Consider the following 115,343-nt stretch of genomic DNA (forward strand, 5'->3'; position numbering starts at 1 on the left):
CATTGTGAGGACTTTATGCGGGCGGCATAGGCCCAAGGCATTAGAGCGTCGGGCGATTAATGTGCAACGCATCCGGCCTGGCGGAAATAGTTCCAGCACTCTTGCGGTGTGAATAGGTCGCAGACTTTTCCGACGGCTTTCCAGAGATCGTCGTAAGTCCTTGCTTTCATTTTCCGCAAGAGTGCCTTGAGCTTCGAAAAGGCCATTTCAATCGGATTGTTGTCTGGCGAATATCGCGGCAGGAAGAGTATCCATGCCTTCCTTTCGGCGATGGCCGCCGCTGCTCGGGGGCTTTTGTGGACGTTGAGGTTATCCCAGATCACCACGTCGCCTGGTTCAAGCGTCGGTGCGAGTTGAGTTCGCACGTAGGTGTCGAACTTGTCTCCATCCATGGCCCCATCGACGACAAAGGGTGCCGTGATGGCATCGCAGCGCAGACCGGCGATAAAGGTTTGGGTGTGCCATTTGCCGAAAGGCGCATCCGCCTGCAGGCGCTTGCCCTTGATGCTCCGGCCACGCAGTGGTGTCATGTTGGTCTTGACCGAAGTCTCATCTACGAAGACGAGACGTCCGGGGCTCTGCTGCATAGCGGGTTGGCGACGTTTGCGCCACTCATCGCGCTCCCGGCGCACGTCGGCGCGTTCGCGTTCCGATGCCAGCAGTGTTTTTTTTAAAGGTGAAGCCCACCCGGCAAAGAAGCTTTGACAGGTTCGAAGGATCAGCTTTCACACCATGATGCTCTTCCAGCCAAATCGCCAGATCGGGCATGGTTATATCCGGTTGCGCCTCTACCTTGGCGATAATGGCATCCTGGAAAGGGCCCAATTTGCCGCCGCCGCTGGGCCGACCGCGCCGGGACGGCTCGACCGAGCCCGTTCGATCCGCCCGCTGCTTAAGCCGAACAGCCGTGGCGGGCGAGACTTTGAAAGCAGCAGCGGCTCCCCGACGCGTTTCGCCTTGCGTGATCGCATCAACAATCCGCTGGCGAAGGTCCGAAGAATAGGCGCGAGACATGGCAAGTCCTCCTGCCATGTTGAATCATAAAATCGAAGCCAAGGGAATCTGGAGGGTTATTTGAGGTCGCATGGGACAGCGCGGCGGGTTCGGGCGGCCTCATGTAAGCCGGATTGAACTAAGACGCGGGTTGTTGGACGCTGCTATGGGGAATTGAGAAGCGGCCCTATGTCGGCGGAGCCGGAACCATGCCGTCCCGATTGCTCCAAGGGTGTCGCTGATCCTGAGAATGGACATTCGGGAGCGTTTTGCCGGAGACCTTGCAACCTGTGGGCCAAATGTACCGGGATCTGAAGCGGTTCGATCTTGCGGGGGTCGAGCGATATCGATCGCCGGCACAGCGCTGGACGAGTGGGAATATGCTGTGATGGTTGCGGTTGTCTGACATCATGAAGTATCGCACCAGAAGGATGATGGCCGAGGCGGTGGTACAGGGGCAACGGTGACGCCAGTTCGACGCATGGGGCGCTGACAATCGGGGCATTCGAAGGAATGGGCCTGCTGAGATTTTGTCGAATGGGATCGCTCGCCTGTCGGTGATGGTTGGCCGAGGAGGCTTCTGCAGAGAGCGATACGATCGCGCCGATGACAATTGGCGAGGAAGCCAAAGTGGCGCATGCGGTGGAAGCCATCCGGAAGCACATGAAGGAGAAAGCGCCGGATGAACTCGTGGGGATGAAGCCACATAATCTTCTCACGGTCGCGACCGTCTCCACGATAATCCTTCCATCTGAAGGCGACATGGTCGTCATCGACATGGACGATGCGGCTGTTTGCGATGGCAACACGATGGGTGTAGCGGCCAAGATAGGCAAGTACCTGATCTGGACCGCCGAATGGGGGCTTTGAGTAGACCACCCATTCGATGCTGCGAGCGCGGGCAAGATGGCGGGCGAATGTCTTGCTATCGTTGAGATGAGCGAGTTCGTTGAAGAATTGGAGTTCGTTTTTGGCAAAGGCTTCAGCGAGAGCTGTCAGGAAGCGTCGGCGAAACAGACGTGACAGCACGCGCACGGGTAGAAAGAAGCCCGATCGGCAATTGATCCACCTTGTTCTGTCTGGTGAGAGGCCTCCGCCCGGTACGACACAATGGACATGGGGATGGTGGGTCATGGCCTGGCCCCAGGTGTGGAGCACAGCGGTTACACCGATCTCTGCGCCCAGCCACTTGGGGTTAGCTGCGATGGTCTGCAGGGTCTCGGCCGAGATCCGCATCAATAATGCATAGACGACCGCCTTGTTCTGGAAGGCGATCTCAGCGACACCACGTGGCATCGTAAAGACCACATGGAAATAGGGGACCGGCAAGAGATCGGCGATGCGAGCATCGACCCATTCCTTGCGAGCAGCTCCCTGACACTTTGGGCAATGACGATTGCGGCAGGAGTTATAGGAGATGCGGGTTTTGCCGCACTTATCGCAGGCATTGACGTGACCGCCAAGCCTGGGTGTCCGGCAGGCTTCTATCGCTCCCATGACACGTCGTTCGCCGCGGCCAAGATGACCGGCGTTCTCGCGTCTGTAAGGGCCACCATGCCACCGAAAGATGTCGGCGACTTCGAAGGCGGGACGCAACCTGCTACGCTTCCGGCGGGGTCACCTCCAATCGCAAACGGTCAAGGGGACTGGCGGTCGACCTGATGGTGTCGGTGGACACCTGTGCATAATGCGCAGTGCTGGATAGATAGGCATGGCCAAGCAAGACCTGGATGATCCGGATATCGGTGCCATTCTCCAGAAGGTGCGTTGCAAAGGAATGCCGCAACGTATGGACGGTGACCCGCTTTGAAAGGCCAGTAGCGGCAACCGCTGAACGACAGGCGGCGTTCAAAACGGTCGGTTCGATCGGCCTGTCGGCATCGCGCCCTGGAAAAAGGAACCCGGTGGGTCGCGATAGACGCCAATAACTGCGTAAAATGCCCAGCAGCTCGTTTGACAGCATGACGTATCGGGCTTTGGCGCCTTTGCCATGACGAACATGGATCACCATCCGGGAACTGTCGATATCCTCGATCTTCAGACCACAGACCTCGCCGACCCTGAGGCCAGCGGCATAAGCTGTGGTCAGCGCTACACGCGCCTTGAGACTGGAGACGGCCTCAAGAAATTGGGCCACCTCGTCCGCCGACAGAACAACGGGGATCTTGCGGGGTTTGCGCGCGTATGGAATCCGCTCAGGGACATCGTCTTGGGCCAAGGTAATGCCATAGAAAAATCGGAGAGCACACACGATCTGATTTAACGATGCCCACGATATCCCCGTCGAGACAAGGTGAACCTGGAACGTGCGAATGTCGTCGAGATTAAGCCGATCAGGTGATCGGGAGAAATAGCGGCTGAACTTCCGGACTGCACTGATGTAGGATCTTTGGGTCGCCGGGGACAAATTGCGGATCGTCATGTCCTCAATCATCCGGCGGCGAAGAGGGCTTATCTCAGCCATCGGGGCCTCCTGTCTGAAGGGTGGGTTGCAACACAACCATCCTCTCAGTCAGGGCGCTCTCGTCAAAGCCCGCCGCAAATCGCCGCGATCAGCGGCTTAGTTCAATCGTCAGATTCACAGAAACCGCCCGACGCTCTAGGGCATCGATGTCTTTGGCGAGGTGGCCGTTTTTGCGAGGCGGTTGAAGAGGTCGCACAGATAGGCGTAAGGCTCAATTCCATTCATTTTACATGTGCCGATCAAGCTGGCAAACCGGGCCCAATTTCGGCCCCCTTCATCGTGGCCGGCGAAGAGCGCATTGCGGCGGTTCATGGCCGGGCGACGGATCGCGTTTTCCACCAGGTTGGAGTCAATATCGACATGGCCGTCGTCTAAGAACAATCTGAAGCCGTCTTGCCGCGTCAGCATGTATGCCAAGGCTTTTCCAAGATCTGACTTGCGTGAGACACGTGCAGCCTGAGCCGCGATCCATGTGAAGAACTTGTCCACCAGCGGGAGCGACAACTCCTGTCGGACTGCCCGACGATGTTCGGGCTCATTGCCTCGAATACTGTCTTCGATCTTGTAGAGCGCGGCGATGCGAATGAGCGCCTCATCAACGATGGGTGATCCGCTCCTCGGCGTGGCCTTGATCAGCTTTCTGCGCCCGTGTGCCCAACAGAAAGCCAGTTTCAAGGGATCGCCGCCCACACGCTCCGACGTGGCAAGGTGAGAGTAACCACCGTAGGCATCGACCTGGATCGTGCCGTTGAACCCGTCGAGGATTTCAGCGGCATATTCGCCTTTACGCCCAGGCCGATAATGGAACACCACGCCTGATGGCGCAGAGCCATTCCAGCCGCGGTCGTCACGCAGCACGGCCCAGAGATAACCCGTCTTCGTCTTGCCTCGCCCCGGATCAAGAACCGGGGCGGTCGTCTCATCGACATAGAGCCGCGTGCTGTCCCACAGGAGCTGTTTAGCCATATGGTCGACCACCGGCCGGATTTCGCTGCCCGTGCGCCCCATCCAATCGGCCAGGACCGTGCGGTCTATCGGCACCCCGTGTCGTGCCATGACCTCGGCCTGCCGGTTGAGCGGCATATGTTCGGAATGCTTGGAGACGGCAATCTCCGCCAGAAGGGCTTCGGTCGGCCAGCTCCCTTCCAGCAAATGTGCAGGCGCTTTGGCCTGGACAACGCCAGTTCGCCCCTTGGGACATGCGTATTTCGGGCGGATCGTGACGATCACCTCGTAGCGTGCCGGGACCCGGTCGAGCCGTTCCGTCCGATCCTCGCCGATCCGCACCATGTTGCCGCAACCGCAGGGGCAAACAATGCTCTCGGGCTCAATCACGCGCTCGACCCGAGGCAGGTGTTCAGGCAGTGCACGGGCCTTACGCTCCTTGCGAGAAACGGCCTTGTCCGGATCGCCAACCTCTCCAGGATTGATTGCGCTGGCTTCGATCTTCTTCTCGACGGCGGCGATCCGCGCCTGTGTTTCGGCAATCGCCGTTTCAAGGTCTTCCAGTGCCAGTTCCATCTGCCCCGGATCAAGCTTTTCCGATTTCGGCCCGAACTTCGCGCGCCGATATTCATGAACCTGACCCTCGAGTGTCTCGATCAGCTCCTTCAACTCGGCGATGAACACATCCTTTTCGGCCACAACTGCCTGCTCGTGCTGACGTGCTGCACGCTCGACCGACAGCTCGAACTGCATCTCCGCGAAGGCTTTGGCGACCTCTGGTGGAAGGTCCGGATACAAGCTGAGATCAAAGGATTGCGACATGCCGCTTTATAGCAAAATGGCATCAAAAATCCAAATAAAACAATGCGAGAGCCGCCAGAATTTACCCCGCTGCAGACGGCGCACTCACCCGTTGCGCCATCACCCGTCGCCAGTCCAGACCTTCGAACATGGCCTCATACTGACCCCTGGAAAGACGCATCGTTCCATCCTGAACCTTGGGCCAAGCAAAGCTGCCTTGTTCCAGAATTTTATATATTAACACCATTCCGCTGCCATCCCACACCAGGATCTTCAGACGATCTCCGCGCTTCGACCGGAAGATGACCGTAATCCCGGAATGTGGATCGAGCTTCAACTCGGTCTGCACCATCAGAGCCAGCGCCTGATGCCCACAGCGGAAGTCCACCGGACGCGTTGCGATCAGGATCGGCAGTCGTTGGCCCGCGACAATCATGGCGCTCCTCGCACAGCGCGAACCAGAGCGGCGACCCGTTCAACGGGCACATCGTTCGGAACCCGCATCACAACGTCTGAGCCAATCTCCAACGTCAAAACCTGCACCTTCGGCCCGTCGGAGGCCAGCTTCGGCAGCGGCAACCGATTGACAGGCTCAGGCGCATCCGCAGCGATTGCCAGAGGCACGAATGCCGGCTCGATACCATCGTGCTCCGACGGCGTCGTTGCCGCCGCAAACGGCAGCACCAGAATGCCGTCGCGCACCTGACGTCGCCAATCGGAAAGCTGGTTTGCTATAACGCCGTGACGGCGCGCGACATCCACAACGCGAACACCAGGCTCAAAGCTTTCCGCCACGATCCGCGCCTTCACATCATCCGGCCAACGCCGGTTTCCGCGGCGCGGCTCGACAACTTCGTAGCGACCAACAAATCCATCATCTGCCATGAAAATCTCCAGATACAACTGGAAACCTTCTCGCATATGCAGCAAGCCTCAAAATACACCCAATCCAATGGGGCGGAGACGGCGCTTACTTTTTATCCACTCCAATCAAATAAGCCTTCCATCTTAGTCTTATCAATTGATTAATGGCATCTGAACTTACTGTTGGTGTTCTTGGAGCCGGTCACGCCGGAACAGCATTGGCGGCCTGGTTGTCGAGCCGGAAAATTCCGACATTGATGTGGGCACCTGCGAATCATACCGGTTCACTGCCTTCGATCCGCCAGAATGGTGGAATCGTAGCCAGCGGCCTCATCGAAGGAAAGTATGAGGTCACGGTATACGAGGAATTGTCCGACCTGCTTGCTTCAGCGAAATTTCTGATCCTTGCGACCCGTGCTGATGTGCACGAGGGATTCGTTAGGGATCTTGAAAGGTTCGTACTGAAAAAAAGCTTGCTCGTCATCTGCGGGCATGGCTTCACTGTTAACTACGCATCTCGCTTGATGTCCACACGAATTCTGGAAACTGACGACTCTCCCGTAACAGCAAAGCTGACTGGCGGGCAAGGCAACGAAGTTCACATCAAAGCGATCCTGCCTTCGTTTGGTGTCTCCTCTTACCCAGTGAAGTACGATGCAAATGGCAACTTTGCACTTCCAAATTCAACTAGTGCAACTCTACAGAAGTGCTTTGGCACCACGATAACTGCCATTTCGCCGCTTCACTCGCTTTTTTTCTCCAACTATGTCATTCATGCAGTTTCCGCAACGCTCAACATTGGCAGGCTTCGCGATCCAGAAGGCTCTCTTACTCAGCGTGCCGAGAGTTGGCGCATGGAGCTAGAAACTCGTGTGGGCGGGGGTCATCTCTTTTATTTCTACGGCCAAGGCACCAATACGTACGTTTGTAATGTGATAGATGCTGTAGACAAGGAGCGTCTTGAAGTGGCGAAGGCCTTGGGGCTCACACTGGACACTGTTTTAGCAGAGTGCAATACCCAGTCAAATACTGACTATGTCAACATGAGGGAGTTTAGCTTGGCACCATTCCCTTACAACGTCAACTTTGCTTGTCCAGACACCTTGAGGCATCGTTATTTCTCAGAGGAGATTCGCACTATGCAAATGGTTTGCGCAATCGCTAAATCGTGCCGCATAAAAATTCCCGTCACAAACAGCATCATGTCCCTGATAAAAGCGGCAAGGGGAGACGCTCCTGGTACCCTGTCCTCACTAGGAGACCTTCCCTTCGATGTAACAAAACTGTCAATCTTTGGAGCGCGCAGCGACTAGTGGATGGAATCTAACGCTTGGTGCCCGCGTTTAACGGCGGCGATGATTTTGTCGGGATCGGCGGTCCAAGTGAAGGGCTTTGGCTTTTTGTTGTGCTCAACGAGGAAACGGTTGATGGCGGCCTGGAGATCGACGACGGAATGGAAAACGCCGCGTTTCAGACGCCGCTTCGACAGCCTGGCGAAGAAACCCTCCACCGCGTTGAGCCATGAGCTTGAAGTCGGAGTGAAGTGGAAGGTGAAACGCTCGTGACGGTCGAGCCAGGCTCTCACCTTGGGATGCTTGTGGGCAGCATAGTTGTCGAGGATGACGTGGACGGCCTTGTCGTCCGGCACCTGGGCGTTAATGGCGTTGAGGAAGCGGATGAACTCCTGATGACGATGACGCTGCATGTTGCGGCCGATGACGGTGCCGTCGAGCACGTTGAGGGCGGCAAACAGCGTGGTTGTGCCGTGCCGCTTGTAGTCGTGGGTCATGGTGCCGAGCCGACCCTTCTTCATCGGCAGGCCCGGCTGGGTGCGGTCGAGCGCCTGGATTTGGCTTTTCTCATCGACCGACAACACGACGGCGTGGGCTGGCGGATCAACATAGAGGCCGACAACGTCTCGCAGCTTGTCGACGAATTTCGGGTCGTTGGACAATTTGAACTGCCGCCACCGATGAGGTGCGAGGCCATGCGCTTTCCAGATACGCCTGACTGCGCTGGCGCTGATGCCGGCGGCCGTCGCCATCATGTCGGCCGTCCAGTGCGTCGTCTCGCCCGGCGGATCAGCCAGCGTCAGGGCCACCACACGCTCGGCGACATCGGGTCCGAGCCGCACAATACGCGACGGCCGCGTCTTGTCGCGCAGGAGACCCTCGACGCCTTCTGTGGCGAAGCGCTCTTGCCAGCGCCATACGCAGGTCTTCGATTTGCCGGTCTGGCGCATAATCTCGACAGTCCCGACGCCATCGGCACTCAGCAGGATGATCTCGGCCCGCCAGACGTGCTTTTGGGGCGCATTGCGATCCCTGGTCAAGGCCATTAGGCGTTGGTGATCTGTTGGCGAAACGGTGAACGATATTCCTGTGCGCATGCGCCAGACTCGCATGCCAACCCAGCAAATGGAATCCCATACGGGACTCTTATGTCAGGCGGTAACCACTAGTCGCTGACCCTTGGCGCTACTATCAAATAAATTCGATGATATCGGAATAAAACGTCTAAATAATGTGCAAAGCGCTTGTGTAAAGTATCTGCCTCTGTGTGTTTTCTATTTATCTATTTCCTTTTTCGACTTTAATATGTTTAATACAATATTGTTTTTCTATTGCTTGTTCAATTTTTTTATTTTTTTATTCACAACACGTAATCTGTTGATTTGCGTGAATCTTTCGATTTTTCTATGTGGTTTCATTCATAATCAGTATTCTATCAATACTGGTTTCAGGCCAACTTTAATTTGAATCGTAGCGCCACCTATACTCTATATTGCAGCCGCCATCTTTGCTGAGGGAGAGGGAGCGGTCCATGCCATCAAATGGGCCGTCCAGCGGTTCCGCTATATGACGCTGGAAACAATGCCGCACGTACGGATCTGGCCGGGGGGCGATGGGCAACCATCGTCCCTACCGGGACCGATATTCCCTCCGGCCAAGACCGGGATATGCCGTGGATGTAAAAAACTACACTACGCTACGGGACACGATCTTAGCGCTCGGTACGGAGGCTTTGCGGAATATATAAAGAGAAGCGGGCGTCCGCTGGGCCTTGTGACCCAAAATTTTACGCGGGGAGCAATTTCACTCAAAACTCAATTGTATAAAAATCGTGCCACATAAATTCAATTATCCTCTACCGACGCGCTATTTAAATACAAAATATTTTATATATAATAGATGGATATAATCCATTCATCAAAAAGGTTATTGATACATATCATATATTGCTATATATAGCGCTCTTAAGCAATATAGAAGTTTTTCCATCTCAAAAAACAGAATACTGAATTAGGATGTGAAATCCGGATTCATGTAATTTGAGCCATCTCTCCTTACAGGAGCGTCCCGACCGCAATCACCGGATATAAGGTGTAACGTGCATCAGTCCTGTGAAGCCATCCATCCATTGTGCCCTGAGCAAGCATAAATTTGTTGCTAGGAAACAAAGCTACATAATGCGTCCACCCATTGTCGGCGGCAAGGCCAGATGAAACCACCTGTGAGGGACTATAAGAGCAGAACCACCTGGTCACGCCATTTGGAAGAATAATTGTCCTGGCGAGAAGTTCTTCAAGAAGGGATTGACCTCCGTAAACAAAGACGTGCGCGCGAGCTGTGAGTATGAGTTCGGGACCTACACAAGGTTCGGTTCCACGCTCGGCTTTGAACGCATTAGCAGCTGCCTCAAGGTCGTGGTACTGTACGGGAATATTTCGGAAGTCGTGCATTTCGCAGACAGTGCAGTTAGCGCAAATGGTAAACTCCACCGTATCTATAAATAGTACGTTGGCCATTCCGATCGAGGTTATGCTCCACAAAAAATTGTATAAAGTACAGCGGTTCGATTAGTTTGCACCAATTTCGCCCATGTATTTTCTTCACATAGTCTTTTCTCGGTGTCAGCTTGAGACGTTTGACGGGTCTATTTGCTACCTACCTATCACATCATCGCTTTACCACGACTTTAGGCGAGTTTTAAACCCATTCATTACTTCGCCGTTTACTTTGACAGATTCCAACAAATCATGTTTGATCTTCACGTGAAATTATGAATATGTCAAGGATAAATTGCCCCCTCATCTTTACGACTTATTGCCCAGAGGTGCCACTTACGTCGAACCTTAGCTTCAGTAGACACCGCACCGACTTACCTGATCATGCAAAATGCATCTGCAAGCAACGAAAACGGATTATTTCTATAGGTTTCCGTCACCGCCCCGTTCCGTGGTGACGTATTGTAAACGTGCATGGTTTACATCCCAATATATCCTGCCAACGCCGCTGTTACGATATCCCCTTGAACACATGCTAAATGCCGTTGTCTAATCGCCCGGCATTTTTCAAGCTCTTTTTGACATGTTCAACAACAGCCGGCCGAGCATCGTTCGACCGGGACGAGTACCAAACCATGGATTGGCGGACCCGCTGTTTCATTTTGCGTTGTTGATGACGTTTGCCGAGAGCACGGTTGTCTGCGCGGTCGATACTCGATCGCCGCATGATGGGTTTTCGCGGGAAAAATCTTCCAGTGTAATGGACGCAGTGTGTACGTGGTTTACGTTCACCTGCAACGGCATCAGCGGAATGACCCGACCTACGTCCCGGCAGGGACGTTTCAACGCATCCGATAAGGCGGACGCAATTCAGAACGTCTGGCTATCTACTCTAGTCTCCCAACTATGCTCCGGGGGAGCTCAGGCAGTCATGCCGGCGGACCGATCAAAGATTTCGCCAGTTATCAGCATTCTGTGCATTATCACGGATAGCTTGCGCGCCACAGCAACTGCTGCTCGTTTGAAGCCGACCTTCTCTCTGAGCTTCATCCCCCAGGCACGAAGTGAACTGTCGGCATGAGCTCGGGTCAGGATCACCGTGGCGGCCTCATAAAGGAGGCCACGCAGATGACTGTCTCCGCGCCGAGAGATATGGCCGCCGTAGTCAACTTCGCCGGATTGATAGCGCCTTGTCGTTAGTCCCAGCCATGCCCCCACAGATCGGGAGGTTCGAAAGTTTTTCGGATCCTCAATTGTCGCAACAAAGGAGGCGGACGTAACCGTACCAATCCCGGGGATCGACATCAATACCCGACATGCATCGCTTTGCCTGATCGCTGCGATGAGCTGACGATCGAGTTGCGCAGCACGGCTCCGAATATTGTGCCAAGCCTCGAGCAGGGGCAGGATGATCCGTTCCAAGCCAGCATTGCTGCCCAACAGATTGCGTACATTCGTTTCAAATACCAAGCCGCCGCCTTTGGGCACTACCAGTCCAAAGGTCTTCATCAGCCCACGAATTTGATTGGATAGCTCGGTCGCGATCCTGATCAGTCTCGTCCTTGCCGTCACGAGCGTGCGGATCAGCATGCTGTCATAGCCCTTCACCCTCACCTCGCGGTAGAAGCCGACCTCGGCCAGATGTGCCAGGCCGTCGGCGTCGTTGGCGTCCGTCTTGTTCGGGGCCATGTCGAGCGCGGCCTTGGCATGGCGGGCGTCGATACAGATTGCCGGAAGCCCTTCAGAACTCAGACCATGATAGAACCACACCGATAACGGCCCCGTCTCAAATACGACGCGCCTGGCGTTCGGGGCGTGCTCGCGGATCACCTCAGCGAGGAGCTTCGGATCGGATGGGCATTTGCCGCGCCAAATCCTCTTGCCATCACGCCGAACAGAAATCGCTGTCTCTTTCATTGATACGTCGAGGCCTATATATTCGTTCATGGTTGTTCTCCAATTGATGTTTTTGGCCCGGCGTCCAGTCGCGAGCCCGTATTGCCATCTTATCGGGGAACAACCACCTTGCTATTCAATACCCGTTACCAATCTGGTCTTGGGGTGACGGGCTCCCGCGATTACCCCATGTAATGGGCCGGCACTTCCGAGATTGTAGCCAGATTGGTGGCTGTCCCTCAGAATGACGATGTTGAACGTGGTCCGAACGGGTCGGCCCAAACATCAAGCGAGGAACAGCCATGGATTACTATGCCGGAATTGATGTTTCTTTGGAAGCAAGCAGTGTGTGTTTGGTGGATTCTGCAGGCAAGATCATCCGCGAGACGAAGGTGGCGGGCGATCCGGATGTGCTCATCGAATACTTTGTTTCGCTGGGGCTTGAGTTGAAGCGGATCGGCCTGGAAGCAGGCCCATTGTCTCAATGGCTGTATGAAGGCCTGACGAAGGCTGGCTTTGGTGTTGTTCTACTGGAGACCCGTCACGTGAAGGCCGCCCTGTCGGCGATGATCATTAAGACGGACCGGAAGGATGCACAAAGATGCACGTGGCATCGCACAATTATTGCGCATGGGCTGGTATCGTGCGGTTCATTCAAAGTCTCCCGGCTGCCAAGATGTCCGAGCGCTTTTGACCGGTCGCAAACTGCTGCAAGCCAAATTGCGTGATGTGGAACTGAGCGTTGGGGGCATTTCTGCGGGGCTATGGTTTAAAGGTTGGCGAGGTAAGCCTCGGCCGATTTGAAGCACGAATATTGGAGCTGGTCGAGGGACATCCGGTATTGAAGACCGTGATAGGTACTATGTTGCAGGCCCGTCATGCGCTTTGGACCGAGTTTACCAAAATGCATTGCGAGATGCTGAAGATCGTTCGCCAGGATCGGGTCTGCCAAAGACTGATGACCATGCCGGGCGTTGGTGCGCTCGTTGCGATTACCTATCGCTCCGCTGTCGATGACCCTGGTCGGTTTGCAAAATCCCAAACTGTTGGCGCGTACTTCGGATTGACGCCGAAGAAATACCAATCCGGCGAAACGGACCTGGACGGTGGCATCAGCCGGGTCGGTGACACTATGGTGCGCACTGCCCTTTACGAGGCGGCCCACATCATGCTGACCCGCGCCACCAGGTTCTCGGCGCTGAAGCGGTGGGCAGTCGACGTGGCAAAGCGGCGTGGCATGAAACGGGCAAAAGTTGCGCTGGCCCGCAAGCTTGCGACGATCCTTCATCGCATGTGGATGGACGAAAGCGAATTCCGTTGGGGCAAGGAAACCTCTGCGGCATAGATAGCGGCGTCGAGACGAAGCCATTGTAAGGTTTCGTCTCCATCAAGGTCCCGTCACCGGGACGAGAGCCTGGCAAGGTCGTAAGTAGTGCTGTGATGTTTTGGCAATCACGCCGCCTAGATTGACCTGCCGGTTCTGATCTTATGGCATGGTGTGGCGACCTTCGTGTTGACCACGGACAGAAGCATGATCCTGGTGACGAGATTTTGGTACTGAGGGACTTGACGAACAAAGGCCCATTACAGAAGCATTACAGTTGCGTTTGATGGCGTGTTTTGTAATGTGATGTCATTGCGGAAGCCTGATGGGTTAGTCGCCATAGTGACCATGCAAGGATGTGGCGAACTCTGATGGGCGGCGGCAGCAGTAGTCGCGTAATCAGATAGCGGATTTCTGCGACGGTCGGCAGTAGCGCGAGTGTCCGGGTCAGGCGGCGATTGGAGGATTTGGACTCCTTTCGTTCGGTTTGCCAGTAGCCGCGCGGCGTAGATCAGCGCCGAGCTTGGCGAGGAAAGCTGCGGCAGCCATGACAAGTGTCATGTGTCGGTTCCAGCCATGCCACGAGCGTGCTTCGCAATGATCCAGGCCGAGGTCATCCTTAGCGCGCTGAAAGCACTCCTCCACTGTCCATCGCAGCCCGGCGGCACCCGCCAACTCGCTCAGTTCTGTACCAGCACGCGCAAAGACAAAATAATAGGCGTGTGCGTCGGGTTCGTGCCGGTTGCGACGGATGAGAAGCCAACGTTCCCATTGCCCATCAGGACGAGAGCTCAAAGGAATACGTGCCCAATCGTAGAGCCGAAGGCCCTTGGCACCTTCTCCGGCCGCATGACTGGACCAGGCTCCCGCGTCTAGTTCCGCAGCCATTGTTTCCGAATCAGTTTGCTCGAAGTGTTGCTCACGGACAAAGCGCAGGCGATGATTGGAACGAACTGCCAGACAATACGGCTGGCCGCGGCCTTCCAGCATACGGCGTAACTTGGAATCCGATCCATAGAGTGCATCAGCCAACACCCATGCGCAAGGCACGCCAGCATCGAGCGCATCGGCAATGAGCTTGGCTGCAATGGTCGGCTTGGTCGCGAAGGCTTGCTGCTGTGGGATATGAGCCGCAGCACGACGCGCTTCGCTTTCGCTCCAGTCTTTGGGCAAATAAAGCTGCCGATCAATCAGGGTTTGACCAAAACGGCTTGCATAGGCAAGAAAGACGCCGACCTGGCAGTTCTCAATACGTCCAGCCGTGCCCGAATATTGTCGTGCGACGCCGACCGAGTGTGTGCCTTTTTTCAGGAATCCTGTTTCATCGACCACAAGGACGCCGTCCTCATCGCCAAGTGCCTCTGTTGCATACGTGCGAACGACGTCGCGCAACTTGTCGGCATCCCATTGGCTGCGCCCCAACAGCGATTGCATTCGATACGGGCTCTCCAGACCTGCCTGTTCAGCCATCAACCAGCCGGTCTTGCGCTCAACTCCGGACAACAAACCGTCCAGGAAAGCACTGGCCGATGCCCGAAGTTCACGTCGACCAAAGACCGGGCCTAGCCGCTGCTTCAGTGTATCGAGTTCCTGCTGCCATGCCACCCGGACCAACCCGCGACAGACATCGAAATCCCTCCCATCAAACATCGGAAGTGAATCACAATTTGAATGTAAACGCAACTGTAGCACTAGACGGCTGGAAGGCGGGCCGTGATGAGGCTTTTTCAGCGGCCTTGTCGGCCCATTTTGTCGTAATCCGCCTGGTTCGGCATTCCGGGCGCGATTATGCCGTCGTCAGCAGCTTCGGCAGCCTCAGCAGATTATAAGCCGTCGCTGTCAGGGTGAACATTCAGCCGACGCGATCCTTTCCACGATGGCGGGTCTTGCGCATTCCGCCGCTGGTCTTGGCCCAGCCGAACACTTCTTCGATACGCTTGCGAATGCGCTGACTGACAGCGTAGCCGGAGTGATGTGTGGTCCGACCGTCGATGGCCGAGCGTCGGTTCGTCGTGTTCTGGGCGACGTGTGGCGTCACCTTTGCGTCCCACAAGGCGGCGACGAAGTCGGCCGTATCGTAGGCTTTGTCTGCAGCCAATGTGATGCGATGACGACCATCCATGCGGCCCACCATATCCAGTGCCGCCTCGTGCTCGGCGGTTCCGGTCGCATGGGTCAGCGTGGCGTCGACAACCAGACCATTGCGGTTTTCCATGGTGACGTGGCCCATATGGCAAAGCCTGGCCGCCTGACCACGGGCCTTCTTATAAAGCCTGGCATCCGGGGCGGTGGTCGACGCATGGGTTGCGTTGCTGCGCTTCTCGCCGTGGAAATCAAGCTCAGAGTTGCGGCCTGCGGGCTTTGGCGACTGTTTCCCTTCAGCGCCAGGGCCACTGTCGTCGGTGTCGCCACCATCTGTGTCGTCCTTAGGCTTGAAGCTCTTCATGCTAGCCCAGGCTTCAATCAAGGTGCCGTCTACCGAGAAGTGCTCGTCCGACAGCAGCGCCTTCACCCGCGGCTGGCCCAGCAAGGCGGCCAGAAACTTGGCGGCGATGTCGCCTGCCAAGAGGCGCTCGCGGTTCTTGGTAAACACCGTGACGTTCCAGATCAGCGCGTCCATCGACAGGCCGACGAACCAGCGGAACAGCAGATTGTAATCCATCTGCTCCATGAGCTGACGCTCAGAGCGTATCGTGTAAAAGGCCTGCAACAACAGGGCACGCAGCAGCTTCTCCGGCGGGATCGACGGGCGGCCGATCGCTGAATACATCGCCTCGAAATCTGGCGACAGAACTTCCAGCGCCTCGTCCACAATGGCGCGGATCGCTCGCAGCGGATGGCTTGTCGGAACGCGGGCTTCGCAGCTCACATAAGAAAACAGACCCGCCGTCTGCATATCACTGCCACGCATGTCCTGCTCCTGCCGACCAATCACTCAGGCATGGAATCACGGCAGTCCGTTCACAGTAAGGGCCTTTTTCCGCACGCTGTTAAGCGCAGCGATTTCGGCAGCATTTGCCGCCAACCGCGCCATCAGCACTGCAATGTCAGGATCGCTGGCTTGTACCATCAGATTCTTGAATCTTCTGTGGTTGCCGCCCGTGATGCAAGAAGTCTTTGAACCGAAGGTCATGTGATCGACTGCGGTCTTCTGTGAGGCCTGCAGATACGGCGTTTACAGAAGCCGCTGGCTGGTATGGTGATCTGCAGGTCGGGTCCAAATCTGAATCCCGAGCTCTTCTGCTCATGATTCAAGGCTGGTTTTCCCGATCCAGATCTTTTCGATCATTTGCCCATTCGGGTCGTCGCCTTCTCACACCCCTTTTTCCGACATTAGGTTACCTACAACACCTTCATCATGTTGCTGGCTGTGCCGGCACTCGATAATCCTCATGTTTTTGTCAGCAATGCCCAGACCGTGCGCGCCATCTTGTTGGCCAGTGCGATCGCGACCAACATTCGGGGCTTTTACTGACCGTCGTTGTGGTGACCTCCTCCGGCGGCTTCACCTTGCGACGGGTCTTCTATACCGCACCCTCCACCTATATCGGCCATCGCCTGCGGGTTCGGCTCTATAACGACCGCCTGGAATGCTATCTTGGGGCAAGTCCGGGTATTCACGCTTCCGCGTGGACGACCTTCCTCCCGTGGGAACGGTCAAGGCGGCCACGTCGTCGACTATCGGCACGTCATTCACAGCCTTCGCCGCAAGCCACAGGCGTTCGCCAATCTCGTCTATCGCGACCAGTTGTTCCCTCGATCGGCCTATGCCCAGACTTGGGCAGTCATATCTGAGCCCTCGACCAGCGCGCTGCCTGCAAAATCATGGTCGGTTTGCTCGGGCTTGCCCACTCGAACGCCTGTGAAGCCGAACTCGCATTGGCATTGGAAGACAGCCTCGATGCCAGGCAACTGCCTGATCTGGCAGCTCTGGAAGTGCGCTTCGATGTCGCCGACCAACAGGTTCCGGGCATCGATGCCGTTCTACCCACAGCCGCGGCCTACGACCGGTTGCTGACAGGAGGGACAGTACAATGAACACCGCATCTGTCGACATCGCAAAGCTGCCGCTCATGCTGACGAGCTTGCGGCTTCCCACCTTCGCACGTCTGTGGCCTGAACTCACCCAGCGAGCCGATCGCGAGGGTTCGTGAAGGAGAACGTCGCTGCCTTCGTCAACATGACACCGGAAACCTTCTCGGGCGTTTATGCCAATACTGTCAAGGAAACGCACTGGCTTTCCTATCCGAATTTACGCCGCGCGCGTGTCCCGCCAAAAATTCTCGACAAGCGACATCGACGCGGGAAAGGCCGACGTATTCATCAACATCGACCTCAAGACGTTGGAGACCCATTCGGGTCTTGTGCGACTCATCATCGGCTCGTTTCTGAGTGCGATTTACAATCGCGACGGACAGCTCAATGGGCGCGCGCTGTTTCTCCTCGATGAGGTCGAGCGCCTCGGCTACATGCGGATCATAGAGACCGCGCGCGACGCCGGCCGCAAATACGGGATCACGCTCGCGATGATCTATCAGTCGATCGCCCAGATGCGCGAGACCTATGGCGACCGCGAGGCTTCGAGCAAGTGGTTCGAGAGTGCCAGCTGGATCTCGTTCGCCGCGATCAACGATCCGGAGACCGCCGACTACATATCTAAACGCTGCGGCATGACCACGGTCGAGATCGATCAGGTCAGCCGCAGTTCTTAGGCGAGGGGATCGTCGCGAACACGCTCGAAGCAGCTCGCGGCGCGACCGCTGATCCAGCCGCACGAAGTCCTGCGCATGCGCGCCGACGAACAGATCGTCTTCACCGCCGGCAACGCGCCGCTCAGATCCAGACGCTACCGCTCAGAAAGCTGCAATTCGTCGCCTTTAAATGTAAACATCCTAAGTTTCATCTGTAGCGATTTTGACTGCGCCGATATGTAGAAATTGCTTGATGCCGAGTTATAGTTCTCCCAATGGATAATATCGTAGAAAAGATTTTTCATCTGAGGTCAATGAATTCAATCCTTCGTCAAGAATACTTGAAGGCCGCGCGACACAGCGAGCCCGTGCTTCCGGATTTTGATGATCACCATGCTCCCTCCAACCGGCTTTGAGGTTGCAGCGGATACTTGTTGCGTTTTGAATTAGCACCTACCGAAATGCCCATGCTCGGGTGAATGATCACTCAACGGATTGAAAAGTGAGAAGAGTAGGAGTGGTAAGCATGCCAGTCGATGACATTATAATGTCCGATCCCGGAATGGCTGCTGTTGACACGTCTGTGCCCGCGCGATCGCAGGCGGAACTCCGCCAGTCCAGTAACCCACTGGACCGGAGCAATATTGCGGAATGGGTCGTAAACCACGCCACCAACCGCACTGCGGTCTTCGGACAAGACCAGCTCAAGATTTCAACGACCCGGGCGCTCACGCGCTTCAAGCGACCGGCACAAGAAATCGACCGGCTTTTTCAGCAGGTCATCGCAAGCGACATGCTTACCCAGCTCGAATCGCCCGATGGCCAACCTCTCTATACCTCTACCGAGCTCAGAAATGCGGAAGAGAATATTATACGGCATGTCAGCAACCTGTCCGCGGAACAAAGCTTCGGCGTTCCAGGGACCATTGTTGATATGGTCGCCGACAGAGGCATTTTCACACCGGAACTCAGAGGAGCGCTGCATTACCTGTCCAGGTCTAATCGCGCTGCCACCATGGTGGGCGTGGCGGGTTCCGCCAAAACAAGTGTACTTGGAGCCCTGAACGAAGCGGTGGACCGGTTCAACGAAGATAGGCCCGGCCGAGCAAATAAAGTTGGTTGCCTTCGTACCCACCAACCGTGCCGCTCAGGAGCTTCGTAAAAAAGGGCTTCGCGACGTCGCCACGACGTTTAAGGCCAAAGATCGGACCGTCGGAAAAAATACCATTGTCGTCATCGACGAAATGTCAATGGTCAAGACGCAGGAGATTGCGCAGCTAATCGACAAGATCGCAAGTGCAGATTCCTACCAACCAACCGAAAGGCCGAAACTCATCTGCGTGGGGGATGATCGTCAGCTGCCTCCGGTTGGACCCGGTGACCTGCTGCCGATCATTATGCAGCAAGCCGGTTGCTATGACCTAGTCCAGCCGCTTCGACAACTCGATGCTGGGTCGCGATTAGAAACTGAAAAGCTCGGACGTGACATACGAAACGATGCCCAGAGCGCTGTCGGGAACTATCTGACAGCGCTCCAACAAACGGGCCATGTCCGTTTCGTATCTGCTGGCCCTCGCGGCGCAAACGTAAGGGCATCAGACCAAATCATCGACCGTATGCTCGGGGAGATGAATAGAGTTTGCGATCAATACCCGGTGGATGATCGTCTTGTCATGGCACATTCCAGCAGGAGTGTTAACCGCGCCAATATCGCTCTCCATCAGAGTTTCGTCGATAAATCGGGATTGCAAGACCAGCAAATGAGCGTGTGGTCAAGCCTGATAGATGGGGGAGATTCTGAATTTCAAATAGATGATGGGTCGTCGAGGCGGGTCCAGCAAAAAATCAATCTCGCCTTAGGAGACAGAATCTTATTCAGTGAGAGCCGTCTGCAGGCTGATATTCGGAATGGTACTTTTGCAACTGTAGTCGGACTGCGTAGCGCAGAACCTTCCGGACGTGATATTGGCACAAATGCGACGGTCCGTATCAGTGCACGGCTTGACGGATCTTCGCGCACTGTCACTTGGACCGATAATGAGTTTGCAGGATTTACCTATGGCTACGCTGCTACAATTCACAAGAGCCAAGGGGCCACAGTTGATCACGCCATCCTCCTCTGTGACGGTGCTCTTTCAGATAAGCTGACCTATGTCGGCTTGACGAGGCATCGCAGTCGTCTCGACGTCATTGCGTCTCCTCTCGTGGCAAACAACGTTCAAGTTCTCAGTGCAAAGCTCACTCAGCAAATCGTACCTAATAACTCCATTCAATTCCCAGTGTCCGAACATATAGCCCTAGAGGAGCGCTCGTCGATTTCGAACGAGCAGTTGCTGAGGCCGGCCGACAGGATGGAAATCTTTCCAACGACGCCTCGTTCATCCCTGGCCACGCAAGAGAGCTCCGTTGGAGAGAACCAGTTTCACGGGCCATCCACAACGGACGTGGATATGCCGGAAAGCGCACCCCTTTACCAAAGCGCCATTGATTTAGAGGCATCCCAGGCGTCCGTCATCACGACTGAAGAGCGGATGCAGCCGGAATTCTATGGGCCAGGATTGCCGGCTAACACCTCAGCCCGCCGAGGACATCGGCCCTGGATCACAGCGGATACAAAACCGGAGACTGCGGTCGAGAAAAGGAAGCGCGTCGCGACGAAGGAAGAAATTGAACCTCACAAAAAAATGGCGCGGCGCTCAATCAGTTCTGCCGAGGCTGTCGAAGATATCACCTCCCTAGTCGAATGATTGAACTTGGGAGGATCCCTCGCGAACGGAATTCAACCGACCTATGCGGGGCTCGATCCCGACACCAGTACTGCCGGTTCCCGAGTTGGTTCCATAGCCCACCAGCAAGATGTTCAGGAACCAAATTGGGAATCGTCATCAACGGACGCCCTCTCAAACTTTTCAGAAAACCGATCGACCGAAGACTCAGGAGAAAAAACTATGCCTTCGAATGACCAGGAAGTGCAAGACGCCGCCTCTGCAGGCAACGGGCGTCATTTTTCACAAACATCCGTTGTAGAGGCCCTGCAGGGTGGTGATCACAAGAAGCTCGTGGAAACATTGGTCGCAACCGGCTCCCTTGTCGAGAACGCGGATGCAGGGTCGGCCCTGAAAGCGATGGCGGATGCTTACGAAAGAGACATCAAGGCCGATCCCGAGAAGGTCCGCATGCTCTATGCTAACCGGCGCGTTGATGTGGATGCACTGACCAAGGAGATCGAAAAGCAGGGCCTTGCATCCGGCCGCCTGAGCGGCGACCCTGTCACCTTCAAGGCGTTCAACAACAAGGATATTCGTTTCAGGATCGGCGACAGGCTCAGCGTCACCAGCAGCTATAGGAATCTCGTTGCAGGCGAAGCCGGCCGGATCGAAAAGGTCGACGGCAAAACCGTTACCTTCAAACCCGATGGCAGCAGTCAGAGCAAGACCTTCGAGGCCAGCACCGGCGAGCCGGGCGATAGGGGCGTTAAGGGCTACAAGATCGAAGGCCCGACGACGGTCATCGGCTCTGCCTATGAACTCACCCGACATGACGATGGCAAACGTGTTGACCAAGTCTATCTCTTGCACAACGCCGCCCATGGCATCAACGCCAACAGCGCCTTGCTGAGCAAGGCCGACGAGCGGACGCAACTCTTCACCGCACGTGCGGATACGGCCGACAGGGATATCTTGGCCAGCCAACTGGGCAAGTCCGGCAGCGAGCTCTACCAGGACAAATTCCCGGCCTTGCCGGATTACACAGCCGCTCTCAACCGGATCGCGAAACGTCAGGAACTTGTGACGGCACGTGGCGAGGAAAGACCCACTATCCAAATAGAGTTGGCGCACCAGACGTCCCCCGAGGCGAGTCATTGGACGCCTGACAGTCAGAAATCTGTCGTCGAAGCCCTGCAGGGTGGTGATCACAAGAAGCTCGTGGAAACATTGGTCGCAACCGGCTCGCTTGTCGAGAACGCAGATGCGGGGTCGGCCCTGAAAGCGATGGCGGATGCTTACGAAAGAGACATCAAGGCCGATCCCGAGAAGGTCCGCATGCTCTATGCTAACCGGCGCGTTGATGTGGATGCACTGACCAAGGAGATCGAAAAGCAGGGCCTTGCATCCGTATACAATACAATGATGCGTAATACTTTTTTTGGAACTTTCTTCTAGCGCGTATGGTGAATCGATCCTCGGACGTGCCACTCGTCAGAAAAGACACGTTGTCATGAGGGGCCTTATCCTTGCATGGAACGACCAACCTTCAATAAAATTTGCCGCGGCTAGAATTCTCGGCCGATAGTGCGGTCGACAGACAGTCTCTCGCCACCACGAACGGCGATGGCCAAGCAGACCATCGTCCAAAGTACGCTATATTCCATTGCTCCCCACCCCCTCGCTGAGGTGACCCAGATCGTCACCGCGAGAAGGCCAGCGCAGATTGCGGCGGCCGGTCGTGTGAGAAAACCGGCGGCGACCAGCAAGCCACCAAAAAACTCAATGACACCGGTAATCATCACAAGCAATTCCGCCGGTTCAAAACCGATGGCACGGAACGCCCCCGCAGCCAGTGTGGGGTTTCCGCCGAGCCATCCAAAGAGCTTTTGAGCGCCGTGTGGAACGAGCAGAAGTCCAGCTGTTATTCGCACGACTGGATAGGCATAAGGTTCAAGCGCATCATAAACCGGCCGCAAGAATGGAAGAAATGGTTTCATGTCGCACCTTTGTCTTGGTTGGATTCTGAAGCGGCAAATGACTGGCGGTCAGGTTCACATCGTCATTTGCCTTGACGCGCTATGTGTTGTCGTAGTGGTTTGACCTATCCAGATACGATCGACTTGCGACGAAAAACGCGTTTCCCCGCATGAACCTTTCAACAACGCTTGATGCCCGCCGGGATCGCGCCGGGAAAACTGCGGGTGTTTTGGTCAGCAAATATCGCCATGGCTGTTACAAGGCCTCATCTCTTCTGCGCGCCATTCCTTTACGAGCTGGCGGCGGTTTCGTGAATATCGCTCGGCCAGGACCTCCGCAGTTTCGATGTCTTCCAATCCGATCACCCGAAACTTTTCGTCCAGTTCACACCAGGCCGCGATAAAGCGTTTTGATTCAATGAACCCCAGCATGATGGGCCAGATGATCTCCTTTCCCAGGTTGACATGTTTCAGAGACAGCGTGATGCGCAGTTTTCGCTGCTCTCGCAGTGACCTGCGGATCTCGCTTAGATCCAGCGGGCCGGCGCCCTTCAGCGGATGGCCTACATAGATCATATCTTCGTTAAGACCGGATCGCATGTCAGGTGGAAGAACAGCATTGATCTTGGCCAGCGCGTTCTTCACGGCGAAGGCCAGCGAGTCGTCCGTTTGGCGACTAACCCACTGGGCGCCGATCACGAGCGCCTGAACTTCCTCGTCCGTAAACGACAACGGTGGGAGAAGGAAGCCGGGCTGCAAGATATAGCCGACACCCGCCTCACCATCGATGTCTGCGCCCATGTCCTGCAGGGTGGCCACGTCTCTGCGTATGGTGCGCAGAGACACGCCAAGTTCGTTAGCAAGTGTATTGCCCGACACCGTCGCGCGATGTCTGCGCAGTACTTGCATCAGGTCGAACAGTCGATGGCTTCTTGCCATTTTTACTCCATTGCCACGACGCCCTTGCCACCGAGTTTGCGACCTCTCTCAAGCTCACCAATGAGTGGGATCGCGCTGTCGAGTGAAACAGTTTTTCCAATCGGTATTTTGAACTTGCCTGCGCTAGCAGCTTCGGCAACCTTTTCCAGGATTTCGGCCCGGGGAGAACCAATGATGGGCTTTAGCCGGCGATCAAAGGCTGCGCGAATGAACTTGCCGAGCCCAGGGTTCAAATCCAGGAATACGCCACCTTTGCTCAGCATACTCATTCCGTCAGAAAGTGTCAGCGTCGCGGCCGTATCGTAGACGACGTCGAAGCGATCAGCAATCTTGGACAGATCGGTGGTACGATAGTCATAGACCGTCTTTACGCCGAGCGATCTGGCACGCTCCATGTCGTGCGCGCTGCAGCTTCCCGAAACGATGGCGCCGAAGATCTGCGCGATCTGCACGGCCGCTTCGCCGACAGCACCGGCGCAACCGTTGATAAACACATGCTGCCCAGGCCGCAGCTTTGCCTTGTCGATAAGTCCGCTCCAAGCCGTGACGCCTGGTGTGCCGAGGCATGCGGCATCCTCGAAAGAAACATTCTCCGGCTTTCGAGCCAGGAACGTATCTTTTGTCACCACGGCTTGCCCGAACGCACCGCTTTGCTTGAATTTGGCAAGACCGAACACAGCGTCGCCAATCTTAAGCCGCGTGACGTCGGAGCCGATCGCAGTGACTATCCCTGAAAAGTCCATTCCCATGGCGCGGGGAAAGGTTCTGCCGGTGACGATCTTCATTTGGCCTGCGCGGAGCTTCCAGTCGATAGGATTGATCGCCGCGAACTTGACCCGCACGGCAACCTCACCTGTTCCGACGACGGGCAACTCGAAATCCTCGACCCGCATCAACTCCGGGCCGCCATATCTGCTATATTGAATTCGTTTCATCAGGGTGCCTCGGGCTTCTGGCGAGCGACTGGATAAGCGTCGATTGGTTTACGTCTGGACATACTTTCAAATCCTTTCTGGCATTGCACGAGAGAGCGTTCGACGCCTCTCCGCAATTGCAAACGTACATAAACCAGCATGGGGACAGTTTCTGTCACCATTCTTTCAGGACGAGCAAACGCATAATCAAGCGGTCACAGCTTCGGCACTTGAAAACGCAAAGGTCCGGAACAGCAAGGTCAGCTGCAAGGAATTACAGATAAGTGCCGAGTTCAGGGCAAGCGTAGGTTGATGCGGCTAGCCCACATGAAATGGCGTTTGGATTTGCCGCAATCCGTTGGCGGTCGTGCTAATCAAGGACGAGGCTTGCCTGACATCAAAGCCAACAGGCTTATTATGTTGCCGCGGGCAATGAGCGCTTTGTCCCCAGCGCTCATGTATCTCCGAGCGGGGAGCTCGGAAATCGTTGCCCCGCTACGCGGTGCACAAGTTCGGCACAGCGACCTTCTGAAAGAGATGAGGGCGAAAGACCGCCGACGCCGGATGCGCCTTCGCCGTCTCCCGAAAATCGGGATGCCTGAAGGCAGCGCGCCATGACGCTGCAGATTCAAAGACCGCATAGTTGAGGTAGGTTGGGCTGTCTCCTAGCGCGCGGTGGAGCTGCGTCGAGATAAAGCCGGGCTGGCTCTTCATGAAGGCGGCATCAGCGGCCCAGGCGACCAGGAACGCTGCTTCGTCTTCGGGCGCCATGGTGCAGAGATTGACCAACACGATGGGGGCCGCGTCGACTTCCATCTGACGGGTTAACGGGAATGACGGGTCGAGTGGCTCGACGCTAGACATGGTTCTAGATCCTTGGAAAATGAGGGTTTTTCGTTGCAACTGTCGTTTTTCCCCTCGTATCGGGCGATCGTGGCCAGTAAGCGGCCAGTAAAACTGAGCCTTCCGGCCCGCAGGTGCAACCATCACGCGGGCCGGAGGTCGGGTCAGCCCACTGTGATAACGAGCTTGCCGGTCACCTTCCCCGCAGCGCTAACCTCCTGCGCCAGGGCGATTTGCTCGATCGGGAAAGTCCGCTCGATGCGTAGATGAAATGCGCCTTCGCCATACAACCGCGCTGCCTCGGCAAAGGCGTCTTCGGGGTGATCGGCCGATCGCCCCGAGAAGGTCGCGCCATGTTGCGACGCCGTGACGTCGGAAATGGAAACGACGCGCGCGGGATCGCCGACAATCTCGACCAGCTCCGGGATGACGCCGGCACCTGCCAGATCGAGCGCTGCGTCCACGCCCTGCGGCGCCAATTCGCGTACCCTTGCGGCCAGCCCAGGTTCGTAGGTCGTCGGTATCGCACCTAGCTCGCGGATGTAATCATGCTTCGGCTCGCTCGCCGTACCGATCACAATGGCGCCACGGTGGCGCGCCAGCTGGATGGCGGCGGTTCCTACCCCGCCAGCGGCACCTGCTATCAACAGCGTCTCACCGGCTTTAAGGTTAACGTGATCGAGGATGCGCGTCGCCGTCTCAACGATGACCGGTAGGCCACCGGCCACCTCGATCGGCATGTTGTCTGGTACGCGCGCCCAGCTTCTCAACACCGCCTGTTCGGCCACCGTATTCTGTCCGTAACCGAAAACGGCATCACCGATGGCGACGCCCGAGACGCCATCACCGACCTCGTCGACGATACCGGCCGCTTCGGAACCAACGCCGGCGGGAAAGGTAAGTGGCATGAAGTCGCGAACATATCCTGCCCGCAGCTTCCAGTCGATCGGATTGACCCCTGCGGCCCGCACCGCGATGCGCACCTGACCGGGGCCCGCGTGCGGCGCCTCGACCTCAACGACCCGCAGGACTTCGGTGCCACCATATTCGTTGAATTTAACGGCTTTCATATATTTTCCTTTTTTGAACTTAAGCAGGCGCTCCGACACCCGTGGTGCTGGGACCTGATCGAGCAACTAACGCGATCTCCTTGCCGCCGCGTGGCCTACCTGCGCGCCAGCATCCTTCGCGTCGAGATCGCGGCAAACCCGGCAAACTTGATGGAGAATCTTGCTCTGGTCGAAAACCACTATGCACATCTACGTGACAGTTTCTGGCACCATACTCTTGCAGACCTTGAGAGGATTGCCGCGAAAATCACGGCAATCCGCAATGCTTTAGGTGCGGCTGTTCATGCGCTCGAACATGGCTTCGCCTAGCTCGCGTGTCTGGGCGGAAACGCCGACCAGCACCTCGTCCTTGTCCGCTTCAAGCTGCGCGAGCGCATGTGTGGCAAACTCTTCCGGGGTCACCATCATTTGATTGGCTGTCCCTCCGCTGCGAGTATTGCCACCGAGCCCGGTATCGACAATCGGTGGGGCGACTTCCACCACCCGGATGCCTTTCGATTTCAACTGTGGCGGAGGCTGAGCGTGAAGGAATGTATCGCGGCCTTTGTCGCGCAGTAGACAGGGACATCTGCCATCGGCGAGAAGGCCAGACCGGAGCTGACGTTGATGATAACCCCCTGCCCCTGCTGTCTCAATGTCGGTAGCAGCTCTGCGATCAGATGGATGGGGGCCGTTAAATTGATCGCAACTTCCTGGTCGAGCGTCGCGATCTCCGGATCGGCGGTGAAGTCACGCCGCGCCTGAATACCTGCATTGTTTATGACCACATTCAGGGTCGGGTATTCGGCTTTCAGCCATTCGACCATCGCGCGGCGGCTATCTGTATCGGCTACGTCGCAAACGCGCGTCACCATCGCAGGCACTTCCGTCTTCGCCTTCTCCAGCGCGGATTGGCTTCTGCCGCAGATAATGACCTGATTGCCGTTCTCGGAAAAGTGCCGCGCGAGCGCGAAGCCGATGCCCGTTGCGCCGCCAGTGATGAGTATTGTGTTTCCTGTAAGTTTCAAAGTCGTACATCCTTCTAACGAATTGAGAAGGTGCGCCCATTATGACTTGGGGTTATCGGCGGACACACCTTTGCAACCGGCAAGCCGGTCCAGGTGTCGCGGATACCCCAAAGGGAAGAGTTGCCGTCCGCTAAGACGGCGACCGGGCTACCATCCGGTCAGCACTCTTTCGACGAGAACTTTTTATCAGACGTTTCAGGAATGTACAATTGGGTCCTGTTTGCCGCCTCCCGGCTGCTTATCCCATTTTGATATGCCGCTTATGCTAACCGTGCCCATGTCGAACGGACCGGGTCGCCGTAGAATACCACGCGCACCAATCCGGGGGTCCCCATCGACGCTCGATGGCGTCATCCATGCCGATCACAATGGGACCATCGGGCACGAGGCTGGCCCGGTGATCCGCGCCCGAACGCCGACAAAGGCAAGCTCCCGCCCGTCAGGCGAGACGCCATGCAGAAAGTGCAAAAGTCCGTCAGGGCCTCCCTTGCCCCAGACCTAGACCGCGACCCCAGCCGCCAGCGGCGCCCGGTATAGCTGCCAGTCGTCGTAGGCCGACAGCAAGATATGCGCGCCGTCCAGCACATGGTCGTTGTTTAGCGGCGGCACACCCTGCAAGTTGATCACCCGCGGGGTCGGTTGGGGAATCGATGTCAACTGAAACGAAACTTCTAGTACAAGCATTGGGATTCTGGCATTACAATCAGTATATTTACATTATTAATGTATATCTTTAATGTTTCTATCCGTATTGCGAACACCAATCTCTGTTGTTAAGGTTGTACCCGGAACAAATACTATCATTATTTCTGGATTCGAGACTTCGAATTCGGACATTTGTTCTTTTTATACTGTGCGCGGCGCATACTTTTCAAACCCGATCAAGCGGCACGGTTATCAGATCGTGCCGCGTCACGCCCGATGGCACCAGTTACCAAAAAAGAGCGAGATGCGAATGCTAATCTATCTTATTTATGGACCCACCTGCAGCGGAAAAACAGACTTGGCAATCCAAATTGCACGAGAGACCGGATGGCCGGTTATCGCGCTGGATCGAGTACAATGCTGCCCTCAAATCGCCACCGGCAGCGGGCGTCCTTTAGAGTCGGAGCTGCAATCCACCCAGCGAATCTACCTAGATTCGCGCCCACTCACCGAAGGCGTGATGGAAGCAGAGGCCGCTCATCTCCAGCTCATATCGGCAATAGAGGATCGCAAATCTTCCCCTGGCCTCATCCTCGAAGGCGGTTCGATTTCCCTTCTGAACTGCATGGCCAAGGACTCCTATTGGAATGCCGGTTTCAGGTGGCACGTAAGGCGCCTGCGTCTTGCGACTCCGGATGTTTTCCTGCCGCGGGCAAGACTTCGAGTTACGGAAATGTTTGCCATCAAGGACGAGCGCCCATCCCTGCTGGAGGAATTGGCGGATCTCTGGAACCAGGAAGTTCTCCGGCCAGTATTGGAGGACATCGACGGATATCGCTGCGCGATACAGTTCGCCAGGGAAAATAACATCGAAATCAGCGAGTTGTTACATCTCGATCCGATGCGGCGGGAGGCGCTGATAGCGGCCATTGCCGAGGAATATCTTGAACACGCGCGGTGGCAAGAGCGCGAGTTCCCTGACTGGCAAGAAGGCGGGAATGTTGGGCTCACTCGTCTCCCGGCTTCACATGATACTGGGAGCCCCCGGGACCTTAGATCGTTGGGCTAGGTCTACTCATGAGATTCAGCAAAAGCTTACTTTCGAGCTACGCGTCAATCTGAAACTTTGCCAACCGTGAGGTAAAATGACTATCTTGCTCATCTCCGGAATGGGGCCGGAATTTCCCGATAACAGGCTGCTGCGTGGTTCATCCTTCGAGCTCCTTATCAATCCTGAAATGGCTGCCGTCGGCTCTGGTAGGGCCAGATTTGATCTCTCGCGCCTTCAGTATAAAGCCGACGATGGGGGGGTCGTGCCGTTGCTTCGTGCACGTCGAGATGGCGGCGGGGCAAGGGCTATGAGCAATAGCTCTGCTGCCAAAGGCGCGTCCCAACCGGCTCGAACGTTCCACCTCACGACCTTCACGCTGCAGTCCATTCTCACTGAGGGGGGAGTTGAGTTCGACGCAATGCCAACTGAAAATATCTGGAAAGGGGTTGGAGGCGAACCCGCTGGTTCTTACGATGTCGTTCTCCTCTCAACCACCTTCATCTGGGACCGGCGCAGCTTGCTTCAGGCGATAAGTTGGATCGAGCTGCGATTCCCCGATGCAATCCTGATCCTTGGTGGTCAATACAGCAATCTCAAGTTCATGCAGATTATGCGAGATCATGGGAGCGTCGATTTTATCATTCGCGGAGATGCCGAATTTGCGTTGCCGGATTTGCTCAGTAAGCTCAAGGGAGGTGATCCCACCAGCGTTCCTAATCTCGTGTTTCGCGATGTAAATGGCCGACCACAGCTTACGCCGATCGCCTATATCGACCTGGACCAATACCCGTCACCCGCGCTAACCGGTCATGCACCGGTTGTACCTTACGAATCGATGCGGGGTTGTCCGTTCAGTTGCAAATTTTGCTCATTCCCGGCTGCATCGCCCCTGTGGAGATATAAGTCCGCAGATAAAATCGCGAGCGATTGGGAGCACTATAAAGTTCAAAACGGCGCAAGCTACGTCAAAGCGTTGGATTCAACGTTTACCGTACCTCCGAAGCGCCTCAGGGAGCTTTTGCCGAAACTAGCTGCCATCGACATTCAATGGGAAGCATACACGCGAGCAAATTCAATCAAAGATGCCGAGCTCGTCCATCAGCTCGAAGACGCCGGCTGCAAATCTCTGTTCATCGGCTTCGAGTCAATGAGCGATGCGAGCCTCAGGAACATGGACAAGAAAGTCACGGCGCGAGCAAATCGTGTAGCTCATGAGCTTCTAGACGGAAGCACGATCAAACATTTCGTGTCGTTTATTGTCGGTTATCCAGGGGAAACTCCCGATATGTTCGAGGAGACGAAGGCGTTCCTTGTCAACGAGTATTCCGGAGAATTCGCTCTTTACGTTTGCATGCTTCAGGACGAGACCATGCCTGTTTGGCAAGATGCAGAACGCTTCAACCTCAAAGTTGATGACCCGAGCGGCGAGGCACGGATCTGGAGCCACATCGGGATGGACTCCGATACAGCGCAGCGATTGCAGCTCGAAACTCTAAGGGAGGTTCGATGGAAAAGCGACACCGCAAACTTCCGATCTTGGCAACACGATTTCGAGGGTCCGCTTATAAGCAATGACTCCGGACGTCGGAACGCCGTAGTAGAAAAATTAGTCGATCGTCTCGGAATGATCAGTGCGGACGTCGAGGACGAAGGGCAAGCGCAGCTTCTTGAAAGTCAACTTCTCGGGCAACTTAATGGATATGGTGTGACGACGGCTTGACCCTGAGTTTAACGACGCCATGCGTTCACTTCCACACGTTGCCATTTCTGAAGAGGCTGATGACCGTCCACCGATCAGGTTGCATGCAGCTTTCCAACCCTGGAGGTGTTTGATGAACACTTCGACGAATGCACTCTCCGAAAAGGTCATTTTGTGCAACGAGCATGGTGAGGCCATCGGCACGGCTCCAAAGTCCGAAATCCATCACGCCCATACACCGTTGCACCTTGCCTTTTCGGTCTACATTTTTGATGACGACAAGAAGCTGCTCGTGACGCGGCGGGCATCGGACAAGATTACATGGCCCGGCGTTCTCACCAATAGTTGCTGTGGGCACCCGCGGCCGGGTGAATCGTTGATTGAAGCAATCGAGCGCCGGGTTCGAAAGGAATTGGGGATAGAGGTAAATGGCATTCGCCTTGTGCTACCCGAGTTTTCCTATCGCGCAGCAATGACGAATGGGATCACCGAACATGAATTGTGCCCCGTGTTCACCGCCCGCTGCCAAACCTTGAGCGTAACACCCGATCTGAATGAGGTGTCTGCGTGGCAATGGGTGGATTGGCAATGGTTTGTCGAAAGCTTACAGGATGGGCGCTTGCTGGTGTCGCCATGGTGTCGCGCGCAAGTCGAACTGCTCGCATCCTTTAATGCGGATCCATCGCAATGGCCCATAGCGGATGAGCTGAGCTTGCCAGAAGCCGCCAGAGCAAAAATATGAGACGCTGGTTACGACGATTTGGCCGCGCTATTCCGTGCCCTGGTCTGGGCGCTCGAAACGGATCTTGGTGGATTGGAATATTCAAAGCCAATCTTGCGTAATGTTCATTTGTCGATGGGAGGAGCGTTTGAGATATTGCGTCTTTTCGGGCTCAAACAACGGCCGGAAACCAGACTATGTGAGCGCAGCAAAGCGCCTCGGCAAAGCTCTCGCGACGTCAGGCATCGGATTGGTGTATGGCGGCGCTTCGATCGGTTTGATGGGGACGATCGCCGATGCAGCCCGAAGCAATGGCGGAGAGGTTATTGGGGTAATCCCGCGTGCACTGGCCGAGAATGAGGTTGCGCACACTGGTCTCGCTGATCTGCGCATTGTCGAGACCATGCACGAGCGCAAAGCGCTGATGGCAGCGCTGTCGGATGGCTTTATCGCCTTGCCAGGGGGATTGGGAACGCTTGAAGAACTGTTCGAAGTATGGACATGGGCGCAGCTTGGCTACCATAGTAAACCCTGTGGGCTGCTCGACACCGCAGGCTTTTATAGGAAGCTCGAATCCTTTCTTGATCACGTTGTTGACGAGGCGTTCGTGACAGCAAGCCATCGCAACATCCTCCTCGTCGAGGAGGACGCTGAGGCGCTCTTGTCTGCGATGGCAAAAGGTAGCGCCACGCTAAAGTCACGTTCAGAGCAGAGCGATTTTTTAGGTGCGCTCCGCCGCTAACTGAGCTCGCTTTGCCAGTTGCTGACGATATCCAGCAGTGACAGTAGTGGCAGGCACAGAGGCAAGTAAGTGATACCAAATTGCATTGAAGATCGTGCCCCTGGACGTGGTGTAGGTCGCGGCTGATTGCCGTGCTTTCCGACTGAGGTCGGAGGGGATATCAGCGAGCCACTGCTGGCAAACTGATTTGGGGATCATCGCTCATTTGGGCCATGGTCTCAAGGGTCATGTACCGGGCGCGCTGCACGGCCCATTCATCGTTCTGTTCGAGCAGCAGCGCCCCGACAAGACGGACGATTGCCTCGTCGTTGGGAAAGATACCGACCACATCAGTGCGGCGCTTGATTTCGCCGTTGAGACGCTCGATCGGATTGGTCGAGTGTAGCTTTGCCCGGTGCTCTCTCGGGAAGGTCATGTAGGCCAGAACATCGTCTTCGGCATCGTCCATGATGGTGGCAAGTTTTGGCACTTTCGGCCTGATCTGGTCGGCGACACTACGCCATTGAGCGCTGGCCGCCTCCGGTGTTTCCTGGGCAAAGGCCGTTGCGATGAAGGCGGAGACGACCCGCCGACCGCTCTTTCCGGCATGCGCCAAGACGTTCCGCATAAAGTGAACCCGGCACCTCTGCCAGGTGGCATTGAGAACCTTGGTCACGGCCGCTTTGAGACCTTCATGGGCATCGGAGATGACAAGCTTGACGCCGCGCAATCCTCGGCGTTTCAACTTGCGCAGAAATTCCGTCCAGATCGGTTCGGCTTCTGACGTGCCAACCTCCATACCCAGGACCTCGCGCCGGCCATCACTGTTGACGCCGACGGCGATGATGACAGCGACAGAGACAACCCGTCCGCCGCGTCGGACTTTGAGGTAGGTCGCATCGACCCATAGATATGGCCAGTCGCCTTCGATCGGTCTGTCGAGGAACGCTTTCACCTTAACGTCGATTTCTTCGCAGAGACGGCTCACCTGGCTTTTGGATATGCCACTCATCCCCATGGCCTTGACCAGGTCGTCAACTGAACGGGTCGAGATGCCCTGGATATAAGCTTCCTGGATGACCGCCGTCAGAGCCTTCTCTGCCATGCGGCGGGGTTCGAGGAAGCTCGGAAAGTAGCTGCCCTTGCGCAGCTTCGGAATGCGAAGCTCCACGGTCCCAGCTCGGGTTTCCCAATCACGGTCACGGTAGCCGTTGCGCTGAGCAAGCCGCAACGGGTTCTTGTCGCCGAAATCGGCACCTGTGGCTGAGCCGACCTCCAGCTCCATGAGCCGCTCGGCGGCAAAACCGATCATCTCACGCAATAAATCTGCATCCGCGCTCTTCTCAACAAGCGAGCGCACGTCCATCATGTCTTTGGTCATCGGTGATCTTTCCGTCAGGTTGGTCTTCAACAACCCGACCCTAACGGAAAACACTGGTGGCCGCCCGCAAAGCCGATCACCCGCTACAGCGCTATGGAAGCGCGCGGGCACTCGCCTTTGCTACCCTCCACAACCTACACCACCCGGCGGGACACGATCGCATTGATCGCATTGAACGGTAGTGAATTGTGAAATGCGGTGTCTCGAAACGAGTTGGTACCACGAGCGCGCAGCTGCCCTAACGTACCTGTGATTCCTCTGTTAATTTTGTAACGAAATCGCTGTGGCAAACCATGGCAGATCTCATATTTCTTATTTCTCGCGGGATGCCGGGCTGAGGTGCGTTCCAAAAAGGATGCGATTGGCCACAGGGCAGGTGAGTTATGAGAAGAACGTCGGAAGAGGCTGCAGCTACCCGGATGCGGATTTTACGCTCTGCCGAAGCTATTTTTATCGAAAAAGGATACGATGACACCTCCTTGCAGGAAATTGCTGCTGAAGCGGCTGTAACAACCGGCGCCGTCCAGTGGCATTTCGGACAAAAAATGCACATTCTGTTGGCATTGCGTGATGAGCTGTGCTGGCATGCAAGAAAACTGGGCAGGCTCCATGACGCGGGGATGGTTGAGAAGCCATTGAAGGCAATCGCTGAGTTTGCCGCATCAGCCATTAACTACTTCGCTGACAATGAAAACTGCAGGCGGATTTTCCAGATCTATGATAAGAAAGTCTCCGATACGGTTGCCTTCTATAATGAAGATCGCAAGTTCCAGCAGGAGGTGCGAGGTACGTTAGGGAGCGTCTTTGGATTCGCCGAGACGAGGAAGGAATTACTAGCTCCTTGGACGTCCGACACTGCGGCATATACCTTTTGGTTTGCAATGCGTGGAACGTTTCAGACCTGGCTGGAGGATGATTCGAAATTCGACTTGAAATCTGATGGCTTGCGTATCGTTCAGACGATGCTTTCCTCGTACAAGGGCGCCGATTTGGTTCGCTTGGCGGTTGACATTTAATCGCCCAACCGTTCTCCTAGCCGTGGTATATTAACAGGTGACGTCGAAGGTTGGCCGCTTGAGACGTCTAGCAGGCTGTTGAAGAAGTCTCTGGTTTGGCCTTCAGCACGGCCTCGTCTCCGTTGTTGTATGCGAAAGTGATCTCGATCGCGCCGTCATCGAGTAGGTCGGCATGACCGTCGCCCGAGACTTCGTCCATTTCGTCGCTTCCGCCCCATCTGAAGAAGACCATGGACGGCCTGTAGCCGAGATCGAGGCTCGCTTGCATCGCGCCGAAGGCGATTTCGCCATAACCGTCGGCCCCGATGATGATTGCCGCAGGCTCAACCAGGTCGAGATAATCCCGATCCCATAGATCGGCCTCGACGATCCGCCAGCGGCCAATCAGGCGGCAGTTTGAAGCCGCGCTCATGACGACACCGCCATCAATTTCGGTAACCGCACCAGATCATAAGCGGCAGCCGCGAAGGTGAAGGCCCATCCGACGCGGTCGCGGCCACGGAACTTCGTCTTGTCCTGCCCCGCGACTGTCTTGATCCAGCCGAACGCCTCCTCGATGCGCTTGCGGATGCGCAAGCTGATCCCATAGCCGGAATGGCGCGTCGTGCGCCCGTCTATGGCCGAGCGGCGACCATTGATGTTCTGCGTCACATGGGGTGTCACCTTCATCGACCGCAAATCTTTGACGAAGTCCCTTGTGTCATAGGCCTTGTCGGCACCCAACGTGATCGCTTGTGGCCGATCGGCGAAGGGTTCAATCATCTGCAGCGCCGCGACCCGTTCGGCATATCCGCTGGCCTCAGTGAGGCAGGCGTCGACCAGCAGGCCATGGCGGTTTCCATCAGCCCATGCCCCATGAAGCACAGCTTGGCCTCCTTGCCTTTGCCCTTCCTATAAAGTCTTGCATGTGTTTAAGCATGGAATGTTGACCCCTCTGGCGGGGTGATACTTATCCAATTTTGACCCCCCTTGGATTTCATCCGACCATCCGGCTTTTGCCAGTGGATGGGGTGGGGAGTTGAAGAGAGTGGATACGATTGCCCGTGTCCGACGAGCCTTCCATGTTCAGGGCTGGTCGGTGAAGAAGATCACCAGAGAGCTGAATGTTTCGCGTAATACGGTTCGCAAAATCCTGCGTTCTGATGCGACTGATTTTGTCTACAAACGAGAACATCAACCGTTGCCCAGGATCGGAGCCTGGAAGGGTGATATTGAACGGTTCCTCATTGCCAACGAAGGCAAGGCATCGCGCGAACGGCTGACGCTGATCCGGATTTACGAGGAGGTCCGAGCACTCGGCTACGACGGCAGTTATGACGCGATCCGGCGATATGCCAAGACCTGGGCGAAGAACCGGGGAGCCGTGACGGCGGAAGCCTATGTGCCCCTCTATTACGCGCCAGGCGAAGCCTACCAGTTCGACTGGAGCCACGAGATCATTCTGGTCAACGGGGTGACTACGACCGTGAAGGTCGCGCATGTCCGGCTCTGCCACAGCCGGATGATGTTCGCCCGAGCCTATATGCGTGAGAGCCAGGAGATGGTGTTCGATGCCCATGACAAGGCCTTCGCCTTCTTCCGTGGCACCTGCACGCGCGGCATCTACGATAACATGAAGACTGCGGTCGAGGCGGTGTTCGTCGGCAAGGAGCGACAATACAATCGCCGCTTCCTGCAGATGTGCAGCCACTATCTGGTCCATCCCGTTGCCTGCACGCCCGCATCCGGATGGGAGAAGGGACAGGTCGAGAACCAGGTCGGACTGGTTCGAGAACGCTTCTTCACACCACGTCTTCGGGTTAAAAGCCTGGATGAGCTGAATGTCTGGTTGCTCGATAAGTGCATCGCTTACGCCAAGGCACACCGTCATCCTGAACAGACCGAGCGAATGATCTGGCAGGTGTTCGAGGAGGAACGCGGCAGCCTCGTGCATTACGTCGGGCCGTTCGATGGTTTCCACAGCGTCCCGGCCTCGGTGTCGAAGACCTGCACGGTCCGTTTCGACAACAACAAATACTCCGTCCTCTCGACTGCGGTCGGCCGCCCTGTTGAGGTTCACGCCTATGCCGAGAAGATCGTCATCAGGCAGGACGGCGTGAACGTCGGTGAGCATCCGCGTTGCTTTGGCCGTGGCGAGACGATCTACGATCCCTGGCATTATGTCCCCGTTCTGGCTCGCAAACCCGGCGCTTTGCGCAACGGCGCACCGTTCAGGGACTGGGTGTTGCCAGCGGCGATGGAGAAGGTCCGCAAGCGCCTGAAGAGCGTCCACGACGGTGATCGGCAAATGGTCACAATCCTTGCATGCGTTCCCACCGATGGTCTGACGGCCGTCGATGCGGCCTGTCATACCAACGAGCGCTGATCATGACCGATGCGCCCACTGACGATGCCCGATGGACATGATTTTCCACGGCTGGTCGACGAGCTTGTTCCAGGCTTGGCAGCAGTGCGCGACGATGTCGTCGTAATCCTTGAAGATGCGGTTCGACAGCCAGTTGTCGCGCATGTACTGCCAGATGTTCTCCACCGGGTTCAATTCGGGCGATCTCGGCGGTAGAAACAACAAGGTGATGTTATCAGGGATCTTTAGCTTCGGCGTCGTATGCCAACCCGCCTGGTCGAGAATCAGAACTGCATGTGCTCCATTATCGACGGCAAGGCTGATTTCGTCGAGATGCTGCTGCATGGCACCAGTGTCGCAATAGGGAAGAACGAGACCTGCCCCCTTGCCTTTCTTGGGGCAGATTGCGCCGAAGATATACGCCCACATGGTGCGCTGATCGTGCGGTGCAGAAGGCCGGGTTCCCCGACGTGCCCAACGGCGCGTGATCTTGTTCTTCTGTCCTATGCGAGCTTCATCGGCCCACCAGATTTCGAGATCCGTGCCGGGCGGGCGTTTGGCCCGGATCTCTGTAAGCGCGGCTGCAAAGTCTTTTTAAAAGCGTCGCCCTCCAGCTCATTCTGCGCATAATGGCGGGGACGCGCAGAGATCTTGGCAAAGCCCAGAGCCTTCAGCTCTCGTCCGATCGTCGTATCGTCCATGGAGACACGGAATTCTTCGAAGATCCACTGCGCCAGATCTCTGCGCCGCCATCGCACGACGCCATCGACGGCCGGAATCGGTCCCCGTTCCACGATCTTTGCTAATGCCTGCCGCTGGGTATCATTCAGTTTCGCCCGCCCCCCTGGAGCCTTGCCGTTGATCAGCCCATCGGGGCCGCGGGCATTGAAACGCACCACCCAGTCGCGCACGATTTGACCCGTCACGCTGCCAAGCCGGGCCGCATCCGCGCGTGAACCGCCATCATAGATCGAGGCCAGCGACAATAGGCGTCGTGCCTGATTGGCATCCTTCGTCTGCCGCGCCAGTAGACGCAGACCCGCACCATCGAAATCCTGCCGCAACGAAAGCGCTGAACCCATTGCAAACCTCCTGTTTGCGCCATCGATTCAGATGGGGTGGTTGCCGCCCTCCCAAAACGGCATCGCAATGTGCCAAGATGTGGTGTTGTGACCACTTAGCGGAAAGGACGGCAACCGTTATGAACGATACGATGATTGGCGTGGATTTGGCAAAGAATGTCTTTCAACTGCACGGTGCTTCGATGAGCGGGCAAGTCAGGTTTCGAAAGAAGCTGTCACGGCAGAACTTTTCCAAGTTCATGGCGGAACACCCACCGGCGTTGGTGGTGATGGAGGCCTGCGGCAGCGCGCATTACTGGGCACGTGAGATGGTTAGGCTTGGCCACGAAGTGAAGCTGATCGCGGCGCAATATGTACGGCCGTTCGTCAAGCGACAGAAAAACGATGCGACGGACGCGGAGGCTATCGTAATTGCGGCCCAGCGACCGGAAATGCGCTTCGTGGAGCCAAAATCCGCGGATCAGCAGAGCCGAGCGATTCTGTTTCGGGCTCGAGAACGCCTCGTCCATCAGCGCACAGAACTGATCAACGCGCTGAGAGCATGCCTTTATGAATATGGCCATGTTGTTCCTCAAGGTCGTAACCACTTCAAGCGTATTGAAGAGATTTTGGACGGGCAAAACAGCGACTTGCCTGTGTTGATGCTTGAAGAATGCCGCGACTTGTTGAAACAGATCGCTGAGAAGACGGCTCGCATCGATGAACGGACCGCAAAGATCAAGGCATTGTCGGCTGAAGCTGACACGGCGCGGCGCTTGCAGACCATTCCTGGCGTTGGCCCTTTGACAGCCCTGGCGATCGAAGCCTTTGCTCCGCAAATGGAGAACTTCCGGCGTGGCCGTGACTTCGCCGCATGGCTCGGCCTTGTGCCACGTCAGTTCTCGTCGGGCGGCAAACAACGACTGGGACGCATTTCCAAGTCAGGGCAGTCTGATATCCGCAGGCTGCTGATTATTGGGGCAATGACACGCCTGAACTGGCTGGGCCGGAAATCCATACCCGAAGGATCGTGGTTGGCGCGCATGCTCGCGCGAAAGCCCCGAATGTTGGTCGCGATCGCACTGGCCAACAAGATGGCGCGCACGGTCTGGGCATTGCTGACAAAACATGAGGATTATCGAGTTCCGGCACAGGCGCCAACAACATGATGAAGGTGTTGTAGGTAGCCTAATGTCGGAAAAAGGGGTGTGAGAAGGCGACGACCCGAATGGGCAAATGATCGAAAAGATCTGGATCGGGAAAACCAGCCTTGAATCATGAGCAGAAGAGCTCGGGATTCAGATTTGGACCCGACCCGCAGATCACCATACCGGCCAGCGGCTTCTGTAAACGCCGTATCTACAGGCCTCACAGAAGACCGCACTCGATCACATGACCTTCGGTTCAAAGACTTCTTGCATCACGGGCGGCAACCACAGAAGATTCGTCGACCTTGGGGAACCCCAACAGAGTCACACATCGCGCTCGTTGGTATCAGGAGGCGCTGGACCAGGGCGTCTGCTCGGCCTCGGTGATCATCAACATTCTGGCTCGTAGTCGTGACCCGGCTCCGGCCGCAACCCTGCAAACCCCGGATGCGCTTCGATTGACCCATGAACCGGTCGCCGACTGCGCACGCTATGACAGCCTCAGGAGGGCAAGCTGATGGAACGCACACAGGTTCTCGAACTGATGAGCACGCTGAAGCTCTATGGAATGCGCAGCGCCTACGACGAGGTCATGGGCAACGGCATCAAACGGCAGCACGAGCCGCCGCGCATTGTCGGTGATCTCTTGCAGTCGGAGATCGCCGAGAAGCAGGCCCGCTCCATTCGCTACCAACTCAGCATCGCCAAGCTGCCCCTCGCTAAGGACATCGACGATTTCGACTTCACCGATACGCCGGTCAATGAATCCCTGGTGCGGGAGCTGGCTACCGGCACCTTCGTCGCCGATCAGCGTAACGTCGTCCTCGTCGGCGGCACGGGAACCGGAAAGAGCCATCTCGCCATCGCGATTGCCCGTGCACTGATCCGCAACGGAACACGCGGGCGCTTCTTCAACGTCGTCGATCTGGTCAATCGGCTGGAAACGGAAACGCGCAGCGGCAAGCAAGGGCGGACGGCCGACTATCTCAATCGTCTCGACTTCATCATCCTCGACGAACTCGGATACCTGCCTTTCGCCCTGGCCGGAGGCCAACTCCTATTCCATCTGATCAGCAGGCTCTACGAGCGCACGTCGATCATTGTCACCACGAACCTGGCGTTCGGTGAATGGCCGACGGTGTTCGGCGATGCCAAGATGACGACGGCACTTCTCGACCGCCTGACCCATCACTGCGAGATTGTCGAGACCGGCAACGAGTCCTGGCGCTTCAAGAACCGCTCTCAAAGCTAAAAGCCGAAGAAGATCATCACCCGCACTTGGCCTACCCTCTGCAACCCCGGCCAGCGCCGGGCAGGCCAAGCGCTGATCTACAGCACAGGGGGGTCAAAATTGGATAAGCAAGTCCAAGGGGTCAATGTTCGGTGCTGATTGACACTCCGAATCTCGACGAAGTCAGTGAATCACGACCAAAGTCTTTGTGCCAGGGGCTTTTTCAACAGCCTGCTAGTCGATATGTCTAATGGTGATGATTCGAACGCGCGGGCCAAGCACCAATGACTATCAGGGTCTTGTTGGGTCAGAGCCGGGTGCTGGTCGTCTGGACAGACATCATCTTTCCGAACGGTTCGACGTTGCAGATCGGCGGAATGGCCGGCACGGACGCGCAGGGCTATAGCGGCATCAACGACAGGGTGAACAATCACTACCTGAAGAGCCTTCGGTTCCGCGGAGCTGATCGCGATGATTGGAACCGGCATCGATATGTCGCTGCCTCAAAGCTCGACGCTGGCGACCCAGGATACGGCCTCCGATTCAGCAAGACGGAATTTTGCCGAGACGTTCGGGCGTGTCACCGAACGTACGATCAACAGGAACCTCGACGTCCAGCCGACGTTGGAAATCCGTCCCGGTTACAAGTTCAACGTTCTTGTTGATCAAGACATCATTTTCGCCGGTGGCTACAAAGGCTGACAGCGAGGTGAAATGTCATCAAACGCAAAGGTTTGACAGCGAAAGGCTCAGCCATCCCACGCCGGGCGTTGCGACGCATCGCTCACGGAAGCCCGGTGAATAAGGGTCGCCGGCAGCAGGGTCTCTACGCCAGGGCCGGAAGCTCGGCCCTCTAAACGGATAATCAGACGCTCTGTCGCGGCTGTCGCCAGATCGCTGACTGGTTGTGAAATCACAGTCAGTGGCGGCGTTATAGCGGCGGTCCAATCAGCATCGTCAAAGCAGACAAAAGAAACATCGCCCGGAATGACAAGGTCCATCTTCCGAAGAACGCCGAGTAGAACGAGGGCGACGGAGCTGTCTGTGGCCAAGAATGCGGTAGGCCTGGTCGGGGAAACGCAAAGCGCACGCACTTGCTTCGCAAGGTTCTGTGTGTCCCAGGCGCCGAGAAGGATAAGGTCAAGCGAAATCTCGATGTCAGCGTCACGCAATGCTGCCCGATAACCATCGACACGTTCGGTGACGGACGACAATTCTCCATGGATGGGGGCTTTGGACACCAAAGCAACATTGCGATGGCCTCGACCAATGAGCGAATTTACAGCATCATACGATGCACAGAAATTGTCGACCGCGAACGTGTCAGCACGAAGAGCAGGCACCCGTCGGTCGAGAAGGACAACCGGACAGCCTCGCTGCGATGCGCCAATGAGATGCTCTATCGTGCTGCTTGATGTCGGAGCGATGATCAACCCATCCACTTGCTTAGCCAGTAGATCGCGCACAGCGTCACGTTCGAGCTCTATATCGCCATCGGTAGTCGCCAAAATCACGACATAACCATGCGCACCAGCAATGTCGGCAATTAGCCCAACAGCCTGAGCCGAGAAGGGATTCTCGATCGCTTCTACAACCAGACCGATCATTCTGCTGCGGCCAGTGGCCATGCTCTTTGCAAGCTGGTTTGGTCGGTATGCCAAGCGTCTGGCGGCATCTACAACAAGGTTGCGCGTCTTTTCACGGACATTTCCATAATGGCCAAGAACTCTCGCAGCCGTGGCTCTCGAAACGCCCGCGGCATGAGCAACGTCGGCGATTGTCGGAGCGTCGGGTAGCCGGCCGTGGTTTCTCATAAGCGATCCGTTCTGGAAAAATGTGGGACTGGGTACGAGTTTGGCGTGTTCAACAAAGCCATCTTGGTTCCAACTCGGACATAAACTGTCAATGCCGCGCGAATTTTCCCTAGAAGTGCGCTATTGGGGAGTATTGCTCCGGTACTGACAATAAACCTGCACATTTCTTTGAGTGTCTCTGCTCGGCTAAGAATTTGGACTTACGCCGAGCAGGTCGGCGCCGAAGCGCCCGGACCATACCATCGCTACTTCAAGTGCGAAGAGAGCAATTCGAGATCTGCTTCGCTGAGCCTGTCGGTCGCCTCATTACGCTGATGCCAATAGGGATAGAGCAATGGCGGGAGGCTGACGTCCTCGAGCAGTTTGCGTTCTTCTTCACTCAATTTCAGCTCGGACGCATTGAGATTGTCCTTAAACTGAGCTTCGGTGCGCCCTCCGATAACGACGGAAGTCACCGCGTTTCGACCGACCAGCCACGCGAGCGCAACCTGGGCCGCTGAGACGCCGCGGCCTTCCGCAATTGAAGCAAGGGTCTCGACAATGTTCCATAGTCGGTTTTCGTCGCGGATTGGCGGTTCGGTCCAGCCGGCGAATTGGCGGCTGCCTTCCGGTGCTGCCTGGTTGCGGCGATGTTTTCCAGAGAGCAAACCGCCAGCAAGCGGGCTCCAGACAAGCACGCCGAGGCCTTGGTCGACAGAAATCGGAAGCAACTCATATTCGGCGTCGCGAGCTTCGAGTGTATAGTGGATCTGCTGGCTAACGAACCGCTGACGTTTGTCCCGCTCACTTACCCCAAGCGCTTTCATGATATGCCAGCCTGAGAAGTTGGAGCAGCCGATGTAGCGCACCTTGCCTTGGCGCATGAGTGTATCGAGCGCCTCCATCGTTTCTTCCAGCGGCGTCTGACCATCCCATTCGTGCAACTGGAAAGGATCAATGACATCGGTCTTCAGACGCCGCAGACTGGCTTCGCAAGGCCTCGATTAGATGATAGCGGGAATTTCCGGCGTTGTTTACGCCGTTACCCATCGGGAAGCGGGCTTTGGTTGCGATCAGCACGCCATCCTTCCGCTTCCCACCTAGGATGTCACCGATGATCTCCTCGGACTTACCGTCGGAATAGACGTCGGCTGTGTCGATCAGATTGACGCCCGAATCGACGCAAATATCGACAAGACGCTGTGCTCCGGAGACATCAAGATCGCCGGTCTTGCGCGCCCACCCTACGCCGCCGAACGTCATCGTCCCCATTGTCAGAGTTGATATTTTGAGGCCCGAACGGCCGAGCTGACGGTATTCCATGAATTTCCTCCCTTTGGACTTGAAATCTTTTCAGAATAAGCGGCGAGACCGATCCAGTCGCTTCAGACGCTACCCAAGCACGCTCGCACCGCGATCGGCGGGACTGACCATGGAGCGACAGCGGGCAAAGAGTTCGCGGCCCATGGCAAAGTGCTGCGAACTGAGGTCGTGGCGGGCGGGCGGACGTGACAAGAACTCTCGTTCATCACCGAGGAACGTCAGTGTTCCCGCGATTGCATCCAGCCTTATGAGATCCCCATCTCGAATTTTGGAAATGGCACCACCATCCGACGCTTCCGGGGTCACGTGGATTGCGGCCGGAACCTTGCCCGACGCGCCCGACCACTCTGAACCCTCGGTCCTGCAGCACTCCAAGTGCGGGAGTGAGCTTATGCAGTTCGGGCATACCGATTGATCTGGGGCCTTGAAAACGAACAACAGCGATGACATCACCATTGAGTTCCCCATTTTTGAAAGACTGCTTTAGCTCATCCTGTGTATGAAAGACCCGCGCCGGCGCCTCGATCACGCGATTCTCCGGCTTAACGGCGGAAACCTTGATGACCGACTTGCCAATTTTTCCCGCCAGAACCTTCAGTCCGCCATTCGGCGAGAAGGCCTCTTCCACCGGTGCGAGGACCCTAGAATTACCGGACAGTTCGGCCTTATGCTCGAATACCAAGTCAGCTCCCACGAATCTTGCTTCGACAGCGTACCGCCGAAGCCCGCGACCCCAGATCGTGTTGACGTCCCCGTGGAGAAACCCGCCGTCAATTAATTCACGGATGAGAAAGCCCATGCCTCCGGCGGCATGAAAATGGTTCACGTCAGCCGATCCGTTCGGATAGACACGGGTGAGCAACGGCACGACGTCGCTCAGATCGCTCATATCCTCCCACGTAACATCCAGGCCGGCCGCTTGCGCAATGGCGATGATGTGAAGCGTATGGTTCGTCGAACCGCCGGTTGCAAGCAACCCGACAGTCCCGTTTACAATCGCTCGCTCATCGATAATGTGGCCGATCGGAGTGTAGTTGCTACCCTGTGCGGTGAGCGAGAGTGCACGGCGCGCAGCTTCACGCGTGAGCGCATCGCGCAAGGGAGTGTTCGCATTGACAAAACTAGAACCTGGAATATGGAGGCCCATAATCTCCATGAGCATCTGGTTCGAGTTGGCCGTGCCATAGAAGGTGCATGTGCCGGCAGAGTGGTAGGACTTCGCCTCCGCGTCGAGCAACCGGGCGCGATCGATTTTCCCTTCGGACGACAGCTGCCGGATGCGTGCCTTTTCATCGTTCGAGAGGCCTGATGTCATAGGCCCGGCTGGCACAAAGACAGCGGGCAGATGGCCGAAGGATAGTGCACCAATCAACAAGCCCGGCGCGAATTTATCACAGACGCCGAGATAGATAGTGGCATCGAACATATTGTGGCTGAGCGCAATCGCCGTGGGCATCGCGATGACGTCGCGGCTGAACAGGGACAAGTCCATCCCGGGCTGCCCCTGGGTTACGCCGTCACACATGGCCGGCACGCCGCCCGCCACCTGGGCACTCGCGCCCATCGAGCGGGCCGCCTCCTTGATAATATCAGGACAGGTAGCGTAGGGCTGATGGGCGCTCAACATGTCATTGTAGAATGTGACGATGCCCAGGTTCAGACCCAGAGAGTCAGCCAATCTTTCCTTGTCTGAAAGGGAGCAGGCGGCGAAGCCATGAGCAAGGTTGCCACATGAAAGCGCTCCCCGGTGAACCTCTTCTCGGCTCTGCTCCACGATACGATTGAGATATTCGCGGCGCGATTTATCGCTCCGGGCCGCAGTGCGGTCGGTGACGGCCTGGGTAGACTTTTTGACGCTCATAAAAACTGCTCCCTGGGCACCTGATCTCTGCTAGATACCAGGCTTAAGGAAGGCTTCCCTGGGGCGCGGTTTCATTGCCTGGGGTACGAGAGAAACCTCGTCGATATAAACTCGGTAAGGCCGGGTAACGATAAACGTGACGTAATCGGCCACGTCCTCGGGCTGGAGCAAATTCGCCGGATCGTCTACGTGGTTTTCTGCACGCTGTTGGGTCTCGGCCGCTCCAGGGCAAACTGCGGTTGCCTTAACCCCAAACTCCAGACCTTCCGCATCCGTTGTCTGCGTGAAGCCCAGCATGCCAAATTTTGATGCGGCGTAGGCTCCGAATTTTGCCGAAGCAACTTTGCCCGCGCGGGAAACGATGTTGACGATATGTCCGCTCCGCCGGTCGCACATATGCTGAAAGAACGCCTGAGTGCAGAGGAATGTGCCTTTGAGATTGATCGCCATCATCCAATCCCAGTCTTCTTCCTTGATATTCGGAATAGAATTGTGGATCGCGACGCCAGCGTTATTGACGAGGATGTCGACACCGCCGAAACGGTCGATCGCTGCTTTTGCCAGGGCCTGAACGTCCGCCTTATGCTGAATGTCGGTTCGCACAGCAAGCGCCTCAGCGCCGAGTGCCTGGACTTCGGCCGCAACGGCTTCGATCTGGTCGGCCTCGATAGCAGCCAGGACGATGTTGCAACCTTCATTGGCCAGTGCCAGAGCTATGGCGCGGCCGAACCCACGTCCGGCGCCTGTGATGACGGCGGTTTACCTTGGAGTTTCATGGTCTTCACTTTCTAAACAACGTGACTAAGGGCGGCGATGGCCAGAACGGCAGAAATTGGACTGGCTTTTGCTTAGGATCGGTTGGGAAGCTTCTTGCTGGACTCGTTCGCATCGACCCGGCCGATACGTGTCAATCATCCTTGGTGTATACCAATCTGTCAAGCGCGTTTCACAGGTTAACCAATTTCCGGCGCGGACCGAATGTTTCCAAGCGAATCGCGCGTTGACGACAATTCTGATAGCCAACGAGCAAACTTTGCCGATAATGGCGACCATGAACTACGACAAGCATACCAATCTGACGGGAAAGCCTTTGGACACCGAGCCAATGTACATCCAACTGCAGCAAGAACTGCTGCAGTCGATTCAACGACGTGAGTTTGAGCAGGGCAGCCGCTTTCCATCGGAAAGGGAACTCTCCCAGAAATTTGGAACAAGTCGGGTGACGATGAGAAAGGCGATAGATCGTCTTGTCCAGAGCGGCGTGCTCGAGCGTCGCGGTACGAGCGGTACGTATCTGCCCGATCGTCTCTTCGACCGACCAATTAGCGACTACGTTGCCTACAGCATTTCCGACGTTGTCGAGAAAGCGGGACATGTTCCCGGTTCAAAGCTGCTCTTCTTCGAACGAAAGATCGCTGATAAAGGCATAGCGGCTAAGCTCAGCATAGCCGTTGGGGACCCCATTATCTCGATCCAAAGGCAACGCACTGTGGACGGCATCCCAGTCTGCGTGGAATTCAGCGAGATTCCAGCAACGATGGTCCCGGGCCTTTCCGCCGCCGATGTCATCGAAAACAAATCGCTCTATGCACACCTTCGAAATACGTACCAAGTCACTTTACACAACAAGATTTCGCGCATCAGCATTCACAAAGCGACCGCGTCAGAAGCAGAGTTCCTGCACGTGCAAGCGGGCGCATCCGTACTGAAATGGGAGAGTGTCAGCGTCACGATGGATGATACTCCGTTCGAACATCTCCGCTCGCTGAACCACCCTGATTATGTGAGCTTTTCGATAGAGAACCGCGGACAGAAAACAGCTGAGGCGACTTCGCCAGTTACCATGATGGTCGAGGGAAAGCTGCCCGGCACCGGCGGCTAGCGGCAACAACGGCATCAATTTACCTTCAAACCTCTCCTTCGCCAAAAATCTTGTTGACAGTAAATCGTTCGGTCCGTAGCTTGGTATATACCACCTGGCCAAGCGAGATAGACCAGTTGTGTTCTGGCCCTGCCTGGTTTTGTCGGCAATCGTCGCCAAAGACCGATATTCAGGTGCCTGAGCTACGAAGTCGCCCTCTTTTTAACGGGAGTGGAGGGTGACAAGTATCTCACTGGTATAGGCCACCCGGTCACACATCACCATAAAAGGGGAGTTCAAAATGAATGCCATACGCCATCGTCTCGCGGTGCTTGCCGCCTCTATACTGATCGTTTCGGGCGCGGGAGCTGCCGCACATGCTGCGGAGGTTGTCATCGTCGGTCCTGGTGGGCTTTCTCAAGAAGCCTCGAAAAAAGCTCTCTGGGACCCGGCAGCAAAAGCGCTCGGATGGACAATCGAAGAAGACACGTCGCAAAGCTGGACAGAGGCAAAGGCGCAGGTCGATGCCGGCGCGGTCAGTTGGGATATTATCTCCCTCAGCATGGGCGAGGTCCAGCTCGCTGTCGATGCTGGCACCATCATCAAGCTTCCTTCCGACATCGTCGACCGGGCGGACTTTGTTCCGGGTTCGGTGAACGATTATTGCGTCGGCAACAGCGTGTACTCGACTGTGGTTGCCTACAACACCAAAAAATATGGCGACGGCGCCATCACATCCATCCAGGATTTCTGGGACGTCAAGAAGTTCCCTGGCAAACGCGGCCTATTCCGTAGTCCTCGCGGGAATCTGGAAGCGGCGGTGATCGCACTCGGTCACAAGCCGTCCGAAGTCTACGACTTCCTGTCGACCGACGAGGGCAAAAAGGCCGCGTTCGACAAATCGCGGAGCTGAAGCCTTACGCCATCTGGTGGGAGAGTGGAGCGCAGGCAACTCAGCTGACAAAAGATGGCGAAGTCGACATGATCTACGGCTGGAACGGTCGCCTGCAAGCTGCGATCGACGCCGGCGCGCCGTTCAAGATCAACTACAAGGACGGTCTTCTGGAAAGCGATTGCTATGCGGTAGTGAAAGGCGCTCCCCACACGGACAATGCAATCAAGTTTGTCAAGGAGATCTCCCAGCCGGAATACATCAAGGATCTTCCGAAATACATTGCATATGGTGGTGCTAATCTGAAGGCCTACGCCGGCTACGACGAGAAAACCTTGTCTCGTCTGACGTCCTCTCCGGAGAACACAAAACTCCAGTATCCGGCGAACGTCGACTTCTGGGGCAAGAACGGCACGGCTCTCTCTGAGGCTTTCGACAGCATGCTTCTGTCCAAATGATCAGCGCGTAGTGGCGGCGGCTTGGCCGTCGCCACTACGCGACAAGTATCAATTTGGCGTAGCAACCTCGAAAATCGGGAGACGGTCCATTGCCGCAAGAAGATAATACAACTCCACCCAAAAAGGGCGTTGTTGATGGGCAGTCGCTGCCGATTGCCATCAAGGAAATCACGAAGACCTACGGACCGGTGACCGCTCTCAACAAGGTTAGCCTCGACATCAAAAGTTTTGCAAAAAGCCAGAAGCAACAACATTGATCAGACCCGCGGGAAGCAAAGCGGGGTCGCCATATGGGTTGTCGCAACTCCGTCGCTTATTTAGTCGGACAGCCGCTACGACGCTCGAAACGAACAAAGACATTTAGGTGATTACGCCATGCAGATGTTCTCGATAGACGGCTGTTTGTCCGCCCATAGCGACTATCCTGCGTGTGAGCTTAGTGAACATATTGCCTTGTTCACCGAAGACCGTATCGAAAGGCCCAGCAGATAATCGCCAACCTTTGGGTCTCGGGAAACGACCGCCACAACCGGCTGCCGAAAGCGACTGGAAGAAACCACAGCTATCTCGGCCTGACCATCTGTCTTAGTGTCTGTTCAAGAATGGCGGGCGTGCGCGGGGTTGAGTGAAGGGCGGCAATCAGATTCTTTGTATTTTGCGACAAATACGGAGAGATCGAATGGCCTGGACACCCTTCACCCGGCGTCACCATGACAGAAGCCGCATGCGCTACGCAAGTGATCTGAATGACCGTGAGTGGAGCTTGATCGAGCCCCTCATGCCGAGGCAGCCTCGACTGGGCCGCAGACGCAAGACGTCGCTTCGGGCGGTGATGGACGCGATTTTTTATCTGCTGCAGTCAGGCTGCCAATGGGCATTGCTGCCGCATGATTTTCCACCGAAGAGCACGGTCTACCATTATTTCAAACGGTTTTGCCGGGACGGGACGTGGCGTCGTATCCATGACGCGCTCTACTGCCGAACGCGGCAGCTTGAGGGGCGAGAAGAGCAACCGTCATTTGCCATCATCGATAGCCAATCAGTGAAGACCGGCCCGGATGCTCGTCTCGATATCGGCTATGATGCGGGTAAGAAGATCAAGGGCCGCAAGCGGCACATTCTGGTCGATACTCTTGGCATGCTTCTGAAAGCCGAGGTCCACTCGGCAGGAATTCAGGATCGTGATGGAGCAGCACTTGTTTTCGACAGGCTCGCCAACCGTTTTCCCTTTATCGAGAAAATCTGCGGCGACGGCGGCTATCAGGGCACAACAGTAGAAGAGGCCAGCCCGCGACCGATGGAGATTATCAAACGAAACCAGGCCGGTTTCCAGGTGCTACCAAAGCGATGGATTGTCGAACGAACGCTGGCGTGGCTCGGCATAAACCGCCGAATGGCAAAGAATTTCGAGCGTTTCTCGGCCACAAGCCTAGCCTTCATCCAAACAGCAATGATCAAGCTCATGACAAGAAGGCTCGCTCGATACCCGCTTTCTTGAACAGACTCTTAGGCGCGCCGAACAGACGTTAACTTTCCCGAATACTCCTCAACTCTAGGCTTTGATCTTGGTGCGAATTGCGTAGGCCATGGTCCTGGAGGATATAGGTTTGGGCAGAAAAAGCGCGGACGTCATGTCATCCCTGGAAAGCGACATTTTAAGATCACTTCCTCCAATGATGATGGACGCTGTCTTGAAGGCTGCATGCAAGGCAGTAGCACTCTGATTGTCGGAAAGAGACGATTGGTCAACCAGGACCAGATCGGCTTGTTCGCCTTTTGACATCCAATTGCAAAGTTCTGCACATGTCTTAAAGCCCACCGGCTCATAGCCCAGAGCGGCGATCTTATCTTCGTACGCCTCTCGCAAGACAGGATCTGGCTCAACCAATGCCACAATTTCTCCGTTGCCACGCGGTGTTTTGCAGCGGCCAAAAAACGCGTCGGGGCTGACGGGGTTCTTCGAGGAAGGAGGTAGATAAATGTCGAAGCGCGTCCCTCGCCCCATAGCTGAAGTTACGTCAATGTATCCTGCAAGCGCGCTGACATGACCGTGTACGGCAGCAAGACCTAGACCCGTACCGCCGCTACGAGAGCGTGTTGTAAAGAAAGGCTCAAAAATGTGGGGGAGCACAGCCTCGGCAATGCCTTCACCGTTGTCGCTGACAGAAAGAAGAACATAGTCGCCGGCTGGCATAACGCCATGTGCCAGTATTTTCTGTCGAGATATAAAAGTTCGGCTAATGAAGATGTCGATTTGACCATCGGCGGTAAAGGCCTGGGAAGCGTTCTTGCAAAGGTTCATCAGTATCAGCTGAACCTCAAGCGGGCTTCCTTCGACTACGCTCTTCTTATCATCAAACTTGAAATTCAGCTCGATGTTGCGTTGCAAAGCAACACGCAATAAGGGAGCAATCTCCATCACGAGCTCGGAGACACTAAACGGCTTTGTCACGCGTTCTAGTTTTCGGCTTAGAGCTAAGATCTGATCGATAATGAGCCTGGCTCTGTCACCCGACGAAATAATTTGGTCAACATGTCTTCGGGTGACCGATGACCGGCGCAGCGAGTTTTGCGCCATTTCAGCGTAGCCGAGGATTGCTCCCAAAATGTTGTTGAATTCATGCGCTATTCCACCAGCAAGCGTACCAACTGCCTGAAGACGTTCCGCGTGCTCTAATCGCCTCTCCAGAATGTCGCATTCGGACTGCTTGCGCCGAACATCGATATAGTGGCAGAGGCACGCGGTGGCGAGCTCAAGAAGCTGAATTTCGCCCGGACAGGGTCGCAGACGATAGCTTTGGTAACTTAGTGAACAAATCGCTGTCAGGTGATCGGTAGATTTGTGTGCCAATAGTATCGAAAGGCCTGGAATTTCTGGAGAAAAGCAGCCGACCTTTCGCGTCGACATGATGCGGAATACTGACGCACGTTCGTCCGCCTTGGCAAAAGAGACCATTTCGCGTAGCGCCTCGTCCTCCCAGACTGGCTCAGGCAGCTTCGCAGCGAAACTCTCGACAGCCCACCTGTTCCCATGGTCCACTAATGCTAACGCACACGAATCGGCAGTAAAGAAACGCTGAATAATTCCAAGCGCAGCCTGCGCGGACGAAGCTGTGGCCCCACCGCCTTCAAAACAAACCCCAATCTCTTTGATTAGCTCTTCATAATCCAAACGCCGCGCTAACCAATCCGTTTTCCGGCGCAACCTATAGACCAGTGAGATGATGTAGATGCAAAGGCCCACCGACACGGAACTCAAGAAGATCCGCGCCCGCTGCTCTCTCACGCTTTGTAAGCTATAGGCCTCCAAACACTTACGTTGCAACCTTTCCGCAATTTCAGCGGTGTCGGAGGCCTGAATCATGTTTACCGCATCGTTGACCCGGGGCAAAAGCGACAAGATAACGTGACCCTCGCGTGTAAGTATACGGATAGGAGCTTCATCCCCACCGCTAGCTTTTTGGAGCATGTCGAGTTCGCGACTGATCTCTAACGAAAGTGCTGGGCTTGGCTGACGCGTAAACTGCAGCATCAGGCTGCCCAATTCGATCGAATTTTCGACCGTCTGATCCGTCGACGACATCTTGGGAAGAATACTCAGCGCGCGAGTGAAGCTCGCAAGCGAATCTTGCAGGAGCACGTTTTGCGTTCCAAAGGATGCGACGGCCGCGTCGGTCGTATCCACAGACATCTTTAGCTGGTCTAGCAGTTGAGAGAAATCGTTGCCGCTCACAAGATGGGATTGTTTAAATAATCGCTTCAGATTTTCCAGGTTCTTCCGCAAAGCCCCCAACCTGGAGATAATGGGCCGGTAGTTCCCCACCATACCCGCATCCGCGCGGAGTACATCCCGCTGCAGCGAGGCACTGTCGATGTTAATCGCCCGCAACTGGGTCAGGATTGCCCGATTGGTTTCATTGTCCTGCCAGCACGCAATCGCTACCAAGGCAAAAATCATTGCAGCAACTATCAGAGCCAGGACAGACCAAGACTTGGCGCCTGTCTTGAAATCTTGCCGAGTCGGTGAATACCTTCCATTCATCCGCACTTATGTCCTCGTGCCAACGCTCAGTCCCACTCCCGTGGCGCTTAGGCCGCACGGTAGGATTTGTAAATGGGTTTGAAATCACAGACGTCGACTCAGTTTGTTTCAAATGAAACACAGCCCTGGCATTCCAACGATGTTTCCAGTCGCCGAGTGTTGTTTGACTGCGCGTGGTGGCTTGTAGGATCGCAATGGTCAGGATATCGCGGTTTGTATCGAAAAGAAATGAAATCGCCAGCATAGACAAAATGGCTGATCATGCATCGCCTGAGCAAGCTACTATGCTACGAGCGGCGAGCACTGCCGTGGCGGGCGCCGCGGAGATTTAAGTGTGTGTTCGTACCGCCTCAAAGCTGTCGTCTTCGTAAGATCCAGGACATCGGCGATATTTGAAACGCAATCGACTGTTTCATGCGCATATCCATTATATATTCTTCAGCGGCATTTTTCATTTTAGGTCATCCCGAAAAGCTTCAGCATGAACCGTCGGTGCTGGCAGTGCGTACCGCACGGCTGATGTGCTTCCCTACCCAAATCGCTTATACGCTTTTCGACATTGCGCCAACAGGTAGGCTGCGTCCACCATAAGCAAGGGTCGTGCCGCAGCGCCCCGATTGCTCAGACGGACAAGGGGATGGAAGCTTTCATAGGCGTGTGAGCCGGCAACGTCAGCGATGCACAATTGCAAATGCAGCGCGATATTAGTTCCACCGATCACGGACAGCTGGTACGCTTCCCACAGTAAAAATCAAGATCCGAATTGGAAGATCTGGTTTGGCACAGATGGGGTATTCCATTAAATCTATATGAGGCGCAGGTGTTGCTCTATCTCATCTACGGACCGACTTGCAGCGGCAAAACGGACATTGCAATCCAAATCGCACAAAAAACCGGGTGGCCGGTGGTTGCCCTTGATCGTGTGCAGTGCTGTCCTCAAATAGCGACCGGTAGCGGAAGGCCCTTGCCATCGGAATTGCAATCAACGCGGAGAATATATTTGGATTCTCGCCGCCTTACCAAAGGTATCATTGACGCCGAGAGCGCCCATCGCCGGCTCATTTTGGAAGTGGATTGGCAGGAGTCCGAAGAGGGGCTCATATTGGAGGGCGGCTCGGTTTCACTTCTCAACTGCATGGCCAAAAGTCCGTATTGGAAATCTGGTTTTCAATGGCACGTTAAGCGGTTGCGCCTTGGGGATTCGGACGCCTTTCTGGCGAGAGCCAAGCAACGCGTTACGGAAATGTTTGCCATCAGGGAAGATCGTCCCTCGTGGTTGGAGGAATTGGCGGAACTCTGGAACTACCATGCCACCCGACCGATTTTGGAAGATATCGACGGATATCGTTGCGCGATTCGCTTCGCAAGAAAACACGATCTCGCAATCAACCGGTTGCCAGATATTGATGCAGAGCAGCAACAAGATCTCATAGAGGCCATAGCCAATGAATATCTCGAACATGCGATCATGCAGGAACGCGATTTTCCTCAATGGCCGGAAGATGGTGCACGCCAGCCCGTTGGCCCAGCCACATTGATGCGGATACAATGAGCTGCCACTTTGTATTTTAGCCTGCTGGACTGGCCATGGACGGCGCGGCGGCGCCACGCCAAAGCCAAAGCTATTCGAACGTCTCAATTGAGTAACTAATTACTTCCGAAAGAGCGTTCTGCCGTCGAGGCATTTTCCCCGGTGTCGAGTTCCAGTGGTTGCAGATCCCGATTGGGCCCGCGTCGGCCATAGATCGAAAGTCGATCTGCATCGATAGCCGTTCGTTCTGCACGTCTTCATTGTACACTAACAAAGCCAACGATTGCGCACCGTGCCTGGTCCTGACCAATTGGCATTACTTACGGCAGGCTTATTTGGCTACGTTTGAAACCAATCTTCGCTCTCCCATAATCATTATGCTGCAGATGGACTGCACATATCATCGCTAGGCTTACACAAGGAGTACGATGACATGGGGCACCAAAAGGAATCAGACAAGCGCCGCGGTGACTCACACCTGCGTTTGGCAACCATCGACGGCGTATCCCTACCTGGACTACAATTGTCGCCCGATCGGCGGCCGCGTTCCACGTCAAAGAAGAGGTCCTTTTTCGAACAATTGCTCCTCGATTTTGCTTTCGGTTGCGAGCTATTTTATCCGATCCAGCTATATGAGCATCTCGCAATAAGCGAGGGGGAGGACAAAGAACCCCAGCCCGGCATGTGAGAAAAACGATTGACGGACTTGGGAGAATTCCAACCGGCCGCCACGCCCCTAGCTTGAAACCCAAGTCTAATGGATTTCCATATGCCATCATGAAAATTGTTGCCACGTTGGACGAAAACCAAATGTGGTATCTCACTCGCCAACGCTTGCTGTCCACCGGTAAAGCCGCTTTCGCCTCCTAAAACCAAGGAAATTTGACCCGCAAGGTTCGCCCATCAAATTTGCTGCACAAAGGATTTCATTCTCCGTGTCATTACGCTCTTTGAAATGCATTCGCGGCGTCGCACTAACAGCGACCTCCATCGTGCTCGGCACGCAGATCGCAATTGCGCAAGACGCGGCTATGGGGTCTCAGTGGCTGAACACGCCGGCCTCTCGAGTGGAAGCGCTTGCGGTCCTCCAGACCTTGAACGCCAATCTCCTCGGTAACGCCAGTGCTACTTTGACCCTTGATCGCTGGTGCGCCGCGCACAAGCTCGCACCAGAAGGTTCCAAGATCGTAGCTCAGCGTGTGCGCGGGCAAGACAAGCCGGCCGATGAGCACATCCGCGAACTCCTGAGCGTTGGGTCCGACGAGCCGATCGCTTATCGCCGCGTTCGCCTAGTCTGCGGCGACCGCGTCCTATCCGAGGCCGACAATTGGTATGTGCCGGCAAGATTAACGGCCGAGATGAATCAGGTGTTGAATACCAGCGATATTGCGTTCGGCAGAGCCGTTCTGGCTCTCAATTTCACTCGCACAAACCTATCCGCCAAGTTACTCTGGTCCCCTCTATCCGAAGGCTGGGACATGGATGGCTTGATCGCGCCTGGAACGGGTTCTCTTGCGCTGGCGCCGTTCCTGCTCGAACATCGTGCCGTACTGAAACTTCGAGACGGCACGCCGTTTAGCACCTTGGTCGAAAGTTACACGGACAAGGTGCTAGACTTTCCAGTTCCGCGCCTGCTTTCTCAATAGCGTTTGTGCGACGATCACCGAATTCACTGCTCGAAGGAGAGCGGATTGGCGCAAGCCATCCTGATCGCTTTTCAAGCTCCGCAACTCGCTCTAAAGGGCGCTCGCCGATGCCATACTGGATCGCCTCGTTCACAACGCCTATCGCATCGATCTCATTGGCGAAAGTATGCGCAAACAGCGTTCACCGATGGCGCTTGAAACACAGCAAAGCTTGACCTGATACAAAACCCGATCCAAACATTAACCAGACCCAGGATCAGTCCGAAAAATGGCCGGCTTCAAATCGGAATGCTGGCCGGAATGAAATCGGAATGACTGGCCGGCTTCAAATTGGAATCGGTGGCCGGTTTCATCGGAATACGCAGCGTGCTGCGCAGGACCGGTCTATCGGAGCCGTGTTGGACGGCTGGCTGAAAACATGTGGGCGGGGACGGCCATCCTACCGCAGTTGTTTCCTCGGATCATTCGTGAAGGGACTGGCTCGGACGGCCAGCGCTAATGTTCCGACGATGCGAACGTCAATAGGTCCGCCGATCGATACTGTTCGTGCCGCGACCGGCTAGCAGCTCCATCTCCTGATAAGAGACGCAGACGCACTTTGCCGCGAAGAGGAAACCTATTTTCACAACGGCAGGTTGGCGAAGCGGCGGACGATTCGCTGCGCCTTAACTGCTTGTTTTTCTTCCCGCCCTGGAAGGGCGGCAGCAACACGGATAGCGGTGCCTATCGGGAAGAACGATGTCAGGTTCGAAGAGCTTGACAGAATGGGCGATTAATCGCGCCGAAGAGATGGTGTCGGCCCAAGGAATGGATTTGCTTCGCTCTACATCAGAAGGTCATCGATGGAGCACTAATTATTGTATCATGCGCCTGACTATTGCGATTATTGAAGCGCTGATCGAAGCTCGCAATTTTGAACAAGCACCGTTCGAAAGCGTTCTAAAGAACTGATCCCCAGCCGCCAAGATCGTGTCCCGCCGGGTGGTGTAGGTTGTGGAGGGTAGCAAAGTCGAGTGCCCGCGCGCTTCCATAGCGCTGTAGCGGGTGATCGGCTTTGCGGGCGGCCACCAGTGTTTTCCGTTAGGGTCGGGTTGTTGAAGACCAACCTGACGGAAAGATCACCGATGACCAAAGACATGATGGACGTGCGCTCGCTTGTTGAGAAGAGCGCGGATGCAGATTTATTGCGTGAGATGATCGGTTTTGCCGCCGAGCGGCTCATGGAGCTGGAGGTCGGCTCAGCCACAGGTGCCGATTTCGGCGACAAGAACCCGTTGCGGCTTGCTCAGCGCAACGGCTACCGTGACCGTGATTGGGAAACCCGAGCTGGGACCGTGGAGCTTCGCATTCCGAAGCTGCGCAAGGGCAGCTACTTTCCGAGCTTCCTCGAACCCCGCCGCATGGCAGAGAAGGCTCTGACGGCGGTCATCCAGGAAGCTTATATCCAGGGCATCTCGACCCGTTCAGTTGACGACCTGGTCAAGGCCATGGGGATGAGTGGCATATCCAAAAGCCAGGTGAGCCGTCTCTGCGAAGAAATCGACGTTAAGGTGAAAGCGTTCCTCGACAGACCGATCGAAGGCGACTGGCCATATCTATGGGTCGATGCGACCTACCTCAAAGTCCGACGCGGCGGACGGGTTGTCTCTGTCGCTGTCATCATCGCCGTCGGCGTCAACAGTGATGGCCGGCGCGAGGTCCTGGGTATGGAGGTTGGCACGTCAGAAGCCGAACCGATCTGGACGGAATTTCTGCGCAAGTTGAAACGCCGAGGATTGCGCGGCGTCAAGCTTGTCATCTCCGATGCCCATGAAGGTCTCAAAGCGGCCGTGACCAAGGTTCTCAATGCCACCTGGCAGAGGTGCCGGGTTCACTTTATGCGGAACGTCTTGGCGCATGCCGGAAAGAGCGGTCGGCGGGTCGTCTCCGCCTTCATCGCAACGGCCTTTGCCCAGGAAACACCGGAGGCGGCCAGCGCTCAATGGCGTAGTGTCGCCGACCAGATCAGGCCGAAAGTGCCAAAACTTGCCACCATCATGGACGATGCCGAAGACGATGTTCTGGCCTACATGACCTTCCCGAGAGAGCACCGGGCAAAGCTACACTCGACCAATCCGATCGAGCGTCTCAACGGCGAAATCAAGCGCCGCACTGATGTGGTCGGTATCTTTCCCAACGACGAGGCAATCGTCCGTCTTGTCGGGGCGCTGCTGCTCGAACAGAACGATGAATGGGCCGTGCAGCGCGCCCGGTACATGACCCTTGAGACCATGGCCCAAATGAGCGATGATCCCCAAATCAGTTTGCCAGCAGTGGCTCGCTGATATCCCCTCCGACCTCAGTCGGAAAGCACGGCAATCAGCCGCGACCTACACCACGTCCAGGGGCACGATCGCCGCCAAGCACGGTTGTGCTCTATTTTACCCAATCTTATTGAGGGTCAGGGGGATCAGTTGAATTTTAGCCCTGTCACCAAAGGCTAAGTTGGTGACAGGGCGTGTCGCTGACACGGGGTGGCGATAGTGTCAACGACCAGGGCAATATGCCAATACCCCAAAGGAAGTCGAATGAACATCGGCTCTGACCGCAAGGTTCGTGTGAAATTTGCGACCGGCTATCCAAGCCACCTCGGCATCCGGATCATGAGTTCAACATTGGTGGCATTTTCACGCGTTTAAACCGGATGTCCGGTGTTCGAGCGCTTTAATTCCTCGGTCAGGAGCGGATTGGTGGGCCAGTTATTCAGCAGCCACGAGAAGCCGAACTTTGGATGCGATCTGATGTGCAATCCGGCGAAAGCTTCGGGCAACGCAGCTCGGATTGGGTGAGCTGCGCCAAGCGGGCGCGACGGGCCAATCAGCGATCGGCAGCTATTTTGTTAAGGCAACCCGAGCATCTAGCTCACCGGATTGCACCGGAATTCTCTCTTCCCCTGGGAGAGGCCAACAGCTCAGCTCGTGCATGATTGTAGGCTTTTTCAATGGATTTCGCGATCGGCCGAACGGCATGAAATTGCTCGTTCGAACTGATTGGCGCATCTGTTATCAATGTATCGACTGATTTCTCAATCGTGTCGACGGTCTTTTCCAGAAGTGGGCCTTGCGAATGGCCGGACACAGAAAGAGTTGCAACGGTCCGGCTTTGATCCCGATGATGGGTCATACTGGTATAAACTTGTGCAAGCTCCTCATGGTCGACTATCGCGTTCAGAATTTGAGCTTTTTGAATTTCGTTTAAATGATCATGCCCGCTTATGAGCGCTTGGGCAGCGATACGGCTAGTGTCTACCGATTCATCTTGTCTAAAAGTCTCAATCGCTCGGCCTACCAACCTGTTTCTATTTGCCGCATCAAAATCACCGAGGCGGCGCGCAACGCTCGCAATCGCCAGAGCTTGATCAAATGCTTCAGGCAAATCGAGAACGTGATCTACGATCATACTTTTTGCCCCTGAAGACTGGAATTTAAGAATTGGTCCAACACTATGTGTTCGGTGGGATGGTAAGATGGCACCGCCGGCAGGGTCATCTCCGGGATGTTCCGGTAAGAGATCGTCGGGTATTGCTGCCTCATATAGGGCCCTGGCTGAAGCACCAAGCCGGTTGACTCGAGCATGAAATAGCGCAACGGGGCTTGCCTGAACCGCATCCCGTACTTGGCGACTTGCAAGCTGAAAATTAGCGAGATTATTTGCCGTTTCCACCGGATTGTCGGAGTGCAAATGTGTCGCAATTTCAGCGAGCAGTTCAGGTGGAAAATTAGTTTTCGGTTCCGCATCGCTTCCAACAGCGGGAGAGTCATGAAGGATGCCGGTCTGCTGCTTTTCTTTATCCATTGATCAGCCTCCAATATCGCTTCGACCAGCCCGACTCTAACACTAGGGCATGGTCGGCCGAACCGATGTCATGCTACATTTGAAATCGCACCGTCGTCGGGCTGGGATTTGTCGAAGGGATGCGGAAAGAAACCCGATGAAAAGAGCTTTCCTTGCTGGCAATTATGAAAGGTGAAGGCATCAACACGCCAAAAACTTCCTGGTGACGCAGAGAAGTGAAAACGACAGCGTCGGGCAGGCACTGGCCAGCGCCGACCAGCCCAAGCACGTCCATCTCAAGCGCCCGGCCGGATCGTCCCGCGATGGCTGACTTCAAGGTGCATGTTGACCTGGACGGCCGAACGCGCCCGATCGGACTGGCAAGGACGAATCGCGCCCGAGGCACGGAGACCATCCTCTTCGAATACTTGGGCGTATGGCTTGAGGACCCGGACCGCTTCTCGCTGGAGCCAGCGCTTGCACTGACGCGTGGCGCTTTCGCCCCTCCCGCCGGACTGGCGACGTTCGACTCCATCGGCGACTCCGCGCCGGATACTTGGGGGCGCCGCCTCATGCAGCGCGCCGAGCGCCGCCTCGCGGAACGCGAAGGCCGCGCCGTTCGTACCCTGGCCCGACGAGACCCGGCTTGGCGCACTCCGCTTCCGCTGGGTTAGCGACGAGCTTTTTTAGGCACCGATTCGTGCTGTCGTTCCTGCTCTGATCGAACTTGGCCGGCTGCTCCAGATCACCGAGCGCCACCTCCGGGACGAGGAAACGGATGAGGACCTCCAACTCATCTTCGCCCCTGGCTCCTCCCTCGGCGGCGCGCGTCCAAAAGCGTCGGTCTTCGACCAACACCGTCATCTCTCCATCACGAAATTCCGGAAGGAGACCGACGACTACAGTATGGAGACCTGGGAAGAGATCGCCGTCCGTCTTCCCTTGGGCGGTTCGTCTTCAATGTGCTGATCTCCAACGTCGACGACCATCTCCGCAACCACGTTTTCTTGTGGCGGGGAAAGGCGGGTTGGTCTCTGTCGCCGGCATACGACCTCAACCCCGTTCCGAACGATCTTAAGGCACGGGTGCTGACGACGAACATTGATCTCGACGAGGGCACCTGCTCGCTCGATCTGCTGGAGGCCGCGTCCGAGTTTTTCGCGCTCACGCTGCCGCAGGCCCGCGCGATTATCAAAGAAATCGCGACGGTGACGGCTACATGTCGCGAGCTAGCCAAGGCGGTCGGCGCTCGCGCGGCCGAGAGCGACCGCATGGCCAGCGCCTTCGAGCACGACGATCTCAACCGGGCGCTGGCGCTATGAGGAGCTTTTTCGTAGCTGCGATCCACCATGGACAAACTTCTTCACCGGGGGCGGATTAGACGAAATCGGATTGGCGCTACCTAGAAAGCAAAGCTCGCTGCAGAATGAAACTCAACCCATGACCGATCGCGCACTTATAGGCCAAGCTGGTACCTTTACGTCTATAGCTTGGCATTTTGAATACAACCATCGTAAGTTCAGCGTCACCGTCTAACCGGATCTGGTAACGAAGAAATTGAACAACTGGCTTATCGTCGCGGTCAACGGTAAAGTGCTGATCTGCAAACGCGAGGCTCCCGTCAGTTGTGATCCTATACGCATCTATGCGGTTGCCTCCACGCGTCTTCGTTGGCGGCGTATCGGTGGTCCCGGGAGTGCACAAACTTAAATCAACCGTGACATTCACCGGCTTTCCGGCAGTTAGCGCGAGCTCAATCTCGGGCAAGGTCGCAAGTGTATGATTATCGTTTGCTGCACTAACCGCCGTAGCCAAGAGTACCCCTACCAGGGTCGGAATGATGTGTTTCATAAGTGATCCTATTTGGAGCGACGTTAGGAAGCGGGAGCGTTCCGAAACTATTGGTCCGTACAGATTGCGTCGTTTCGTTCAATGTCCTCGACGGCGTTGCATCGGATCGCAACGGGAGAGGTGAGGCTGGATAGGCAAGCCTAGGCCGCGGCGTGAAACCTGAAAACCGCTGCGTCTACGATCTCTGTCAAGTTCGGTGGACACGGCCCCTGCAGGCGAACTTAGGTTCGCTCGGTTTCACAAGCATTTCACAATCGCCGGTGAAACCTTCATTTGAAACAAATGGGACTGTAATTTGAGACCTGCTATCAGCGGCGAGACGATGGATGGGGCAACTTATAACAGCGCGGTGGATCCAAGAAATTATCGAGATAATCCAGAGCGATTTCTGTCACGGGAAGAAGCATCTAGCTCGGCTCGCGTGCGTGCGTACGCATCATTGATATTTTTCTCAAAGCTTCCGTTAGCTGTTAAGAGCCCGATATCATTCGGACCCCGTCTTGCTAACGACGCGCTGTATCTTTCAATTATCTCGATTACTGTGTCTATAGGTCTGACCTCGGGCTCCGCCGCGTCCCTATATCTTATAGGATTTGCGTCCATGTTTTTTTGAACCTCAAAATCAGCATAAGCTCGACGAAACAAGGGAGACAGTCGCGGACGGCTGCTCCTCTCTTGTTGGATGCGAGCCCGTTGATCCGCATTCAGGTACCTTTCTCCTTCGACCAACACATCGGCCGCAGGGCATTTCTGGCCCATATTCCAAGTCAAAGGGGGATCTAGCCGCAAAATCTCGATGGAGCGTTCGATGAGGCGCGTTTTATTTGCTTCACCAAGATCATCCAAGTGCTTTATGACGCTGAGAATTGCGCCGCACTGAGCAGATTCCGGTAAATTGAGGATATTGGTGACAAATCTCGATTTTCCCCCTTCAGACTGGAACTTAAGAATTGGGCCAACGGCTTTCGTTCTGGCTGTCGGAGAGGGTCGGTTCGTCTCCCACTCAGGTAATTGATTTTCGGGAATGACCGTATCGAACACGGTTCTGGCGGAAGCGCCAATTCGTTTCATTCGCGCGTGATATTTTCCGACGGGATCGCTTGTAACGGCTTCACGACCCGCACGCCCTGTGCGTTCCAGGCTTCCAAGATTTCGTGCCGTTTCTACCGGGTCCTGGGTAGGAATATAAGTCGCCACCTTAGCCAAAAGCTCGGGAGGCATATCCGCATTTGTCGATGTAGAAGGGGCTTCCGTGCGGGAAGCTCGGGAATCATCATTTAAGATTCGTTGGCTGGGCTCCATCGTGCATGCTCCTTCTTCTCTCAATCACTCGGAGCCTACTTTGATAGTGAGAGAGCCTCAATTTTTATTGTATTACTTTTGCAATTGACATCCTGTAATTCAATGGGCTTGGCGATAAAGCAGGATGTTGAAACAGTCATTTTTCCCACTGCATAAGCATTGTCTTAGCGCCTAGATAGGCACCTTCACGCTTAAGCGCCGATGCCGATTGCCAGGTGAAGTGAACAATAAGCGCGCTGGTCGCGTCTGCATGCATGTTTCGCTCAGCGACCGGCCCTTCTGCCACTTTCCATTTCTAGGTCGGATGGGTTAGTCGTCCGTTTAACTCGAGAATCGTCACTAGAAATTCACGGCGCTAATAGTTGCGATCATATTAGCGTAACCGGTAGATTGATCGGTCCGCGGAAGCCGAAACCGCGCCATTGCACCGCGTCTGGGTTTGGCAGCGTCATGTTCGGAAAGCGTTCAAACAGCATGGGCAACATGATTGCCCCGACGGTCTGACGCGAGATTTGCGCCCCAGCACAGTGATGGGGGCCGGAGCCGAAGGACTGGTGCGCATTCTTCTGGCGGAAGGCATCGAAGCGCTCTCCGTCCTCAAAGACGTCTTCATCACGATTGGCAGAGGCCTGAATAGTCATCACGGTATCCCCTTTCGGAACGAGAAAACCCCGAATTTCCGTATCCTCCAATACCAGCCGCGAGCTCGCCTGGATCGGTGCGACCCAGCGCACGCCTTCCTCGAAAACCTGCCCCCAGCATTGCTGCCTCTTGACCTCCTCGAACTGCTCGGGATTGGTCAGCAATCCATAGACGATCGTGCCGAGAGCGTCGCGGGGCTCGTTGATGCCTCCGCCGATGGCGATCTTGATGTTGGCGTAGATCTGGCTCATGGGTATGGGATCAGACGCGTTCACCATGATTGCGAAAGCCGAGGGGTTCGGTTCCGCCTGATGCTTTTCGATCAAGTTGTCGAAGAGCCGGTTCATCTCCGCATTGGCTTGGTCCGACCGCTCGAAAGGCTGAGGCCGCCATCCGAAGTTGCCCGCCCCTTCAATTAGCCGCTGCGACCAACGTATCATTTCTGCGTCGGAGGCTTCGCAAATTCCAAGGATATGAGCGAGAATGCGGGCAGCCACCGGCCCGCAGATCTCCGCAAACAGATCCACTGTGCCCCCGCGGGGGAGGCGATCAAGATACTCGCTTACGATGTCCCGATAGATCGCATCCCAATGCTCCGCGATTGTTTTGGGAGCAAAAGCCTTGGCCATGGCCATTCTCTCGCGGATGTGTTCCGCCCCGTCCTTGCGCATTAGAGTATGGGCCTGGAAGGCCTGCTTCATCGGCGTGAGGGGGTCATCCGAACTGAAGCGCCCGGGCTCATCCTTCACCATCTTCGTGTCGGAAGCCTTGGTCAGAAACGTCCGCTTGACCGCGGCGACGCGCACAACCGGGGTCTGCGCGCGCATTCGACGATAGATCGAATAGGGATCGAGTGTCAGGTCGTCGATAGTGGTTACGCGATCTACTGGCGCCAATTGCATTGGGAACCCTCCCGATTCGTTTAACCTTGAATCTTCTGTGGTTGCCGCCCGTGATGCAAGAAGTCTTTGAACCGAAGGTCATGTGATCGAGTGCGGTCTTCTGTGAGGCCTGTAGATACGGCGTTTACAGAAGCCGCTGGCCGGTATGGTGATCTGCGGGTCGGGTCCAAATCTGAATCCCGAGCTCTTCTGCTCATGATTCAAGGCTGGTTTTCCCGATCCAGATCTTTTCGATCATTTGCCCATTCGGGTCGTCGCCTTCTCACACCCCTTTTTCCGACATTAGGCTACCTACAACACCTTCATCATGTTGTTGGCGCCTGTGCCGGAACTCGATAATCCTCATGTTTTGTCAGCAATGCCCAGACCGTGCGCGCCATCTTGTTGGCCAGTGCGATCGCGACCAACATTCGGGGCTTTCGCGCGAGCATGCGCGCCAACCACGATCCTTCGGGTATGGATTTCCGGCCCAGCCAGTTCAGGCGTGTCATTGCCCCAATAATCAGCAGCCTGCGGATATCAGACTGCCCTGACTTGGAAATGCGTCCCAGTCGTTGTTTGCCGCCCGACGAGAACTGACGTGGCACAAGGCCGAGCCATGCGGCGAAGTCACGGCCACGCCGGAAGTTCTCCATTTGCGGAGCAAAGGCTTCGATCGCCAGGGCTGTCAAAGGGCCAACGCCAGGAATGGTCTGCAAGCGCCGCGCCGTGTCAGCTTCAGCCGACAATGCCTTGATCTTTGCGGTCCGTTCATCGATGCGAGCCGTCTTCTCAGCGATCTGTTTCAACAAGTCGCGGCATTCTTCAAGCATCAACACAGGCAAGTCGCTGTTTTGCCCGTCCAAAATCTCTTCAATACGCTTGAAGTGGTTACGACCTTGAGGAACAACATGGCCATATTCATAAAGGCATGCTCTCAGCGCGTTGATCAGTTCTGTGCGCTGATGGACGAGGCGTTCTCGAGCCCGAAACAGAATCGCTCGGCTCTGCTGATCCGCGGATTTTGGCTCCACGAAGCGCATTTCCGGTCGCTGGGCCGCAATTACGATAGCCTCCGCGTCCGTCGCATCGTTTTTCTGTCGCTTGACGAACGGCCGTACATATTGCGCCGCGATCAGCTTCACTTCGTGGCCAAGCCTAACCATCTCACGTGCCCAGTAATGCGCGCTGCCGCAGGCCTCCATCACCACCAACGCCGGTGGGTGTTCCGCCATGAACTTGGAAAAGTTCTGCCGTGACAGCTTCTTTCGAAACCTGACTTGCCCGCTCATCGAAGCACCGTGCAGTTGAAAGACATTCTTTGCCAAATCCACGCCAATCATCGTATCGTTCATAACGGTTGCCGTCCTTTCCGCTAAGTGGTCACAACACCACATCTTGGCACATTGCGATGCCGTTTTGGGAGGGCGGCAACCACCCCATCTGATGCACGACATTGTCTCCGTCGAACCAGAGGAACCGATTAGTTCACCGATCGACGGATGGCTTGACTGCCATTCCTGTGGCGCGCCGTATACCCCCGTGGCCTATCATCCGTGGCCAGTCGCCTGTCACCCCAAGGTTCGGTGCGCGGCGCAAAAGTGTTCTAAGTCCTTCTTGCAGTTCAACGCGCGCCAGAGCCTCGCCGAGGCACCGATGCGCGCCTGCACCAAATCCCAGGTGCCAACGCATTTGTTTGCGCGTTACGTCAAAAAGCTGAGAATGCTCGTAGTGCTTCTCATCCCGCAGGCCGGACATGATACTTAGGGCTAAGAGACTTCCCTTTGGCAATACGTAGCCATCCAGATCAATCTCTTCGAGCGCCAAGCGCGGGAAAGACCCAACTGGTGGCTCGAAACGAAGCCCCTCCTCCACTGCGGCCGCAACACCGGATTGATCGCGACATAAGGAGGACCAAACAACAGGATCTTGCAGCAAAAGAGCCGGCAGCATCACCATCGCGGTACGAGTTGTATCGCTTCCGGCAAGTATGAGAAGCACCAATTGCATGATCTCCTCGATGGGCGAAAGCGCTCCTTCTTCTCGCACCGCTTTTAAGTAGCGCGAGAGGAAGTCATCGCTTATGCGACGGCTTCTATCCGTTACCGTTGCCCGGACATAATCCTGGAGCTCTATGGCCGAAGCTTCAATCTCTGCAAACTCCTCTTCTCGCCATGAGGGACTCAAGCAGCGCGAAACCTTGTAAACAAGACGCGTGAAGAAAGGTGCGTCCGTTGACGGCAGACCAAGTACGCTGGCAATTGTTAGCGCAGGTAATTTCGACGCGTACATTTCAGCAAAGTCAAAATCGTCAACTTTCAGTAGATCGTCCCACAAAACGCTCCGTTAACTTCGTGATCTCCGGCCGCAGCGCCTCAATCATCCGGAATGCGAAGGTCTTATACGCGCCCTCGCTGAGTTCGACTCTTGGGCTTCCCAAAAGGCGATGAATCTGAATCTCTGGCACAAACTGGAGGTTTGCGATGGGAGCGGCGATTTCATTACGTGCAGATTTTGACGCGGAAGGTCTTCGGCGTCTGGCCCGCCAAAGCAAGCATGCGGCTCAAGCACGTCGTCTTTTGGCACTTGCCGCGATCTATGAGGGAGGCTCACGCTCGGATGCGGCGCGGCTGGGCAATGTGACGCTGCAGATCGTGCGCGATTGGGTCTTGCGGTTCAATGCCAATGGCCCCGAGGGGCTGATCGATGGCAAGGCTCCAGGACCCCGGTCACGGTTGAACGATGTTCAGCGGGCCGCACTGGCAAAGGCCATTGAGCGGGGTCCGACGCCCTATCTCGACGGGGTCGTGCGCTGGCGGCTGTGTGATCTGGCCCAATGGCTCTGGGAAGATTTTCGTGTCTCGGTGAGCCAACAGACGCTGAGCCGGGAGGTGCGTGCCCTTGGTTATCGCAAGCTGGCTGCGCGACCGAAACATCATGAGCAGGACCCTCAAGCCATTGAGGAGTTTAAAAAAACTTCCCCGCCGCAGTGGCAGAGATTGCGAGCGGAGTGGCACAAGGAAAACGAATAGAAATTTGGTACCAAGACGAGGCCCGGATAGGGCAAAAGAACAAGATCACCCGTCGCTGGGCAAAGCGAGGCTCAAGGCCGTTCGCGCCGCATGACCAGCGAACCCGCTCCGCCTACATCTTCGGTGCCATCTGCCCCAAGCTCGGCAAGGCCGCCGCTCTCGTCATGCCGTGGTGTGATACCCACGCAATGACCCAGCATCTGGCAGAAATATCCCGTCACATCGCCGATGGCGCACATGCCATCCTCATCATGGACCAGGCCGGTTGGCATATGTCCAACGCACTCGTTGTCCCCACCAACATCACTATTCTGCCGCTGCCGCCGAAATCGCCAGAGCTGAACCCGGTTGAAAATCTCTGGCTCTTCATGCGCGAGAACTGGCTTTCCAACCGCATCTTCAAATCCTACGACGATATCGTTGCCCATTGCTGCGACGCCTGGCGCAAACTCGAGAGCCAGCCTTGGCGGATCATGTCCATCGGACGCAGAGAATGGGCCGATGGGTTCTGATCAATGAGGACGCGTATTAGTGTCTGTTCAAGAATGGCGGGCGTGCGCGGGGTTGAGTGAAGGGCGGCAATCAGATTCTTTGTATTTTGCGACAAATACGGAGAGATCGAATGGCCTGGACACCCTTCACCCGGCGTCACCATGACAGAAGCCGCATGCGCTACGCAAGTGATCTGAATGACCGTGAGTGGAGCTTGATCGAGCCCCTCATGCCGAGGCAGCCTCGACTGGGCCGCAGACGCAAGACGTCGCTTCGGGCGGTGATGGACGCGATTTTTTATCTGCTGCAGTCAGGCTGCCAATGGGCATTGCTGCCGCATGATTTTCCACCGAAGAGCACGGTCTACCATTATTTCAAACGGTTTTGCCGGGACGGGACGTGGCGTCGTATCCATGACGCGCTCTACTGCCGAACGCGGCAGCTTGAGGGGCGAGAAGAGCAACCGTCATTTGCCATCATCGATAGCCAATCAGTGAAGACCGGCCCGGATGCTCGTCTCGATATCGGCTATGATGCGGGTAAGAAGATCAAGGGCCGCAAGCGGCACATTCTGGTCGATACTCTTGGCATGCTTCTGAAAGCCGAGGTCCACTCGGCAGGAATTCAGGATCGTGATGGAGCAGCACTTGTTTTCGACAGGCTCGCCAACCGTTTTCCCTTTATCGAGAAAATCTGCGGCGACGGCGGCTATCAGGGCACAACAGTAGAAGAGGCCAGCCCGCGACCGATGGAGATTATCAAACGAAACCAGGCCGGTTTCCAGGTGCTACCAAAGCGATGGATTGTCGAACGAACGCTGGCGTGGCTCGGCATAAACCGCCGAATGGCAAAGGATTTCGAGCGTTTCTCGGCCACAAGCCTAGCCTTCATCCAAACAGCAATGATCAAGCTCATGACAAGAAGGCTCGCTCGATACCCGCTTTCTTGAACAGACTCTTAGTAAAGGCTGAGCGCCGTTTCGCATGCGCCTCGCCATTCGAAAAGAGCATGCTATAGCGGATAAAGTCGAAGACGGCGCCACTTTCGACGCCTCGATTTAACATGAGTTCTGCTTCTATCTGCCTTGTACGTGGATCGTTGCCCAACTGAAAGATATGATCCGCGCGGAGAACTAGAAGGACACCGTCCTCTCTTCTAAGGAACGGACGCTTAGGTCGCCATTCAGCAAATATATTATGGCCTTCAGAATCAAGCCTACTGATAGGAACATTGTCGGGATCGAGTTCTTTTGACAGCGCAACATTCCGAAACTGCTGGTTATTCCCGGAAACATTGGAAGAGCTGCTCGCAACCATTATAACACACTTTCAGCGAAGAGATGCCAGAGTAAAGACGCAAAAGATATAAAATCCAGAGCCTTAGCTTTAAAAAATATGCCTTCGGCTCAACGTAACAACAAAAGGATGTTCCTACATATTTGAATCTCGTTTCATCTGTAATGCGACCAAAATTTATGTTTTCGGGCGATCGTGCTTTTGTGTGAACGGATAGAGGAGAAGGAGATCACAAGTCCCTATGGTTATCGCACCTAGTGGCTGACCCAAGAGACCAAATCCGACATCGCGGTTGCGCATGGCTTTCCTAAAAGACATATGGCCAAGGCAATCATGCGCCCCGAGCTCCTCAAAACTATATCGCCTATAATCCCACAAGCCCGAAGTTGGGCGGAGTCTGGGCGAAATCTTCCCATCATTCATGGGCATCCGGCTTGGCAACCGTCTCGACCAATCACATTTCGAGAAAATTATGAGATAATTAAAGATGCTCGCAGAACCGACCCTGCCCGTGCACGGGCGATGGTCGCTGAGCATTTCAACGCACTCATCGGTCAGACGCCACGCGACTTCAATATCAAATACACCTCGGCAGTTCACCCGGGGAGACCTATGCCCGGCAAAATGCTGAGTAACCACCTGATTGCTACCGCGGAGATTTTGCTTTGATGCGAGCGACGAGCAGCTCATCGTCAACAAAACTGTCGAGGAAGTCGTTCCATTCCTGGGGTGAGCGGCGGGCGTCTTTGAGCATTTGCTCCAACTCGTCCATGCCGTCGTCTGTCAGTGCGGTCACGGATTCGTCGTCTCCGGAGTACACGGAGATGATGCTCCCGTAGCTCAGATTATCATCGCTGGAGACGATTGCCTGAAGAAGCTCCGGGTCCTCTTCGAGAATCTCGGCAACAAAATTGATAGTACGGACGTAGGTGACTGTCGCCATCAGGCTGCCTTTGCGTCGATTGTGGTGATCGCCGAGCAGTTCCACGGAAGCAATTCGTCTAACCGATTGATCTTGTGATCATGGATGCGATCGAGCACGTCAGCCAGATATGCCCGCGGATCAAGACCATTCATGGAGACGCCTTCGGTTGGTTCTCGATTGTGCCCGTATCAGCCATCGCTGTTGGGGCTAATTTCAGCGAAGGCAGAGCGAACAACTTGATCCGGTAGCCCCCAGTCCCTATCGGAATCGTTGCGACGATTTAGTCCTTCATCGTAAGAGGTCACCACACGCCCATCGGCACCATGATATGTGAGACTCCACAGCCTTTTGCTTTTACCAGAATTGCTGGTTTGAAATCTTCGTTCTCGACGCCAAGCAGTTCCGTCAAAATCGAAGCTTTTGTTTTCACGAAACCATGCCGTTGCAGCCTGGGAGTATGCGGGATGACGGGATGAGGGCAAGTGTCGGCGTGTCGTCTCCACGCCTCGTCCAAATCAAGAGGCGGGAGCGCCAACCGCTCGGCTGTCGTAGCAGCCGCTTTCGCCTTCATTGTATCGGATCGCTTCTGGTTGGCCGCTTCGCGTTTGTTTAACTCGACTAGAATTCCGGCCCACTGCTCTCTGTTGAGCCCCTGCGAAATGTCATCTTCGTCGCTCATGTGACGGGCCTTCTTAGGTCGAAGAAACGCCTGTCTCGTCGATGAGACGACGCGCTAACGCCGAAGCCCCCGACGAACCAGGAATGAAGTTCTGCGGATTGAAGTCGTCATCCTCCAATTTCGATTTATCAAGAAGCGCCTTAAATTGGCCTGCCGTGGCCACCTTCCCTGGGCTGGAAATATATCGATAGGCATGTCGAAAGTAACGCATCAACCCATCGAAGCCATTAGTTCGGTTAATCATATTTCCGTTAGCGTTTACATCCCACGCGTCAGGCCACCGCTCCTGGACGGCCTCGAAAAAATTCCAGATAAGGTTGGTCAAGTCAGCATCGCGCCCTTCAGTAAAAAACGGCCGCAGCACTAATTTGTTGGCGTCTACCGGCTGCGCGGGCGGAAAAGTTCCACCTCTTCGCCCGATCTGGCGATCCTGGATAATCTGGATTTTATCTTTGCAAATATACTGAAGCACACCCGCCACGGCTGTGGCTTGTGACAGGGTCTCGCTGTACCTCCCTGGAGTCGCTTTCCCTAAACGCTTGATCTTACGATAAAGGGGACTGCCTTTGGTCGATTCGAGTGCAACAACGACGCTGTGACAGGTCTTTTCCGGACTTCTGCTTTTGCTGAGTTCAAACAGGTCGTAAACGAGGCTTTTGCTAACCTTCGTCTGAGCTAAGTTTACCGTTGCGAAGATACTTGCTTGGTCAGCGATGTCTGCGTCGATGAATATAGACACATTCACATCGAAGTCTGTGCCGGCATACCCTTCCAAACCACGTATGCGATGCTGTCCGTCGATTACTCGCGCGATATGCCGATAATACACCGCCTCCTCTGGGTCATCTTCTCCCTGAGGATAGTTGGAAAGAGTCATCCGCACGAAACGATCATCTGCCGAACAAGGGGATTCGATTGTGACGCACTTTTCAGGCACGGCCAGAACGACGGCCGTGGGAAAGGTAGCGTCTGTACCCTTAACGTACTGGGCTATTTCCCTTACGCGCTTTGGGTCTAAATCGCGCTGAATGCCCAGATAAGAGTCGATACCGCGTTCAGATACAAGCTGTCGAATGTCGAAGTCAGTGATATCAACGAGCGTCTTGGCTGGAATACTTCCGACATAGATGTCGCCTATCGGCTGCCGGATGCGTAACGCGGAAATAGTGACGCTGCGTGGGCTTTCCGTTACCATCAGTGAATCCCCCGGCTGCGGCGCACTTCGTCGGCCAGTGCGGAGTCGTCTTCAGCAAGTGACTGGCCAACATTTACATGAACCTGGGCTATCACAGCCATGAGAGTATATGCCGCAAGAGAAAGAAAAAACAGGATGAGTGAGCACCTGGCGAGGAAAGGCGGACTTATACTTGTTAATGTGGGATCATATCCGATCACGAGAGAGCAAATTACAATGCCAATCAGACTGAAGATGTTGAAAAACGAGCGCCACGGAAAAAACGAGCTAAAATCTTTATTTGATTGCCAGACAATAGTCGCGATAAGCCCAATCGCATAAAAGATTAATTGTCCGCTCAGAAATGCTTTTTGAAAAGCGTCACCGAGATAAATATTAGAAGTAGCAGGAAGAACGTCTCTGAGTGCCGCCCCCAAGAGAGGAATTAGTGAGACCGTCGCCACGACAAATATCTCAAGCAAGGCAAAGCCCCATGCCTGGGGACCCGCGAAAACTATCGCGTTCCAGTAACCGATTCTACTCATAGGTTCTCACTGAGAAATTAGCCCTCAACATCGAGATTGGTCTACGATAAAATCACGGCTTCTGGTAGTGGCTTATCGAATATGTCGGCTCGTCGCCGGCGTGTTGCCGTATTAAAAATTTTGGGTTGGCAGCAACTCCGTAGAGCAACCGGGGCCATCTATTTCCAGTTGAATCTTTACCTTTCCTGGATAGAATCACACCCGAATCTCGAAATGGACAGCGATGGCCGACGAAGCCGAAATCTGGAGGCCAGGAAGCTTCACCAAAAACTTCAGCTGGGGGCAACCCTCGGCAGGGTTGTCGGAGTTACATGAGCTCATCGAGCTGGGATTCGATGGGAAGATGGAGGACGTGCCGCGGGAGATGTTCCGGCAACGGGTCAGACCACTTGGCAGACCTGATTACATTCCAATCAATTTCTTCCTCTTCAACAGACAGGAGCGTGGTTCCGATTATCTGGTCGCCGACGAGCTTGTTTTTCAGGCCGTAAACTGGAAACACAGCGCACGGTTTGATAAACTTGCGCTTTTCGCCTTCAATCTTTCGATGGCTGGAAAATGGACCAGGCAGCAGCAGGGCCAGCGGCGTCCAGCACTTTGGGCTAACGCCTATATCCGTGAGCGGATAGCACGAACCATGAACTGGGATACTCGGGGTATAAGCGCCGATGACATCCAGCGCTTTGTCGAGAGCGACCGGCGTTACGTCGCCGAGACGAGCAGAAAACTCTCGACGAACTATAACTACTTGCTACAGGGCGGCCGCATAAAGGAGTTCGCAACTCCCAGGATTGAGCGCTGGTGGGTAGACTGCCTGTTCCTTGCCCTAGATCGTATTATCGAAAACCGAAGGATCGACAAGACCGAGACGTCGCCCTCGCAGTACACATCTCTGTTGACGCGAGTTGGGTTCATCGAACTAACAGGTCGGAGGTCACTGGAGAAGGATTTGGCGATCAAACATCTGGTAGCACTGTACGACGCCTGTGGAGCGCGTGAGCGGTTTTCCGACGACGCTACAAAGGAGAGAACCAAAACACTTCTCCCCGACGTCCAGAACTTCGCCGCGAATGACCCCCGTCCTCGCGGCGCAGTCCACATCACGAATCCTCGTATTCTGAAGAGTATACCAGCAGTGTGCGCAATGTTGGCTCGGTACGCGGGTTTCGATGATATCGGCCCAGACGATCTTGATGAGTTCGATCTTAACGAGTTTGTGCGGCGGAAGACCCGCGCGGCATTAGAAAAATTGGAGGAAGCAGGTGTGATCCCGAACATGTCGGCCGAAGAATTGATGAAACTGACGAGGGGTGAATGACCACCTTTATTGATACCAACATTTTGATTGCAATCCTGAAAAAGTCGGAGGCAATACACGATTGGGCCGTGAAGGAGCTCGAGGCCCGCAAGAAGGAAGGTCCAGCGATCGTTTCCGACATCGTATATAGCGAAGTAAGCGTTTCGATGGAGGACGTTTCGAAGGTGAACGCATTCATTGCCGAGCTGGGACTCGAGCGTTATCCGACAAACGACGACGCCTTATTCCGAGCTGGGCGAGCCTATCAGCAGTACCGGAAAAACAAGGGCGAGAGGACCGGAACCCTGCCGGATTTCTTTATAGGGGCAATCGCTGAAGTCGAGGCAGCCCCTATTATGACAAACGATGTCGCGAGATATCAGACCTACTTCCCGAATGTGTCGCTCATTTGCCCGCCCGAGGCCGCGTGAGCGATCGCCGGGATTTCTCGGCATGGTAATATCGGCCATCGAATCAATCCGGCGGATTACATGTTTGACGCTCTCATCGAACGCGGCTTTCAAGTCGACATACATAGCCACGCGAGGGCAATCCTCAGTGTCGACTTTCCAGACGCGGTGGCCGAGCTGGAGGAGACCATCGGTGCGCTATCGATTCCTATTGAAGAAATTGTTGGTTCCGGCGGTGGGGAATCTCAGGGAACGCAGCGGCTTCGCCGCGCGCTTGCGCAGCGTGGATGGACTAAGATGAACTTCACCGTCGAGAAGCGAATCAATGGCGTGGCGCGAGAGGCCATCTCACACGAAATTGATCACGTAAAAGCTTTCGGCCCGGGCGTGGTAGCTGCCGAGATTGAATGGAATAACAAGGATCCGTTCTTCGATCGCGATCTTGAAAACTTTAAGCGTCTTCATGCCGATGGGGCTATTTCAGTCGGGGTCATCATCACCCGCGGAACGACTATGCAGGATGAACTGAGGGCTATGGTGCAGCGCTTCGCCACCGAGCGAGGCCTGAACTCACATGACGCCGTCACGGCATTCGGAATGAGCCGCACGGCCCGGCAGAACCGGGAGGTCGACCGACGAATGCGTGTCGGCCAGTCGTACGAGGAAGCATGGGCTGGTCAATTCGTGTCGGACAAATACGGGCAGGCCACGACCCATTGGTCGAAGCTCGAGGACAGAGTTCACCGCGGCGTGGGCAATCCATGCCCACTCGTTTTGGTCGGCCTGCCTTCAGCCATTGTCACATTTGACGAGAACCTCGAACTCGAAGACATCGAGCGCGAGGACGAAAATCTGGTCGCTGAAGGAATTGCCGACGCTACAGACTGATTATTCTGCGGCCATACGGTCGGTGGCTGAGTTGAATCCGTATGTCTTCCAGTCCGGTTCGTAAGTCTCATCGGCTTGATTACCCCAGGTCGTCCACCCCTTGCGAACACCGCGGCCGAACATTTCAAGGTACGGTCCCGGTGAGCAGGCTTCGATAAGCGGATACTGCTCGTCCGGCTTGCGCGAATGCTCGCGCTTGCGTGAGCTAAGGTAGTTCACCTGTGATCGGCCCGGATCAAGAGTACGTGCGTTCTTGCCACGGACACCGAACAGGATCAATTCAGTGACGTTGCGGAAATAGAAACCAACGCCACGACCGTCCGAGCCTCCGTCCTTCCTGATCTTGTGCCAGACCAGATTGCTTTTGTATTGGAAGCCCCACGCTCTCATCACTTCGAGGCCCTCGGGGAGAAGTGCGTTCGGAACCCATAAATATAAATGAGCGGTCGAGGCGCAGGCTTCGGCAACAGGCAGCGCCATTATTTCAGGGAGCGCCATCGTTCCATACCTGGAAAGTCGCTTGTGCTCCGGTGCAACCTTACCAGTGCGATTGATGAACTGCCACGGCGGGTCGGCCATGATGGTCTTGAATTTTCGGCCGGCGGTGAAGTCGAGGAAGTCGTGTGAAGGAGATGGAGTTTCGTCAGTACGCTTGAGCAAGAAAATCTCCTTATTCCCGTGGCTGTCATTGATCTGTTTACCTTAGAGCAAACGATCGAGCCATGATATTGGCGGTTATCTCGACGTAGCATATTGAGCTTGCGCCGGACATTCCCTTTTCGAGCCGGTCCCCAGATTGAGTGTGCGTTCGCAGACTGCTCGCGCACGCTAATCCAAGGTTCTTTATTTGTTCTTAATTGCGATTCGCGTCAACCGTCCCCTCTGTGATTGTCAATCAATTTTCTGTCACGAAGCCATATAGGTATGTCCCGCGGAGGAGAAGAGACGACCGACGAAAGGCTCCGCGCTATCCAGAATCAGCAAGGGAGCTAGCGTGCGGTCAAGAACAATTTGCAGACCGAGTCCGAAGATCACGGAAGACTGGGTCAGCGGCGACGGGGCGATGATGCGCTTGGTCCTAACTGAAGACGCTGGTGGACCAGGCGCATCATCGCGACGGCTATGCCGAGGACCTGACGAAGGCTGATGCGTCGAAACGGATCAACGACCTCAAACAGGCGCTCGACCTGAAGTGAGAGGTGGTCTCGTGAAACCGATCGATTTCTGGCGAGCGTGAGGTTGCAACGGAAGTTCTGTGCGCTGCAAAACTTTTCGATCGTCAACCGAAAGGACGAGACCATGTCAGACCTGAAGCTTGGTGAACGATCCCGACAAGCATTCCCGGAATAGAGGTCGACACCTCCGATGTGGGAAATGCTCTCGATGCCGCTGCACTGCGGTTCGAGCCCGCCATTGCCGGCATTGAAGACCACTATGCCGATACTGTACTGGTGTAGCTCGGTCTCTCGATTGCATTAGCGTCGACTACCATGATCCTCAGTCCTATGCTGATGGCAAAGCGGTCGGAGTCAGCAGACCTCACCCAATAAAGGACGAGTCCTCGTCCTCCTGGGAACCGCCGGTTTGTGCGGCGTCAATGCCACGTTGCACAAGTTGCCTGCTCAGCAGACCGGCGTCTTCAAGCGCCTCGATGTTCGGAAGGTCGCGCAATGTCTCCATGCCGAACGCAGACAAGAAATGCGGGGTCGTCACAACGGTATAAGGCGCCCCTGACGTCGGGCTGCGCGGCCCAGAGCCGATGAAACCCGCACCACGCAAACTACCGATGGTGTCGCGGCTGACCTCCTTGCCGAAGATTTTCGACAGCTCACCACGCGTAATCGGCTGGAAATAGCCCACCGCCATCAGCACCATCGCCTCAAACTCCGACAGCGCCGCCGCCCCTCCCCGCGTCGGTGCCGACGAAGCCCGGATCGTTTCGGCGAACCGCGGCCGGGTGCGATGCTGCCAGCCACCGGCGACCGACACCAGTTCGTACGGCCGATCGCGCATTTCCTCGATGAGATCGTCGATCAGCAAATCGATGCTGCAGTCCTTGCCGACAACCCGCGCCAACGTCTCGCCGGAGACCGGCTCGGCCGAGGCAAAGATCACCGCCTCGATCCGCAGCATCCATTCCCGCCAGCGCAGCTCCGATGGCAGGTCTTCGAGCTCGCGATCGAAGAACACGTCGTGTCGCTCTTTCGCCTGACGCTTGCCGGTGGTCTTGGCCCCGCTCGCTCCCGCCATCGTCACAACCCAAATATCCGGAAGGTGGAGCGGCCGGAGAGTTCGCGCACCGCCTCGAGATTTTCGAGCCGCTCGAACAGCCGGTTCGCCGCCCAACGGGATAAGTTGCTGCCGGGCACCGACGCCGGCACGGCGTCTTCGGTTAGCAATCTCCGGATGACGGGCTCCGCACCCTTGGTGCGAAGCTTCGGCGCCACGGTCAGTAGCCGTGCTGCACGTCGATCGATCTCGACGGCGGAGCGAAGGGCCGCGTCCACGCGATCGACCAGCGCCAGGCAGATCGCTTTTGGATAAGCCGGCTCGTCCGGTCGGACGCGGCCTCTGCCGCCGATCGTCCGAAAAGCTGGGCCGTAGCGTTCGGGTAACAGCAACGGTACCGGTTTCGGCCAGCTAAGTTTTCGCGAGAGCACAACGTCTGCCAGCCCCACGGCCAACACCTCAGCATCCGGGCGAGCGGTCGTGATAGCCGATATCAAATCGGCCAGCGCGAGGGGTGCCGCGCGCCCGGACTGTATCGCGGTATCGACGAGATCCGGGACTGAGGCAAGAGCATTGTCCGAGCGGATCCCCAGCAGCGCGCAGAGCTCCTTAACCAATGGCGTAGTGATTGTCCCGGATTGGCGCGTCAGCAATCGTATCGCCAAAAATAGCTTGCCGGCCGGCCCGGGATCATCTTCCGCGGCGGTCAGCGAAACCGCGTCGCGAATAGCATTCTCATCCTCGTTGCGGCCGACCATCCTGGCAGCCACGGCGGCCGACTTGAGAGCAAGGCGGTCCCGCCAGCAGCCAAGCCAAGGAGGGTCAGCGTCGAGCAGATCGTCGAGCGATTTCATGGCGATACCGGCGGCGAAGGCGGCGTCGGATTCCGTCATGTCCTGAGTTCGCGGCCGCGTCCAACTTGGCAAGCGGGGCGACCAAGTGGAGGTGTTGGCGGTAGGAGGTGCGAGCGAATCCATGCGATAGATGGTAAGTCATACGCGCGGTTGTGGCTACAGATTTTGCCATAAACCGCACCGCCCGTCTCTGCGGTATTATGTCCGATAATGTTGCATTATCGGACGTTCTTGTCATAATAGAGAAATGGTCTGGATCAGCGAGCAAAACAGCGAAATTCATGTCGAGGAGAGCTCTGCTCCGTCTCTCAGCACGGCTTCTGACCGTGATGTTTCCGCGCCAGAGGGGTCGGGCGAGAGCCCCCTCCCCTCTGTCGTAGTTGAGAATCAGACGCCGGCCCATCTCGCAGGTCTTGCTGATCGCGCCCGCGGCTATGTCGAAGCCGCCAGCTCCGCCAATACCCGCAAGGCTTACGCCTCGGACTGGAAGCATTTTGCTGCTTGGTGTCGGCGGTCCCATCTGGCTCCGCTCCCGCCAAACCCGCAGACCGTCGGGCTCTACATCACCGCCTGCGCCTCCGGCAGTACCGCGGGCACGCCGTCACGCGGCGCCAAGGCCAATTCGGTCTCAACCATCGAACGGCGGCTCTCCTCGCTATCCTGGAACTATGCACAGCGCGGCCTGACGCTTGATCGTAAGGACAGGCATATCGCCACCGTGATGGCCGGCATCCGTAACAGCCGTGCCAGGCCGCCGGTGCAGAAGGAGGCGGTCATGGCTGAGGACATCATCGCCATGGTCGAGACGCTCGACCGCGGTTCGCTGCGCGGCCTGCGCGACCGTGCCATACTGCTCATCGGCTTTGCAGGCGGTCTTCGCCGTTCCGAGATCGTTGGCCTTGATCTAAAGGCAGACCAGACCGAAGATGGGCGCGGCTGGATCGAAGTCCTCGACAAGGGCATGCTTGTCACCCTGCGCGGGAAAACTGGATGGCGAGAGGTCGAGGTGGGGCGCGGCTCGTCTGACGCCACCTGTCCGGTCGTCGCGATAGAGACCTGGATTAGGTTCGCCAAGCTTGTACACGGTCCGCTCTTCCGCCGCGTGACGGGTCAGGGCAAATCTGTTGGCGCCGAGCGTTTGAATGACAAGGAAGTGGCGCGGCTGGTGAAACGGGCCGCAATGGCCGCTGGCGTTCGCGGCGATCTGAGCGAGATCGAGCGTGCGTTTAAGTTCTCCGGTCACTCCCTTCGTGCTGGCCTCGCTTCTTCTGCCGAAGTCGATGAGCGGTATGTCCAGAAGCAACTGGGGCACGCGTCCGCAGAGATGACCCGCCGATATCAGAGACGACGTGATCGATTCCGCGTGAACTTGACCAAGGCATCTGGGCTCTAGTTGACCCCTCCCTCCTCCGCACGAAATCGTAAGCGGAGATTTTGGTGTCGAAATCCTCGCTTAGTGCTTCAATTGAAATCGGGAGCTAAAAGCCACAGCGGTCTTTACGCGAGCTCGGGCTTTCATGGCCCTCCCCTCCACCGATCTCCTTATTTTCAGGCATTTCCCCCACAGATGGGCGCCAGTGGACGTTTTAGGTAGGTCACGGTCAGATGCCCGTTCAACCTCGATTTTCGAGTCTGGTGAGGCTCCATTTATCCCATAAAACACGCTTATAACTGGTCGTTTATAACCGCATTCCTTATCTGTACAAAAGCACACCCGAAAGCGCGCGAGAAGACCATGGCAACGGCAAGTCGCTAATCCATCACCGGCCCCAAAACGCCTGATAGGCTACGCCCCTGTCTCGACCAACGATCAGATGCATGGACGAGGCTCATATGGCCGAACTGCGTGATCTCGACTACGAGCGGATACGTCTGGTAGGGTCGGGTGCATTTCACGCGCTCGGCCGCTTCTGACGAGACTACTACTCGGTGACGTTACCGCCGGCTAAGTGCTTGTCGTCGTCCGGTAGGATCGCCTTGCCCGTTCTGTGAGCCACCTCCTTTACGCGACGACCCTGTTCCTGCCGAGCGCCTTCGCTTGATAGACGTTTTCATCCGCAGCCTTCATGCATTCGGGTGGATCAAACCCTGTGGGGCAATGACATGCGCCTATGCTTGCAGAAATCATTACACGTGAGCCGGAGGGCGCATACAGCATAATCCCCGCTATTTCCTCTCGAAGCTCCTCGCAACGGCCAAGCATTTCATCGAACGTCAAGCCAATTTGAAACAGGCCAAACTCTTCGCCGCCAAGTCGGCCAACGATGGAATGCGACAGCATTTGGTGGCGTGCGAGGATCCGGCCGGCACAGCGAAGCGCCTCGTCGCCAACTGCGTGACCATAGCGGTCATTGATCGCCTTGAAATGATCGAGATCCAGATAAAGCAGTGCTCCGAACACGCGTTGTTGACTTGCGACCTCAAGATCATCCATGAACGCGGTTCGGTTCAGGACTCCTGTCAGACCGTCTGTCCGTGATTGAAGGCGAAGTACCTCATAGGCATCGCTAAGCCTTTGCAAGGCATCTCTTGTCGCGGCCTCCGCCCGCCGCACTTTTTCCGACTGCCAAAAATGAAGTGCCGAGGCAGGGATCGATATCGCCAGCGGGCAGAAGATAGTCATGAACAGGCCGGCACCTTCTACGCGCCCGCCCAGAAACGGAACGACGCTAAACGAAAGCACCAGGGAGGCCACAACCGAAAGCAAGCCAGTCAAAATGGACTTCTGAAAAACACGACGCATCGATACCACCGCCAGCAATATCAATTCCTATGACCCAAATCACTTTAAAATTATTGAATCCAATACCTAAAAGCCGCCCCACCGACCTGGGCGCTCAAACGATCAGTCAGCAACCGCTCCTTGCGTTTGGGAAGAGATCCTCACAGGAAATATATCCTCGCCGTGGTGATGAAGGCGCGTATGGTGGCGACGGCATAGCCATCGCACCCGCAAGGGTTCGTCCTATTGATCATGATGGGCATCGACCGCTTCAACGCCGCATACCTCGCAACTCTCTTTGTCGAGATCGCCGGCCTTGACGGCCCGCTGTACAGCGAGATGTGCTTCATACTTGCCACGGTTGGCACGGCGCGAGTTCACTTGCCGGGTGTCGGTCTTGAGCACCTTCGCGGTCCCTTACGTGGCGAAAAATCGCAGTCTGCACCGCGCGGATTTCCTGTCAAGAATCATAGATATTGAAACGTGGGCAGCATAGCGCTCTTCAACAAATTCAATGCCTTGCTTTGTTGTCAGCTGACGACAAGACTCCGTTTCACCTTCAGAGCCACGTAATCAGCTGATCAGCTTTCTCAGGCCGGCATCCTGCCGGCGAAACTGGTTTTGAGTAAAGCCATCAGCATCGGACCGAGCGAAAACTCACCGCGCCGCGTCCTAGAGGTCAAGTCTCGCAGATATCCCCCGGCCGAATTGATATGCCCTGCACGCTCGAGTATCGCTGCCATCGCGATAGCGGCATTCTCGGCGCCCATAACCTCGCAAGCATCTTGATAGGCTGAAGCGCTTACTCCCAAGGTGGAGCGGGCAACGACCGCGGCGGATATGAGGTCCCGCCACCCTCTCACCTCGCCGCCAGGTGCATAGGCTATAATTTCAGGGCACGCTCGTATGACCAATCCAATAGGAAATGTCTTCAGCGTCTCGGCAGGCCGCACAAGATTTAGCTCGGTGTTTTCCCTCCGTTCTTTTCCGGAGCGAGGTTCAAGTTCAGTTATAGAGTCGGTATTTGAATTCTGTATGTGGCAACGGATATCGCTATCATTGGTATCGGATTCTCCTGAAAAGACTTGGCATTCCAGTACGTTGAGAATGCCTTCCCGCAGGAGGGACAATTCGTCCAGGATTGCTTCGAAGTGGGTTGGGGATTTGGCTGTCCGCAGCCTCGCTACCGCCGCGATGTAGGCGGCCTCGATCATCGCCCAGTCGCCAGCCGCACCATCTTCAACGGCAGCGGTGATGAGCTTTCGAACGTCCCTGCGGGCGATCGTCGTGCGTTCTTTAACGACCTTCAGACGTCGAGCCTCTTCGGCAACCTGCTGCGCCATGAGGGCGAATTCTTCCGACCTTGCAAGCAAGGGGCCAAGACTGAACCCATAAGCTGTCTCGATCGCTCCGTCCTTGGCACGTCTCACGTAGCGCTTGCCATTGGGGCTGTCGTTGCGATTGATCAACCCTGCATCTACCAGCACAGCTAAATTCTCTCTGAGGGTCGTGCCGGCGATACCGTTTGCTCGAGCGATCAACTGGGCATTGGACGGAAAGACGACGAGGTTCTCATCTTGGTTGAGTTCCGTCTCAGGATAAAATGACAGGAGGGCGTTGAGTACGGCAAGCGCACGATCGCGCAAGCCAAGAAGCGTTCGTGCGTCGCAAACGTCGCGATACACTTTCCACTTATCCGCGGACTTTCCCTTCCGGATTTCGGATGTTTTGAATTGGGCCTTGACCAACGCAAGCGTCATCCGCCGCCGCCCAAAGGGCGTCGTTACAGTTCCATTTTGCATTTTTCTTTCACCTCTCGATCGGCAAAAGAAATCCGCTCACAAAAACGGTGCCAAAGACTCTTGACTAGGATTCATGAAAATGCGATTCTCAGGCTGCTTAGACCAATGAGAGAGGCTTCCACGACGGCAACGTTTGGGGGCCTTTTTCTTTTGCGGTTTCTTCCTTCTCTAACTTTCGGAACGGGAAGTGCTCTGCCGGAAGTTCTCGTAAAGATCGGGAATACGATCCATCACGAACTTGGCAAACGCCTCGTCTCGATCTCTGTCAATTTGGATCTTGCAAACCCTTCCCGTGACATCAAGAGTCGCAATCTCTGATCCGTCCGCAGTCTTTGCGATAAGAGCATGGGGCCTCACGGAGATCGGTTTATCGATTGCCTTAACCGCACGAAGTACTGCGATAAAGCGATCATCAGACGTCTTGTGGCCGAAAGAATCTTCCTTCATTGCTTTGCGTGCTTTGGTTTCCGCGCCTTCACTCTTCAGCACGTCGGCAAGCTCTTGCCACCGAGGTCGACCAATTTTAGGAGCTCTTCCTATCGCTTCGCTTAGCCATGTGGGAACCGCGCGGCCTACGTTGATGAGCTTCGATGCCTCTTGACGATCCACTGAGAGAGCAGTCTGAATGAGTGTCCGATCGAAGCCACCGTCTTCGAGTTTGAGCGCGAACATCGAGCGTTCAATGAAGGTAAGATCTTCGCGCGCGGAGTTTTCGATGCCCTGCGCGAGAACGAGGCGGTCATCCCCTAGCTCGCGGACGTAAGCTTTGACGTTGATGCCGAGTTCACTGGCAGCACGGACACGGCGATGGCCGTAGGCAACCTGATAGCGACCAATCTCGATTGGATGGTTGCGAACGAGCACAGGTATTTCCTGGCCGTTCTCCAAGAAAGAGGTCTTGAGTGCTTCGACAGCGGACGGATCATGATCCGCGAAACGATCAGCAAAAGGAGAGGGATCAATAAGTGAGGGATCTATCTCGACCGGCAGCGCGCCTTCCGCAACCCGCTGTTTGAGTTCTTCGTAATCTCTCTCAACTTCCGAGAAGGTGTCTTTCAAGGACCGCACCGCGCCTGACGCTACACGCTGCATCGGTTGACGGGTCTCCGCTGTGGGCGCAACATCAGGCCCAGCGGCAAAGAGATTGCGAACTGACTGCGTTCGTTTGCTCATCTTTGGTCTCTCCGATTAAAACGATGGCCTTGTAGACGAAATAACGCCGTGTCGTCAGGTGACAACAAGCTAAATAATTGATTCCTTTGACGTTGAGGCACAATCATCTGCCCCACACGTCATTAATTAAGCCGACAGCTTCCTGGTTTACGGCATTGATCGATTCCATAGCGCGATCGTAAGTCGACCGGCCTACAGCACCCCGCGACAGCTCATAGAGCGATTGCTTGGTCAAACCGGCATTGGCAATTGCAGTCGACTTCCAGGCCGCGGCAGCCATTACATCAGCTCCGAATACGTCGCGAAGCAGACCGACGATTTCCTGTTCAGGGACGTCTCGCGGATCATGGCGAGTAACAAGAAACCTTAGGAAATCATAATCGAGCTTGCCGCCAGCTTCCTCGATGACAGATACAAGATCGGACGTCATGAGAAGGAACTGGCTCATAGACGCGACGTCCACCATTTGCGGATGAACGGTAACGATCATGCTTGTCGCGGCATTGAGGGCGCCCATCGTAAGAAAGCCCAGCTGAGGCGGGCAGTCGATGACGACGACATCGTATTGATCCTCAACCTGATTGATGGCGCTCGCGACACGCCTGAAGAATAGATCTTCCGGCCGTCCTCGGTTCTGAAGCATGAAACGAGGCGTCTGATGCTCGAACTCCATCAATTCGAGATTGCCAGGGACAATGCTGATGCCCGTAAAGTAGGTCGAACGGATCACATCCTTCATTGGCACACGCTGGTCGTCATATCGGATGGCACCGTAGATAGTGGCATTCTCGGCAACGTCGAACTCGGGTTGATACCCAAACATCGCGGAGAGCGAGGCCTGAGGATCGAGATCGATTGCAAGAACCCTGTACCCCTGCAATGCCAAACCTTGTGCAAGATAAAGTGACGTGGTCGTTTTGGCGGATCCGCCCTTGAAATTCGCGACGGTTACGATCTGAAGTTTGTCGCCGTCACGACGACGTGGCCAAAATCGCAGGGCTTCTTTTGGTCTCGCGTCACCGAGGTATCGCCGCAACTCGTTGATCTGTTTTAGGGTATAGGAGCGCCGTCCTCCCGCACCAATATCCGGCGTCGGGCCAAGGCCATCCAGCGACAGTTGGCGTAAATACCCATCAGACACACCAACTATCTCGGCGACTTCGCCCGAAGTAAATGAGCGAAGTGACTTCTGCGCTGTTGGTGGAAAGGCACGCTCACCGACCGCGCGAAGCCGCGAAGATAGAGCTTCAGCGCGTTGCGTGATATGGGCGGACGTTGCTGCTCTACTGATGTGCCTGTCGATCACGTTCACTTTAGCCTCGGGTTCAAGACGGTTTGTAAGCGTCAGACGCGCTTATGCCGTCTCAAGATAACGCACGATTCTAACAAAGCTGCAAGAGAATTAGCGTTAACAAGAAGTTAACTCAATTTCCTGAATTTGTAACGGCGAGATGATTTCTCGATATGTATCCGTTAGTTAGGCCGATTCTCGACTACATATCCACTGTGCCGAATCTGCAGATCTGCAGACGAAAGCTTACGGCGATGTCAGCTTGGCGAGCCGAAGTCGTGAATGCATCCCGACTCATTCTTCTGCAGATCTGCAGATAGTCACATGCGATTCCAAGTGCTCTTTCTCCGGCATGTCCACGTTGTGCGGAGATCAAGATGCAGGTTACTACCATTTCGCCTGATCGATACGTCGATCATTCTAACCTTCTTAGTCAAATGCACCGCTTACGTGCAGCAGTCTTTGGCGAGCGCCTGGAATGGGATGTCGCCATCTCTGACGCGGGTGAGCGTGACGAATACGACGATCTCGACCCGACCTACATCCTCGCAGTCACTGACGACCAAAAGGTCGTCGGCTGCGCGCGCCTGCTGCCGGCATTGGGGCCGACAATGCTGGAGCGGACATTCCCGCAATTGCTGGCAACCGGTTCACTCAATGCCTCTGCCAGCATGGTCGAGAGCTCGCGCTTTTGCGTCGATACGTCTTTGGCGGCAGGAAGGGGAGGGGGCCAACTCCATCTCGCGACCCTCACCATGTTTGCCGGCATCATCGAATGGTCGATGGCAAACGACTACGACGAGATCGTCACGGCCACCGATCTGCGCTTCGAGCGCATCCTGAATCGAGCCGGATGGCCGATGAAACGACTTGGTGATCCCGTAGCTATCGGCAACACCGTGGCTGTCGCCGGAACTCTGCCGGCCGATCGAGAAAGTTTTGAAGGAGTTTGCCCGCACGGCTACCGCTCGATCTCCGCCGAGGATCACAGCCATCAGATCCGGAGTGCTGCGTGACCCAGCTCCGCTCTTATCCCCGGCTTGTCCGCAAGCTGCAGGACGCACTCGGCGACCAACTTTGCATCGCGCTCGACGACGCAACCGTCGTCGAGATCATGCTCAATCCAGACGGTCGCCTTTTCATAGAACGGCTGGGGCACGGCGTGGTACCGGCCGGCGCAATGAGTACCGCCGCAGCTGAAGTTGTCATCGGCAGTGTTGCGCATGCGCTGCAATCGGAGGCCGACGACGAGCGGCCGATCATCTCTGGCGAACTTCCGATTGGGGGTCACCGCTTCGAGGGGCTGTTGCCACCGGTGGTCTCGGGACCAGCATTCAGCATCCGCCGTCGGGCCTCGCGTCTCATTTCACTGACAGAGTATGTGAAGTCGAAGGTGATGACCGAAGCCCAGGCATCTGCCATTCGAAGCGCAATCGACGCTCGGATGAACATTGTCATCTCTGGGGGCACCGGTTCCGGAAAAACGACGCTTGCCAACGCCATTATCGCCGAAATCGTGGCTGACTCCCCGGACGATCGTATCGTTATCCTCGAAGACACCGCCGAGATACAGTGCGCAGCGGAAAATGCCGTGTTGCTACACACCAGCGATACCGTCGACATGGCGCGCCTGTTGAAGAGCACGATGCGTCTGCGTCCCGATCGCATCATCGTCGGCGAGGTCCGCGACGGCGCGGCACTCACCCTTTTGAAAGCTTGGAATACAGGCCATCCCGGCGGCGTCACTACGATCCATTCCAACACGGCGATATCAGCCCTGCGCCGACTGGAGCAACTGACGGCGGAAGCCAGCCAGCAGGCAATGCAGGAGGTGATCGGCGAGGCCGTCGACCTGGTCGTCTCTATTGAGCGAACGGGAAAGGGGAGGCGGGTCCGCGAGGTCATCCACATCGAGGGATACCGCAACGGCCGCTACCAAACCGAACACTATGCCCAGATCGATGAGGACAGCCATGTCGCGTAATATAAAATTGGTTCTCACCTGGGCGGCGCTGGCCGCCGTCTGTGTCAGTCTCGCCGAACCCGCACTCGCCTCCTCGGGCGGTGGCGGCCTTCCTTGGGAATCGCCGCTGCAACAGATCCAGCAATCAATCACCGGACCTGTCGCCGGATTTATCGCGCTGGCCGCGGTTGCCATCGCCGGTGCTATGCTGATCTTCGGCGGCGAATTGAATGATTTCGCAAGACGGCTTTGCTACGTAGCCCTTGTAGGCGGTGTCCTTCTCGGCGCTACCCAGATCGTCGCTCTGTTCGGCGCCACCGGAGCCTCGATCGGCGAGGCTTACGCGCAGCCCGAGCAAAACACTCCCAAACCAACTGTGACGCGGGCTATACGAGGGGAGGGCGCTCATGACTGAGGTCGGCTCGTCTCTGGTACGCTCGCGCGTGCATCGGGCACTATCGCGTCCGAACCTTTTAATGGGCGCCGACCGCGAACTAGTGCTGCTGACGGCGCTTGCGGCCATCATCCTGATTTTTGTCGTCCTGACCTGGTATGCGGCGCTGTTCGGCATCGCGATCTGGCTCGTCGCAGTCGCGGCGCTGCGCATGATGGCAAAGTCCGATCCGCTGATGCGTCGGCTCTATCTCCGCCACATTTCCTACAAGACCTTCTACCGCGCGACGTCGTCGCCATGGCGAACATACTGAGGGACTGAGATGGTCGCCCTCAAAACATTCCGCCATTCCGGACCGTCCTTCGCCGATCTGGCGCCCTACGCTGGCCTGGTCGATAATGGCGTCATTCTTCTGAAGGACGGCTCGCTGATGGCCGGTTGGTATTTCGCGGGGCCCGACAGCGAGAGCTCGACCGACGCCGAGCGTAACGAGGTGTCGCGACAGATTAACGCTGTTCTGTCACGACTGGGTTCCGGCTGGATGATTCAAGTCGAAGCGGTACGGGTGCCAACTGGCGATTATCCTGATGAGGCGGTGTCACATTTCCCCGATCCGGTGACGCGTGCCATCGACAACGAGCGGCGCGCTCACTTCCAGAAGGAGAGGGGACATTTCGAGAGCCGCCATGCATTGATCCTGACCTGGCGGCCGCCGGAGCCGCGGCGCTCCGGGTTGACGCGGTATGTCTACTCGGATGCGGCGAGCCGCTCTGCGACCTATGCCGACACGATGTTGCAGGGCTTTCTAACCTCGATCCGTGAGGTCGAACAATATCTTTCAAATGTCGTGTCGATCCGTCGGATGACGACGCGGGAGACGTCAGAGCGCGGTGGGTTCCGTGTCGCCCGATACGACGAACTCTTCCAGTTCATTCGCTTTTGCATCACTGGTGAGAACCATCCGGTGCGCCTACCGGAAATCCCTATGTATCTCGACTGGCTGGTGACGGCCGAGCTGCAGCATGGCCTGACACCCCTGGTGGAGAACCGCTTTCTCGGCGTGGTCGCGATCGATGGCCTGCCGGCCGAAAGCTGGCCTGGAATCCTCAACACGCTCGACCGGATGCCGCTCACCTATCGCTGGTCGTCCCGCTTCGTCTTCCTCGACGCGGAAGAAGCAAGGGCACGGCTTGAGCGCACCCGCAAGAAATGGCAGCAGAAGGTGCGGCCGTTCTTCGACCAGTTGTTCCAAACACATTCGCGCTCGGTCGATCAGGATGCCATGCTGATGGTGGCGGAAACAGAGGATGCGATCGCAGAGGCCTCATCGCAGCTCATTGCCTATGGTTATTATACGCCGGTCATCGTTCTCTTCGAACAGGATCAGCATCGCCTCCAGGAAAAGTGCGAGGCTATCCGCCGTCTGATCCAGGCCGAAGGTTTTGGCGCACGCATCGAGACGCTGAACGCCACGGATGCCTTTATCGGCAGCCTGCCCGGCGTTTCCTATGCCAATATCCGCGAGCCGCTGATCAACACCCGCAATCTCGCCGATCTCATCCCCCTGAACTCTGTTTGGTCGGGAAGCCCAAACGCACCTTGCCCATTCTATCCGCCGGCCTCACCGCCTTTGATGCAGGTGGCATCCGGATCGACGCCATTTCGCTTGAACCTACACGTCGATGATGTCGGCCATACGCTGGCTTTCGGCCCGACCGGTTCCGGTAAATCAACGCTGCTTGCGCTGATCGCCGCGCAGTTTCGCCGTTACGCGGATGCTCAGATATTCGCATTCGACAAAGGCGGCTCGATGATGCCGCTGACGCTGGGCGTCGGTGGGGATCACTATCAGATCGGTGGCGATGCGACCGGAGAAGGAGTGGGTGGGGCGCTCGCATTTTGCCCGCTGGCAGAGCTGTCAAGCGACGGCGACCGGGCTTGGGCCTCCGAGTGGATTGAGATGCTGGTGGCGTTGCAAGGTGTGACGATCACCCCGGATTATCGCAACGCCATTTCGCGGCAGATCGCATTGATGGCAACGTCGCGCGCCCGCTCTCTGTCTGACTTTGTGTCCGGCGTACAAATGCGTGAGATCAAGGACGCGCTGCATCACTATACCGTCGACGGTCCGGTGGGCCAGTTGCTCGATGCAGAGCAGGACGGTCTGGCGCTTGGTGCCTTCCAGTGCTTCGAGATCGAGGAACTGATGAACATGGGCGAGCGCAATCTCGTTCCGGTGCTCACCTACCTGTTTCGTCGCATCGAGAAACGCCTGACCGGCGCTCCCAGCCTGATCATTCTCGACGAGGCATGGCTGATGCTTGGTCATCCGGTGTTTCGCGACAAGATCCGGGAATGGCTGAAGGTGCTGAGAAAGGCCAACTGCGCCGTTGTTCTTGCCACCCAATCGATCTCGGACGCGGAGCGCTCTGGGATCATCGATGTCCTAAAGGAAAGCTGCCCGACGAAAATCTGCCTCCCGAACGGCGCGGCACGGGAACCGGGCACGCGCGAGTTCTATGAGCGCATTGGCTTTAACGAACGGCAGATCGAGATCGTCGCAACCGCCATCCCCAAGCGCGAATATTACGTCGTCTCACCGGAGGGCCGAAGGCTCTTCAACATGGCGCTCGGTCCTGTCGCCCTTTCATTCGTCGGGGCGACCGGCAAGGAAGACCTGAAGCAAATCCGCAGCCTCCATTCCGAACACGGGGCCGCATGGCCTCTCTACTGGCTCCAGCAACGGGGGATCGCCCATGCCGACACACTCATCTCGACCTCTTGAGACCTACTGTGCGGCGGTCATTGCGACCGGCCTTGCAATCGCAACGCCAATCCAGGTCCAGGCCGGTGGCGTGACAGGTCAGGCAACGGAATGGACCCAGCTTGCCAACAATGCCGAGCTGGTCTCGCTCGTGGGCAAATCGGCCGAGCAGGTGAACAACCAGATCACGCAGATCTCGCAGCTGGCGGAGCAGATCCAGAACCAGATCAACATCTACAAGAACATGCTGCAGAACACGGCGCAGTTGCCAAACCACGTCTGGGGTCAGGTCGAGAACGACCTGAAGAACCTGAAGAACGTGGTCGCGCAAGGACAAGGCGTCGCCTTCTCAATGGGCAACATTGACGATGTCCTGAAGCAGCGCTTCCAGAGTTTTTCCGAGATGAAGAGCAACCTGCCTGACGGGGCAAGCTTCTCCCAGACCTATCAGAACTGGTCGGACACCAACCGCGATACGATCGCAGGAACCCTAAAGGCAGCAAACCTGACGGCGGACCAGTTCTCGAGCGAGGAGAGCACGATGTCATCACTGCGCTCGATGTCGGAAACGGCCAACGGGCAGATGAAGGCGCTGCAGGTCGGCCACCAGATCGCCGCCCAGCAGGTGGCGCAAATGCAGAAGCTGCGTGGGCTGGTTTCCCAGCAGATGACGATGATGGGCACCTGGTTCCAGTCGGAGCAGGCACAAAAGGATCTCGCCCAAGCACGCCGGGAAAAATTCTTCAGCGGAACCGAGCATGACATCCGCGGCGGGCAGACGATGGAGCCCCGCTGGTGAGCCCGCGCCGCATCATCATCGCGACGGTCGTAGGGGCCTTCACACTCGTTGTCGGCGTCCTCACCTGGATCGTCGTCCAGCCTGGTCCCCATCCGGTCTCCAGAGCAGGAGAGGCATCCGATGCGGCCCAGCGCGAACACCGCGAGAAAGTCTTTGGCGGCGACACCGATAGCGGCATTCGCGGCGGCCAGGAGATGAAACCGAGATGGTGATCGTTCCTCGTTCCCGCCACCTCGGACTCACCTTTGCCACGATCGGCATCGTGTTGATCGCGACCGCGCCGGCCTTTGCACAACAGGGTCAGGTGCTGAGCACCCTGGAGAATTCCGTCGTCACCGCCGCAAAGGGCTGGGAAACGACTGTGATGAACGCCGCGCGGTCATTGTTCTGGATCCTCGCGGGCATCGAGATCGGCATCGCCGCGGTGTGGCTGGCGATCAATGCCGCCTCGCTCGATAGCTGGTTTGCCGAGCTCGTCAAGCGCATCATGTTCATCGGGCTGTTTGCCTTCATTCTCAATGAGGGGCCGGCCTTTGCCAAAGCTGTTGTCGACAGCCTCTACCAGATCGGAGCTGGCGGTGGCTCGGCCTCTCCCGCCAACATTTTCGACGCCGGCATTCGTGTCGCAACCAAGATGTCCGAACAGGCGAAGTTCGGACTGTGGGAAGACAACGCGCTCGCCATCGCCGCCGTCTTCGCCATGGTGGTGGTGGTTGTGTCCTTCTCACTCGTGGCCGCCATCTTCGTCTCGGTCATGGTTGAGATGTATGTGGGTCTGCTGGCGGGCATGATCATGCTCGGATTGGGCGGAATGTCCTACACCAAGGATTTTGCCATCAAATATCTGGTCTACGCGTTCTCCGTGGGCATGAAGCTGATGGCGCTGGTGATGATTGCCAAGATCGGCTCCGACATCCTGCTGGGATTGGCCGAGGCGCCGACAGCCACATCAGAGCAGTTCATCAATACGCTCGCCATCGCCGGTATCTCGGTTGTGGTCTTTGTCATCGCCATGTATGTGCCGCCGATCCTTCAGGGCGTCGTTCAAGGCGCCTCTGTTTCCGGAGGAATGGAAGCGATCCGCCACGGCGGACAGGCCGCATCGTTTGCAGCAAGCGCTGGGTTTTTGGCAACGGCCGCAGCCAGCCGAGGCTTCCAGGCCGCGAGTGCGGCAAGGGCAGGGGGATCCTCGCTCGGAACTGCCGCCATGCGCGGCATGGAGGCGGGTATCGGTGGGGCCGCCGGTGCGCTCAGTTCGGCGGCAAAGGATAAGGCGATCGGCTCTCCCGGGGCCTACGCCGGTTCTCTACTGGGGCTCGCCAACGCCAAACTAGACCAGCAGTCAGGCCGACCCGGATCACCGCCTCCACCCCCGCCGATCAACGACACCAAATGACTGGAGGCAGAGCGTTCATGGCCGGACAACACATGCCCGACAATCCCTATCTCGCTGCGCGCAACGAATGGAATGAGCGCTATGGATCCTACGTAAAGGCAGCGACCGCCTGGCGGATCGTCGGCATCACTGGCATGACCATGGCCGTGATCGGTTTTGGCTACGCGCTCTACCAGAGCACCCAGGTCAAGCTCGTTCCATATATCGTTGAGGTCGACAAGCTCGGCGCGGCGGTCAATGCTGGATTTCCGCAGCAAATTGAATATGCCGATCCGCGTGTCGTGCGGGCCACCCTCGGTAGCTTCGTCTCGAATTTTCGCAGTGTGACGCCCGACGCGGTCGTGCAGAAGCAATATATCGACCGGACCTACGGCCTACTTCGGACATCCGATCCGGCAACCGAGAAGGTCAATACCTGGTTCCGCACGAACTCACCGTTTGAGAAAGCAAAGATCGCGACGGTGGCGGTCGAGGTCGACAATATCGTCGCGTTGTCGAACCAGAGCTACCAGATGGACTGGACCGAGTTCGAGCGCGATCGGCGCGGCAAGGAAACGGCCGTCCGCCGCTTCCGCGGCATTGCAACGGTGACACTGACCCCTCCTCAGGACGAGGGCGTCATCCGTATAAACCCCATCGGTCTCTATCTCCGCGACTTTGACTGGACAGCACAGCTTTGAAAGGCATCGCCCCGAACATGATCATCCCACGTACAAGAACACGGGCCATGCTGACGAGTGCTCTCGTCTCGGTGATGTTGGCGTCTTCAATAGTCGTTCCCTTCCATGCTTCTGCTGCCGATGGCGTAACCGCCAACGAGGCAAAGGGCATGGGCATCTCCACCCAATGGCGTGGATCGCGGGGTCTCGTCACCAAGGGCGCCGACGGCAAGGTGATCTTCCTATACGGCGAGGTGCAGCCCTCGGTCGTCTGCTCGCCGCTACAGGTTTGCGATATTGAACTGCAAGGTGGCGAGGTCGTCCGAGACGTGCTGGTCGGCGACACGGTGCGCTGGAAGGTCGAGCCGGCGACCTCGGGGGCTGCCGGCGGTCAGGCGATCCACCTGATTGTCAAACCGGCAGAACCTAGTCTCGTGACCTCAATGGTCGTCACGACATCCAGACGCACCTATCACATCCAGCTCAAGTCCCATCCGACCCAGTATATGGCGCGCGTTGGCTTTGAATATCCAGAGGATGTGTCGACCAAGCTTGCCGACGTGAATGCGCGGTTGGAGGCAAGCACCATCCCGGGCGCAGGCGTCCCCGCCGAACAATTGAACTTTTCATATTCGGTCTCGGGCAGCGCCGGTTGGCGGCCCACGCGGGTCTATTCCGACCGGCTCAAAACTTACATCCAGTTCCCGCGTTCTATCTCCGGCCAGGACGCGCCGGTTCTTTTCGTCACGTCAGGCGGGCAGAATCGCATCGTCAACTACCGCATGAAGAACGACATGATGGTCGTCGACTATCTGATCGACCGCGCAGTGCTCGTTTCCGGCGTCGGGTGGAAGCAAGAGAAGGTAACGATCAAAAGGGGAGGCCAATGATGCATGCTTTCGCCCATGCGCCAATGTTCCTGATTCCAGTTCGCAGTTTTGCCGCAGCCACCGCTCTGACCATTCTCCTCTCCGGATGCCAGTCCACCGGAGCCGACGACCTCGTCGCTAGCAACGCGCCACCGGAAATTTCCGGCCTGGCGGCGAGTGCTATTGCCGGAGACATGGTCAGCCGTCTTGCCGAACAGATCGGGCCCGGGAAGGCAACCGTCGCACTTAAGGTGGATGCTTCGCCCTTCGGCCAGGCGTTGGAAGCCACGTTGAAGGGATGGGGCTACGCCGTGGTCACCAATCAGAAGACCGATCGTGACACGGCGATGATCCCGCTCGCCTACGTCATTGTCCCGTTTGATGGTCAGGTGCTGGCACGTCTTTCGACCAACAGCGTTGAACTCGGCCGAGCCTATTCTGTGACGGCGAACGGCGCGACGCCAGCGAGCGCACTGTCGCTCGTGCGGCGCAGTTGAGGAGACCAACCATGGCGCAATCCCTCAAGCTCGGCAATGCACAGAGCAGCCAGCCCCAGCCCGGTATACGGCGGATCAACCGCGTGCCGATCATGGCCGTTATCGTCCTCACGATCGCGTTCCTTGGTGTCATTTTCTTTGGGCTTGCTTCGCGCGGGTTCTACTTCGCCAAGGACAGTGGTCCGGAGATAAGTTCGGGCAACCCTGCCTCCACCTACGCCGACCAGATCAAACGCGGTGTGACCGATGGCATTATCGGTGACCAGCGGCAACAGACCACCTTCCAGCCGAAGCCGGTCGAAGCAAAGCCGGCCGATGAGAAGACCAACAATCCTTTCCCAGAGCAGCCGGGGCACCGCGATGTGCAGCAGCGCGGCCAGGAGCTCGAAGCGGAAGGGGTTTGGCGGGCTCGTCTCGCAAGAGAACAACAAGAACAATATCTGCGCGAGCAGCAGCGCCAGAGATTGGCTAGGCTGCAGGCGAACAACGCTGCCTATGATGCGCCGCTCGCCATTGATCGCAGTAAGCTGGAAGCCCGTGCTGAAACGAATGGAGCGACCGCGGACACGTCGGCAAGACCCGCAACAACCCCGACAAACACCGGCAGCACCCCCGATCTCTATGCGGCCGCCCTGCGTGCGGGGCTTGGTGGTCAAAACGTCGATCCCAATGCGCAAAGCGCCAAGGAAGAGTTCTTCAACGCCGACCTGAAAGACCTTGGCTATCTGCCGAACCGTGTCGTGCCTCAACAATCGCCCTTCGAGCTGAAGCGAGGCTCGGTCATTCCGGCAACGCTGATCACCGGCATTAATTCCGATCTTCCCGGCCGGATCACCGGCCAGGTGAGCCAGAATGTCTATGACAGCGCCACCGGTCATCGCCTGCTGATACCGCAGGGAACGAAACTGTTCGGCCGTTACGACAGCAAGGTGTCATTCGGACAGAAGCGTGTGCTTGTTGTTTGGACAGACATCATTTTCCCCAATGGTTCGACTTTGCAGATCGGCGGGATGTCGGGGACCGATGCTGAAGGCTATGGCGGTTTTAACGACAAGGTAAACAGCCATTATTTGAAAACCTTCGGCTCGGCCGTGCTGATCGCGCTGATCGGGACGGGTATAGACATGGCCGTTCCAGAAAGCTCAACACTCGCGACCCAGGACACTGCCTCGGATGCCACGCGGCGCAATTTCGCCGAAACATTCGGGCGTGTGGCGGACCGGACAATCCAGCGGAACATGGATGTTCAGTCGACCCTAGAAATTCGCCCTGGCTACAAATTCGATGTCCTCGTGGATCAGGACATTGTGTTTCCCGGCGCATACAAGGCCTGACCGTTGGTAACGACCAAAATAATTCTTTGCCGGTGATGCAGGTTCGAGTTGGTTCAAGGCGTTCACATTTGCCTCAAGCGACTTGCGGCGGTCTCTATTTCGGAGCGCATCCTGGCGCTGGCAGCCACCAGTTTGGTTTTCGCTTTTACCGGCGGTCATCTAATCAGGCACCGCGGTCACCTATGGTCGGTTAATGCCCCAGCCCAGATCAAGGCCACAAAAATCATAATGGTGATGCTGCGGATGGGCTTCATCTGGCAACCTTGTCGGTGGAGCAATATTCCAGCACGAACGCTTTGTACGCGATAGCGCACGCTCTGAATTGGTGAAGCCGCCTTTACTGGATGGCAGCAGAAATGCCAAGTCATGATGCTCGACCAAATTTCGGCCGGCAGCACGCTGCACTGATTGACGTGGCCACCTCGCATTCGTAATAGTCTCCGCGATGGTTCCCGTATGGGATCAAAAGGGAACACGGTGCGGATTACCCATCAGGAGCCAAAACCGGGACTGTCCCCGCAACTGTGAGCGACGAGCTTCATTCAAGATGCCACTGGTCCGCATGGGGACTGGGAAGGCGGATGCGGCAACGACCCGCAAGTCAGGAGACCTGCCATCATTGGACGTCATTGGCATAAGCGTGGGGCGGGGTGTCTCGACGCGGCGGATTTCCGTCACCTTTGCCATGACAGCAGACGTCACACAAAGGACTTCCCATGTTTACCAATATCACCAGACCTTTCGACGAGAGCACGCCTGATTTCAAGGCACGCCTCGTGACGATCTATACGGTTCTTGCCGTTCTTAATTTTGGAGCCTGGCTATGGGCGCTTGTCGCTTTCTGGGACGAGCCTGCGCTACTCGGCGTGGCACTCGTAATCTACGGGCTCGGCCTTCGCCATGCCATTGATGCCGACCATATAGCTGCCATTGACAATGTCACCCGAAAGCTCATGCAAATGAAACAGCGGCCGGTTTCCGTCGGCTTCTTTTTCGCAATCGGACATTCGACGGTGGTCGTGCTGGTTGCTGGAGCTGTGGTGGCGGCATCCTCGCTGCTGGGTGGGTTCCAGAGCCTCGAGGGTGTTGGCGGCACGATCAGCACGAGCATTTCGGCATTGTTTTTGCTGATTATTGCCACGATGAACATCGTGATCTTCGTGTCGATCTATCAGAGCTACCGCCGCGTGAGGGCAGGGGGCACCTATGTCGAGGAGGATCTTGACCTTCTCCTCAACAATCGAGGCTTTCTCGCGCGCGTATTGCGCCCGATGTTCAAGCTGGTCACCAAGAGTTGGCATATGTTTCCCCTTGGTTTTCTATTCGGCCTTGGCTTCGATACTGCGACCGAGGTCGCTATGTTTGGCGTGTCAGCGACACAAGTGGCCAAAGGCGTTCCGGTCGAGGCGATCATGGTCTTCCCGGTACTGTTTGCTGCCGGCATGTCCTTGATCGACACAACTGACGGCGTGATGATGCTCGGCGCCTATGATTGGGCCTTCGTCAAGCCGATGCGGAAACTTTACTACAACATGACTATCACACTGGTTTCGATCATCGTAGCCGTGCTCATCGGCGGTATCGAAGCCCTTGGATTGATCAGTGACAAGTTGGGGTTGGAAGGTGGCCTCTGGGACATCGTCGGCGGATTGAACGAAAACTTCAACAATCTCGGGTTCGTGATCATCGGCGTCTTCCTTCTCGCATGGATCCTCTCCTTCGTGATCTACAAAGCCAAAGGCTTGGACGACGTCGAAATCAAAAGTCCGGTCTGACGCTGTCGCAAAGGTTTCAAGGGGCCATCGCGACGTCCCCTTGTCTCTCAGCAAACCCGCACCCTCAGGTCACATTGCTCGACTTCACGCCGCCTGGCGGTTCCAGCTGGCAAATGGGTTGGGAAGATTACGCCAACGGCCTGGGTATCATTGAGTAAGGTCATCCCGCCGGCGCCGAGAAATCCGAGGAGGACTGTGGCGGAGGTTGCACTCAGACTTTCGGAAGCGAGTAGCGCGTAAGCACCGCGTTGTCTTCGCCCTCAATAGTCACTTCGATCACTTCGGCGACGAAGTCCTGCCGGACTACGAATTCTTCCACGATGAGCGCGAACAATTCCCGTTGTAGGGCCGATAAGGCTCGCTCAGCGGCATCGATCCCGTCATAAACCGTAGCAACCTCTCTCGGCACATTCCAAAGATGCAGGCGGCCGTCTGATATGCAGTCGAGGCGGAATTCTGATCGTTTTACGTGGTGATGATGCCTTGCCCGAAGCCAACTATCCATTTCCGCTGCACAATAAAGATCTCATGTCTCATCAGAATCTTCCGGTTGCCGCCAAATTTGCATTGATAGGACGACGTCCGGCGACCAAATGGTGAACCGACGGGAGATGCTCGAAACTGACTTCATTTGGGAAGGGGTATGACGCCGTGCGTGTAATACCGAATGAGGGCCCAACCGCTGGTCAGAATGATAGTCAATATGACCACGACCACCACTCTCTTGGTTTGCCTGACCCGTAGATCACCAGACATTTGAAGCCTGTCACAATAGGGACAGACCGAAAGGTGATCGGAGATTTCTCGTTCGCAGTTATCGCAACTCTTCATCGAAAGAGCCATCCTCTTACTGAAGGATGGGTGTGCGAGCCGCCAGCGGGACATTCTTTAACCTGGGAGTTAGCTTTCGTGTGAGTTTGATCCGCTTTTTTGTTGCCTTAATCCACACACGCCCGCTAACGTTGTTGTCGGGCAGTTCACTACCACCTGATCTGGTGGGCTAACGCGAAATGGAAAAGTGGTTTAGATCCTGCTGAAACTCAGGATGCGGGAGTACCATCGGCGGCAGCCGTTTAGGCCCTGTTCAAACCGCTTCACCGAACTTTTAACCCGAGTTCAGCCAGAAGCTGCCCGGCCTGGTCACGGGATATCGTCGCTCCTTTAAATTGTTTAGCGTTCAGAAGGCGTATCCCGCCAAGATCGGCTCCGCGAAGGTCAGCATCTTCGAACCTGCATTCGGCCAGATTGGCGTCGCGCAGGCTGCAGCCTTGAAACAAGGTTTCTCGAAAGTCGCATTTTCGCAAGTCTGCCATGTCGAAGCTCACTTCGGTCAGCCGCATTTTTCGGAACGACACTCCCGGCAGCGTGGCTTGCATCAGCAGCGTGCCGTCCATCGTGAGATTAAGTGTTTTGCATTCGGACAGTGTCGCGCCCGTCAGCTTGCACCGCGTGAATGTCGCGTCCGTCAGGGTCGCGCCCCGGAAACTGCTATTGTTGAAGTCGCTTCCCTCGAACCTCGCCTCCGACAGGTTGCATGCCTTGAAATCAGCCAGGCCGCCTTTACACCTGATCCAAGTGGTGGCCTCCAAAATCGAGCCGGTAAAAATCGCCTTCTTGACGTTGCATGCCTCGAACAACCAACCAGAGAAGTTCAATCTGGAAAGATCGGCCTCTTCAAGATTGCAGTCGACCAATCGCATTGTGGTACCACTTGACGCGAGGTGTTTGGCGGCGGCGCGGTCCAGCGTCTTGCCTTCTACCGTCTGAACAGGGCTGAACTTCGATGCGTCCGCTAGAGCTGGGCTCATATGGTTCTCTCACACTAGTCAGTAACCCGATGATGTCGGAGCAACTAGCAAGGTGCCTATCATCCCCTTCGGGCATTGTCAAAAAGATACCGGATGGTATGTTGAATTATGGCCGAAGCTCACCGTCGTAAGAAGAATCCGGATCAAGTGAGGTTAGCGCTTCTCGAAGGCGCGGCCTCCATTGCCATGGAGCGTGGTCTGGCGGCAGTGAGTGTGCAGGCGGTCTCGGATGCCGCAGGGGTTACCAAGGGCGGGTTTTTCCATCATTTCCCGTGCAAACAGGCTTTGCTCGACGGAATGATGGCATGGCTTCTTGACGCCCTCGATAGTCGCATCGATGCTGCGATTAACTTTGATCCCGAGCCACACGGTTGTTTCACACGGGCCTACGTTGGCTCCGTTTTTCAGCCAAAGATTTCAGGTGATCGCTGGGCGACTCTCTGGATGTCCACACTAACCGACCCGCAACTCTCGATGAAATGGGCTGAATGGTATCAAGCTCGCCTTGAGCGACATCGAGCCACCGACACTGGAGCCGACCTTGAGGCGGTGCGTCTTACCGTAGGTGGCATATGGCTTGCGGGGACGGCGGGCGTTCCCATCCAATTTCCAGAAGAACATTGTAGGCGGCTGATCGCCGCCACTTACCAATAAAAATCCTACAGAAGAAAATGGTCTGCTTTCGCCATGATTTCGGCTGTCTTGTTGCTAGTCGGTATAAATATGACGTTGCCCTACACCGCCTTGCGACACTGACCGCGATCTCGATGCATCTAACTCTGAAAACCTTGGATCATCATTGACTACACCCGTTCTGATACATTTAAGGCGCCCAACTGCAACTCGTCCAATTCAATGCGAGACAGCGTCGTTGTCTCGGTCGGATCGTCAGGATGAGCACGGCCGCATCGCCGCATCAAAGGGCGGAGCCATTGATCGATCAGGTCTGTGACCGCTTCGGCTATCCTGCCGAACACCAGACGTGAAGGTTGCAATCAAGATTGCACAATCGATCTGCGCTCCCGTTGCGACCCTAAGTATCTTGCATGACTCATGGGAGTTTATGTTGGTCATCGCGAGTGTCGGTGCTTCGGCGGCTCATGCGGAGTTTCCGTGGAGCTTTCTGAGTTTGGTTATTAAGGTGACACCTCGACACCGCGAAATCATCGGGACGAAACAGGGTCTGCGTAGAACCTCGACTTAATGACTGACTAAGCGGCTCGTTGTTGAAGGTCCGGGAGCTATGTCGTTCGTTTTGACAAATCGTTCACGATTAAGCTTCAGAGATTTCCAATGCCTTTGCGTTAAGGTTGAACAAGGACTTTTTCCAATTCGGTTAAAGCTGAGGACTGAAGATCATGACCGTGCGATCAATTATCGACCAGCACGTAAAGCAAGCCTGCGAGACCCACAAGTTCGAGAATAAACGCCAGGTTTTTCGTTTCGCTATCCAGATGGCAGCGGCTGTCACCATCGTAGCGGATATATTGAACCTCGCAGCGCACCTCTCGCTAAACGCCTTCGGGCTACTGCCCTATGCGTTGGTGCCCGCGGCGGTCGTCGGGCTGGTCATTTCGACCGTGGTCGCTTCCGTCCTGACCTTCTCGGTCATCTATGTCATCGGCTTGGCCATCCATCGCCTGACGATTTCTCGTTCGATGTTCGAACGACTGAGTAGAACGGACATGCTTTCTGGATTGTTGAACCGGAGGGCGTTTGTTGACGAGGTGTCAAAAGCACCTCAAGACGCCTCGCTGGTCCTATTCGATATAGACCAATTCAAGCTCATCAATGACAGTTACGGACATGATGTTGGGGATCGAGCCATCTGCATGGTGTCAAAGCAACTCGCAACCGCCCTGAGCGATAAGCATATCGTGGCCAGAATCGGTGGAGAAGAGTTCGCGGTTTTGCTCGTTGAACTCACCCCAACCGAACGTCTTGCACTCGTCGAACGCTGTCGACAGCTGATCGAGGCGTCAAATGTGGGCGACGACGTTGCGCAATTGCAGGTGACGGTTTCCGCCGGTATCGCGGAACGGGGCTCCCACGAGACGTTTCAATCGCTATTCCTAGCTTACGACCGCGCGCTTTACTTCGCAAAAGTATCGGGCAGGAACAGGGTGATACATTCCAATCAGGTTCAGGAATTGATGGATAAGCCAGGCGAACGTCTCAACGGCAGCTGAAGCAGCCTCGCCATTGCCTGTCGATAGCTGTCCGAAGGGTCTTAAAACTCCTCCCGGTAATACGCCACTGCCGCGGATGTGGACCGACCGCCGACGACCGCTATGGGAGGCTTAGCTGCTTGGCTTGGAGCCGGCTGCGATTGACGAGGTTATCGAACCCTACCCATGCAGGTTGATTGCACGGTCGACACATGCAACTACAGATCCATTATTCCCAGCAGTATATATTCAAGATGAAACGTAATTTTTCCACATTCGAAACGGGCCAATCTTCTTCCAGGATTTGGAAGGAAGTCTAGTGAACGATCTTGTATCGGCTATCGACGACGCGCTGCAATCCGTAAAGGAGATCGTTGCGGATTGTAGCGCGTCCGGGAAACCTGTTGGCGGTCAGCAGTTTGAGATTGTCGATGAAACTGGCAGCGTTTGGGCTGTCATCCAGTTTAGGGCCTTCACCCCCAATCTGGTGCCGAAACACTTGAATGGATCTGAAACGGTGTATCGCCTACCAAGCCAAAAAAACCGGGCGCTTGACGCGATTTAACGGTCCGCTCAGCTGACTAGGGGAGCGTGATGCCGATCTTTTGGGCACGCCACACAGCTTGCAATAAGACTTCGGTTCGCTTCGCGAGACGTTCCCGGCTTACGTATTCTCAGAATTCAAGCGATCCTGGATTTCCTTTCCGGCCTTAAAAAATGGCACCCATTTGTCATCGACAAAGACGATCTCCCCGTTTCTCGGGTTGTGCCCGGATCTCGGCGGGCGGTGTCGCACCGAGAAGCTCCCGAACCCACGAAGCTCGACCCGGTTGCCCTTTTCCAGGGCCTCGGTAATTCCCTCGAGAATGATGTCGACGATCCGCTCGACGTCTCTGTGGTAGAGGTGGGGATTGCGCGCCGCGACGATTTGCACGAGTTCCGATCTTGTCATTGTTTGGCCTGTAAAATTTGGTGGCTGAACGAATGCTGGTTACTTGTCGGAAGCTGGCACGGCAACCGTGATTACGCAACGCTGCTCGCTTTTGGCCTTTGCGGCCGCTTCACCACAGGTCGTGAGCGCTTGCTGATTGGCACGCACGAGAGCACTGGCATCGGCAATACCACGCCATCCCCCGGGGCTTGCCGACTGCATCAGGGCGATCCCCGCATCTTAGCGATCAGCATTCATGACTGTGGCGGCAATCGCTTTGTCGATCGATCCCGGCATCAGGCGCGTCCCAAGGGTTAGGAATACGCCACCCATAACGATGCCGACGGCCACGCCACCGAGCAGCCAGCGATCTTGCTGCCGCCCGTCGCGAACACCGCTGACGACGTCTCTGATGTCGGCCTCTACCCGCTGCAGACCGCGCTCCCGGTTCTCAAGTGTCCGAACGGCGTTTGCCGAAATGCGATCGGCGGCGATTTCGATCATCCGGGCATAATGTTCAGGGCCGTTCTTTAGGGCCGGAGACTTTTGGATCACCGTCAGGTGCTTGCCGACCAGCACCATGCTCTCGGCGATCTGGCCGCTATCCACGCTGTGGTCGGTCGGCGGCTGGAACGTCTCGAACCGTTCGAAGGCGGCCGCCACGCCCTTGCAGATGACCACCATTTCATCACCTAGATCGCGGGCGAGCTTCTCCACGGTCCGCCGTAAAGTCGAAGGCTTCGGTCGCCTCATCGATTGCAGAGGGCATCGCCCGGTCCTGATCGTCGGTGCTGTCAGTCATGCGCACTCCTATCGTTCAAGCCCTTGGCCACGCCCGCGGACACATCTATTGCAACGGACAACAACACGCCAGGCGCAATCAGGACAGATCTACTTTCCACGATATAGCGTTGGATCGCAAATGAGCCCGAACAGAGGAATGACATGATCATGGTACTCGACAACTATGCCGCAATTGGCAAAAATTTTTGCGCCATGACTATGATCGTTATTGGGACGTGTACGAGCCACAAAGGCGTTCAAGCTCTCAAGGCGATGGAGGCTCTCCGGAAAACGCCTACTTGATTGGAGCCAAGTTCAGGAAGCCGAGACACCATGAGCCGGCACCACGTTTTGTAGAAAGCTTTCTGGGATTGCGGCAGGGCAGATCAACTCCATGACCGGGGGCGCGACCGGACTTCGTCTCTTCAATCAAAACATATGCGTCCTCCCTCATATTTTTTGAACGGCCGACGCGATCCTCTTCTCGGATATTGCCGTGAGTGTCATTGGCCCCGCCGCAGGCTTGCCGAGCAGATATCCCTGAGCGTGTGCGCAGCCTTCATCAACGACGATCTGGTACTGCGCCGGTGTTTCGATGCCTTCTGCGGTGACGGGTAGGCCGAGCGAGCGGCCGAGGCTGATAACCGAGCGCACAATGGCGCGGGCGTTAGGATCAATTTCCATGCCGGCAATGAAGCTCCGGTCGATCTTCAGCCTGTCGAAAGGGAATGACTGCAGGTTGCTCAGCGACGAGTAACCCGTTCCGAAATCGTCCATAACGATCTTGACGCCAAGAGCCTTAATTTGTGTCAGGATCTCCAGCGTCATCGCCCGATCCTTAAGAAGGGCGGTCTCGGTGATCTCCAGTTCCAGTCGCTCCGGTGCAAGGCCAGTCTCATCGAGAATGCTGCCGACAACGAAGGCGAGGTTGGCAAGACGGAACTGTATGGCGGAGACATTGACCGCTACCTTGAGCGTCTGGCTCCAGTTGACCGCTTGCCTGCAGGCTTCCGTTAGCACCCATTCACCGATGGAAAGGATGATGCCACTCTCTTCTGCAATTGGGATGAAGATCTCTGGGGAGACGCTTCCTCTCGTTGGATGCGTCCAGCGAAGAAGGGCCTCGTACCCGACCGTCGCTCGCGGCTCTATAGATTCGATTGGCTGGAAGACGAGATGAAGTTCGTTTCGAGCGACGGCCTGGCGCAGATCATTTTCCAGCAAACGACGGTCGCGACGTTCAACGTCCATTGCAAGGTCGTAGAATGCATGCATCCCCCGGCCGCCTGCCTTTGCGCGATAAAGTGCAACATCGGCTGCTTGCGTGAGCGAGTCGGCATCAAGTCCGTCCTTCGGATAGACCGCGATACCGATGCTGATACCAACCGCTGTCGGATCAATCGAGACATTCATCCGCTCCCGGAATGTTGTGCGGATACGTTCCGCCAACGCCCCCGCGCCTTCGCTGCCTATACCTTCCGCAGTCAGGATCATAAACTCGTCGCCGCCGACCCTAGCGACCGTATCGCCCCCGCGGCAGCAAGCTCGCAGGATCGCTGCAACATCCCGCAGAACCCTGTCACCCTCGGCATGACCAAAAAGGTCGTTGACCGCCTTAAAGCGGTCGAGGTCGAGGGCGAGAAGCGCAAACGGTGCTTCCGTTTCCGCGCCGCGCGCCAATTGCGCGTGGAGATTATCTTGGAACGTGGATCTGTTGGTCAGTCCGGTCAGAATGTCGTTGCGCGCGAGATATTCCACCTTTTTCTGCACCATACGCCGTTCCGTCAAGTCGCGCAGTGCAACGACCTGGGAGGGACGACCACCATATTCAATGGTATGAACAGCGATCTCAAAGATGCGCGCGGGGTCGCCCACGAGCGGAGACGCTTCCAACGCACTTTCTCGAGTTGCATCTACGCGATGTCCGTCCGACGCAGCCAGCAGATCGTCTGGGCGCATTCCGACGAGATCACTACCATCTTTTTCAAGAAGACGCGCAAACCGCCCGTTGACCTCAACGATCACGCCATCGCGCACGATGGCAAGGCCGTCAAGTGTCGCGTTGGCGAAGCCTTTGAGGTCAACGAGGTGGCGGTCGATGACCACTGCGACGGCAGACGAAGCGAGGATCAAAAAAGTTACCATCGTAACGGCGCTAGTCAGCCAGATCACGTCCGATGTCCCCGTGACTACAGGAGCCAGGGACGGATCAGGCGTGATGATCGTTGCGGACATCGACGTGAAGTGGAGGACACAGATGCCGAGTACGGCGCCGATCGCAGCGGTGAAGATCCGTATCCGGCCCCTAAAATGTTTGAACGCAAAAAGCGAAAGAAAAAACAGTGCGAGGGCGACCAAGGCTCCGACGATGATCTGTGCCCATGCAAAACTAAGTTGTGCAGCCACCTCGATACCTGCCATTCCGACGAAGTGCATAGCCGCGACGGTAAGCGTGATCAGAAAGGCAGACATGCCAGGCATACGCGAGTCGCGAAAGCCACCTTGGATGGAGAGCCAGAAGCCCGCGATAGCGATCAAAGCTGAAAGCGCGGTAAAGAAAAAGTCGAAGCGAAGAGTGATCGTGCCCTGATAAGCGAGCATGGCAACGAAGTGCGTAGCCCACACGCTGAGGCCGGCCGAACACGCAGCGACTGCTCGCCAGTTGCGCTGGCGTCCCAATGTGCTTTCTTCCGATCGCAGGAGAAGATGGAAGAATGCAGCCATTCCCACAAGTGCGATGATAGCGGAAATAGCCATGATCGCGGTGTCGTGGCGATTTGTTACGCATTCGAGAACAGTGAACATGCTAAATCCCTTCGCTTCGTCTACTGCACAAGGACCGGGTTCGCGCAGTCTACGCCTGTGACGCGGAGGTCTGCTTCTCCGACGCGGACGCCGGCAGTCGCCAAGACGCTGTCGAGCAGCGCATCGAGACTGGGTGTCACGGCTCCGAGCGTCTTTGCCAATGCCGCCTGTAGTGTCTTTGGTGGAGATAGAGATAGACCGAGGAGCACCTTCACCTGGATGGTGAGCTCCAGGTCGCTAATGAGAGACTGCGTCGCCGAAGTCGTAAGCCCCGTGCTCGACACGGACTTGGTTAAGCCGCTGGCGATGTCGGTTGAAGTGAAGGAGATCCTCTTTATCTGCTTGCCGCCGATAGTCGTCGATGACATGCCATCTATGGCGAGCGCTGGTGTATCGACGAGGCGTGCCCTGTTGACGCGAGGCTTGGAGCCAAAGTTTGCCAATGCAGTCGGGTCGATAGCGCCAATTGATACCTCGGCCACACCAGGTGCTGCATCGATCATGACCGTTGCGTTGTCGGGCCTTCCGCCACGGCACTGGATATCGGCTAGCTTCGCCTCTGCAGGGGCAATTTCAACATAGAGGGGAAGCGTGATGTTCGTGCCGAGTAATTCGGCAATTCCGTCAATCCGCACTGCAGCCGAAAGCCGTACTTGAGCTGTTCGGACACCCTTGGCGGTTTCACCGATGCGATAAGACGGGACATCGACGGCTGGTTCGCCAATTGCCAAATTCAAATCAACAGTGCCAAGGCCCGGCAAAGCCGCCTGCGTCTGCACGGAAACCTGATTCGACCCGTTTGCCAGAGAAGCACCTGATTGCAGGAGATCGAGCAGACCGACCTTCATTGCGATGTTGGAGCCGGCATCGACGCTCAGACGCCCTTTTTGACCAAGGTCTATAAACTGGGCGAGCGAGATCTTCGTCCCGCCTGCCGGAACAGCCCGACGTAACTCACTGACCAATCCAGACGCTCCGGGAGCAAGGCCCCCATACTTCGAAACGGCGGTCAAAAGCTGCGGCAGAGTGATCTTTGTCTGAAGAACCTCTTGATAGGTGGCTGCGGTGACGTTCAGATCGGTTGCTAGCCCCTTCGTCAGACGGAAAATGTCGAGGTCGGCTGCGGCGAGCGCGCGGTAATCGACCGCGCTGAACGACAAATTTGCCCCCAACATCTTGCCGAGGATCGCGTTAAGCAAGCCACCCTGTAGACTCGCCAGGCGGGATCCGATCGAAAAGGCGGCTGTCTTCGAAATGGCCGCCGTACCCGTCGCAGACAAGAGAGGCGGCGCAGTGAACATGCTCGCAAAGAAGAGCGTACCAGGCTGTTGCAAATGAACGCGCACGGCGTCCGCATCCTGCAACGTCTGCTTAAAGCGGTTGTCGGGACTGAGAGTCGGGTTGGGCGTGTATAGTCCCTTCTCGATGGTCATCTTACCGCTTCTGGGGCTGACAGCCACTTCCTGCATCAGCGAGCCATCCGGCCTCTTCCAGCCCTGTGGTGTCCATAGCACCATATTGAGATTGTTGTTACGCAGGTGGGCCAACATTGCCTGGTCCGAGTGCGTCATATCGGATGCTACAGCTATTGCCCCGAGGTCTGCAACGGTCTGCAATTCTCGGCGTTCCAGCGTCAGTTGCCCGTAGTCGACAGCAATTGCAATGACACCAATGCAGGCCGGAAGCACCACGGCCGCCATGATTGCAATGTTGCCTTCACGGCACGACAGAAGATCGATAGCAAGTATCGACAATCTGCGGACCATCACAAGCCACCTATGCGAATGGTCGTGCTGCGGACGATCGTTGCGTCCGGCATGGCAAACGTCATCAGGTTCCAGATCGGCAGATCACTCGCATCATAGGTGAGTCTCACCGTGAACTGGTTTGGAAGAAGTTTGTCGTCGGCAACCTGAACCGCGAGCTTTTGTTTGTCGACTAGAGCAAACCCGGCAGTCGCTTGCGATGAAACGTAGCCCGTGGCAAGAGCTGTACGTTCAGTCGCCGAAAGTCCCGCGACTGCTGCGCGCGCTGTTTCAGCGGCAATCTGTTGTATAGAGTGGCTTACGTTGAGATATAGGCCCCACCCTATCATGCTAAACAGCATGCAGATAAAGACAGGAGCAATTATAGCAAATTCAACCGCGGCAACCCCATGGGTATTGCGCGAGAAGCGCGACAGCATGTGCATCACGAACCTTGTATTTGTCAAGTGAACCAACCCTCCTGGTTCACGGTAAAGTTGAGCGTAAAAACTTAACGAGGTATTAATAAGACGGATATTTATTTCGTATTGCTGCCTACAATTACTACCTGAGGTAATCGCAGGAGTAGGCTAAGAGCCCGAGATTTATAAAGAAATCCCATTACAAAGGGGTATTAGGTCGCCGTTTATGAGGCGAAAATTTATTAGCCTGCTATTTGCAAGCAGCCGCTTATCCATTTAAATGTTGGAAGGGCGATATCGCGATCTTTTGGTTAAAAAAGTCGCAAACAAGTTCCATAACTGTGCGTTACGCATTTTTTATCGATGGAGGGTACATACGCGGGCTACGTGACCCTGCCGGTTATATAATGATTTTGGAGGATATCTTTCGGCGCCCATGCAGGACACGGACTATTTCAATAGCACTGCCACTGAGTCGATAAAGGGTTAGATACTCACCTGAGACGAGATGCCGAATGCCAGGCGCGATATCGTCGCGCGCAACTCCAGAGTAGGGGTGTCGGGCGAGATTGTCCCAGCGTGCTTCAATCGCGTCAAGAACACGGTCAGCTGCAATTGTGTTGTCAGCGGCGATATAGGACCATATTTCAATCAGGTCCTCGTCCGCGCGGTCTGTTCTGACAATTGAATGCACGGTTAGCGTTCGTCTCGTGAAGATTCTAATCGTTCGCGCGCTGCAGCTTTTACCTCTGCCATTGTCGAGCGCGAACTTGGCCCACTTTCAATACCTTCCTGCACAAGTATTCGGAGATCTTCGACTGTATACCCAAGCAAATCCCGGCGCTCCTTCCACTCGCGGACGGCGTCACGGATAGCTTCACTCGTCGATGCATATTCTCCAGCATCGACTGCGTTCCGCACAAACCCCGCCATTTCGGACGTCAAAGCAATCGTAATCTTCTCGACTGTCGCCATACTTCGTTAGTCTCCGAGTTACCCAAGAAACGGTATGCGATTAGCGTACCGCATGCAAGGGGCGACCATGACATTCAACCGAAGCAACCTCCTGAACCGATTGATTTTCCATCCCGCCCCAGCCGGTGAACCCAGTGGCCGTGGGTTCATACCCTATCAAGGCGGTCACCTCGCACCCAGCCAGCTCATTTCTTTGGAATGGCTTTCGGTTTCGGTTGATATAGACGCCGTTTGACATTTGATCGCAGTGCATTGCGCAGATCCTTGTCAGCAGTCGAAAGGTCAAACCATTCCGGATCGAAGTAGCCACCGCACCAACTGATGGTTTCATCATACTCCGGGTCTTCCCGGTCGGCGATGATCTCCAGGAACCGCTCATATCCCGACACGCCGCCGACATCCTCCGGTGGTCGCGCCCTTGAGCCTGCGACACAGCTCCCGTGCTTCGGCGTAGCAGTGAGCGTCAAGAACTCTTCAACCACGACGGTGTGCTGCCAGTCGTCCCCGAAATCATAATGGTAGCTGAAGACGGCGCCTTGCTCGAAGTCCAGCAAACGGACCTCTCTCTGATCGAAGACCCGTGGATCGTCGTCGGTGGCATCCTCCGTCAGGGTCTCGACTTCCCCATACCGAAGACCACCGATCCGGAACTCATAGAGATGATAATTCCACCAGTTGAATGCAGCCTGAATTCCAAGATGCAGATGCTCTAGGTTCCATTGAACCGGCAGGACCAGCCGGCGCCAGATGTCTGGTTCGATCTCATCGATGGAAACTCTGATCTGGACAGCATTTGCGGCTTTGAACATTCCCTGAATGAACAAGATAGGCGGAAGATCGTCAAGCCGGTCTCCAGCGCAACATGCCAGGATGTTTTGCGGCGCCGCATGTTCGTCTCTCGTCAAGAGCACTTGGTAGGTTCGTATGCGTGCCTCGATCATGAAAAGCGGCCGGAACTGCCTTCCCGAACAGTCCGCCTGCCTCCATCCGGCGATGGGCATGCGATGTACCGTGAGCGAATATACCGCTCTAGTGGCCGGCTTAAGCTCGTTGACAACCCTCGGCAGCGCTGGCGCCGCCATGAACCCGTAAATCGGGCGGGATCATGGGGAATGCTATAGGCAGGGTTGTCCGATATCCGAAAGCGCAGTTATCTTTCTCGTAATGAGAAGCACTCGTTAACGCAGCGAAACGGTGACGTATGAAAACGGCGATCATATTTGACTGCGAATTTCTTTGCTTGGAAGGGTCTCAACGTCGGTTTTGGTGCGCAGCCCACGATCCGGATCCCGTGATCGCGCAGATCGGGGCGGTCAGGCTAGGGCTTGAAGGCGAATTTCCGATTCGGTGGACATACAAGGCATATGTCCAGCCGATCGACAGGTTCGGCAACAGGTATGCAATCGATCAGTTCTTCACTAAACCGACCGGCCTCCACAAACCCGCCAGATTTTTCCAATTTTCCGCATTCGGCGTTCGTCCATTTGGCAGAGAAGATAACGCATGACGAATTTCAGCAAGCGGGATGCCGGCCTGCTGGGCGATTCTGATGATAGCAATAATGCGTAAAACCTCTCGCGGGTAACGCCTTTGATTGCCGGGGTTGCGCGAGGCCGATACTAATGTCGCATTGAACAGGTAGGTGTCCTGGGCATGACGCTATAAAGCCATCATTCTTTTTTTAACTGAGATTGCGAACATGTCTTCCACGTCATACGAGGCTTCCATGCCAGGACAGCACTACGCCGCCACGCTTCAGCGCCAGATTTCTAATCTCGATGGGTTGATCGATTGGGAGAGAGCAGATCGCAGTGGCGGAATGGACGTCGCCGTAAACCCGCTTTCAGACCTGCTGGACCTTCTTGGTCAGCCGCAAAAGCGTTTTCGCACGGTCCATATCGCTGGAACAAAGGGAAAAGGTTCTGTTGGGGCACTGATCGAAGCTGGTCTAAGTCGCGCGGGCCTTCGCGTCGGTCGCTTCTCCTCACCTCACGTCGAGCGGTACACCGAGCGATTTACTTTGGCCTGCACGCCGTTCGACGACGCTTTTTTAGGAGAGATGATTGGTCGGGCACTAGAAGCGCGGCTGCTGGCTCAGCAAAAGGGGCGGGTCGGTGGAGAGGCAACTCGGTTTGATATCGAGGTGCTCGCATCAATTCTAGGCTTTGCGACTTCGGAGCTTGAATGGGTCGTTTTGGAGTGCGGCTTGGGTGGTAAAAACGACTCTACCAATGCGATTGATGGGGAAATTGCAGTACTCACAAATGTTGATCTAGAACACACCGCAGTGTTGGGAAATACCAAAACAGCAATCGCAACGAACAAAGCGGGGATTATCAAGAGAGGATCGACCTTCGTCACCGGCGTTCCACGCATGAGTGCCGAGGGACAGGCCGTTCACGAAATCGCTGCCTCAATGCAGGCGCGTGAAGTCTTCGTCGATCTGTCAACGGCGCAGACGATTGCCCATCGCAATCTTGCTCTGGCGGAAGCGGTGCTTCATCAAATAGGAGAGCGTGGTGTCAGGGCACGCGCTGATGACCTTCCGAATGATCCGGTCGGAGGATGGGTGCTTGATGCGCAGGCACGCGAGGCAGCGGTACTACCTGGAAGGATGGAAATATTCACAATCCTAAAACCCTTTCCCCTCCCGGTGGTGTTGGATGGCGCGCATGTGCCCTTCAACCTCGAACAGGTCTTATCCGATCTCAATGCAATGCCCATTCTGTCGGGGCCATGTACAGTCGTAGCGGGATTTGCGTCCGACAAGGCAGCCAGCGACCTCATTGCCCTACTGGCACAGCGCGCGGAGCGGATCATATTTACGAAAGCCAAGAATGGCCCTCCTGCTTTCGATCCGAAGGCATTGACGCTGATTGCGAAGGACTATGGCGTAGTGTGCAGCGCTGTCGATAATGCGCCCGACGCACTTGCTGACGCGATCCACACCTCACATGGATGGATCCTTGTGACAGGCTCTCTTCATTTGGTCGGCGAGTTGCGTGCTGAGGTGCGCCAGCTCACTGAATGACGCAGCCCAGCGCCCCCACTAAAAAATATGATATAGATTTACCTGCGTATTCCGATGATGCCGGCCATCTATTCCGACGCGAAGCCGGCCACCCATTCCGAATTCATTCCGGCCACGATTCCGGCGTGAAGCCGGTCATCTCAAGCTGAACTCTGGGTCTTTGCAATGAATGGATCCTGATTATCGCGTCGTCAAGCCTGGGTTGTTTCCGCGGCGGTGACGGAGCGTTGCTTTCGCATGCTCTCCCCGGACAACTCGATGCGGTATGTATTGTGCACGAGGCGGTCCAGGACGGCATCGGCGATGGTCGGATTGCCGATCATGTTGTACCAGTGTTCGACGGGGACTTGGCTGGTGACGATGGTGGAACGCCTCTCATATCTGTCCTCGACGATCTCCAAGAGGTCGCGCCTTTGCTCGTCATTGAGCTTCTCCGGCCCCCAGTTATCAAGAATGAGCAGGTCGGTTCTCGCCAAAGCTGTTGATTTCCACTGAGAAGTGACCCGGCAGCACAGAATATTTCCATCGAGAAGTGACCCATGTTCCAACCTTCCCTCGTGTTTAATGCGAGGGCTATGGAGTGATCGACATGGCATTATTGAGCGTAATCCGACGCTGGCATTTTCGAGACCATTTATCGATCCGGGATATTTGCCGCAGGACGGGCTTATCCCGGAATACCATCCGCAAATATCTGCGATTGAACGGCGTGGAGCCATTATTCCAGGTTCCGGAGCGGCCGAGAAAGCTTGACCGCTTTGCTGATCGGCTATCAGCGTGGTTGAAGACGGAGTCCAAAAAGAACCGCAAGCAGAAACGGACTCTGAAGCAATTGCATGCCGAACTGATGAGCCTTGGCTATGAAGGTTCGTACAATCGCGTTGCGGCGTTCGCTCGCGAGTGGAAGGCCGATTTGCAGATCGAACTGCAGACGACGGGCCGTGGAACGTTTGTGCCTCTCGCTTTCGAGCCTGGCGAAGCGTTCCCGTTCGACTGGTCCGAGGACTGGGCGATCATTGGCAACGAGCGAACCAAGCTGCAGGTGGCTCATACCAAGCTCAGTTACTCCAGAGCGTTTATCGTCCGGGCGTATCACCTGCAGACACACGAGATGCTGTTCGACGCCCATAACCACGCTTCCGTGTGTTTGGCGGCGTCCCCCGGCGTGGCATCTACGACAACATGCGCACGGCAATCGACAAGATCGGACGCGGCAAGGATCGCGACGTCAACATCCGCTTCATGGCAATGGCCAGCCATTACCTCTACGAGCCGGAGTTTTGCAATCCGGCATCTGGCTGGGAGAAGGGCCAGGTCGAGAAGAATGTTCAGGATGCCCGTCATCGGTTCTTTCAACCGATCCCGCGCTTTGCATCGCTGGAAGCCCTCAACGACTGGCTGGAGTTTCGATGCAAGGAGTTTTGGCTGCGGATTTCGCTAAATCGGGACAGCGGTTTCAGCAAGTCGCGGACAAGCGTTTCGCTAAGTCGCGGACAACGGATGCGATCGAATCCCGGTTGCCTTGTTGCTGTTACGCGTGATTGTGTTCGGTTATTTCGTCGCCGGTCAAGAGCGTCGGCGTTTTTCGTTTGCGCATGCTGTCGCCTTCGAGAGTGATGCGGTGGGCGTTGTGAACAATGCGATCCAAAATCGCATCGGCCAAAGTGGCTTCTCCAATCATTTCGTGCCAGGCGGCCACCGGAAGCTGAGCTGTGATCAGGGTCGATTTCCTTCGATATCGCTCCTCGAAGATTTCGAGCAAATCGAGGCGCTGTCGGTCATTCAGGGTATGGGTTCCCCAGTCATCCAACACCAGCAACTGAACACGTGCCAGCTTGTCGATGAGGCGCGGAAAGCGTCCATCGAGCCTGGCAAGTGCGAGATCCTCGAAGAGCCGCGGCATACGAACGTAGAGGACAGAGTAGTCGAGGCGGGCCGCCTGTCTCGCAAAGGCGCAGGCGATCCAAGTTTTTCCAGTGCCCGTTTGGCCTGTCAGGATCAGGTTCTCGTTTGCCTTCAGCCATGCGCCCTGCGCCAAGGACAAGACATTGCGACGATCAAGGCCGCGGTGAGATCTAAAATCGATGTCTTCGATCGAGGCATTGGCAAATCGAAGCTTTGCTGTGGCGAGCCGATTGGTCAGCCGTCGGTCGGTTCGTAGTGCGATCTCGCGGTCGAGCATCAGGCCAAGCCGTTCGTCAAAGCTAAGATCATTTCCATGAACTTGCTCGATAAGTTCGCGATAGGCGGTTGCCATTCCGGCAAGACCAAGCGCACTCATCTGGTCCAGTGTTGGATGTGTCAGCATTAGATGTCCTTTCATTGGTAGTAGGTTTTGCCGCGGATATTGCCGTGCGGCGGTGCCGGCTTCACGGTCTCGCTTGCGGCAGGAGCCTGATCGAGACCAGATCTGAGAATGTTGGCGACAGACGAATAGGTCAGCGCATTGATGACCAACGCACGCTCACAGGCCAATTCCAGCCGATCGGTTTCGTAACGACGCGCCAGGGAGAGAATGCCCTGAGCGGATCTGTAGCCTTGCTCCGGGTGCGGCCGATCGCTAAGCAGACGCTCGATAAATATCGCAGTATTGGCCCCAACCTTCGCCGCTTCCTTGCGCAACGTGTGAGGCGTCGTGTTTGCATAGCGCTGGTGAGCTTTCGGCATATGCTCATTGACAGTGATATGGCCGGAACGCTGGGAGCTTCGGATGTGGCTGGCGACCCGCTTGTGGTCAAAGAAGATCTCGACCGCTCGATACGTCAGCCTGATATCGACCTTCCTGCCGATCAGACCGTGCGGCACGGAATAGAACGTCTTGTCGACGTCGACATGGTAATCGGGATGAACCTTGGCGACCTTCCATTCCGCGTATTCAAACGGCGTTGGCGGCAGTGGCTTGAGCTGGGAGCGCTCGACCTCATCGAACAGGGCTCGCCGGGATTTTCCATACCGACGCATCGTACGGGTGTTAAGGTCCTCGATCAGAGCGCTGATGCGGATATTGAGATCGACAAGGCTGAAGAAACGGTCGTTTCGAAGTCTGGCCAGAACCCACCTCTCGACGATTAAAACCGATCCCTCCGCGGATGGTTTATCCCGAGGACGCCGCGGCCGTGCTGGCAATACGGTCGTATCGTAGTGTTCGGCGAAGGCAGCAAATGTCGCGTTCAACGTCGGTTCGAACCAGAGAGCCTTGGCAATCGCGGATTTGAGGTTGTCGCAGATCGTTGTCTTCGTCACCCCACCGAAGTAACTGAAGGCTCGCTGGTTCGCCTCGA

Annotated in this window: 91 protein-coding genes, 24 pseudogenes and 1 riboswitch (1 of these 116 running past the window's edge); of the genes and pseudogenes, 54 read left to right on the top strand and 61 right to left on the bottom strand. The window is 56.0% G+C overall.

Features of this window, described 5'->3' with window-relative positions:
• Positions 1 to 56: 56 nt before the first annotated feature.
• The 6 genes and pseudogenes from J5289_RS26680 to J5289_RS26705 all read right to left on the bottom strand — a co-directional run bounded on the left by J5289_RS26680 (position 57) and on the right by J5289_RS26705 (position 6,088).
• Positions 57 to 1,014, bottom strand: a protein-coding gene (locus tag J5289_RS26680) for an IS630 family transposase (protein ID WP_209207353.1) whose coding sequence is annotated in 2 segments (ribosomal slippage) — positions 57 to 671 and positions 673 to 1,014 — 957 coding nt in all. Because the reading frame shifts where the segments join, the coding sequence is not laid out codon by codon here.
• Positions 1,015 to 1,401: 387 nt separating this feature from the next.
• Positions 1,402 to 2,589 carry an IS91 family transposase gene (locus J5289_RS26685; RefSeq protein ID WP_219276612.1) on the bottom strand — a complete coding sequence of 396 codons (1,188 nt, stop codon included), beginning with the start codon at positions 2,587 to 2,589 and terminating at the stop codon, positions 1,402 to 1,404.
• 4 nt (positions 2,590 to 2,593) lie between these two features.
• Positions 2,594 to 3,457 (bottom strand): site-specific integrase, encoded by an 864-nt coding sequence (locus J5289_RS26690; protein WP_111220930.1) that lies wholly within the window; start codon positions 3,455 to 3,457, stop codon positions 2,594 to 2,596.
• 88 nt (positions 3,458 to 3,545) lie between these two features.
• Positions 3,546 to 5,224 (bottom strand): annotated as a pseudogene (locus J5289_RS26695) (IS66 family transposase).
• A gap of 61 nt (positions 5,225 to 5,285) precedes the next feature.
• Positions 5,286 to 5,639: an IS66 family insertion sequence element accessory protein TnpB gene (tnpB, locus tag J5289_RS26700; RefSeq protein ID WP_209207799.1), complete on the bottom strand. Its 354-nt coding sequence runs from the start codon at positions 5,637 to 5,639 to the stop codon at positions 5,286 to 5,288.
• Positions 5,636 to 6,088 (bottom strand): transposase, encoded by a 453-nt coding sequence (locus J5289_RS26705; protein ID WP_142832485.1) that lies wholly within the window; start codon positions 6,086 to 6,088, stop codon positions 5,636 to 5,638. Before J5289_RS26705 ends, tnpB begins: the two co-directional genes overlap by 4 nt.
• Positions 6,089 to 6,231: 143 nt before the next feature.
• Between J5289_RS26705 and J5289_RS26710 the strand changes: the two genes are divergently transcribed.
• Positions 6,232 to 7,380 carry an NAD/NADP-dependent octopine/nopaline dehydrogenase family protein gene (locus J5289_RS26710; RefSeq protein ID WP_209207798.1) on the top strand — a complete coding sequence of 383 codons (1,149 nt, stop codon included), beginning with the start codon at positions 6,232 to 6,234 and terminating at the stop codon, positions 7,378 to 7,380.
• On the opposite strand, the gene J5289_RS26715 is transcribed toward J5289_RS26710, so the two are convergent.
• Both J5289_RS26715 and J5289_RS26720 read right to left on the bottom strand, forming a co-directional pair.
• A complete protein-coding gene (locus J5289_RS26715) occupies positions 7,377 to 8,456 on the bottom strand; it encodes an IS630 family transposase (protein WP_111223089.1) in 1,080 nt (359 codons plus the stop codon). The genes J5289_RS26710 and J5289_RS26715 overlap by 4 nt on opposite strands.
• 2,319 nt (positions 8,457 to 10,775) lie before the next feature.
• Positions 10,776 to 11,801, bottom strand: coding sequence for an IS110 family transposase (locus tag J5289_RS26720; protein WP_209208089.1), 1,026 nt, complete (start codon positions 11,799 to 11,801; stop codon positions 10,776 to 10,778).
• A 251-nt stretch (positions 11,802 to 12,052) separates the two neighbouring features.
• Here J5289_RS26720 and J5289_RS26725 point away from each other — a divergent pair.
• A pseudogene (locus J5289_RS26725) lies at positions 12,053 to 13,095 on the top strand (IS110 family transposase).
• Positions 13,096 to 13,521: 426 nt separating this feature from the next.
• Here J5289_RS26725 and J5289_RS26730 read toward each other — a convergent pair.
• From J5289_RS26730 to J5289_RS29965, 4 genes and pseudogenes are all read right to left on the bottom strand, one after another.
• Positions 13,522 to 14,679, bottom strand: a complete 1,158-nt coding sequence (locus J5289_RS26730) for an IS701 family transposase (RefSeq protein WP_257625543.1) — start codon at positions 14,677 to 14,679, stop codon at positions 13,522 to 13,524.
• A 250-nt stretch (positions 14,680 to 14,929) separates the two neighbouring features.
• Positions 14,930 to 15,985: pseudogene (locus J5289_RS26735) on the bottom strand (IS5 family transposase); the annotation flags it as partial.
• Between the two features lie 36 nt (positions 15,986 to 16,021).
• A complete protein-coding gene (locus tag J5289_RS26740) occupies positions 16,022 to 16,207 on the bottom strand; it encodes a hypothetical protein (RefSeq protein ID WP_111221706.1) in 186 nt (61 codons plus the stop codon).
• Between the two features lie 223 nt (positions 16,208 to 16,430).
• Positions 16,431 to 16,542, bottom strand: a pseudogene (locus J5289_RS29965) (IS110 family transposase); the annotation flags it as partial.
• A gap of 357 nt (positions 16,543 to 16,899) precedes the next feature.
• Between J5289_RS29965 and J5289_RS29970 the strand changes: the two are divergent.
• The 5 genes and pseudogenes from J5289_RS29970 to J5289_RS26765 all read left to right on the top strand — a co-directional run bounded on the left by J5289_RS29970 (position 16,900) and on the right by J5289_RS26765 (position 21,928).
• Entirely contained in the window at positions 16,900 to 17,112 is a 213-nt protein-coding gene (locus J5289_RS29970) for a hypothetical protein (protein WP_111221707.1), read from the top strand.
• Between the two features lie 109 nt (positions 17,113 to 17,221).
• A pseudogene (locus tag J5289_RS26750) lies at positions 17,222 to 18,008 on the top strand (type IV secretory system conjugative DNA transfer family protein); the annotation flags it as partial.
• A gap of 283 nt (positions 18,009 to 18,291) precedes the next feature.
• On the top strand, positions 18,292 to 18,927 hold the full coding sequence (locus J5289_RS26755; protein ID WP_209207723.1) for a hypothetical protein: 636 nt from the start codon (positions 18,292 to 18,294) through the stop codon (positions 18,925 to 18,927).
• A complete protein-coding gene (locus J5289_RS26760) occupies positions 18,881 to 20,512 on the top strand; it encodes an ATP-dependent RecD-like DNA helicase (RefSeq protein WP_209207722.1) in 1,632 nt (543 codons plus the stop codon). Before J5289_RS26755 ends, J5289_RS26760 begins: the two co-directional genes overlap by 47 nt.
• 6 nt (positions 20,513 to 20,518) lie before the next feature.
• Entirely contained in the window at positions 20,519 to 21,928 is a 1,410-nt protein-coding gene (locus J5289_RS26765; protein WP_209207721.1) for a hypothetical protein, read from the top strand.
• A gap of 110 nt (positions 21,929 to 22,038) precedes the next feature.
• Here J5289_RS26765 and J5289_RS26770 read toward each other — a convergent pair whose 3' ends face one another.
• The 6 genes and pseudogenes from J5289_RS26770 to J5289_RS26795 form a co-directional block, all read right to left on the bottom strand.
• Complete coding sequence (locus J5289_RS26770; protein ID WP_209207720.1) at positions 22,039 to 22,470, bottom strand: DoxX family protein; 432 nt, start codon at positions 22,468 to 22,470, stop codon at positions 22,039 to 22,041.
• Between the two features lie 213 nt (positions 22,471 to 22,683).
• Positions 22,684 to 23,388 carry a YafY family protein gene (locus J5289_RS26775; protein ID WP_219276681.1) on the bottom strand — a complete coding sequence of 235 codons (705 nt, stop codon included), beginning with the start codon at positions 23,386 to 23,388 and terminating at the stop codon, positions 22,684 to 22,686.
• Between the two features lie 2 nt (positions 23,389 to 23,390).
• Positions 23,391 to 24,323, bottom strand: a complete 933-nt coding sequence (locus tag J5289_RS26780; RefSeq protein WP_209207719.1) for an NAD(P)-dependent alcohol dehydrogenase — start codon at positions 24,321 to 24,323, stop codon at positions 23,391 to 23,393.
• A gap of 474 nt (positions 24,324 to 24,797) precedes the next feature.
• Positions 24,798 to 25,166, bottom strand: coding sequence for an antibiotic biosynthesis monooxygenase (locus tag J5289_RS26785; protein WP_209207718.1), 369 nt, complete (start codon positions 25,164 to 25,166; stop codon positions 24,798 to 24,800).
• 143 nt (positions 25,167 to 25,309) lie between these two features.
• Positions 25,310 to 26,215 (bottom strand): NADP-dependent oxidoreductase, encoded by a 906-nt coding sequence (locus tag J5289_RS26790; RefSeq protein ID WP_209207717.1) that lies wholly within the window; start codon positions 26,213 to 26,215, stop codon positions 25,310 to 25,312.
• A gap of 267 nt (positions 26,216 to 26,482) precedes the next feature.
• A pseudogene (locus J5289_RS26795) lies at positions 26,483 to 27,222 on the bottom strand (SDR family oxidoreductase).
• A gap of 955 nt (positions 27,223 to 28,177) precedes the next feature.
• Here J5289_RS26795 and J5289_RS26800 point away from each other — a divergent pair.
• The 4 genes from J5289_RS26800 to J5289_RS26815 all read left to right on the top strand — a co-directional run bounded on the left by J5289_RS26800 (position 28,178) and on the right by J5289_RS26815 (position 32,080).
• On the top strand, positions 28,178 to 28,936 hold the full coding sequence (locus J5289_RS26800) for an isopentenyl transferase family protein (protein ID WP_209207716.1): 759 nt from the start codon (positions 28,178 to 28,180) through the stop codon (positions 28,934 to 28,936).
• A gap of 76 nt (positions 28,937 to 29,012) precedes the next feature.
• Positions 29,013 to 30,638 carry a radical SAM protein gene (locus J5289_RS26805; protein WP_209207715.1) on the top strand — a complete coding sequence of 542 codons (1,626 nt, stop codon included), beginning with the start codon at positions 29,013 to 29,015 and terminating at the stop codon, positions 30,636 to 30,638.
• A 112-nt stretch (positions 30,639 to 30,750) separates the two neighbouring features.
• The gene (gene idi, locus J5289_RS26810; RefSeq protein WP_174075830.1) at positions 30,751 to 31,359 is read left to right on the top strand and encodes an isopentenyl-diphosphate Delta-isomerase; all 609 of its coding nucleotides are present in this window, start codon (positions 30,751 to 30,753) and stop codon (positions 31,357 to 31,359) included.
• Between the two features lie 127 nt (positions 31,360 to 31,486).
• Complete coding sequence (locus tag J5289_RS26815; RefSeq protein WP_202034259.1) at positions 31,487 to 32,080, top strand: TIGR00730 family Rossman fold protein; 594 nt, start codon at positions 31,487 to 31,489, stop codon at positions 32,078 to 32,080.
• A gap of 160 nt (positions 32,081 to 32,240) precedes the next feature.
• Here J5289_RS26815 and J5289_RS26820 read toward each other — a convergent pair whose 3' ends face one another.
• Positions 32,241 to 33,440 (bottom strand): IS256 family transposase, encoded by a 1,200-nt coding sequence (locus J5289_RS26820; protein ID WP_209207809.1) that lies wholly within the window; start codon positions 33,438 to 33,440, stop codon positions 32,241 to 32,243.
• 383 nt (positions 33,441 to 33,823) lie between these two features.
• Between J5289_RS26820 and J5289_RS26825 the strand changes: the two genes are divergently transcribed.
• A complete protein-coding gene (locus J5289_RS26825) occupies positions 33,824 to 34,456 on the top strand; it encodes a TetR/AcrR family transcriptional regulator (protein WP_209207808.1) in 633 nt (210 codons plus the stop codon).
• Positions 34,457 to 34,523: 67 nt separating this feature from the next.
• On the opposite strand, the gene J5289_RS26830 is transcribed toward J5289_RS26825, so the two are convergent.
• Together J5289_RS26830 and J5289_RS26835 are read right to left on the bottom strand one after the other, a co-directional pair.
• Positions 34,524 to 34,868: a hypothetical protein gene (locus J5289_RS26830; protein ID WP_209207807.1), complete on the bottom strand. Its 345-nt coding sequence runs from the start codon at positions 34,866 to 34,868 to the stop codon at positions 34,524 to 34,526.
• A pseudogene (locus J5289_RS26835) lies at positions 34,865 to 35,361 on the bottom strand (transposase); the annotation flags it as partial. The pseudogene J5289_RS26835 and the gene J5289_RS26830, both read right to left, overlap by 4 nt.
• A 113-nt stretch (positions 35,362 to 35,474) precedes the next feature.
• Here J5289_RS26835 and istA (J5289_RS26840) point away from each other — a divergent pair.
• Positions 35,475 to 36,803: pseudogene (istA, locus tag J5289_RS26840) on the top strand (IS21 family transposase); the annotation flags it as partial.
• An 18-nt stretch (positions 36,804 to 36,821) separates the two neighbouring features.
• On the opposite strand, the gene J5289_RS26845 reads toward istA (J5289_RS26840), so the two are convergent.
• A protein-coding gene (locus J5289_RS26845) for an IS630 family transposase (RefSeq protein WP_209207806.1) occupies positions 36,822 to 37,882 on the bottom strand; the annotation gives its coding sequence in 2 pieces (ribosomal slippage) (positions 36,822 to 37,390 and positions 37,390 to 37,882; 1,062 coding nt in all).
• Positions 37,883 to 38,001: 119 nt separating this feature from the next.
• Here J5289_RS26845 and J5289_RS26850 point away from each other — a divergent pair.
• The 4 genes and pseudogenes from J5289_RS26850 to J5289_RS26865 form a co-directional block, all read left to right on the top strand.
• Positions 38,002 to 39,030 (top strand): IS110 family transposase, encoded by a 1,029-nt coding sequence (locus J5289_RS26850; protein WP_209208108.1) that lies wholly within the window; start codon positions 38,002 to 38,004, stop codon positions 39,028 to 39,030.
• A gap of 329 nt (positions 39,031 to 39,359) precedes the next feature.
• Positions 39,360 to 39,521: pseudogene (locus J5289_RS26855) on the top strand (IS21 family transposase); the annotation flags it as partial.
• Between the two features lie 5 nt (positions 39,522 to 39,526).
• Positions 39,527 to 40,261, top strand: a complete 735-nt coding sequence (istB, locus tag J5289_RS26860; protein WP_017996675.1) for an IS21-like element helper ATPase IstB — start codon at positions 39,527 to 39,529, stop codon at positions 40,259 to 40,261.
• A 272-nt stretch (positions 40,262 to 40,533) separates the two neighbouring features.
• Positions 40,534 to 40,942 (top strand): annotated as a pseudogene (locus J5289_RS26865) (TrbI/VirB10 family protein); the annotation flags it as partial.
• 47 nt (positions 40,943 to 40,989) lie between these two features.
• Here the strand turns inward: J5289_RS26865 and J5289_RS26870 are convergent.
• The 5 genes and pseudogenes from J5289_RS26870 to J5289_RS26885 form a co-directional block, all read right to left on the bottom strand.
• On the bottom strand, positions 40,990 to 41,868 hold the full coding sequence (locus J5289_RS26870) for a substrate-binding domain-containing protein (RefSeq protein WP_247750854.1): 879 nt from the start codon (positions 41,866 to 41,868) through the stop codon (positions 40,990 to 40,992).
• Between the two features lie 75 nt (positions 41,869 to 41,943).
• Positions 41,944 to 42,054 (bottom strand): annotated as a pseudogene (locus J5289_RS29975) (LacI family DNA-binding transcriptional regulator); the annotation flags it as partial.
• Positions 42,055 to 42,299: 245 nt separating this feature from the next.
• Positions 42,300 to 43,356 (bottom strand): annotated as a pseudogene (locus tag J5289_RS26875) (aldo/keto reductase).
• Positions 43,357 to 43,425: 69 nt separating this feature from the next.
• Positions 43,426 to 45,217, bottom strand: a pseudogene (gene edd / locus J5289_RS26880) (phosphogluconate dehydratase).
• Positions 45,218 to 45,247: 30 nt separating this feature from the next.
• On the bottom strand, positions 45,248 to 45,967 hold the full coding sequence (locus tag J5289_RS26885) for an SDR family oxidoreductase (RefSeq protein ID WP_209208063.1): 720 nt from the start codon (positions 45,965 to 45,967) through the stop codon (positions 45,248 to 45,250).
• 250 nt (positions 45,968 to 46,217) lie between these two features.
• Here J5289_RS26885 and J5289_RS26890 point away from each other — a divergent pair, with 250 nt between their 5' ends.
• From J5289_RS26890 to J5289_RS26910, 4 genes and pseudogenes are all read left to right on the top strand, one after another.
• Entirely contained in the window at positions 46,218 to 47,099 is an 882-nt protein-coding gene (locus J5289_RS26890) for a GntR family transcriptional regulator (RefSeq protein ID WP_209208060.1), read from the top strand.
• 280 nt (positions 47,100 to 47,379) lie between these two features.
• A pseudogene (locus tag J5289_RS29590) lies at positions 47,380 to 48,428 on the top strand (ABC transporter substrate-binding protein).
• A gap of 89 nt (positions 48,429 to 48,517) precedes the next feature.
• Positions 48,518 to 48,685, top strand: coding sequence for a hypothetical protein (locus J5289_RS26905; RefSeq protein WP_209208058.1), 168 nt, complete (start codon positions 48,518 to 48,520; stop codon positions 48,683 to 48,685).
• Between the two features lie 422 nt (positions 48,686 to 49,107).
• Positions 49,108 to 49,926, top strand: coding sequence for an IS5 family transposase (locus J5289_RS26910; protein WP_219276683.1), 819 nt, complete (start codon positions 49,108 to 49,110; stop codon positions 49,924 to 49,926).
• A 54-nt stretch (positions 49,927 to 49,980) separates the two neighbouring features.
• Here J5289_RS26910 and J5289_RS26915 read toward each other — a convergent pair whose 3' ends face one another.
• Positions 49,981 to 52,470, bottom strand: a complete 2,490-nt coding sequence (locus tag J5289_RS26915; RefSeq protein WP_209208067.1) for a two-component system VirA-like sensor kinase — start codon at positions 52,468 to 52,470, stop codon at positions 49,981 to 49,983.
• Positions 52,471 to 53,290: 820 nt separating this feature from the next.
• Between J5289_RS26915 and tzs the strand changes: the two genes are divergently transcribed.
• From tzs to J5289_RS26940, 5 genes and pseudogenes are all read left to right on the top strand, one after another.
• Positions 53,291 to 54,022 (top strand): isopentenyl transferase family protein, encoded by a 732-nt coding sequence (tzs, locus tag J5289_RS26920; RefSeq protein ID WP_209208070.1) that lies wholly within the window; start codon positions 53,291 to 53,293, stop codon positions 54,020 to 54,022.
• A 914-nt stretch (positions 54,023 to 54,936) separates the two neighbouring features.
• A complete protein-coding gene (locus tag J5289_RS26925) occupies positions 54,937 to 55,647 on the top strand; it encodes a hypothetical protein (RefSeq protein ID WP_209208068.1) in 711 nt (236 codons plus the stop codon).
• A 100-nt stretch (positions 55,648 to 55,747) separates the two neighbouring features.
• Positions 55,748 to 55,867: pseudogene (locus J5289_RS26930) on the top strand (ATP-binding protein); the annotation flags it as partial.
• A 518-nt stretch (positions 55,868 to 56,385) separates the two neighbouring features.
• On the top strand, positions 56,386 to 56,598 hold the full coding sequence (locus tag J5289_RS26935) for a hypothetical protein (RefSeq protein WP_209208069.1): 213 nt from the start codon (positions 56,386 to 56,388) through the stop codon (positions 56,596 to 56,598).
• A gap of 173 nt (positions 56,599 to 56,771) precedes the next feature.
• A complete protein-coding gene (locus tag J5289_RS26940) occupies positions 56,772 to 57,971 on the top strand; it encodes an IS256 family transposase (RefSeq protein WP_209207809.1) in 1,200 nt (399 codons plus the stop codon).
• Positions 57,972 to 58,548: 577 nt separating this feature from the next.
• Here the strand turns inward: J5289_RS26940 and J5289_RS26945 are convergent.
• Positions 58,549 to 59,481 carry a hypothetical protein gene (locus tag J5289_RS26945; protein ID WP_209208074.1) on the bottom strand — a complete coding sequence of 311 codons (933 nt, stop codon included), beginning with the start codon at positions 59,479 to 59,481 and terminating at the stop codon, positions 58,549 to 58,551.
• A 302-nt stretch (positions 59,482 to 59,783) separates the two neighbouring features.
• On the opposite strand from J5289_RS26945, the pseudogene J5289_RS26950 reads away from it, so the two are divergent.
• Positions 59,784 to 60,782, top strand: a pseudogene (locus tag J5289_RS26950) (type II toxin-antitoxin system HipA family toxin).
• A gap of 76 nt (positions 60,783 to 60,858) precedes the next feature.
• Here J5289_RS26950 and J5289_RS26955 read toward each other — a convergent pair.
• The 5 genes from J5289_RS26955 to J5289_RS26975 all read right to left on the bottom strand — a co-directional run bounded on the left by J5289_RS26955 (position 60,859) and on the right by J5289_RS26975 (position 66,473).
• The gene (locus J5289_RS26955; protein WP_209208075.1) at positions 60,859 to 61,311 is read right to left on the bottom strand and encodes a VirK family protein; all 453 of its coding nucleotides are present in this window, start codon (positions 61,309 to 61,311) and stop codon (positions 60,859 to 60,861) included.
• Between the two features lie 363 nt (positions 61,312 to 61,674).
• Positions 61,675 to 62,613: a hypothetical protein gene (locus J5289_RS26960; RefSeq protein ID WP_209208076.1), complete on the bottom strand. Its 939-nt coding sequence runs from the start codon at positions 62,611 to 62,613 to the stop codon at positions 61,675 to 61,677.
• A 368-nt stretch (positions 62,614 to 62,981) separates the two neighbouring features.
• Positions 62,982 to 64,157, bottom strand: a complete 1,176-nt coding sequence (locus J5289_RS26965) for a cytochrome P450 (protein ID WP_209208077.1) — start codon at positions 64,155 to 64,157, stop codon at positions 62,982 to 62,984.
• A 305-nt stretch (positions 64,158 to 64,462) separates the two neighbouring features.
• Entirely contained in the window at positions 64,463 to 65,491 is a 1,029-nt protein-coding gene (locus tag J5289_RS26970) for an IS110 family transposase (protein ID WP_209208108.1), read from the bottom strand.
• A 133-nt stretch (positions 65,492 to 65,624) separates the two neighbouring features.
• The gene (locus tag J5289_RS26975) at positions 65,625 to 66,473 is read right to left on the bottom strand and encodes a cytochrome P450 (protein WP_247750867.1); all 849 of its coding nucleotides are present in this window, start codon (positions 66,471 to 66,473) and stop codon (positions 65,625 to 65,627) included.
• A 146-nt stretch (positions 66,474 to 66,619) separates the two neighbouring features.
• On the opposite strand from J5289_RS26975, the gene J5289_RS26980 reads away from it, so the two are divergent.
• Together J5289_RS26980 and J5289_RS26985 are read left to right on the top strand one after the other, a co-directional pair.
• Positions 66,620 to 67,680 (top strand): IS630 family transposase gene (locus tag J5289_RS26980; RefSeq protein WP_374108560.1). Its coding sequence is split into 2 segments (ribosomal slippage): positions 66,620 to 67,147 and positions 67,150 to 67,680, totalling 1,059 coding nucleotides; the frame shifts between segments, so codons are not numbered across the junction.
• 110 nt (positions 67,681 to 67,790) lie between these two features.
• Positions 67,791 to 68,609, top strand: coding sequence for an IS5 family transposase (locus J5289_RS26985; RefSeq protein ID WP_219276561.1), 819 nt, complete (start codon positions 67,791 to 67,793; stop codon positions 68,607 to 68,609).
• Between the two features lie 992 nt (positions 68,610 to 69,601).
• Here the strand turns inward: J5289_RS26985 and J5289_RS26990 are convergent.
• The 5 genes and pseudogenes from J5289_RS26990 to J5289_RS27010 all read right to left on the bottom strand — a co-directional run bounded on the left by J5289_RS26990 (position 69,602) and on the right by J5289_RS27010 (position 72,278).
• Positions 69,602 to 69,898, bottom strand: a complete 297-nt coding sequence (locus J5289_RS26990) for a hypothetical protein (RefSeq protein ID WP_034521100.1) — start codon at positions 69,896 to 69,898, stop codon at positions 69,602 to 69,604.
• Positions 69,898 to 70,044 (bottom strand): annotated as a pseudogene (locus J5289_RS26995) (transposase domain-containing protein); the annotation flags it as partial. The pseudogene J5289_RS26995 and the gene J5289_RS26990, both read right to left, overlap by 1 nt.
• A gap of 137 nt (positions 70,045 to 70,181) precedes the next feature.
• Positions 70,182 to 70,559, bottom strand: a complete 378-nt coding sequence (locus tag J5289_RS27000; RefSeq protein WP_209206934.1) for a hypothetical protein — start codon at positions 70,557 to 70,559, stop codon at positions 70,182 to 70,184.
• Positions 70,560 to 70,572: 13 nt separating this feature from the next.
• A complete protein-coding gene (locus tag J5289_RS27005) occupies positions 70,573 to 71,754 on the bottom strand; it encodes a DGQHR domain-containing protein (protein ID WP_209206932.1) in 1,182 nt (393 codons plus the stop codon).
• A complete protein-coding gene (locus J5289_RS27010; protein ID WP_209206930.1) occupies positions 71,754 to 72,278 on the bottom strand; it encodes a hypothetical protein in 525 nt (174 codons plus the stop codon). Before J5289_RS27010 ends, J5289_RS27005 begins: the two co-directional genes overlap by 1 nt.
• Positions 72,279 to 72,501: 223 nt before the next feature.
• Between J5289_RS27010 and J5289_RS27015 the strand changes: the two genes are divergently transcribed.
• The 3 genes from J5289_RS27015 to J5289_RS27025 are packed head-to-tail and all read left to right on the top strand — an operon-like array spanning position 72,502 to position 74,873.
• Positions 72,502 to 73,596 (top strand): hypothetical protein, encoded by a 1,095-nt coding sequence (locus tag J5289_RS27015; RefSeq protein WP_034521107.1) that lies wholly within the window; start codon positions 72,502 to 72,504, stop codon positions 73,594 to 73,596.
• On the top strand, positions 73,593 to 74,006 hold the full coding sequence (locus J5289_RS27020) for a type II toxin-antitoxin system VapC family toxin (RefSeq protein ID WP_034521109.1): 414 nt from the start codon (positions 73,593 to 73,595) through the stop codon (positions 74,004 to 74,006). Before J5289_RS27015 ends, J5289_RS27020 begins: the two co-directional genes overlap by 4 nt.
• Before the next feature lie 60 nt (positions 74,007 to 74,066).
• Positions 74,067 to 74,873: a BglII/BstYI family type II restriction endonuclease gene (locus tag J5289_RS27025; protein WP_034521111.1), complete on the top strand. Its 807-nt coding sequence runs from the start codon at positions 74,067 to 74,069 to the stop codon at positions 74,871 to 74,873.
• On the opposite strand, the gene J5289_RS27030 is transcribed toward J5289_RS27025, so the two are convergent.
• The gene (locus J5289_RS27030) at positions 74,874 to 75,452 is read right to left on the bottom strand and encodes an MT-A70 family methyltransferase (RefSeq protein ID WP_081043861.1); all 579 of its coding nucleotides are present in this window, start codon (positions 75,450 to 75,452) and stop codon (positions 74,874 to 74,876) included.
• A gap of 515 nt (positions 75,453 to 75,967) precedes the next feature.
• Between J5289_RS27030 and J5289_RS27035 the strand changes: the two genes are divergently transcribed.
• Positions 75,968 to 76,069, top strand: a complete 102-nt coding sequence (locus tag J5289_RS27035) for a DUF3072 domain-containing protein (RefSeq protein WP_161597241.1) — start codon at positions 75,968 to 75,970, stop codon at positions 76,067 to 76,069.
• Between the two features lie 343 nt (positions 76,070 to 76,412).
• Here J5289_RS27035 and J5289_RS27040 read toward each other — a convergent pair whose 3' ends face one another.
• Complete coding sequence (locus tag J5289_RS27040; protein ID WP_209206945.1) at positions 76,413 to 77,123, bottom strand: SMC-Scp complex subunit ScpB; 711 nt, start codon at positions 77,121 to 77,123, stop codon at positions 76,413 to 76,415.
• Positions 77,124 to 77,125: 2 nt separating this feature from the next.
• A complete protein-coding gene (locus J5289_RS27045) occupies positions 77,126 to 78,079 on the bottom strand; it encodes a DUF1403 family protein (RefSeq protein ID WP_209206928.1) in 954 nt (317 codons plus the stop codon).
• Between the two features lie 124 nt (positions 78,080 to 78,203).
• Between J5289_RS27045 and J5289_RS27050 the strand changes: the two genes are divergently transcribed.
• Positions 78,204 to 79,349: a site-specific integrase gene (locus tag J5289_RS27050; RefSeq protein WP_209206926.1), complete on the top strand. Its 1,146-nt coding sequence runs from the start codon at positions 78,204 to 78,206 to the stop codon at positions 79,347 to 79,349.
• A gap of 385 nt (positions 79,350 to 79,734) precedes the next feature.
• A pseudogene (locus J5289_RS29980) lies at positions 79,735 to 79,902 on the top strand (recombinase family protein); the annotation flags it as partial.
• A 56-nt stretch (positions 79,903 to 79,958) separates the two neighbouring features.
• On the opposite strand, the gene J5289_RS27055 reads toward J5289_RS29980, so the two are convergent.
• The 5 genes and pseudogenes from J5289_RS27055 to repA form a co-directional block, all read right to left on the bottom strand.
• A complete protein-coding gene (locus tag J5289_RS27055) occupies positions 79,959 to 80,708 on the bottom strand; it encodes a GGDEF domain-containing protein (protein WP_257625545.1) in 750 nt (249 codons plus the stop codon).
• A 93-nt stretch (positions 80,709 to 80,801) separates the two neighbouring features.
• Positions 80,802 to 81,083, bottom strand: a pseudogene (locus J5289_RS27060) (hypothetical protein).
• A gap of 185 nt (positions 81,084 to 81,268) precedes the next feature.
• Positions 81,269 to 82,480, bottom strand: a complete 1,212-nt coding sequence (repC, locus tag J5289_RS27065; RefSeq protein ID WP_209206924.1) for a plasmid replication protein RepC — start codon at positions 82,478 to 82,480, stop codon at positions 81,269 to 81,271.
• A 168-nt stretch (positions 82,481 to 82,648) separates the two neighbouring features.
• A complete protein-coding gene (gene repB / locus J5289_RS27070) occupies positions 82,649 to 83,653 on the bottom strand; it encodes a plasmid partitioning protein RepB (RefSeq protein WP_209206923.1) in 1,005 nt (334 codons plus the stop codon).
• 103 nt (positions 83,654 to 83,756) lie between these two features.
• Positions 83,757 to 84,965, bottom strand: a complete 1,209-nt coding sequence (gene repA, locus J5289_RS27075; protein ID WP_209206918.1) for a plasmid partitioning protein RepA — start codon at positions 84,963 to 84,965, stop codon at positions 83,757 to 83,759.
• Positions 84,966 to 85,321: 356 nt separating this feature from the next.
• Between repA and J5289_RS27080 the strand changes: the two genes are divergently transcribed.
• The 13 genes from J5289_RS27080 to J5289_RS27140 all read left to right on the top strand — a co-directional run bounded on the left by J5289_RS27080 (position 85,322) and on the right by J5289_RS27140 (position 97,394).
• Positions 85,322 to 85,960 (top strand): acyl-homoserine-lactone synthase, encoded by a 639-nt coding sequence (locus J5289_RS27080; RefSeq protein ID WP_209206916.1) that lies wholly within the window; start codon positions 85,322 to 85,324, stop codon positions 85,958 to 85,960.
• Positions 85,957 to 86,928 carry a P-type conjugative transfer ATPase TrbB gene (gene trbB / locus J5289_RS27085; RefSeq protein ID WP_209206914.1) on the top strand — a complete coding sequence of 324 codons (972 nt, stop codon included), beginning with the start codon at positions 85,957 to 85,959 and terminating at the stop codon, positions 86,926 to 86,928. Before J5289_RS27080 ends, trbB begins: the two co-directional genes overlap by 4 nt.
• Positions 86,918 to 87,322, top strand: a complete 405-nt coding sequence (gene trbC, locus J5289_RS27090; RefSeq protein WP_209206912.1) for a conjugal transfer pilin TrbC — start codon at positions 86,918 to 86,920, stop codon at positions 87,320 to 87,322. The genes trbB and trbC overlap by 11 nt, the downstream gene beginning before the upstream one ends.
• On the top strand, positions 87,315 to 87,614 hold the full coding sequence (locus tag J5289_RS27095) for a conjugal transfer protein TrbD (RefSeq protein WP_209206910.1): 300 nt from the start codon (positions 87,315 to 87,317) through the stop codon (positions 87,612 to 87,614). Before trbC ends, J5289_RS27095 begins: the two co-directional genes overlap by 8 nt.
• Before the next feature lie 9 nt (positions 87,615 to 87,623).
• On the top strand, positions 87,624 to 90,086 hold the full coding sequence (locus tag J5289_RS27100) for a conjugal transfer protein TrbE (protein ID WP_209206909.1): 2,463 nt from the start codon (positions 87,624 to 87,626) through the stop codon (positions 90,084 to 90,086).
• Positions 90,058 to 90,864 (top strand): P-type conjugative transfer protein TrbJ, encoded by an 807-nt coding sequence (trbJ, locus tag J5289_RS27105; RefSeq protein WP_209206908.1) that lies wholly within the window; start codon positions 90,058 to 90,060, stop codon positions 90,862 to 90,864. The genes J5289_RS27100 and trbJ overlap by 29 nt, the downstream gene beginning before the upstream one ends.
• Positions 90,861 to 91,076 carry an entry exclusion protein TrbK gene (gene trbK / locus J5289_RS27110; RefSeq protein ID WP_209206905.1) on the top strand — a complete coding sequence of 72 codons (216 nt, stop codon included), beginning with the start codon at positions 90,861 to 90,863 and terminating at the stop codon, positions 91,074 to 91,076. Before trbJ ends, trbK begins: the two co-directional genes overlap by 4 nt.
• Positions 91,070 to 92,260 (top strand): P-type conjugative transfer protein TrbL, encoded by a 1,191-nt coding sequence (gene trbL / locus J5289_RS27115; RefSeq protein ID WP_209206903.1) that lies wholly within the window; start codon positions 91,070 to 91,072, stop codon positions 92,258 to 92,260. The genes trbK and trbL overlap by 7 nt, the downstream gene beginning before the upstream one ends.
• Positions 92,261 to 92,277: 17 nt before the next feature.
• The gene (locus J5289_RS27120) at positions 92,278 to 92,940 is read left to right on the top strand and encodes a conjugal transfer protein TrbF (protein ID WP_209206901.1); all 663 of its coding nucleotides are present in this window, start codon (positions 92,278 to 92,280) and stop codon (positions 92,938 to 92,940) included.
• A gap of 74 nt (positions 92,941 to 93,014) precedes the next feature.
• Complete coding sequence (gene trbG, locus J5289_RS27125) at positions 93,015 to 93,809, top strand: P-type conjugative transfer protein TrbG (RefSeq protein ID WP_374108618.1); 795 nt, start codon at positions 93,015 to 93,017, stop codon at positions 93,807 to 93,809.
• On the top strand, positions 93,809 to 94,285 hold the full coding sequence (gene trbH, locus J5289_RS27130; RefSeq protein ID WP_374108619.1) for a conjugal transfer protein TrbH: 477 nt from the start codon (positions 93,809 to 93,811) through the stop codon (positions 94,283 to 94,285). The genes trbG and trbH overlap by 1 nt, the downstream gene beginning before the upstream one ends.
• 11 nt (positions 94,286 to 94,296) lie before the next feature.
• A complete protein-coding gene (trbI, locus tag J5289_RS27135) occupies positions 94,297 to 95,619 on the top strand; it encodes an IncP-type conjugal transfer protein TrbI (protein ID WP_209206890.1) in 1,323 nt (440 codons plus the stop codon).
• Between the two features lie 429 nt (positions 95,620 to 96,048).
• A riboswitch (cobalamin riboswitch) is annotated at positions 96,049 to 96,252 on the top strand.
• Between the two features lie 83 nt (positions 96,253 to 96,335).
• Positions 96,336 to 97,394, top strand: a complete 1,059-nt coding sequence (locus J5289_RS27140; protein WP_209206888.1) for a HoxN/HupN/NixA family nickel/cobalt transporter — start codon at positions 96,336 to 96,338, stop codon at positions 97,392 to 97,394.
• Positions 97,395 to 97,605: 211 nt separating this feature from the next.
• Here J5289_RS27140 and J5289_RS27145 read toward each other — a convergent pair whose 3' ends face one another.
• Both J5289_RS27145 and J5289_RS27150 read right to left on the bottom strand, forming a co-directional pair.
• Positions 97,606 to 97,899, bottom strand: coding sequence for a hypothetical protein (locus J5289_RS27145; protein ID WP_209206886.1), 294 nt, complete (start codon positions 97,897 to 97,899; stop codon positions 97,606 to 97,608).
• Positions 97,900 to 98,488: 589 nt separating this feature from the next.
• On the bottom strand, positions 98,489 to 99,202 hold the full coding sequence (locus J5289_RS27150; protein ID WP_209206884.1) for a pentapeptide repeat-containing protein: 714 nt from the start codon (positions 99,200 to 99,202) through the stop codon (positions 98,489 to 98,491).
• A 108-nt stretch (positions 99,203 to 99,310) separates the two neighbouring features.
• Here J5289_RS27150 and J5289_RS27155 point away from each other — a divergent pair, with 108 nt between their 5' ends.
• From J5289_RS27155 to J5289_RS27165, 3 genes are all read left to right on the top strand, one after another.
• Positions 99,311 to 99,856 (top strand): TetR/AcrR family transcriptional regulator, encoded by a 546-nt coding sequence (locus tag J5289_RS27155; protein ID WP_209206882.1) that lies wholly within the window; start codon positions 99,311 to 99,313, stop codon positions 99,854 to 99,856.
• A gap of 704 nt (positions 99,857 to 100,560) precedes the next feature.
• Entirely contained in the window at positions 100,561 to 101,391 is an 831-nt protein-coding gene (locus tag J5289_RS27160; RefSeq protein ID WP_209206880.1) for a GGDEF domain-containing protein, read from the top strand.
• Positions 101,392 to 101,689: 298 nt separating this feature from the next.
• On the top strand, positions 101,690 to 101,935 hold the full coding sequence (locus J5289_RS27165) for a hypothetical protein (protein WP_209206878.1): 246 nt from the start codon (positions 101,690 to 101,692) through the stop codon (positions 101,933 to 101,935).
• A gap of 99 nt (positions 101,936 to 102,034) precedes the next feature.
• Here the strand turns inward: J5289_RS27165 and J5289_RS27170 are convergent, their stop codons facing one another.
• The 8 genes and pseudogenes from J5289_RS27170 to J5289_RS27210 all read right to left on the bottom strand — a co-directional run bounded on the left by J5289_RS27170 (position 102,035) and on the right by J5289_RS27210 (position 109,840).
• Entirely contained in the window at positions 102,035 to 102,322 is a 288-nt protein-coding gene (locus J5289_RS27170; RefSeq protein ID WP_209206876.1) for an integration host factor subunit beta, read from the bottom strand.
• Positions 102,323 to 102,361: 39 nt separating this feature from the next.
• A pseudogene (locus tag J5289_RS27180) lies at positions 102,362 to 102,985 on the bottom strand (DUF6118 family protein).
• Between the two features lie 549 nt (positions 102,986 to 103,534).
• On the bottom strand, positions 103,535 to 105,889 hold the full coding sequence (locus tag J5289_RS27185; protein WP_209206871.1) for an EAL domain-containing protein: 2,355 nt from the start codon (positions 105,887 to 105,889) through the stop codon (positions 103,535 to 103,537).
• 20 nt (positions 105,890 to 105,909) lie between these two features.
• A complete protein-coding gene (locus tag J5289_RS27190) occupies positions 105,910 to 107,655 on the bottom strand; it encodes a pilus assembly protein TadG-related protein (RefSeq protein WP_209206869.1) in 1,746 nt (581 codons plus the stop codon).
• Positions 107,655 to 108,101 carry a pilus assembly protein gene (locus J5289_RS27195; protein WP_307877449.1) on the bottom strand — a complete coding sequence of 149 codons (447 nt, stop codon included), beginning with the start codon at positions 108,099 to 108,101 and terminating at the stop codon, positions 107,655 to 107,657. The genes J5289_RS27190 and J5289_RS27195 overlap by 1 nt, the downstream gene beginning before the upstream one ends.
• 355 nt (positions 108,102 to 108,456) lie before the next feature.
• A complete protein-coding gene (locus tag J5289_RS27200) occupies positions 108,457 to 108,750 on the bottom strand; it encodes a type II toxin-antitoxin system RelE/ParE family toxin (RefSeq protein WP_209185877.1) in 294 nt (97 codons plus the stop codon).
• 2 nt (positions 108,751 to 108,752) lie between these two features.
• On the bottom strand, positions 108,753 to 109,031 hold the full coding sequence (locus tag J5289_RS27205) for a type II toxin-antitoxin system ParD family antitoxin (protein ID WP_209206867.1): 279 nt from the start codon (positions 109,029 to 109,031) through the stop codon (positions 108,753 to 108,755).
• A 185-nt stretch (positions 109,032 to 109,216) separates the two neighbouring features.
• On the bottom strand, positions 109,217 to 109,840 hold the full coding sequence (locus J5289_RS27210) for a plasmid pRiA4b ORF-3 family protein (protein ID WP_209207712.1): 624 nt from the start codon (positions 109,838 to 109,840) through the stop codon (positions 109,217 to 109,219).
• A 392-nt stretch (positions 109,841 to 110,232) separates the two neighbouring features.
• Between J5289_RS27210 and J5289_RS29595 the strand changes: the two are divergent.
• Positions 110,233 to 110,466 (top strand): annotated as a pseudogene (locus J5289_RS29595) (exonuclease); the annotation flags it as partial.
• Here J5289_RS29595 and J5289_RS27215 read toward each other — a convergent pair.
• Positions 110,463 to 110,654: pseudogene (locus tag J5289_RS27215) on the bottom strand (MerR family DNA-binding protein); the annotation flags it as partial. The pseudogenes J5289_RS29595 and J5289_RS27215 overlap by 4 nt on opposite strands.
• Before the next feature lie 103 nt (positions 110,655 to 110,757).
• Here J5289_RS27215 and J5289_RS27220 point away from each other — a divergent pair.
• Entirely contained in the window at positions 110,758 to 112,062 is a 1,305-nt protein-coding gene (locus J5289_RS27220) for a folylpolyglutamate synthase/dihydrofolate synthase family protein (RefSeq protein ID WP_209207706.1), read from the top strand.
• A 191-nt stretch (positions 112,063 to 112,253) separates the two neighbouring features.
• On the opposite strand, the pseudogene J5289_RS27225 reads toward J5289_RS27220, so the two are convergent.
• Positions 112,254 to 112,649 (bottom strand): annotated as a pseudogene (locus tag J5289_RS27225) (ATP-binding protein); the annotation flags it as partial.
• 2 nt (positions 112,650 to 112,651) lie between these two features.
• On the opposite strand from J5289_RS27225, the pseudogene istA (J5289_RS27230) reads away from it, so the two are divergent.
• Positions 112,652 to 113,487, top strand: a pseudogene (gene istA, locus J5289_RS27230) (IS21 family transposase); the annotation flags it as partial.
• 106 nt (positions 113,488 to 113,593) lie between these two features.
• Here istA (J5289_RS27230) and istB (J5289_RS27235) read toward each other — a convergent pair.
• Positions 113,594 to 114,370: an IS21-like element helper ATPase IstB gene (gene istB, locus J5289_RS27235; RefSeq protein ID WP_111221724.1), complete on the bottom strand. Its 777-nt coding sequence runs from the start codon at positions 114,368 to 114,370 to the stop codon at positions 113,594 to 113,596.
• Positions 114,371 to 114,381: 11 nt separating this feature from the next.
• On the bottom strand, positions 114,382 to 115,343 hold the 3' portion of the coding sequence (istA, locus tag J5289_RS27240) for an IS21 family transposase (protein ID WP_111221723.1). 592 nt of this gene lie beyond the right edge of the window; 962 of the gene's 1,554 nt are visible here — the last part of the coding sequence; the start codon falls outside the window, past its right edge; it ends in the stop codon at positions 114,382 to 114,384.

Origin of the sequence: Rhizobium sp. B230/85 (assembly GCF_019355735.1) — a bacterium.
GTDB lineage: Bacteria > Pseudomonadota > Alphaproteobacteria > Rhizobiales > Rhizobiaceae > Rhizobium > Rhizobium rhododendri.

What these genes read in the sequence shown, in the direction of transcription:
- J5289_RS26690 (WP_111220930.1), bottom strand. Translation starts at nt 3,457, where the DNA reads ATGGCTGAGATAAGCCCTCTTCGCCGCCGGATGATTGAGGACATGACG.
- tnpB (WP_209207799.1), bottom strand. Translation starts at nt 5,639, where the DNA reads ATGATTGTCGCGGGCCAACGACTGCCGATCCTGATCGCAACGCGTCCG.
- J5289_RS26705 (WP_142832485.1), bottom strand. Translation starts at nt 6,088, where the DNA reads ATGGCAGATGATGGATTTGTTGGTCGCTACGAAGTTGTCGAGCCGCGC.
- J5289_RS26710 (WP_209207798.1), top strand. Translation starts at nt 6,232, where the DNA reads ATGGCATCTGAACTTACTGTTGGTGTTCTTGGAGCCGGTCACGCCGGA.
- J5289_RS26715 (WP_111223089.1), bottom strand. Translation starts at nt 8,456, where the DNA reads ATGCGCACAGGAATATCGTTCACCGTTTCGCCAACAGATCACCAACGC.
- J5289_RS26720 (WP_209208089.1), bottom strand. Translation starts at nt 11,801, where the DNA reads ATGAACGAATATATAGGCCTCGACGTATCAATGAAAGAGACAGCGATT.
- J5289_RS26740 (WP_111221706.1), bottom strand. Translation starts at nt 16,207, where the DNA reads ATGACCTTCGGTTCAAAGACTTCTTGCATCACGGGCGGCAACCACAGA.
- J5289_RS29970 (WP_111221707.1), top strand. Translation starts at nt 16,900, where the DNA reads ATGGTCGGTTTGCTCGGGCTTGCCCACTCGAACGCCTGTGAAGCCGAA.
- J5289_RS26755 (WP_209207723.1), top strand. Translation starts at nt 18,292, where the DNA reads ATGCCAGTCGATGACATTATAATGTCCGATCCCGGAATGGCTGCTGTT.
- J5289_RS26770 (WP_209207720.1), bottom strand. Translation starts at nt 22,470, where the DNA reads ATGAAACCATTTCTTCCATTCTTGCGGCCGGTTTATGATGCGCTTGAA.
- J5289_RS26775 (WP_219276681.1), bottom strand. Translation starts at nt 23,388, where the DNA reads ATGGCAAGAAGCCATCGACTGTTCGACCTGATGCAAGTACTGCGCAGA.
- J5289_RS26780 (WP_209207719.1), bottom strand. Translation starts at nt 24,323, where the DNA reads ATGAAACGAATTCAATATAGCAGATATGGCGGCCCGGAGTTGATGCGG.
- J5289_RS26785 (WP_209207718.1), bottom strand. Translation starts at nt 25,166, where the DNA reads ATGTCTAGCGTCGAGCCACTCGACCCGTCATTCCCGTTAACCCGTCAG.
- J5289_RS26790 (WP_209207717.1), bottom strand. Translation starts at nt 26,215, where the DNA reads ATGAAAGCCGTTAAATTCAACGAATATGGTGGCACCGAAGTCCTGCGG.
- J5289_RS26800 (WP_209207716.1), top strand. Translation starts at nt 28,178, where the DNA reads ATGCTAATCTATCTTATTTATGGACCCACCTGCAGCGGAAAAACAGAC.
- J5289_RS26805 (WP_209207715.1), top strand. Translation starts at nt 29,013, where the DNA reads ATGACTATCTTGCTCATCTCCGGAATGGGGCCGGAATTTCCCGATAAC.
- idi (WP_174075830.1), top strand. Translation starts at nt 30,751, where the DNA reads ATGAACACTTCGACGAATGCACTCTCCGAAAAGGTCATTTTGTGCAAC.
- J5289_RS26820 (WP_209207809.1), bottom strand. Translation starts at nt 33,440, where the DNA reads ATGACCAAAGACATGATGGACGTGCGCTCGCTTGTTGAGAAGAGCGCG.
- J5289_RS26825 (WP_209207808.1), top strand. Translation starts at nt 33,824, where the DNA reads ATGAGAAGAACGTCGGAAGAGGCTGCAGCTACCCGGATGCGGATTTTA.
- J5289_RS26830 (WP_209207807.1), bottom strand. Translation starts at nt 34,868, where the DNA reads ATGAGCGCGGCTTCAAACTGCCGCCTGATTGGCCGCTGGCGGATCGTC.
- J5289_RS26850 (WP_209208108.1), top strand. Translation starts at nt 38,002, where the DNA reads ATGAACGATACGATGATTGGCGTGGATTTGGCAAAGAATGTCTTTCAA.
- istB (WP_017996675.1), top strand. Translation starts at nt 39,527, where the DNA reads ATGGAACGCACACAGGTTCTCGAACTGATGAGCACGCTGAAGCTCTAT.
- J5289_RS26870 (WP_247750854.1), bottom strand. Translation starts at nt 41,868, where the DNA reads ATGGCCACTGGCCGCAGCAGAATGATCGGTCTGGTTGTAGAAGCGATC.
- J5289_RS26910 (WP_219276683.1), top strand. Translation starts at nt 49,108, where the DNA reads ATGGCCTGGACACCCTTCACCCGGCGTCACCATGACAGAAGCCGCATG.
- J5289_RS26915 (WP_209208067.1), bottom strand. Translation starts at nt 52,470, where the DNA reads ATGAATGGAAGGTATTCACCGACTCGGCAAGATTTCAAGACAGGCGCC.
- J5289_RS26935 (WP_209208069.1), top strand. Translation starts at nt 56,386, where the DNA reads ATGTCAGGTTCGAAGAGCTTGACAGAATGGGCGATTAATCGCGCCGAA.
- J5289_RS26940 (WP_209207809.1), top strand. Translation starts at nt 56,772, where the DNA reads ATGACCAAAGACATGATGGACGTGCGCTCGCTTGTTGAGAAGAGCGCG.
- J5289_RS26945 (WP_209208074.1), bottom strand. Translation starts at nt 59,481, where the DNA reads ATGGATAAAGAAAAGCAGCAGACCGGCATCCTTCATGACTCTCCCGCT.
- J5289_RS26955 (WP_209208075.1), bottom strand. Translation starts at nt 61,311, where the DNA reads ATGAAACACATCATTCCGACCCTGGTAGGGGTACTCTTGGCTACGGCG.
- J5289_RS26960 (WP_209208076.1), bottom strand. Translation starts at nt 62,613, where the DNA reads ATGGAGCCCAGCCAACGAATCTTAAATGATGATTCCCGAGCTTCCCGC.
- J5289_RS26965 (WP_209208077.1), bottom strand. Translation starts at nt 64,157, where the DNA reads ATGCAATTGGCGCCAGTAGATCGCGTAACCACTATCGACGACCTGACA.
- J5289_RS26970 (WP_209208108.1), bottom strand. Translation starts at nt 65,491, where the DNA reads ATGAACGATACGATGATTGGCGTGGATTTGGCAAAGAATGTCTTTCAA.
- J5289_RS26985 (WP_219276561.1), top strand. Translation starts at nt 67,791, where the DNA reads ATGGCCTGGACACCCTTCACCCGGCGTCACCATGACAGAAGCCGCATG.
- J5289_RS26990 (WP_034521100.1), bottom strand. Translation starts at nt 69,898, where the DNA reads ATGGCGACAGTCACCTACGTCCGTACTATCAATTTTGTTGCCGAGATT.
- J5289_RS27000 (WP_209206934.1), bottom strand. Translation starts at nt 70,559, where the DNA reads ATGAGCGACGAAGATGACATTTCGCAGGGGCTCAACAGAGAGCAGTGG.
- J5289_RS27005 (WP_209206932.1), bottom strand. Translation starts at nt 71,754, where the DNA reads ATGGTAACGGAAAGCCCACGCAGCGTCACTATTTCCGCGTTACGCATC.
- J5289_RS27010 (WP_209206930.1), bottom strand. Translation starts at nt 72,278, where the DNA reads ATGAGTAGAATCGGTTACTGGAACGCGATAGTTTTCGCGGGTCCCCAG.
- J5289_RS27015 (WP_034521107.1), top strand. Translation starts at nt 72,502, where the DNA reads ATGGCCGACGAAGCCGAAATCTGGAGGCCAGGAAGCTTCACCAAAAAC.
- J5289_RS27020 (WP_034521109.1), top strand. Translation starts at nt 73,593, where the DNA reads ATGACCACCTTTATTGATACCAACATTTTGATTGCAATCCTGAAAAAG.
- J5289_RS27025 (WP_034521111.1), top strand. Translation starts at nt 74,067, where the DNA reads ATGTTTGACGCTCTCATCGAACGCGGCTTTCAAGTCGACATACATAGC.
- J5289_RS27030 (WP_081043861.1), bottom strand. Translation starts at nt 75,452, where the DNA reads ATGGCCGACCCGCCGTGGCAGTTCATCAATCGCACTGGTAAGGTTGCA.
- J5289_RS27040 (WP_209206945.1), bottom strand. Translation starts at nt 77,123, where the DNA reads ATGGCGGGAGCGAGCGGGGCCAAGACCACCGGCAAGCGTCAGGCGAAA.
- J5289_RS27045 (WP_209206928.1), bottom strand. Translation starts at nt 78,079, where the DNA reads ATGGATTCGCTCGCACCTCCTACCGCCAACACCTCCACTTGGTCGCCC.
- J5289_RS27050 (WP_209206926.1), top strand. Translation starts at nt 78,204, where the DNA reads ATGGTCTGGATCAGCGAGCAAAACAGCGAAATTCATGTCGAGGAGAGC.
- repC (WP_209206924.1), bottom strand. Translation starts at nt 82,480, where the DNA reads ATGCAAAATGGAACTGTAACGACGCCCTTTGGGCGGCGGCGGATGACG.
- repB (WP_209206923.1), bottom strand. Translation starts at nt 83,653, where the DNA reads ATGAGCAAACGAACGCAGTCAGTTCGCAATCTCTTTGCCGCTGGGCCT.
- J5289_RS27080 (WP_209206916.1), top strand. Translation starts at nt 85,322, where the DNA reads ATGCAGGTTACTACCATTTCGCCTGATCGATACGTCGATCATTCTAAC.
- trbC (WP_209206912.1), top strand. Translation starts at nt 86,918, where the DNA reads ATGTCGCGTAATATAAAATTGGTTCTCACCTGGGCGGCGCTGGCCGCC.
- J5289_RS27095 (WP_209206910.1), top strand. Translation starts at nt 87,315, where the DNA reads ATGACTGAGGTCGGCTCGTCTCTGGTACGCTCGCGCGTGCATCGGGCA.
- J5289_RS27100 (WP_209206909.1), top strand. Translation starts at nt 87,624, where the DNA reads ATGGTCGCCCTCAAAACATTCCGCCATTCCGGACCGTCCTTCGCCGAT.
- trbJ (WP_209206908.1), top strand. Translation starts at nt 90,058, where the DNA reads ATGCCGACACACTCATCTCGACCTCTTGAGACCTACTGTGCGGCGGTC.
- trbL (WP_209206903.1), top strand. Translation starts at nt 91,070, where the DNA reads ATGGTGATCGTTCCTCGTTCCCGCCACCTCGGACTCACCTTTGCCACG.
- J5289_RS27120 (WP_209206901.1), top strand. Translation starts at nt 92,278, where the DNA reads ATGGCCGGACAACACATGCCCGACAATCCCTATCTCGCTGCGCGCAAC.
- trbG (WP_374108618.1), top strand. Translation starts at nt 93,015, where the DNA reads ATGTTGGCGTCTTCAATAGTCGTTCCCTTCCATGCTTCTGCTGCCGAT.
- trbH (WP_374108619.1), top strand. Translation starts at nt 93,809, where the DNA reads ATGCATGCTTTCGCCCATGCGCCAATGTTCCTGATTCCAGTTCGCAGT.
- trbI (WP_209206890.1), top strand. Translation starts at nt 94,297, where the DNA reads ATGGCGCAATCCCTCAAGCTCGGCAATGCACAGAGCAGCCAGCCCCAG.
- J5289_RS27140 (WP_209206888.1), top strand. Translation starts at nt 96,336, where the DNA reads ATGTTTACCAATATCACCAGACCTTTCGACGAGAGCACGCCTGATTTC.
- J5289_RS27145 (WP_209206886.1), bottom strand. Translation starts at nt 97,899, where the DNA reads ATGGATAGTTGGCTTCGGGCAAGGCATCATCACCACGTAAAACGATCA.
- J5289_RS27150 (WP_209206884.1), bottom strand. Translation starts at nt 99,202, where the DNA reads ATGAGCCCAGCTCTAGCGGACGCATCGAAGTTCAGCCCTGTTCAGACG.
- J5289_RS27155 (WP_209206882.1), top strand. Translation starts at nt 99,311, where the DNA reads ATGGCCGAAGCTCACCGTCGTAAGAAGAATCCGGATCAAGTGAGGTTA.
- J5289_RS27160 (WP_209206880.1), top strand. Translation starts at nt 100,561, where the DNA reads ATGACCGTGCGATCAATTATCGACCAGCACGTAAAGCAAGCCTGCGAG.
- J5289_RS27170 (WP_209206876.1), bottom strand. Translation starts at nt 102,322, where the DNA reads ATGACAAGATCGGAACTCGTGCAAATCGTCGCGGCGCGCAATCCCCAC.
- J5289_RS27185 (WP_209206871.1), bottom strand. Translation starts at nt 105,889, where the DNA reads ATGTTCACTGTTCTCGAATGCGTAACAAATCGCCACGACACCGCGATC.
- J5289_RS27190 (WP_209206869.1), bottom strand. Translation starts at nt 107,655, where the DNA reads ATGGTCCGCAGATTGTCGATACTTGCTATCGATCTTCTGTCGTGCCGT.
- J5289_RS27205 (WP_209206867.1), bottom strand. Translation starts at nt 109,031, where the DNA reads ATGGCGACAGTCGAGAAGATTACGATTGCTTTGACGTCCGAAATGGCG.
- J5289_RS27210 (WP_209207712.1), bottom strand. Translation starts at nt 109,840, where the DNA reads ATGTTCAAAGCCGCAAATGCTGTCCAGATCAGAGTTTCCATCGATGAG.
- J5289_RS27220 (WP_209207706.1), top strand. Translation starts at nt 110,758, where the DNA reads ATGCCAGGACAGCACTACGCCGCCACGCTTCAGCGCCAGATTTCTAAT.
- istB (WP_111221724.1), bottom strand. Translation starts at nt 114,370, where the DNA reads ATGCTGACACATCCAACACTGGACCAGATGAGTGCGCTTGGTCTTGCC.